At 73.7% G+C, this 113,053-nt stretch carries 116 protein-coding genes, 3 tRNA genes, 1 other RNA gene and 2 pseudogenes (2 of these 122 cut by a window edge); 49 read left to right on the forward strand and 73 right to left on the reverse strand.

Features of this window, described 5'->3' with window-relative positions; translation table 11 throughout:
• From topA to Q8R60_04200, 7 genes are all read right to left on the reverse strand, one after another.
• Positions 1-1,321: the start of a type I DNA topoisomerase gene (gene topA, locus Q8R60_04170; GenBank protein MDP3711666.1), read on the reverse strand. Its footprint begins 1,358 nt before the window's first position; 1,321 of the gene's 2,679 nt are visible here — the first part of the coding sequence; its start codon is at positions 1,319-1,321; the stop codon falls past the left edge of the window.
• A gap of 177 nt (positions 1,322-1,498) precedes the next feature.
• Positions 1,499-2,074, reverse strand: a complete 576-nt coding sequence (locus Q8R60_04175; GenBank protein MDP3711667.1) for a hypothetical protein — start codon at positions 2,072-2,074, stop codon at positions 1,499-1,501.
• A 109-nt stretch (positions 2,075-2,183) separates the two neighbouring features.
• Complete coding sequence (locus Q8R60_04180) at positions 2,184-3,632, reverse strand: class I SAM-dependent methyltransferase (GenBank protein MDP3711668.1); 1,449 nt, start codon at positions 3,630-3,632, stop codon at positions 2,184-2,186.
• Positions 3,633-3,841: 209 nt separating this feature from the next.
• Complete coding sequence (locus Q8R60_04185) at positions 3,842-5,152, reverse strand: choice-of-anchor P family protein (protein ID MDP3711669.1); 1,311 nt, start codon at positions 5,150-5,152, stop codon at positions 3,842-3,844.
• Positions 5,153-5,430: 278 nt separating this feature from the next.
• Positions 5,431-7,728 (reverse strand): sodium-translocating pyrophosphatase, encoded by a 2,298-nt coding sequence (locus Q8R60_04190; protein MDP3711670.1) that lies wholly within the window; start codon positions 7,726-7,728, stop codon positions 5,431-5,433.
• A gap of 137 nt (positions 7,729-7,865) precedes the next feature.
• Entirely contained in the window at positions 7,866-8,345 is a 480-nt protein-coding gene (locus tag Q8R60_04195) for an ATP-binding protein (GenBank protein ID MDP3711671.1), read from the reverse strand.
• A 4-nt stretch (positions 8,346-8,349) separates the two neighbouring features.
• Positions 8,350-8,703, reverse strand: coding sequence for an STAS domain-containing protein (locus Q8R60_04200; GenBank protein MDP3711672.1), 354 nt, complete (start codon positions 8,701-8,703; stop codon positions 8,350-8,352).
• A gap of 210 nt (positions 8,704-8,913) precedes the next feature.
• On the opposite strand from Q8R60_04200, the gene Q8R60_04205 reads away from it, so the two are divergent.
• The 5 genes from Q8R60_04205 to Q8R60_04225 are packed head-to-tail and all read left to right on the forward strand — an operon-like array spanning position 8,914 to position 13,225.
• Positions 8,914-9,189 (forward strand): sigma factor-like helix-turn-helix DNA-binding protein, encoded by a 276-nt coding sequence (locus Q8R60_04205; GenBank protein ID MDP3711673.1) that lies wholly within the window; start codon positions 8,914-8,916, stop codon positions 9,187-9,189.
• Positions 9,182-9,853 carry a hypothetical protein gene (locus Q8R60_04210; protein ID MDP3711674.1) on the forward strand — a complete coding sequence of 224 codons (672 nt, stop codon included), beginning with the start codon at positions 9,182-9,184 and terminating at the stop codon, positions 9,851-9,853. The genes Q8R60_04205 and Q8R60_04210 overlap by 8 nt, the downstream gene beginning before the upstream one ends.
• Positions 9,850-10,410: a hypothetical protein gene (locus tag Q8R60_04215; protein ID MDP3711675.1), complete on the forward strand. Its 561-nt coding sequence runs from the start codon at positions 9,850-9,852 to the stop codon at positions 10,408-10,410. Before Q8R60_04210 ends, Q8R60_04215 begins: the two co-directional genes overlap by 4 nt.
• 31 nt (positions 10,411-10,441) lie before the next feature.
• Entirely contained in the window at positions 10,442-12,760 is a 2,319-nt protein-coding gene (locus Q8R60_04220; GenBank protein MDP3711676.1) for a DEAD/DEAH box helicase, read from the forward strand.
• Between the two features lie 33 nt (positions 12,761-12,793).
• The gene (locus Q8R60_04225; GenBank protein ID MDP3711677.1) at positions 12,794-13,225 is read left to right on the forward strand and encodes a hypothetical protein; all 432 of its coding nucleotides are present in this window, start codon (positions 12,794-12,796) and stop codon (positions 13,223-13,225) included.
• A 93-nt stretch (positions 13,226-13,318) separates the two neighbouring features.
• Here Q8R60_04225 and Q8R60_04230 read toward each other — a convergent pair whose 3' ends face one another.
• The 9 genes from Q8R60_04230 to Q8R60_04270 all read right to left on the reverse strand — a co-directional run bounded on the left by Q8R60_04230 (position 13,319) and on the right by Q8R60_04270 (position 20,635).
• Positions 13,319-14,638 (reverse strand): hypothetical protein, encoded by a 1,320-nt coding sequence (locus tag Q8R60_04230; protein ID MDP3711678.1) that lies wholly within the window; start codon positions 14,636-14,638, stop codon positions 13,319-13,321.
• Positions 14,635-15,339, reverse strand: a complete 705-nt coding sequence (locus tag Q8R60_04235; GenBank protein ID MDP3711679.1) for a sortase — start codon at positions 15,337-15,339, stop codon at positions 14,635-14,637. Before Q8R60_04235 ends, Q8R60_04230 begins: the two co-directional genes overlap by 4 nt.
• Before the next feature lie 279 nt (positions 15,340-15,618).
• Positions 15,619-15,996: a pilus assembly protein TadG-related protein gene (locus Q8R60_04240; protein MDP3711680.1), complete on the reverse strand. Its 378-nt coding sequence runs from the start codon at positions 15,994-15,996 to the stop codon at positions 15,619-15,621.
• Positions 15,993-16,358 (reverse strand): TadE family type IV pilus minor pilin, encoded by a 366-nt coding sequence (locus Q8R60_04245; protein ID MDP3711681.1) that lies wholly within the window; start codon positions 16,356-16,358, stop codon positions 15,993-15,995. Before Q8R60_04245 ends, Q8R60_04240 begins: the two co-directional genes overlap by 4 nt.
• Before the next feature lie 64 nt (positions 16,359-16,422).
• Entirely contained in the window at positions 16,423-16,665 is a 243-nt protein-coding gene (locus Q8R60_04250) for a DUF4244 domain-containing protein (GenBank protein MDP3711682.1), read from the reverse strand.
• Positions 16,666-16,837: 172 nt separating this feature from the next.
• The gene (locus Q8R60_04255; protein ID MDP3711683.1) at positions 16,838-17,587 is read right to left on the reverse strand and encodes a type II secretion system F family protein; all 750 of its coding nucleotides are present in this window, start codon (positions 17,585-17,587) and stop codon (positions 16,838-16,840) included.
• Entirely contained in the window at positions 17,584-18,393 is an 810-nt protein-coding gene (locus tag Q8R60_04260) for a type II secretion system F family protein (protein MDP3711684.1), read from the reverse strand. Before Q8R60_04260 ends, Q8R60_04255 begins: the two co-directional genes overlap by 4 nt.
• Positions 18,390-19,547, reverse strand: coding sequence for a TadA family conjugal transfer-associated ATPase (locus Q8R60_04265; protein MDP3711685.1), 1,158 nt, complete (start codon positions 19,545-19,547; stop codon positions 18,390-18,392). The genes Q8R60_04260 and Q8R60_04265 overlap by 4 nt, the downstream gene beginning before the upstream one ends.
• Positions 19,544-20,635, reverse strand: coding sequence for a hypothetical protein (locus tag Q8R60_04270; GenBank protein ID MDP3711686.1), 1,092 nt, complete (start codon positions 20,633-20,635; stop codon positions 19,544-19,546). Before Q8R60_04270 ends, Q8R60_04265 begins: the two co-directional genes overlap by 4 nt.
• A 265-nt stretch (positions 20,636-20,900) precedes the next feature.
• On the opposite strand from Q8R60_04270, the pseudogene Q8R60_04275 reads away from it, so the two are divergent.
• Positions 20,901-21,644, forward strand: a pseudogene (locus Q8R60_04275) (HAD family hydrolase).
• Positions 21,645-22,042: 398 nt separating this feature from the next.
• On the opposite strand, the gene Q8R60_04280 reads toward Q8R60_04275, so the two are convergent.
• From Q8R60_04280 to Q8R60_04290, 3 genes and pseudogenes are all read right to left on the reverse strand, one after another.
• Entirely contained in the window at positions 22,043-22,879 is an 837-nt protein-coding gene (locus Q8R60_04280) for an oxidoreductase (protein ID MDP3711687.1), read from the reverse strand.
• A 66-nt stretch (positions 22,880-22,945) separates the two neighbouring features.
• Entirely contained in the window at positions 22,946-23,773 is an 828-nt protein-coding gene (locus Q8R60_04285; GenBank protein MDP3711688.1) for a zf-HC2 domain-containing protein, read from the reverse strand.
• Positions 23,770-24,360: pseudogene (locus Q8R60_04290) on the reverse strand (sigma-70 family RNA polymerase sigma factor). Before Q8R60_04290 ends, Q8R60_04285 begins: the two are co-directional and overlap by 4 nt.
• On the opposite strand from Q8R60_04290, the gene Q8R60_04295 reads away from it, so the two are divergent.
• From Q8R60_04295 to Q8R60_04355, 13 genes are all read left to right on the forward strand, one after another.
• A complete protein-coding gene (locus Q8R60_04295; protein ID MDP3711689.1) occupies positions 24,359-25,471 on the forward strand; it encodes a histidine kinase in 1,113 nt (370 codons plus the stop codon). The pseudogene Q8R60_04290 and the gene Q8R60_04295 overlap by 2 nt on opposite strands.
• A complete protein-coding gene (locus Q8R60_04300) occupies positions 25,468-26,217 on the forward strand; it encodes a LytTR family DNA-binding domain-containing protein (protein ID MDP3711690.1) in 750 nt (249 codons plus the stop codon). The genes Q8R60_04295 and Q8R60_04300 overlap by 4 nt, the downstream gene beginning before the upstream one ends.
• The gene (locus tag Q8R60_04305) at positions 26,214-26,582 is read left to right on the forward strand and encodes a hypothetical protein (protein MDP3711691.1); all 369 of its coding nucleotides are present in this window, start codon (positions 26,214-26,216) and stop codon (positions 26,580-26,582) included. The genes Q8R60_04300 and Q8R60_04305 overlap by 4 nt, the downstream gene beginning before the upstream one ends.
• Positions 26,579-28,282: a cation acetate symporter gene (locus Q8R60_04310; protein MDP3711692.1), complete on the forward strand. Its 1,704-nt coding sequence runs from the start codon at positions 26,579-26,581 to the stop codon at positions 28,280-28,282. Before Q8R60_04305 ends, Q8R60_04310 begins: the two co-directional genes overlap by 4 nt.
• A 136-nt stretch (positions 28,283-28,418) precedes the next feature.
• Positions 28,419-28,823: a DUF485 domain-containing protein gene (locus Q8R60_04315; GenBank protein ID MDP3711693.1), complete on the forward strand. Its 405-nt coding sequence runs from the start codon at positions 28,419-28,421 to the stop codon at positions 28,821-28,823.
• Positions 28,820-30,499 carry a cation acetate symporter gene (locus tag Q8R60_04320; protein MDP3711694.1) on the forward strand — a complete coding sequence of 560 codons (1,680 nt, stop codon included), beginning with the start codon at positions 28,820-28,822 and terminating at the stop codon, positions 30,497-30,499. The genes Q8R60_04315 and Q8R60_04320 overlap by 4 nt, the downstream gene beginning before the upstream one ends.
• Positions 30,500-30,593: 94 nt before the next feature.
• Positions 30,594-32,555: an acetate--CoA ligase gene (gene acs / locus Q8R60_04325; protein ID MDP3711695.1), complete on the forward strand. Its 1,962-nt coding sequence runs from the start codon at positions 30,594-30,596 to the stop codon at positions 32,553-32,555.
• Between the two features lie 66 nt (positions 32,556-32,621).
• Positions 32,622-33,782 (forward strand): Na+/H+ antiporter NhaA, encoded by a 1,161-nt coding sequence (nhaA, locus tag Q8R60_04330; protein ID MDP3711696.1) that lies wholly within the window; start codon positions 32,622-32,624, stop codon positions 33,780-33,782.
• A 58-nt stretch (positions 33,783-33,840) separates the two neighbouring features.
• Entirely contained in the window at positions 33,841-34,740 is a 900-nt protein-coding gene (locus tag Q8R60_04335) for a diguanylate cyclase (protein MDP3711697.1), read from the forward strand.
• Between the two features lie 118 nt (positions 34,741-34,858).
• A complete protein-coding gene (locus Q8R60_04340; GenBank protein MDP3711698.1) occupies positions 34,859-35,266 on the forward strand; it encodes a phage holin family protein in 408 nt (135 codons plus the stop codon).
• A 35-nt stretch (positions 35,267-35,301) separates the two neighbouring features.
• Positions 35,302-36,210 (forward strand): alpha/beta hydrolase, encoded by a 909-nt coding sequence (locus tag Q8R60_04345; GenBank protein ID MDP3711699.1) that lies wholly within the window; start codon positions 35,302-35,304, stop codon positions 36,208-36,210.
• Positions 36,197-36,571: a DUF309 domain-containing protein gene (locus Q8R60_04350; protein MDP3711700.1), complete on the forward strand. Its 375-nt coding sequence runs from the start codon at positions 36,197-36,199 to the stop codon at positions 36,569-36,571. The genes Q8R60_04345 and Q8R60_04350 overlap by 14 nt, the downstream gene beginning before the upstream one ends.
• Positions 36,572-36,606: 35 nt before the next feature.
• Positions 36,607-37,062, forward strand: a complete 456-nt coding sequence (locus Q8R60_04355) for a GNAT family protein (protein ID MDP3711701.1) — start codon at positions 36,607-36,609, stop codon at positions 37,060-37,062.
• On the opposite strand, the gene Q8R60_04360 is transcribed toward Q8R60_04355, so the two are convergent.
• From Q8R60_04360 to nth, 5 genes are all read right to left on the reverse strand, one after another.
• On the reverse strand, positions 37,051-37,587 hold the full coding sequence (locus tag Q8R60_04360) for a hypothetical protein (protein ID MDP3711702.1): 537 nt from the start codon (positions 37,585-37,587) through the stop codon (positions 37,051-37,053). The two genes, Q8R60_04355 and Q8R60_04360, sit on opposite strands and share 12 nt — an antisense overlap.
• Before the next feature lie 97 nt (positions 37,588-37,684).
• Positions 37,685-38,869, reverse strand: a complete 1,185-nt coding sequence (locus tag Q8R60_04365) for a MarP family serine protease (protein MDP3711703.1) — start codon at positions 38,867-38,869, stop codon at positions 37,685-37,687.
• Positions 38,870-38,919: 50 nt separating this feature from the next.
• On the reverse strand, positions 38,920-39,603 hold the full coding sequence (locus tag Q8R60_04370) for a CoA pyrophosphatase (protein MDP3711704.1): 684 nt from the start codon (positions 39,601-39,603) through the stop codon (positions 38,920-38,922).
• Complete coding sequence (locus Q8R60_04375) at positions 39,600-40,178, reverse strand: TlpA disulfide reductase family protein (GenBank protein MDP3711705.1); 579 nt, start codon at positions 40,176-40,178, stop codon at positions 39,600-39,602. The genes Q8R60_04370 and Q8R60_04375 overlap by 4 nt, the downstream gene beginning before the upstream one ends.
• Entirely contained in the window at positions 40,175-40,897 is a 723-nt protein-coding gene (gene nth, locus Q8R60_04380) for an endonuclease III (protein MDP3711706.1), read from the reverse strand. Before nth ends, Q8R60_04375 begins: the two co-directional genes overlap by 4 nt.
• Positions 40,898-41,009: 112 nt before the next feature.
• On the opposite strand from nth, the gene Q8R60_04385 reads away from it, so the two are divergent.
• From Q8R60_04385 to Q8R60_04395, 3 genes are read left to right on the forward strand one after another with little or no spacing between them, the layout of a single operon-like run.
• Complete coding sequence (locus tag Q8R60_04385) at positions 41,010-41,585, forward strand: hypothetical protein (protein MDP3711707.1); 576 nt, start codon at positions 41,010-41,012, stop codon at positions 41,583-41,585.
• Between the two features lie 28 nt (positions 41,586-41,613).
• The gene (locus tag Q8R60_04390) at positions 41,614-41,853 is read left to right on the forward strand and encodes a hypothetical protein (GenBank protein MDP3711708.1); all 240 of its coding nucleotides are present in this window, start codon (positions 41,614-41,616) and stop codon (positions 41,851-41,853) included.
• Positions 41,854-41,907: 54 nt separating this feature from the next.
• Complete coding sequence (locus Q8R60_04395; protein ID MDP3711709.1) at positions 41,908-42,582, forward strand: Crp/Fnr family transcriptional regulator; 675 nt, start codon at positions 41,908-41,910, stop codon at positions 42,580-42,582.
• Positions 42,583-42,707: 125 nt separating this feature from the next.
• On the opposite strand, the gene Q8R60_04400 is transcribed toward Q8R60_04395, so the two are convergent.
• From Q8R60_04400 to Q8R60_04435, 8 genes are all read right to left on the reverse strand, one after another.
• Complete coding sequence (locus tag Q8R60_04400) at positions 42,708-43,178, reverse strand: DUF695 domain-containing protein (protein MDP3711710.1); 471 nt, start codon at positions 43,176-43,178, stop codon at positions 42,708-42,710.
• A 221-nt stretch (positions 43,179-43,399) separates the two neighbouring features.
• Positions 43,400-46,885: an adenylate/guanylate cyclase domain-containing protein gene (locus tag Q8R60_04405; protein ID MDP3711711.1), complete on the reverse strand. Its 3,486-nt coding sequence runs from the start codon at positions 46,883-46,885 to the stop codon at positions 43,400-43,402.
• Positions 46,882-47,631, reverse strand: a complete 750-nt coding sequence (locus Q8R60_04410) for an MBL fold metallo-hydrolase (GenBank protein MDP3711712.1) — start codon at positions 47,629-47,631, stop codon at positions 46,882-46,884. Before Q8R60_04410 ends, Q8R60_04405 begins: the two co-directional genes overlap by 4 nt.
• Complete coding sequence (locus Q8R60_04415; protein ID MDP3711713.1) at positions 47,631-48,443, reverse strand: NUDIX hydrolase; 813 nt, start codon at positions 48,441-48,443, stop codon at positions 47,631-47,633. Before Q8R60_04415 ends, Q8R60_04410 begins: the two co-directional genes overlap by 1 nt.
• A gap of 10 nt (positions 48,444-48,453) precedes the next feature.
• Positions 48,454-48,909: a RidA family protein gene (locus Q8R60_04420; protein MDP3711714.1), complete on the reverse strand. Its 456-nt coding sequence runs from the start codon at positions 48,907-48,909 to the stop codon at positions 48,454-48,456.
• Positions 48,906-49,064: a DUF4177 domain-containing protein gene (locus Q8R60_04425; protein MDP3711715.1), complete on the reverse strand. Its 159-nt coding sequence runs from the start codon at positions 49,062-49,064 to the stop codon at positions 48,906-48,908. The genes Q8R60_04420 and Q8R60_04425 overlap by 4 nt, the downstream gene beginning before the upstream one ends.
• Positions 49,065-49,098: 34 nt before the next feature.
• The gene (locus Q8R60_04430; protein ID MDP3711716.1) at positions 49,099-49,371 is read right to left on the reverse strand and encodes a WhiB family transcriptional regulator; all 273 of its coding nucleotides are present in this window, start codon (positions 49,369-49,371) and stop codon (positions 49,099-49,101) included.
• Between the two features lie 101 nt (positions 49,372-49,472).
• Positions 49,473-50,243 carry a slipin family protein gene (locus Q8R60_04435; protein ID MDP3711717.1) on the reverse strand — a complete coding sequence of 257 codons (771 nt, stop codon included), beginning with the start codon at positions 50,241-50,243 and terminating at the stop codon, positions 49,473-49,475.
• Between the two features lie 89 nt (positions 50,244-50,332).
• Here Q8R60_04435 and Q8R60_04440 point away from each other — a divergent pair, with 89 nt between their 5' ends.
• From Q8R60_04440 to Q8R60_04475, 8 genes are read left to right on the forward strand one after another with little or no spacing between them, the layout of a single operon-like run.
• Positions 50,333-50,968: a DUF4178 domain-containing protein gene (locus Q8R60_04440; GenBank protein ID MDP3711718.1), complete on the forward strand. Its 636-nt coding sequence runs from the start codon at positions 50,333-50,335 to the stop codon at positions 50,966-50,968.
• A gap of 1 nt (position 50,969) precedes the next feature.
• Positions 50,970-51,482 carry a DUF2617 family protein gene (locus tag Q8R60_04445; protein MDP3711719.1) on the forward strand — a complete coding sequence of 171 codons (513 nt, stop codon included), beginning with the start codon at positions 50,970-50,972 and terminating at the stop codon, positions 51,480-51,482.
• Positions 51,479-51,901 (forward strand): DUF4247 domain-containing protein, encoded by a 423-nt coding sequence (locus tag Q8R60_04450; protein ID MDP3711720.1) that lies wholly within the window; start codon positions 51,479-51,481, stop codon positions 51,899-51,901. The genes Q8R60_04445 and Q8R60_04450 overlap by 4 nt, the downstream gene beginning before the upstream one ends.
• A complete protein-coding gene (locus tag Q8R60_04455; GenBank protein ID MDP3711721.1) occupies positions 51,898-52,644 on the forward strand; it encodes a hypothetical protein in 747 nt (248 codons plus the stop codon). The genes Q8R60_04450 and Q8R60_04455 overlap by 4 nt, the downstream gene beginning before the upstream one ends.
• Entirely contained in the window at positions 52,641-53,096 is a 456-nt protein-coding gene (locus Q8R60_04460) for a DUF350 domain-containing protein (GenBank protein ID MDP3711722.1), read from the forward strand. The genes Q8R60_04455 and Q8R60_04460 overlap by 4 nt, the downstream gene beginning before the upstream one ends.
• Before the next feature lie 5 nt (positions 53,097-53,101).
• Positions 53,102-54,661, forward strand: coding sequence for a polyamine aminopropyltransferase (locus Q8R60_04465; protein MDP3711723.1), 1,560 nt, complete (start codon positions 53,102-53,104; stop codon positions 54,659-54,661).
• A 20-nt stretch (positions 54,662-54,681) separates the two neighbouring features.
• The gene (locus tag Q8R60_04470; protein MDP3711724.1) at positions 54,682-55,671 is read left to right on the forward strand and encodes an ArsA-related P-loop ATPase; all 990 of its coding nucleotides are present in this window, start codon (positions 54,682-54,684) and stop codon (positions 55,669-55,671) included.
• Positions 55,668-56,807: an ArsA family ATPase gene (locus Q8R60_04475; protein ID MDP3711725.1), complete on the forward strand. Its 1,140-nt coding sequence runs from the start codon at positions 55,668-55,670 to the stop codon at positions 56,805-56,807. Before Q8R60_04470 ends, Q8R60_04475 begins: the two co-directional genes overlap by 4 nt.
• 44 nt (positions 56,808-56,851) lie before the next feature.
• On the opposite strand, the gene Q8R60_04480 is transcribed toward Q8R60_04475, so the two are convergent.
• Positions 56,852-57,187, reverse strand: a complete 336-nt coding sequence (locus tag Q8R60_04480) for a WhiB family transcriptional regulator (GenBank protein MDP3711726.1) — start codon at positions 57,185-57,187, stop codon at positions 56,852-56,854.
• A 204-nt stretch (positions 57,188-57,391) separates the two neighbouring features.
• Here Q8R60_04480 and Q8R60_04485 point away from each other — a divergent pair, with 204 nt between their 5' ends.
• On the forward strand, positions 57,392-59,776 hold the full coding sequence (locus tag Q8R60_04485; protein MDP3711727.1) for a transglycosylase domain-containing protein: 2,385 nt from the start codon (positions 57,392-57,394) through the stop codon (positions 59,774-59,776).
• A 12-nt stretch (positions 59,777-59,788) separates the two neighbouring features.
• Here the strand turns inward: Q8R60_04485 and Q8R60_04490 are convergent, their stop codons facing one another.
• Positions 59,789-60,241, reverse strand: a complete 453-nt coding sequence (locus Q8R60_04490) for a GatB/YqeY domain-containing protein (protein MDP3711728.1) — start codon at positions 60,239-60,241, stop codon at positions 59,789-59,791.
• Between the two features lie 77 nt (positions 60,242-60,318).
• Between Q8R60_04490 and Q8R60_04495 the strand changes: the two genes are divergently transcribed.
• The 3 genes from Q8R60_04495 to Q8R60_04505 all read left to right on the forward strand — a co-directional run bounded on the left by Q8R60_04495 (position 60,319) and on the right by Q8R60_04505 (position 64,024).
• Positions 60,319-60,395: transfer RNA gene (locus Q8R60_04495), tRNA-Pro, on the forward strand.
• Positions 60,396-60,670: 275 nt separating this feature from the next.
• Positions 60,671-62,440, forward strand: a complete 1,770-nt coding sequence (locus Q8R60_04500) for a prolyl oligopeptidase family serine peptidase (protein ID MDP3711729.1) — start codon at positions 60,671-60,673, stop codon at positions 62,438-62,440.
• Positions 62,441-62,524: 84 nt separating this feature from the next.
• On the forward strand, positions 62,525-64,024 hold the full coding sequence (locus tag Q8R60_04505) for a hypothetical protein (GenBank protein ID MDP3711730.1): 1,500 nt from the start codon (positions 62,525-62,527) through the stop codon (positions 64,022-64,024).
• Between the two features lie 166 nt (positions 64,025-64,190).
• Here the strand turns inward: Q8R60_04505 and Q8R60_04510 are convergent, their stop codons facing one another.
• The 3 genes from Q8R60_04510 to Q8R60_04520 are packed head-to-tail and all read right to left on the reverse strand — an operon-like array spanning position 64,191 to position 66,945.
• Positions 64,191-64,781, reverse strand: a complete 591-nt coding sequence (locus tag Q8R60_04510) for a hypothetical protein (protein MDP3711731.1) — start codon at positions 64,779-64,781, stop codon at positions 64,191-64,193.
• A complete protein-coding gene (locus Q8R60_04515; GenBank protein ID MDP3711732.1) occupies positions 64,778-65,899 on the reverse strand; it encodes a serine/threonine-protein kinase in 1,122 nt (373 codons plus the stop codon). Before Q8R60_04515 ends, Q8R60_04510 begins: the two co-directional genes overlap by 4 nt.
• On the reverse strand, positions 65,896-66,945 hold the full coding sequence (locus Q8R60_04520) for an aspartate-semialdehyde dehydrogenase (protein MDP3711733.1): 1,050 nt from the start codon (positions 66,943-66,945) through the stop codon (positions 65,896-65,898). Before Q8R60_04520 ends, Q8R60_04515 begins: the two co-directional genes overlap by 4 nt.
• Positions 66,946-67,006: 61 nt before the next feature.
• Between Q8R60_04520 and Q8R60_04525 the strand changes: the two genes are divergently transcribed.
• A complete protein-coding gene (locus Q8R60_04525; protein MDP3711734.1) occupies positions 67,007-68,674 on the forward strand; it encodes a CocE/NonD family hydrolase in 1,668 nt (555 codons plus the stop codon).
• 2 nt (positions 68,675-68,676) lie between these two features.
• Here Q8R60_04525 and Q8R60_04530 read toward each other — a convergent pair whose 3' ends face one another.
• Complete coding sequence (locus Q8R60_04530) at positions 68,677-69,933, reverse strand: aspartate kinase (protein MDP3711735.1); 1,257 nt, start codon at positions 69,931-69,933, stop codon at positions 68,677-68,679.
• Between the two features lie 42 nt (positions 69,934-69,975).
• Between Q8R60_04530 and Q8R60_04535 the strand changes: the two genes are divergently transcribed.
• Together Q8R60_04535 and Q8R60_04540 are read left to right on the forward strand one after the other, a co-directional pair.
• A complete protein-coding gene (locus Q8R60_04535) occupies positions 69,976-70,935 on the forward strand; it encodes an ABC transporter ATP-binding protein (GenBank protein ID MDP3711736.1) in 960 nt (319 codons plus the stop codon).
• The gene (locus Q8R60_04540) at positions 70,932-72,047 is read left to right on the forward strand and encodes an ABC transporter permease (GenBank protein ID MDP3711737.1); all 1,116 of its coding nucleotides are present in this window, start codon (positions 70,932-70,934) and stop codon (positions 72,045-72,047) included. Before Q8R60_04535 ends, Q8R60_04540 begins: the two co-directional genes overlap by 4 nt.
• A gap of 90 nt (positions 72,048-72,137) precedes the next feature.
• On the opposite strand, the gene Q8R60_04545 is transcribed toward Q8R60_04540, so the two are convergent.
• The 6 genes from Q8R60_04545 to Q8R60_04570 form a co-directional block, all read right to left on the reverse strand.
• A complete protein-coding gene (locus Q8R60_04545) occupies positions 72,138-72,995 on the reverse strand; it encodes a GNAT family N-acetyltransferase (GenBank protein ID MDP3711738.1) in 858 nt (285 codons plus the stop codon).
• 33 nt (positions 72,996-73,028) lie between these two features.
• Entirely contained in the window at positions 73,029-73,628 is a 600-nt protein-coding gene (gene recR / locus Q8R60_04550) for a recombination mediator RecR (GenBank protein ID MDP3711739.1), read from the reverse strand.
• On the reverse strand, positions 73,629-73,961 hold the full coding sequence (locus Q8R60_04555; protein ID MDP3711740.1) for a YbaB/EbfC family nucleoid-associated protein: 333 nt from the start codon (positions 73,959-73,961) through the stop codon (positions 73,629-73,631).
• A gap of 132 nt (positions 73,962-74,093) precedes the next feature.
• Positions 74,094-76,307 (reverse strand): DNA polymerase III subunit gamma and tau, encoded by a 2,214-nt coding sequence (locus tag Q8R60_04560; GenBank protein MDP3711741.1) that lies wholly within the window; start codon positions 76,305-76,307, stop codon positions 74,094-74,096.
• 39 nt (positions 76,308-76,346) lie between these two features.
• Positions 76,347-76,445: signal recognition particle sRNA small type (gene ffs, locus Q8R60_04565), an RNA gene on the reverse strand.
• 66 nt (positions 76,446-76,511) lie between these two features.
• On the reverse strand, positions 76,512-76,754 hold the full coding sequence (locus Q8R60_04570) for a hypothetical protein (GenBank protein MDP3711742.1): 243 nt from the start codon (positions 76,752-76,754) through the stop codon (positions 76,512-76,514).
• An 80-nt stretch (positions 76,755-76,834) separates the two neighbouring features.
• Here Q8R60_04570 and Q8R60_04575 point away from each other — a divergent pair.
• A tRNA-Ser gene (locus tag Q8R60_04575) sits at positions 76,835-76,920 on the forward strand.
• 58 nt (positions 76,921-76,978) lie between these two features.
• Entirely contained in the window at positions 76,979-78,322 is a 1,344-nt protein-coding gene (locus Q8R60_04580; protein ID MDP3711743.1) for a cytochrome P450, read from the forward strand.
• A gap of 48 nt (positions 78,323-78,370) precedes the next feature.
• Here the strand turns inward: Q8R60_04580 and Q8R60_04585 are convergent, their stop codons facing one another.
• Both Q8R60_04585 and Q8R60_04590 read right to left on the reverse strand, forming a co-directional pair.
• Positions 78,371-79,231 carry a hypothetical protein gene (locus tag Q8R60_04585; protein MDP3711744.1) on the reverse strand — a complete coding sequence of 287 codons (861 nt, stop codon included), beginning with the start codon at positions 79,229-79,231 and terminating at the stop codon, positions 78,371-78,373.
• A gap of 113 nt (positions 79,232-79,344) precedes the next feature.
• Positions 79,345-81,015: a GMC family oxidoreductase gene (locus tag Q8R60_04590; protein MDP3711745.1), complete on the reverse strand. Its 1,671-nt coding sequence runs from the start codon at positions 81,013-81,015 to the stop codon at positions 79,345-79,347.
• Between the two features lie 54 nt (positions 81,016-81,069).
• On the opposite strand from Q8R60_04590, the gene Q8R60_04595 reads away from it, so the two are divergent.
• Entirely contained in the window at positions 81,070-81,621 is a 552-nt protein-coding gene (locus Q8R60_04595; protein ID MDP3711746.1) for a TetR family transcriptional regulator, read from the forward strand.
• A gap of 205 nt (positions 81,622-81,826) precedes the next feature.
• A complete protein-coding gene (locus tag Q8R60_04600) occupies positions 81,827-82,726 on the forward strand; it encodes an ABC transporter permease (GenBank protein ID MDP3711747.1) in 900 nt (299 codons plus the stop codon).
• A gap of 48 nt (positions 82,727-82,774) precedes the next feature.
• Here Q8R60_04600 and Q8R60_04605 read toward each other — a convergent pair whose 3' ends face one another.
• From Q8R60_04605 to Q8R60_04615, 3 genes are read right to left on the reverse strand one after another with little or no spacing between them, the layout of a single operon-like run.
• Positions 82,775-84,568: a methyltransferase domain-containing protein gene (locus tag Q8R60_04605; GenBank protein ID MDP3711748.1), complete on the reverse strand. Its 1,794-nt coding sequence runs from the start codon at positions 84,566-84,568 to the stop codon at positions 82,775-82,777.
• Positions 84,565-85,692 (reverse strand): acyltransferase, encoded by a 1,128-nt coding sequence (locus Q8R60_04610; protein ID MDP3711749.1) that lies wholly within the window; start codon positions 85,690-85,692, stop codon positions 84,565-84,567. Before Q8R60_04610 ends, Q8R60_04605 begins: the two co-directional genes overlap by 4 nt.
• A gap of 39 nt (positions 85,693-85,731) precedes the next feature.
• Positions 85,732-86,976 carry an ABC transporter ATP-binding protein gene (locus Q8R60_04615; GenBank protein ID MDP3711750.1) on the reverse strand — a complete coding sequence of 415 codons (1,245 nt, stop codon included), beginning with the start codon at positions 86,974-86,976 and terminating at the stop codon, positions 85,732-85,734.
• Here Q8R60_04615 and Q8R60_04620 point away from each other — a divergent pair.
• Complete coding sequence (locus tag Q8R60_04620) at positions 86,947-88,935, forward strand: glycosyltransferase (GenBank protein MDP3711751.1); 1,989 nt, start codon at positions 86,947-86,949, stop codon at positions 88,933-88,935. The genes Q8R60_04615 and Q8R60_04620 overlap by 30 nt on opposite strands.
• Positions 88,932-90,158, forward strand: coding sequence for an acyltransferase (locus Q8R60_04625; GenBank protein MDP3711752.1), 1,227 nt, complete (start codon positions 88,932-88,934; stop codon positions 90,156-90,158). Before Q8R60_04620 ends, Q8R60_04625 begins: the two co-directional genes overlap by 4 nt.
• Here Q8R60_04625 and Q8R60_04630 read toward each other — a convergent pair.
• From Q8R60_04630 to Q8R60_04650, 5 genes are all read right to left on the reverse strand, one after another.
• The gene (locus tag Q8R60_04630; protein MDP3711753.1) at positions 90,101-91,045 is read right to left on the reverse strand and encodes a methyltransferase domain-containing protein; all 945 of its coding nucleotides are present in this window, start codon (positions 91,043-91,045) and stop codon (positions 90,101-90,103) included. The two genes, Q8R60_04625 and Q8R60_04630, sit on opposite strands and share 58 nt — an antisense overlap.
• Positions 91,046-91,221: 176 nt before the next feature.
• Positions 91,222-92,433 (reverse strand): sigma-70 family RNA polymerase sigma factor, encoded by a 1,212-nt coding sequence (locus Q8R60_04635; GenBank protein MDP3711754.1) that lies wholly within the window; start codon positions 92,431-92,433, stop codon positions 91,222-91,224.
• A gap of 31 nt (positions 92,434-92,464) precedes the next feature.
• Positions 92,465-93,178 (reverse strand): L,D-transpeptidase, encoded by a 714-nt coding sequence (locus tag Q8R60_04640; GenBank protein ID MDP3711755.1) that lies wholly within the window; start codon positions 93,176-93,178, stop codon positions 92,465-92,467.
• Positions 93,178-93,792, reverse strand: coding sequence for a hypothetical protein (locus Q8R60_04645; GenBank protein MDP3711756.1), 615 nt, complete (start codon positions 93,790-93,792; stop codon positions 93,178-93,180). Before Q8R60_04645 ends, Q8R60_04640 begins: the two co-directional genes overlap by 1 nt.
• Positions 93,793-93,902: 110 nt before the next feature.
• Entirely contained in the window at positions 93,903-94,637 is a 735-nt protein-coding gene (locus tag Q8R60_04650; protein ID MDP3711757.1) for an MMPL family transporter, read from the reverse strand.
• Between the two features lie 306 nt (positions 94,638-94,943).
• Here Q8R60_04650 and Q8R60_04655 point away from each other — a divergent pair, with 306 nt between their 5' ends.
• Together Q8R60_04655 and Q8R60_04660 are read left to right on the forward strand one after the other, a co-directional pair.
• Entirely contained in the window at positions 94,944-96,194 is a 1,251-nt protein-coding gene (locus tag Q8R60_04655; GenBank protein ID MDP3711758.1) for an MFS transporter, read from the forward strand.
• Positions 96,195-96,244: 50 nt separating this feature from the next.
• Positions 96,245-96,550, forward strand: a complete 306-nt coding sequence (locus tag Q8R60_04660; protein ID MDP3711759.1) for a thioredoxin family protein — start codon at positions 96,245-96,247, stop codon at positions 96,548-96,550.
• Positions 96,551-96,727: 177 nt separating this feature from the next.
• Here Q8R60_04660 and Q8R60_04665 read toward each other — a convergent pair.
• The 4 genes from Q8R60_04665 to Q8R60_04680 form a co-directional block, all read right to left on the reverse strand.
• A tRNA-Ser gene (locus tag Q8R60_04665) sits at positions 96,728-96,817 on the reverse strand.
• A 10-nt stretch (positions 96,818-96,827) separates the two neighbouring features.
• The gene (locus Q8R60_04670; GenBank protein MDP3711760.1) at positions 96,828-97,298 is read right to left on the reverse strand and encodes a nucleoside deaminase; all 471 of its coding nucleotides are present in this window, start codon (positions 97,296-97,298) and stop codon (positions 96,828-96,830) included.
• Positions 97,299-97,305: 7 nt separating this feature from the next.
• The gene (locus tag Q8R60_04675; GenBank protein ID MDP3711761.1) at positions 97,306-97,818 is read right to left on the reverse strand and encodes a tRNA adenosine deaminase-associated protein; all 513 of its coding nucleotides are present in this window, start codon (positions 97,816-97,818) and stop codon (positions 97,306-97,308) included.
• Between the two features lie 18 nt (positions 97,819-97,836).
• Positions 97,837-98,319, reverse strand: a complete 483-nt coding sequence (locus tag Q8R60_04680; protein ID MDP3711762.1) for a tRNA adenosine deaminase-associated protein — start codon at positions 98,317-98,319, stop codon at positions 97,837-97,839.
• A 148-nt stretch (positions 98,320-98,467) separates the two neighbouring features.
• Here Q8R60_04680 and Q8R60_04685 point away from each other — a divergent pair, with 148 nt between their 5' ends.
• A complete protein-coding gene (locus tag Q8R60_04685; GenBank protein ID MDP3711763.1) occupies positions 98,468-99,115 on the forward strand; it encodes a hypothetical protein in 648 nt (215 codons plus the stop codon).
• Positions 99,116-99,197: 82 nt separating this feature from the next.
• On the opposite strand, the gene Q8R60_04690 is transcribed toward Q8R60_04685, so the two are convergent.
• On the reverse strand, positions 99,198-100,157 hold the full coding sequence (locus Q8R60_04690; protein MDP3711764.1) for an NAD(P)/FAD-dependent oxidoreductase: 960 nt from the start codon (positions 100,155-100,157) through the stop codon (positions 99,198-99,200).
• Between the two features lie 277 nt (positions 100,158-100,434).
• Entirely contained in the window at positions 100,435-101,001 is a 567-nt protein-coding gene (locus tag Q8R60_04695; GenBank protein MDP3711765.1) for a hypothetical protein, read from the reverse strand.
• A 414-nt stretch (positions 101,002-101,415) separates the two neighbouring features.
• Between Q8R60_04695 and Q8R60_04700 the strand changes: the two genes are divergently transcribed.
• A complete protein-coding gene (locus Q8R60_04700; protein MDP3711766.1) occupies positions 101,416-101,685 on the forward strand; it encodes a DUF3039 domain-containing protein in 270 nt (89 codons plus the stop codon).
• Between the two features lie 3 nt (positions 101,686-101,688).
• Here the strand turns inward: Q8R60_04700 and Q8R60_04705 are convergent, their stop codons facing one another.
• A complete protein-coding gene (locus Q8R60_04705; protein ID MDP3711767.1) occupies positions 101,689-102,441 on the reverse strand; it encodes an EAL domain-containing protein in 753 nt (250 codons plus the stop codon).
• 55 nt (positions 102,442-102,496) lie between these two features.
• Here Q8R60_04705 and Q8R60_04710 point away from each other — a divergent pair, with 55 nt between their 5' ends.
• On the forward strand, positions 102,497-103,021 hold the full coding sequence (locus tag Q8R60_04710; GenBank protein ID MDP3711768.1) for a hypothetical protein: 525 nt from the start codon (positions 102,497-102,499) through the stop codon (positions 103,019-103,021).
• On the opposite strand, the gene Q8R60_04715 is transcribed toward Q8R60_04710, so the two are convergent.
• The 9 genes from Q8R60_04715 to Q8R60_04755 all read right to left on the reverse strand — a co-directional run bounded on the left by Q8R60_04715 (position 103,018) and on the right by Q8R60_04755 (position 109,869).
• Positions 103,018-104,037 carry a UDP-N-acetylmuramate dehydrogenase gene (locus Q8R60_04715; protein ID MDP3711769.1) on the reverse strand — a complete coding sequence of 340 codons (1,020 nt, stop codon included), beginning with the start codon at positions 104,035-104,037 and terminating at the stop codon, positions 103,018-103,020. The two genes, Q8R60_04710 and Q8R60_04715, sit on opposite strands and share 4 nt — an antisense overlap.
• A 9-nt stretch (positions 104,038-104,046) precedes the next feature.
• Positions 104,047-104,664: a response regulator transcription factor gene (locus Q8R60_04720; protein MDP3711770.1), complete on the reverse strand. Its 618-nt coding sequence runs from the start codon at positions 104,662-104,664 to the stop codon at positions 104,047-104,049.
• Between the two features lie 107 nt (positions 104,665-104,771).
• Positions 104,772-105,677, reverse strand: coding sequence for an EamA family transporter RarD (gene rarD / locus Q8R60_04725; protein MDP3711771.1), 906 nt, complete (start codon positions 105,675-105,677; stop codon positions 104,772-104,774).
• A 32-nt stretch (positions 105,678-105,709) separates the two neighbouring features.
• A complete protein-coding gene (locus Q8R60_04730) occupies positions 105,710-105,937 on the reverse strand; it encodes a hypothetical protein (protein ID MDP3711772.1) in 228 nt (75 codons plus the stop codon).
• Between the two features lie 44 nt (positions 105,938-105,981).
• The gene (locus tag Q8R60_04735) at positions 105,982-106,827 is read right to left on the reverse strand and encodes a signal peptidase I (GenBank protein MDP3711773.1); all 846 of its coding nucleotides are present in this window, start codon (positions 106,825-106,827) and stop codon (positions 105,982-105,984) included.
• Positions 106,824-107,477, reverse strand: a complete 654-nt coding sequence (locus Q8R60_04740) for a hypothetical protein (GenBank protein ID MDP3711774.1) — start codon at positions 107,475-107,477, stop codon at positions 106,824-106,826. Before Q8R60_04740 ends, Q8R60_04735 begins: the two co-directional genes overlap by 4 nt.
• Positions 107,474-107,911 (reverse strand): hypothetical protein, encoded by a 438-nt coding sequence (locus tag Q8R60_04745; protein MDP3711775.1) that lies wholly within the window; start codon positions 107,909-107,911, stop codon positions 107,474-107,476. Before Q8R60_04745 ends, Q8R60_04740 begins: the two co-directional genes overlap by 4 nt.
• 9 nt (positions 107,912-107,920) lie before the next feature.
• The gene (locus Q8R60_04750; protein MDP3711776.1) at positions 107,921-108,313 is read right to left on the reverse strand and encodes a hypothetical protein; all 393 of its coding nucleotides are present in this window, start codon (positions 108,311-108,313) and stop codon (positions 107,921-107,923) included.
• A 116-nt stretch (positions 108,314-108,429) separates the two neighbouring features.
• Positions 108,430-109,869, reverse strand: coding sequence for a M23 family metallopeptidase (locus tag Q8R60_04755; GenBank protein MDP3711777.1), 1,440 nt, complete (start codon positions 109,867-109,869; stop codon positions 108,430-108,432).
• A gap of 115 nt (positions 109,870-109,984) precedes the next feature.
• Here Q8R60_04755 and Q8R60_04760 point away from each other — a divergent pair, with 115 nt between their 5' ends.
• Positions 109,985-110,935 (forward strand): aldo/keto reductase, encoded by a 951-nt coding sequence (locus tag Q8R60_04760; GenBank protein MDP3711778.1) that lies wholly within the window; start codon positions 109,985-109,987, stop codon positions 110,933-110,935.
• 4 nt (positions 110,936-110,939) lie between these two features.
• Here Q8R60_04760 and Q8R60_04765 read toward each other — a convergent pair whose 3' ends face one another.
• From Q8R60_04765 to Q8R60_04775, 3 genes are all read right to left on the reverse strand, one after another.
• Positions 110,940-111,068, reverse strand: coding sequence for a hypothetical protein (locus Q8R60_04765; GenBank protein MDP3711779.1), 129 nt, complete (start codon positions 111,066-111,068; stop codon positions 110,940-110,942).
• A 96-nt stretch (positions 111,069-111,164) separates the two neighbouring features.
• The gene (locus Q8R60_04770) at positions 111,165-111,905 is read right to left on the reverse strand and encodes a lysophospholipid acyltransferase family protein (protein MDP3711780.1); all 741 of its coding nucleotides are present in this window, start codon (positions 111,903-111,905) and stop codon (positions 111,165-111,167) included.
• Positions 111,902-113,053 carry the 3' portion of an MFS transporter gene (locus tag Q8R60_04775; protein ID MDP3711781.1) on the reverse strand. It continues 231 nt past the right edge of the window, so the window shows 1,152 of its 1,383 coding nt (coding positions 232-1,383); the start codon falls outside the window, past its right edge — the gene reads right to left on this strand; the stop codon is at positions 111,902-111,904. Before Q8R60_04775 ends, Q8R60_04770 begins: the two co-directional genes overlap by 4 nt.

Raw genomic sequence — 113,053 nt, forward strand, 5'->3', positions numbered from 1 at the left:
CCTTGCCGGTCGCGCTGAACTCCGCGTCGGTGCCGTCGGCGGTCGTCGCCCCCAGGCGGACGCTGGCCGTCACGCCGCGGGCATCGGCCATCTGCGAGGCCACGGTGCGCTGCCAGATCAGCTCGTAGAGCCGCAGCTCGTCACCGGACAGCTCGCGCGCCAGCTCGCCGGGGGTGCGGAAGACGTCGCCGGAGGGACGGATCGCCTCGTGCGCCTCCTGCGCGTTCTTCACCTTCTTGCTGTAGGTGCGCGGCGCGTCCGGGACGTACTCCGGCCCGTAGAGCTCGCGGGCCTGGGCCCGGGCGGCGTTGATCGCCGTCTCCGACAGGTTGGTGCTGTCGGTGCGCATGTAGGTGATGTAGCCGTTCTCGTACAGCCGCTGGGCGGTCTGCATGACCCGCTGCGCGGAGAAGCGCAGCTTGCGCCCGCCCTCCTGCTGCAGGGTGCTCGTCATGAACGGCGCGTAGGGCTTGCGGGTGTAGGGCTTGTCCTCGACCGAGCGCACCGCGAAGGGCACCCCCGCGAGCCGCTCGGTGAGGCTGCGCGCGCTGGCCTCGTCGAGGCGGGTGACGGTCGCGCCGGCCTTGAGCCGCCCGGTCTCCTGCTCGAAGTCCTTGCCGGTCGCGAGGCGGGTGCCGTCGACGGCGACGAGCGTCGCGCTCAGCTGGCGGGGCGCGGTGGGGTCGTCCTGCTCCCCGGCCTGGAAGGTGCCCTCGACGTCCCAGTAGGACGCCTCGACGAAGGCCATCCGCTGCCGCTCGCGCTCCACGACGACCCGGGTCGCCACCGACTGCACGCGGCCCGCCGACAGCTTCGGCATGACCTTCTTCCACAGCACCGGGCTGACCTCGTAGCCGTAGAGCCGGTCGAGGACGCGCCGGGTCTCCTGTGCGTCGACGAGGGCGCGGTCGAGCTCGCGCGGCGTCTCGACGGCGTGCTGGATCGCGGCGGGGGTGATCTCGTGGAAGACCATCCGCCGGACCGGGACCTTCGGCTTGAGGGTCTCGAGCAGGTGCCACGCGATGGCCTCGCCCTCGCGGTCCTCATCGGTCGCGAGGAAGAGCTCGTCGCTGTCCTTGAGCAGCGCCTTGAGCTTCGCGACCTGCTGCTTCTTGTCGGCGCTGACGACGTAGAGCGTCTCGAAGTCGTTGTCGACGTTGACGCCGAGCCGGGCCCACGGCAGGCCCTTGTGGCTGGCGGGCACGTCGGCGGCGTTGCGCGGCAGGTCGCGGATGTGGCCGATGGAGGACTCCACGACGTAACCCGGGCCGAGGAAGGAGGCGATCTTCTTGGCCTTGGCTGGCGACTCGACGATGACCAGCCGGTTGCCCGACGCGCGGCGCTTGCCCCGCGCAGGCGCGCCGCCGGAGTCGGTCTCGGCGGTCGGGTCGTCGGTGTCGGGCACGTCTCTCCAGTGGTCACGGGCGGTGCGGGCAGCGCAGAGTGTTGCTGTCGGGCGGGGCGATCTGTCAAACGGCGGGGTCCCGGCGAGTGTCGCCTACCCCCTCGGCCAGCACCCCTCGGGGGCGTCAGGCGGCGGTGCGCCGACGAGCTCGGCGAGGCGCCGCAGCCGCTTGGCACCCACGACCTTGTACGCCGGACCGCCGCCTCCGTCGGGCAGGAACACCGAGGGGATCCCCGCTCCGGACAGCGCCGACCCGATGGCCGGCCAGGCCTCCTCGTCGTGCTGCCCGAGCCGCAGCACGACGCCCTTGTCGTCGGCGGCGCCCGCGGCCAGGCACCACCAGCGCAGCTTCGCGCCGTCGAGCGCGAAGCCGGCAGGGGGTCGCTTGACCGCGCCCGAGGTCCACCGCTCCGCCATCGGGCGCAGCTCCTCGAGGACCGGGGTGCGCACGACGAGCTCGTCGTCGGAGGTCGTCGTCACCTCACCGGACAGGCCGAGGCCGTCGAGTCCGGCGAGCAGGGCCAGGCTGCGCCAGGCGTCGGTGACGAGCACCGACAGCCGCGCGCCGTCGTCGGTGAGTGTCGCGCGGCCGGGCCCGGCGAGCACGCCCTCGAGGTCGTCGAGCGCAGGCGGCATCGCCTCGGCGCTGAAGAACGACAACTGGCTCACCGTCCGACGGTAGCCGCCGGTGGGCGTCGCGTGCGGGACGCGGGCCGGTCACCCCGTCGACCGACCGGCCGTTCTCCACGCTGCTGCCCGGCCGGTGCCTGGTCCCTGCTCAGCCCGGGACGGGCAGCAGGAAGCCCTTGCGGACCAGCGCCTCGGCGACCGGCACCACCTGGTCGCAGACCTCGCCGACGGGCTCGTCGAGGGCGGTCGCGAGCACCTGCACCAGCTGGCCGAAGGGCACCGTCCCGTCGCAGCCGGCGACGAGCGCGGCACCGTGGTCGTCGATGCCGCCCGACCAGCGCAGCCCCGTCTCCTGCTGGAGCCGCTGCGACACCGCAGCCCAGCCGTCGGGGTCCGCCGCGCCCACCTGGACCAGCCGGACGTCGTCGCGCAGCCGCAGCCGCAGGTCGAGCAGGTCGCCGCCCAGCGCGTCAACCCTGCGGAAGTGGTCGACGACCTCCTCGCCCCAGGTGGCCGCGGTCTGCTGCGGCACGTCGTCGAGGCGCACCGTGCCCGTGCCGCTGACCGGCCGGCGCAGCGCGACGACCCCGAAGGCCACCGCCTCCACCCGCTCCGCGGCGAACCACTCGGTCCACGGCGCGTAGAGGTCGTCGAACCGCTCGCCCTCGTCGGTGTCGCGCAGCCAGGCCGTGACGTAGTCCTCCGGCGCCGCGACCTCGCGCTGCACGACCCAGCCGTCGCAGCCGGTCTCGCGCAGCCACTCGAGGACTCGCTCGTCGCCGTCCTCGCCCTCGAGGTGCAGCCAGCTGGCCAGCAGGACCGCGTGACCGCCGGGGACGAGGACGTCGGGCAGGCCGAGCAGCAGCCGCCGGCACACGTCGTCACCGGCCATCCCGGCGTCGCGGTAGGTGTAGCGCGACGCCGGCCCGACGACGAACGGCGGGTTGCTCACCACCAGGTCGAAGGCCTCGCCCGCGACCGGCTCGAGCAGCGACCCCTGCCGCACGTCGATCTCCGCGCCCGCCAGCGCCGCGGCCAGCCGGGCGTAGCCGACCGCCCTCGGGTTGGTGTCGGTCGCGACCACCGCGTCGGCGTGGTCCTCCGCGAGCAGCGCCTGCACGCCGGACCCGCAGCCGAGGTCGAGCACCCGCCTGACCTCGTCGCGCGGGGTCGCCGCCGCCAGCGTCAGGCTGGCCGCCCCCACACCCAGCACCTGCTCGCGCTCGACCAGCTCACCGGACCGGCCGGGGTCGTGCGGGACGACGACGTCGACCCCGCCCTGGCGCACCGGCTGCAGCCGCACCGGACAGCGCACCTCACCGCCCCCGGCAGGGACCAGCCACGACAGGGGTACGCCGGCGTCCGTGGCCAACCGCTCCGGCACGGACGCGCCGACCACGAGCAGCCGGGCGAGGACGTGGAGCGGGTCACCGCCCTCGGTGCGGCGCAGCAGCGGGGCCGTCTCGCCGCGGTCGAGGTGCTCGCGCGCGCCCGCCCCGAGCAGGTCGTCGAGGGCCGCGGTCGACCAGCCCGCGGCCTGCAGGGCGGCGCGCAGCCGGGGGGCGTCGGGCAGCAGGACGGCAGGGTCGGCGAGCACCCCCGGACGCTACCCACCCGCCCGCACGAACCCACCCAGCCCACCGCCCCTCACCGGAGATCATCAGGTGACCAGCACGCGACACCCCGGCGAGTCCCGCGCCGATGACCTGTTGATCATGCGGGGGCGAGGGCGGGGGCGAGGGCGGGCACGCGACGAGGCCGGCCCCGTGGCGGGGACCGGCCTCGTCGTACGTCGTGCGGGTGCCGCTAGCGGGTGGCGAAGCGGCGGGCGCCGAAGGCGGCGCCGACGGCGGCCAGCGCGCCGAGGGCGAGCAGCGGCTCACCACCCGTGCGGGGCAGGGTCGGGACCACCGGCGGGACGACCGGCGGAACGACGACCGGCGGCTCGACGAACGGCGGCTCGACGAACGGCGCCGGGACGGTGATCGGCGCGAGCGGGCCGCTCACGAAGTCACCGTGGGGGCCGCAGAACAGCTCAAGGTTGTTGTAGTAGGTGCCGGGCGCGACGTCGGCCTTCACCTTGACGACGAAGGTCTGCACGACGCTGGCCTTGGCGCCGATGGTCACGGCGTCGGGGCGCAGGATCGCGTCCTGGCCGCCGTCGGCGCGGACCGGCAGCGGGGTGTCGACCGCGGTACCGAGCGGGCCGGCGGTGGAGACGAACTCGACGGCGCTCGGCAGGTGGTCGACGAACCTCAGCACTTCGCAGTCCTGCGCGGAGGTGTTGGTGACGGTGGCCTTGTACGTCACGGTCGTGCCGCCCTTGGCGGTGCCGGGGGTGGCGTCCTTGGCGAAGGTGATGTCGGGCGCGCCGACGCCGGGCGGGTTCTGGCTGCCGCGGCCGTTGGCGCACACGACGCCGGACACCGCGTGGCTGATGATGATGTCGCCGCGGATGACCGTGCCGCCGACCGGGAGGACCCCGAACTCGGACGCGATGATGTGGATGCCGTTGACGACCAGGCCGCGGCCGTTGGCGGCCGGGTGCTGCTCGTTGAGGATGATGCGGATGCCCAGCAGGTCGAGCGCGGGCGTCGCGACGACGGTGTTGGGGGCGACGAGGCCGTCGGGGATGACCGACGCGCCACCGATGGTGAGACCGACGATCTCGGTCGAGCCGGTCGGGGCGTTGGTGCAGTCCGTCTGGGACGTCGTGGTGATCGCGTCGACGTGAAGGGCGACCGGGGCCGCGACCTGCAAGGCGTCGACGTTGGTCAGCTGCGCGCCGCCGAGGGCCTTCGGGACACCGGCCGCACCGGTGCAGACCGCGGACGCACCGCTGGTCACGACGGCGGCCTCAGCGACCTGAGCGTCTCCCAGCGGGCCGATCAGGGAGTTCGTCGCGGGAGCGCCCTGCGGCAGGCAGGACGACGCGGTGGCGCCCTCCGTCAGTTCGATCGGCACGTTGCCGGCGAGGAGCGTGGTGTCGATGATGAGGCCTGCACCCTCGGCGAAGGCGCCGTCGACAGCGGCGGCCTGCGCCGGCGCTGCCGGCAGCAGCACGAGCCCGGCAGCGGCGAGCAGCGCCGCCCCGCCGACTCGCAGTCCGGTGGTCATCTGAGTGCGCACGGTCGTTCCCCTCGGAGTGGTGCACGTAGGTCAAAACAAGAACATGTCCTGATCTGTCCTTCGGCGGCAGGTTAGCCCGTCTTGACCAACGATCGATGCCCTTCTGTCTCGCGCCCGACACGTCACAGACTGGCCCGTCCGGCTCTGCGCGAGGCGTTTCGGACCGCGTGTCCGATTTTCGATTGACCACTCTGTCGCGGGGGTCACAACGCGGGCCGGGCCCGCCCTGACGTGCAGGACGGGCCCGGGCGCGGACGTGCGCGGGATCACACGGTCGTGCTGGCCTTCTCCACGATCTCGCTCGCCCCGGCGACGCCGCGGCGGTTGCTCACGACGACGGCAGCCACGATGCCCGCGGCGGCCAGCAGGCCGACGACGAGCCGGACGGCCGTGCTCTCGTCCGGGCCGTTCACGCCGTACTTCACGACGCTCGGCGCGATGAGCAGGGCCACGAGGTTCATGACCTTCAGCAGCGGGTTGAGCGCAGGCCCCGCGGTGTCCTTGAAGGGGTCACCGACGGTGTCGCCGATGATCGTGGCCTCGTGCGACGGCGAGCCCTTGCCGCCGTGCGCACCCTCCTCGACCAGCTTCTTCGCGTTGTCCCACGCGCCACCGGCGTTGGCGAGGAAGACCGCCATGAGCACACCGGCCGCGATCGAGCCGGCGAGGAAGGCCCCGAGCGGCGCGTAGCCGAGCAGGAAGCCCACCGAGATCGGGGCGAGCACCGCGAGCAGGCCCGGCGTCGCCAGCTCGCGCAGCGAGTCGCGGGTGCAGATGTCCACCACGCGGCCGTAGTCCGGCTTCTCGGTGTAGTCCATGATCCCGGGCTTGGTGCGGAACTGCTCGCGGACCTCGAACACGACCCGGCCCGCGGCCCGCGAGACCGCGCTGATGGCGAGGCCGGAGAACAGGAAGACGACGCTTGCCCCGATGATGAGGCCGAACAGCAGGTTGGGCTTCTCGATCGACAGCGAGAAGACCGTGCCGGCCGGCAGCTCGTCGACGACGGCCTCGCGGAACGACCCGAACAGCGCGGTCGCGGCCAGCACGGCCGTCGCGATCGCGATGCCCTTGGTGATCGCCTTCGTGGTGTTGCCGACCGCGTCGAGCTCGGTGAGGATCGCCGCGCCCTTGGCGTCGACCTCGCCCGACATCTCCGCGATGCCCTGGGCGTTGTCGCTGATCGGCCCGAAGGTGTCCATGGCGACGATGACGCCGACCGTGGTGAGCAGGCCGGTGCCGGCCAGCGCGACCGCGAACAGCGCGAGCACCGTGGAGCCGCCGCCGAGCAGGAAGGCGGTGTACACGGCGCCGCCGATCAGCATCGCGGAGTAGACCGCGGACTCAAGGCCGACGCTGATGCCGGCGAGCACGACGGTGGCCGGGCCGGTCAGCGAGGACTTGCCGATCTCCTTGACCGGCTTGCGGTTGGTCTCGGTGAAGTAGCCGGTGAGGACCTGGATCGCCGCGGCGAGCACGATGCCGATGATCACGGCGCCGAGCGCGAAGGCCCGCGGGTCGCCGTCGAGGGCGAGGACATCCTCGTCACCGCCGAGCAGGTCGGCGTAGGTGTCGGGCAGGTAGGCGAAGGCCGCGAACCCGACGAGGACCGCCGAAACGACCGCGGACAGGAAGAAGCCCCTGTTGATCGCGTTCATGCCGTTGCGGTCTCCGTCGCGCGGGCTCGTGGCGTAGATGCCGACCAGCGCGGTGACGACGCCGATGGCCGGGACGATGAGCGGGAAGACCAGGCCCTTCGCGCCGAAGGCGGCCTGGCCGAGGATGAGCGCGGCGACCAGCGTCACGGCGTAGGACTCGAAGAGGTCGGCCGCCATGCCGGCGCAGTCACCGACGTTGTCACCGACGTTGTCGGCGATCGTCGCGGCGTTGCGGGGGTCATCCTCGGGGATGCCCTGCTCGACCTTGCCGACAAGGTCGGCGCCCACATCGGCGGCCTTGGTGAAGATGCCTCCGCCGACGCGCATGAACATCGCGAGCAGGGCGCCACCGAAGGCGAAGCCCTCGAGCACGATCGGGGCCTGCTCGTCGTAGCCGAGCAGCACGACGGAGGCGCCGAGCAGGCCGAGGCCGACGGTGAACATTCCGACGACACCGCCGGCGCGGAAGGCGATGCGCAGCGCCCGCTTGGTGCCCTCGGTGTTGGCGGCGTTGGCCACCCGCAGGTTGGTGCGGGTCGCGAGCGTCATGCCGATGAAGCCGACCAGCGCCGAGAAGAAGGCGCCGACGAGGAAGAAGAAGGACCTGCCGACCCTGGCACTGGTCGTGTCGGCCGGCAGCAGGAACAGCAGGGCGAAGACGATGACCGCGAAAACCGACAGCGTCCGGAACTGCCGCGAGAGGTACGCCGCGGCGCCCTCCTGGACCGCCTTGGAGATCTCGATCATCTTGGGGGTGCCCTGGCCTGCGGCGAGCACCTCACGGGCGAAGACGCCCGCGAAGGCGAGCGCCACCAGCGAGGTCAGCAGGATCAGGACGATCAGCGTGCGGTCGTCGTCGGCCACGGATGCGAGGCCCTCGCCCGCGGCGAGGTGTAGCGGAGACATGCGTCCTCCTGGTCGCGTCCGGGCGCCGTCGCCCGGATCGGCTGCAACACGTTCTCGCGTGCGCGGCGGAAGGATAGCCAGACCAGTGAGTCGTTCGTCACACCGGCACGCGGGTGGAGCTCCCGGTCCCTATCGCGTCAGGCCTGCACCGCCGCGGTAGACGGCACGCCGGACAGGCGCACCGGGAGCGGCCACCTCATGGTCACGGTCGTGCCCTGCGGGTCGGGCTCGATCGACACGTCGTCGACCAGGCCCTGCACGACGGCCAGCGCGACGTCGGGGTCGGCCAGGCCACCCCCGTCCTCGGAGGCGTCGTCGAAGGCGTCCTCGAGCAGCCCGGCAGCTGCGGTGGCCACGGGACCCGCAGCCGGTCCTCGGTCGCGGACCGCGACGGTCAGCCCCGCCGGGTCGTCTCGGACCGTGACCTCGACCCGCACGTCCGGAGCGTGCCGGGCGTGCAGCAGCACTGCGCGCCCGCAGGCCTCGCCCAGCGCGAGGCGCAGCTCGTCGACGAGCTCGTCGACGAGGCCGGCCCGGCGGGCTGCCGCGGCGACGACCAGTCGCGCGGTCCGGACGTGCTCAGGCGACGGGGGGAAGAGCAGCTCGACGAGAGCCACCCGGTCAGTCCGAGCCGGCGCCGTCGGCCGCGACGGCCTCGGCGACCGAGGTGTGGATGGGGAAGACCTTGGTCAGGCCGGTGATGCGGAAGATCTTGAGGATGCGCTCCTGGGTGCAGACCAGGCGGAGCGACCCCTCGTGGGCACGGACCCGCTTGAGGCCACCGACGAGGACGCCGAGCCCGGTGGAGTCGAGGAACTCCACGCCCTCCATGTCCACGACGAGGTGGTACTGCCCGCTGCTCACCAGGTCGATGAGCTGCTCGCGCAGCTTCGGGGCCGTGTAGACGTCGATCTCGCCCCCGACGACGACGACCGTGCGGTCACCCTCCGTGCGGGTCGACAGGGACAGGTCCACAGCAGTTCCTCCAAGCAGTCGGTCTGGCCCACCGCCCGTGTCGGGCCGCGTTCTCAGGGCCCCACCCCGGGACCGAGCGGTCACCTACCCCGGAGCACCCGCATCTAACCCCAGAGACAGTGCCGCTCGTCACACTGAACTCGCGCGCCTCGTCGTGCGTCTGCCTGCCGTGCGCAAGTCTGAAGCGGGTCCGAGAGACGTGGGGATGCGGTGGACGAGCAGGCCCGGGGGGAGCTGGCCGACTTCTGCGCGCTCGCGGTCCGCCGCGCCGTCGCCGCCCTGCCGCTGCGCCAGCGCACGGCCCTGGTCTACCGCTACTACAGCGACCTGTCCGTCGAGCAGACCGCCGAGGCGATGGGGCGCGCCACCGGGACGGTCAAGTCCCTCACCTCCCAGGCCATCGCCTCCTTGAGAGCCCACGCCGACCTGCTCGACCCGACCGACGACCCCGAACCCATCCCCGTCCAGGAGCGCTCCCGTGGCTGACCTGCGCGACACCCTCTTCCTGGCCGCCGGCGAGCCAGCGGCGGAGCTCGACCTCGACCGCGTCCTCACCCGTGGCGCGCAGCGGCGCCGCACCACCCGAGTGCTGCAGACCACCGGAGCGCTCGTCCCGCTGGCCGGCGTCGCTCTGGCCGTGGCCCTGCTCGGCAACGGCGACGGCGACGTGCTCGGCCCGACCGAGGGTCCGGTCGCGACCGCACCGAGCACCGGCGCGCTGCGCTACGACACGGGCCTCACGGCACTGCCGACCGCGGCCGGCGAGCGGGTCGACTACGCCTACGTCCGGCCCGTCAGCGCCGAGGGCCTGCTGACCTACGACAAGGTCGAGTACGACGAGACCGCATGCCGTGCGCTGGTCGCGACGTCGGCGCCGGCCGCTCCGTCCTTCGACGCCGCCGACGAGGCGTGCTTCTCCAACAGCAACGCGCTCGAGCGGACCGTCCGCATCACCGACGACGCGCTCGTCGTCGTCGCCGGCCCGGACGGCCGGCCGCAGGAGGTCAGCCGGGAGGCGCTCGCGGTGCTGCTGTCCTCGACCCGCCCCGACCGGCCGCTGACCCGGACCACGTGGCGGATCGTGCTGCGCGACGAGGGAGAGCGGCCAGTGGTCGTGCGGATGACCGAGCTGCTGGTGGCCGGCCGATGAGAGCCACGACGTGGCGGCTCGCCGCCGGTGCCGCGACGGCTGCCGCCCTCTGCTCGGTCGCCCTGTCGGGGTGCAACACCGACAGCCCGGGCCGGGCGGCGGCGGGCCCGTCCCCCACCGGGCTCGCCGACCCGACACCCGCGACGACCCGGGCGAGCACCGCCGACCCGGCAGGCACCCCGGACGGCACGACCTACGGCTACCTCCGGCGCGTCGTCACGACGGCGCGCGGTGCCGACGCCGTCGTCTACGACAAGGTCGACTACCTCGAGGGCCCCTGCCTGGCCCTGGGTCGGACCAGCTCGGCGCCGACCGGCCGCCAGGCCGACCGGGTCTGCTTCCGCAACGTCAACCCGGTGGAACGCACGGTGGAGCTCGCGCCCGGCGCGGTGCTGCTCGAGCGGCCGGCCGGCGACCCCCCACGCACCCTCGGGGTGGCGGACCTGGCGCAGTTCCTCCGTCGCGTGCGCGAGGACCCACCCGTCCCGATCACCGCCTTCCGCCTCGAGGTCGCCGGTGGTGTCGTCGTACGCCTGGAGGAGTTCCGGGTCAGCTGAGACGCGGGCGCCCTGCGAGGATGGGCAGCCCATGACCCGCACGCCCGAGACCCTGCTGCAGCGGCTGCTGCTGGACCCCGCCCAGCGCGACAAGGTCACCCACGTCGAGCACGTCCCCGCCCGCGAAGGACGCCGCGCGCCGTGGCCGGAGTGGGTGCCGCAGCTGCTGCGCGACCGGCTCGCCCTCGCCGGCGTGCCCTCGCCGTGGGAGCACCAGGCCGTGGCCGCCGACCTGGCCTGGGGCGGCTCGTCGGTCGTCGTCTCGACCGGCACCGCGAGCGGCAAGTCGCTGGCCTACCTGCTGCCCGTGCTGTCGTCGATGCTGCTCGACGACCGGGCCACCGCCCTCTACCTGTCGCCGACGAAGGCCCTCGCGACCGACCAGCTGCGGGCGGTGCGGGCCCTCAACCTCGCCGCGGTCCGGGCCGCGACCTACGACGGCGACACCCCGCGCGACGAGCGCGAGTGGGTGCGCCGGCACGGCCGCCTCGTCCTCACCAACCCGGACATGGTCCACCGTGGGGTGCTGCCCCGGCACAGCGACTTCGCGTCGTACCTGCGGGGTCTTCGCTTCGTCGTGGTCGACGAGTGCCACACCTACCGCGGTGTCTTCGGCTCCCACGTCGCGCAGGTGCTGCGGCGGCTGCGGCGGGTCTGCGCGAAGTACGGCAGCGACCCGGTCTTCGTGCTGGCCTCCGCCACCGCGAGCGACCCGGAGACCTCCGCCGGGCTGCTCACCGGGCTGCCCGTGCACCCCGTCTCGATCGACGCGTCGCCGCGCGGGCGCACCGAGTTCGCGCTGTGGGAGCCGCCGCTGATGCCGGACTACGGGGGTGGCGAGAACGGCGCGCCGGTCCGCCGCTCTGCCCACGCCGAGACCGGCGACCTGCTCGCCGACCTCGTCGTCGAGGGCGCCCGCACCCTCGCGTTCGTGCGGTCGCGGCGCGGTGCGGAGTCGGTGGCCCTCGGCGCAAAGCGGGCCCTCGAGGAGGCCGCGCCCGAGCTGGGCGACCGGGTCGCGGCCTACCGCGCGGGCTACCTGCCCGAGGAGCGTCGCGAGCTCGAGCGCCGGCTGCAGTCCGGCGAGCTGCTCGGGGTCGCGGCGACCAACGCCCTCGAGCTCGGCGTCGACGTGTCTGGGCTCGACGCGGTGCTCATCACCGGCTGGCCGGGGACGCGCGCGTCGGTGTGGCAGCAGGCCGGGCGCGCCGGGCGGGCCGGGCAGGGGGCGCTCGCGGTGCTCGTCGCGCGCGACGACCCGCTCGACACCTACCTCGTCCACCACCCGCAGGCGCTGTTCGGCCAGCCGGTCGAGGCGACCGTGCTCGACCCGTCCAACCCCTACGTCCTCGGGCCACATCTGTGCTGCGCCGCGTCGGAGCTGCCGCTGACCGAGGCCGACCTGCCGCTGTTCGGCGAGCCCGACGAGGTCCGGCTGCTGCTCGCCGACCTGGTCCGCCGCGGGGTCTTGCGGTCGCGGGCCAACGGCTGGTTCTGGACCTCGCGGGAGCGCCCCGAGGCCGACATCCGCGGCACCGGCGGGCCCCCGGTGCGGCTCGTCGAGAGCGCCACCGGCCGGCTGCTCGGCACCGTCGACAGTTCCTCGTCGCACTCCCAGGCCCACACCGGCGCGGTCTACCTGCACCAGGGCGAGACGTGGGTCGTCGAGCGGCTCGACCTCGACGAGTCGGTCGCGCTGGTGCGTCGCGACGACCCCGACTGGTCGACCTCGGCGCGCGACATCACCGACATCCGCGTGGTCGAGGAGCTCCGGTCGCGGCAGCTCGACGGGGTGCGGCTGTCGTTCGGCACCGTCGACGTCACCCACCAGGTCGTGTCGTTCCTGCGCAAGCGGGTCGGCTCCGGCGAGGTCCTCGGCGAGGAGCCGCTGGACCTGCCGGCGCGCGAACTGCGCACCCGTGCGGTCTGGTACACCGTCGACGCCGCCCTGCTCGAGACCGCCGACCTCGGGTGGGAGGCGGTGCCCGGTGCCGCCCACGCCGCCGAGCACGCCGCCATCGGCCTGCTCCCGCTGTTCGCGACCTGCGACCGCTGGGACATCGGCGGCGTGTCGACGGCGCTGCACGAGGACACTGGCCTGGCCACGGTCTTCGTGTACGACGGACACCCCGGCGGCGCCGGCTTCTCCGAGCGCGGCTTCGCCCGGGCCACCGACTGGCTGCTCGCGACCCGCGAGGCGATCGCCTCCTGCGAGTGCGAGACCGGCTGCCCGTCGTGCGTGCAGTCGCCCAAGTGCGGCAACGGCAACGAGCCGCTCGACAAGGCCGCAGCGGTGCGACTGCTCGACGTGGTGCTCGGCAGCGGACTGCGGGAGCCGACCGCGGGGTAGGGGTGGGTCAGCCACTCACCCCCGGAGGTCCTCATGGTCGTGCTCGGAGCGCTCCTGCTCGTCCTCGCCGCGGTGCTGCTCGCCGGCATCGTCACCAGCAGCACCACCCCCGTCGACGTCGAGGCGTTCGGGACAGGGCTCGACGGCGTCAGCGCCGGTGAGCTTTTCGTGCTCGGCGCCTGCACGGGCGCTCTCGCCGTCGTGGGCTTCGGCCTGCTGCTGGGCGGTCTGGCGCGCTCCCGCGCGCGCCGCCGCTCGGCGAAGCAGGAGGTCCGGGCCGTGCGGGGCGAGCGCGAGAGCCTCGCGGAGGAGAACGCCCGCCTGCAGGCCGAGCTCGAGCAGCGCGAGCGCGACGCTGCCGCCTATCCGGCGGGGACGTCCGCCGACGCCGGCGCGGTCCGTGAGGACGTCGACCTGCCCGCCAGTGACTCCGAGCGCGGCCGGCACCGCCTCACCGGCCGCTGAGCCCGTCGGCCGGCACGGTTCGCCGCCGGCCGACGTTGCGGCTGACGTTGCGGCTGACGTGAACCTCAGCGGGTGGGGCCGGACCGAGCTGCGTCAGGCCTCGTCGGAGGCGGTCGCGCCGAGCCAGCGGCGCAGGTGCGCGGCGGTGAGGACCATGACCAGAGCCGCCGCGACGAAGCGCATGAGCTGCTCGGAGTCGAGAGCGCCGGTCACGGCACCGCCGATGCGCTGCGAGCCGAGGATGGAGACCTCCTCCTCGACCTCCTGGTCGTCGTAGCCGAGGGTGCCCTTGAACGTGCCGTCCTCGAGTTCGGCCTCACCGACGACCGGGGACTGGACCTTGGGCAGGGGACCCAGCTTCGGGATGCCCAGCTTCGGGGCGAAGGCGCGGAACGTGAGCGCGAACGCTCGGCGCTGCTCAAGGGCCCGGTCGTCGCTGGTGCTACCGGTGCCGATCGCCTGCGGCTTGGGCGAGCTGCCGGTGGTGGAGCCCGACGTCGAGCCGCCCGACTCGCTGGTGCTGCCGCCCGAGGAGCCGCTGCCACTGGCGCCGCCGCTCGAGCCGGCCGTGGTGCCGCCGCTCGAGCCGCCCGTGGTGTCGGGGTCGCCACCGGTCGAGGTGTCGGGGTCGCCGCCGGTCGTCCCCGGGTCGCCGGCCGAACCACCGCTGGGCGTGGGCTCCGGGGTCGGCTGGGGCTTGGCCTCCAGCGTGGCCGAGGCGCTGTCGGACTGGGCGCTGTCGACGACGTCGGAGGACCCGGGGCTGGTCGACCGGTGCGCCCGCAGCCGGAAGGAACGCTCACCGGTGTCGTCGTCGCCGTAGGTCAGCGTCGTGGAGCAGGAGGTGCCGGAGCAGGCCCCCATGCCGATGCCGTCGCGGACGACGGCGCCACTGTCGTCGTAGAGCGTGAACCCGGTGAGGTCGGGCTCGTCGCCGCGGGTCCAGCTCACGGTGATCTCACGGAAGGCCGTCGTCTGCGCCCGGACCGAGGTCGGCGCCTTCGGTGCCACCTTCAGCACGAACGCCTGGCTGTCGCTCTGCGCACCGGACAGCTGCACGGTCCAGGTGCCGTTGCGGGCGGGCTTCACCTGACCGGGCGAGCAGTCGGCGGTCGCGCAATCGGTGTCGAGGCTCCCGCGAAGGGTCTGAGCGGGGTAGCGACCCAGGCTGTCGCGGTCGCCGGAGGTGCCGAGGGTGCGGCTGCTCCCGTCCGGGCCCTTGAGGACGAGCGTCGACTGGGTGCTGCTCTGCGGGACGGTCGCCTCGATGGCGACGGTCGTGTCGGAGGTGTAGGTCGTGCCCGCGCCCGGGGTGACGATGGCGGCGGAGGCCGGGGCGGCCGCCACGAGCAGTGCGGCCCCCGACAGCGGCCCGACGAGCGCGAGCCTCAGCAGCGTCATACGCCTGGTCATGTGCTGTCCCCCTTGCGCTCCACGGCCTTCTCCCCCACCAGCTCGAAGCGCATGACGAGACGCTGCTTCGCACTTCCCTTCGGATGGCAGGTGGTCAGGGTCAAGCCCTTCTTCACACCTTCCTGCGCGACGACGGAGAAGTCTGTCGGCTTCACGACCCACGGGTTGCTGTGGCCGCCGAAGTCCTTGACCGCCTTGTAGGTGAAGACCGAGAACGGTGTCTCGAGCTCGAGGACGTCGCCGGGGCCGAGCTCGTCCATCCGGTTGAACGGCCGCCCGAAGGTGGTGCGGTGGCCGGCGATCGCGACGTTGCCGACCTCCCCGGGGAGCGGGGAGTCTGGGTAGTGACCGGCGCCGGCGCGCAGCGCAGCGGGGGTGGTGCCCTCGACGACGAGGACGTCGACGCCGAGTTTCTTGATGCGCAGACGGGTCAGACCCTCCCCGACGCCGATCTTGCGCAGCCGGTAGGCCTCGCGGACCTGCGGGTCGTCGAACGCGCCGGACAGCTGGCCCTGCTTGTAGCGGCTGTAGAGGTCCGTGCCGACGGGGTAGGCGAACATGCCCGCGCCGGCGAGGAAGAGCACGAGCGAGAGCACCGAGACTGCCCGGCGACCGCCGGGGCGGCGCAGCGCGTCACCGAGCAGGGCGCCGAAGGACCGCGCGGCGGGCGGTACCGGCGGGGTGACGAACGACGGCTGCATGGCTCCTGCTTCTCGGTGGTTCTGGTCGTGCGGTGCGGTGGTGCGCGGTTCCTGTCCTGTGCAACGGCCCTAGGGGCTGACCGTCTCGTCCCGGTCCGACCCGATCCGGACACCCGGTCGGGAACCGGACGTCAGGCTCGTCGAGGCCAACGAGGAAGGGCTTCCGAGGTTACGCCCGGGGTCCCCGGTCGCTGCCCTCCTCCTTCCGGCGCGCCCGGTGTGCCCGGACTCGTCCCGTGCTGTGTCGGCAGATTGGCGCTGCGGCTTCAGCGCGACCTGTCACGGGACCAGACGCGTCGGGGACCCGACGCGTTCCCCCGGGCCGGCGCGCGCCGTCGCGGCCGCTGACCCCAGTCCGGCGAGCGCGCCGGCGGGTCGGACCTCGACGACGACCGTCACCCGGTCGCCGTCGAGCCGGCAGGCGCGGACCCGGGCGCCCACCGCGTCGCCGGCCCGGCGTGCCGCCGCGCAGGCCGCGGTCTCCCCGTCGAGCACCCGGTCGGCTGCGGCCAGCGCGGCGAGATCGGCGGCGGAGGCGGCCCGGTGTCGGGCGACGGCCGCCGCACCGAGGCCCGCCAGGACGACGGTGGTCCCAGTCAGGACCATCGCCAGGCACAGCACGAGGACCGTGCCCGAGCCGCGGTCGCCGCGCGTCACGGGGGCTGCTCGACGAGGGCGAGCGCGCGGGCGCCCACCGGGGTCGCGGGCACCAGGCCGAGGAGCCGACCGAGCGGACGGACCTTGGCGCTGACGAGGACCTCGACGCTGTCGCCGTCGCGTCGCACCCGGACCTCGGCCCCACCGGGCGCGACGGGCCGGGCCGCGGCGGTCGCCGCGCTGATCGACTCGCCCCGGGCGAGCTCCCGCGCCGCTACACGGGCGGCGTCGACGCAGCGCAGTTGGGCGGCGACGCAGGCCAGGACCCAGACACCGAGCAGGAGTACGACGACAAGGGCCGGCAGCGCGACGGCCGTCTCGGCCGTGGTGGAGCCACGGTCGCGGGTGGTGCGTGGAGCCATCTGCCCTCCCCGGGCCGGGCCCGGGCGGCGGTGCGGGGGGCGCACCGCCACCCGGGCAGTCGGGTCAGAACGACAGCCGGAGCGCCCGCCCGATCACCCCCTTCACGATGTCGAGCACCTGGTCACTGGTGATGACCTTGTAGAGGACACCGCTGAAGCCGCACGCGGCGACGGTGCCCACGGCGTACTCCGCCGTGGTCATGCCGGCCTCGCGGTCTGAGCCCGCGAGGACGCGGGACTGCACGCGAGTGACGACCGCCAGCGGGGCGGCGGCGAGGGCGGAGCGGGTCTCGGCGAGACGGCGCATGGGAGGACCTCCTTGCTGGGCGTCGACGCCGCGGAGGGCGGCCGGCGCACGGGAGCCAGACGGTTGTCCGACAGCGACCACGCTGGCCCTCCGGTCGAGCCTCCGACAGGGGCCTGGACAGATCTGTGGAGGGACCTGCCGGCTGTGGACGGCCCGCCCAGGCCCCTGCCGGTCACAGCGAGGCAAGCAACGGAGCCACCAGCCCCACGACCACGGGCACGACACCGACGAGGACGAACGCCGGGAGGAAGCAGACGGCCAGCGGTCCGACGGCGAGCACGCCCGCCCGGCGGGCCGCCTTCTCGCCTCGGCCCCGGGCGGCGGCGCGCGCCTCGTCGGCGACCCGTACGACAGCCACCGCCACCGGCGCACCGCTGCGGGCGCTGCGCGAGAGCGCTCTCGCCACCGGCGCGAGCGGGTCGTCGGGGTCGACGGCCAGACCGGCCCAAGCCTCCTCGGCAGGGCCGCCGACGGCGAGCGCACCCGACACCCTTGCCAGCCGCTGGCCGATCGGTCCGCCGACGGCGGCACCCACCGCGGTCGACGCGCCGGCCAGCGTGGCACCTCCGGCGAGACAGGCCGCGAGCAGATCGAGCGCGAGCGGGAGGTCAGCCTCGAGACGACGGCGCTCCTCACACACCGCGGCAGGCTCGAGCCGACGAAGCGCTCGGGGTCCGAGCAGCGCCGTAGCCGCGCCGAGGACGAGACCGACGGCTCCGCCGAGCAGCAGCACCAGGGCCGCTGCGGCGAGGGCGCACGCAGCGGCGGAGCGGGCCGCATCGGGAAGAGGTGGCCCGGGGTCGGGGGGACCGGCGGTGACGGGTCGGGCCGCCACGCGGCCCAGCCGGTCCACCGGCCGGGTGCCGGGACGCAGCAGGAGGAGCAGCGCGACTCCCGCCAGCACGGCGGCGAGCGCCGTCATGCCGCCAGCGCCCGCCGTACGAGAGCACGGGTCCACAGCAGGCCGAGTAGGTCGAGGACCACCCCGGCGACGAGGCAGACCGCGCCGACCGGGGTGTGCAGCAGGACCTGCAACGGGTCACCGCCGAGCCCTGCGGCGAGGCCGACCCCCGCGACGGGGAGGACCGCGAGCAGCCCGGCGGTGGCCCTCGGACCCGCGAGCTCGGACTCCAACGCGCGCCGGCGGTCGGCGTCGGCGACGAGCCCCTCCGCGATCCGCTCGACGGCGGCAGCCAGACCGCTGCCCGTGCCGGAGCAGACCCGCCAGCACACGGCGAGCGAGCCGAGCAGCGCGCAGCCGTCCGTCGACATCAACGCCGCGGGCACGTCACCGCCGAGCGACGCCGCCTGCGACGCCCGCCGCAACGCGGTCCCGACCGGACCGGTCGCCTGCTCGGCCGCGACACCCAAGGCATCACCCGGGGTCCGGCCGGCCCGCAGCTCGGAGCCGAGCGCCTGCACGGCCTCGACCGCACGCCGCTGCTCGCGAGCGGTCCTGACCGCACGCGTCCGCTCGCGCCGCGCGCTGCGCACGACGAGGGCGGCCACGGGGGCGAGCAGCGCGGCCACCGGGCCGCCAAGCAGCAGGCCGCCCGCGGCCACGGTGCCGGCGAGGACAGCGGGGTGCCGCACCCACTCGGGCGCGCGCCGCGGCACTGCGGCGCCCGGCGTGAGCACCCCGCGCCCCTGCGCACCCGCGAGGCCACCGCTCACCGACAGCCCTGCCGACAGGGCGGCGAGGACGGCCGCGAGGGCGACCGCCGTCACGGGGCGCCGAGCAGGTCGGCCAGCCCCGCAGCGGCAGGTCCGGCGCCACCGCCCGCGGACCGGCCGTCCCAGGTCCAGGCAGGAACGGCCGCCACGAGCCGGTCGGTGCGGACGAGCAGCGCGACCTCCGCCACACGTCGGCGACCCCCCACCCGGGCCAGGTGCACGACGACCCGCAGCCCCGAGGCGAGCTGGCTGTGCAGGGCGTCGCGGCCGAGCCCGGCCACTGCCGCGAGGGCCTCGAGGCGAGCGGGGACGTCGGTGCTGGAGTTGGCGTGGAGGGTGCCGCAGCCGCCCTCGTGCCCGGTGTTGAGGGCGGCGAGCAGGTCGACGACCTCCGCGCCCCGGACCTCACCGACGACGAGCCGGTCCGGCCGCATCCGCAGGGCCTGGCGGACGAGGTCGCGCAGCGCCACCTCACCGGCGCCCTCGACGTTGGGCGGTCGTGCCTCGAGCCGGACCACGTGGGGATGGGCGGGAGCGAGCTCGCCCACGTCCTCGACGAGCAGCAGGCGCTCGCGGGGGTCGGCGAGCGACAGCAGGGCGGTGAGCAGCGTCGTCTTGCCGGTGCCGGTGCCGCCCGTGACGAGGAACGCCGCCCGCGACGCGACCAGCGACCGCAGCAGCAGCGCCCCGTCCGGGGGGACGGTCGCCGTCGCGACCAGCTCCTCGACGCTGAGCACGGTGCTGCGCGCCACGCGCAGCGACAGCAGGGTGCCGCTCGGCGAGAGCGGCGGCAGCACCGCGTGCAGCCGCACACCGCCGGGCAACCGCGCGTCGACCCACGGCTGGGCGTCGTCGAGACGGCGGCCGGTCGGCGCGGCGAGCCGCGCGGCGAGCCGCCGCACCGAGGCCTCGTCCGGGAAGCGCACGTCGACCCGCTCGAGCCCGCCGCCCCGGTCGACCCAGACCTCGCGCGGGCCGTTGACGAGCACGTCGGTGACGGCAGGGTCGGCGAGCAAGGACTCGAGCGGGCCGGTCCCGACGATCTCCGACTGCAACGCCCGCAGCACCGCGAGCAGGTCGCCGTCACCCCGCAAGGCGCCGCCCTCGCTCTGCAACGCCGCCGACACGACAGCCGGCGTCGGCGGGCCACCCGACGAGGCCACGCGACGGCGCACCCGGTCGAGCAGCTCGGGGTCGAGGCCGCTCACGCCGCGAGGCGTCCGGGCACCGAGCGCTCGCGACAGCACTCCTCCACGAGCCGGTCGCACAGCCCCGCGAGCGGTCCGCCGGCCCGGCGTCCCGGCGGGTCGCCACGATCGAGCTGCGCGTCAAGGTGGCGCTCCGCACGCATCTCCCCGGCGAGGGGGAGCCCCAGCGCACGGGCGATCTCGCCACCACCGAGGCCGAGTGGTGACGGTCCGCGCACGACGACGCGCAGGTCGCGGCAGAGCAGTCCGACCGATGAGGCGACCCTCGAGGCCGCGGCGGCCGCCCGCACCTCGGCCGGGACGACCAGCAGCGTCGTGGTCGCCGCGGCCAGGGCGACGCGACCGGCGGCGTCCGGTCGACGGGGGAGGTCCACCACCACTAGGTCGTGGCCGCGGCGCGCAGCCCCGAGCACCGCTTCCATCGCCTCGGGCGGCACGGAGTGGGCATGACCGCGGTCCCACGACAGCACGCCCGCGCCCGACATGACCGGCACCGCGGCGGCCAGCGCGGGCGCCGACAGCCGACCCTGGGTGCCCGACAGCTCGGGCCAGCGCGGCCCCGGGTCGGACTCGCCACCGAGCACGAGGTCGACGCCACCTCCCAGCGGGTCACCGTCGACGAGCAGCGCCCGCTGCCCCCGGCGTACGCCTGCGAGGGCCAACCCGACGGCGAGGGTCGTCGCCCCGGCCCCTCCCCTGCCCCCGACGACGGCGAGCAGCGGCGCAAGGTCGGCCGCACCGTCGCGCGCGTCCGCCAGCGCGGTGGTCACCTCGGCCTCGTGGTCGGGCAGGAACCACACGTGCTCGGCACCGAGGCCGACCGCGCGCTGCCAGACGCCGCCATCGTCGAGGTCGGCACCCAGCAGCACGACACCGGCGCGGCGCGGCAGCTGGGCGCGCAGAGCCGCCGCGACCTGGTCGGCGCCGACGAGGACGACCGGGGCGGTCGGCCAGGAACGGCGCGCCGCTCCTGCGTCGGCGACCACCTCGGGGACGGTCCCCGCGGCAGCCGCCAGCCGCAGGACGTCGTCGAGCAGCACCGGGTCGCCGGTCACCACCAGCGGACGGGCGGGCAGTGGAGCGGGCACGGGGGCCTCCGAGGGTCCGGGCCGCGCGCGTCCGCGGCCGCCCATGACCCTGGGCGCAGCACCTGCCGGCCGCTAGGGGGTCCCACGGATCTGTGGAGAAGCCAGCCGGACAGCGGACGACCCCCCGCCGGGGGGGGTGGCGGGGGGTCGTCACGCTGGAGCCCTGCTCCGGGGGGGGTGAGCAGGGCCCGATCCGGAAGGGGGACGACACGTGCTAGCGACATCCGCCCTGACGACGTTCTCCCCGCGACGCAAGGCCCCAAACGTGGCCCTCACCGCCACAGGACCCTTCCCCCGTAGGTTGCGGGGTGTGACCCGTGCCGCCGCGTTCTTCGACCTGGACAAGACCGTCATCGCCAAGAGCTCGACGCTGGCGTTCGGCAGGCACTTCTACAAGGGCGGGCTCGTCAACCGCCGGGCCGTCCTCAAGAGCTCCTTCGCGCAGTTCGTCTACCTGCTGCAGGGCGCCGACGAGGACTCGATGGACAAGATGCGCGACTACCTCAAGGCGCTGTGCGCGGGGTGGGACGTCCAGCAGGTGCACGACATCGTCGCCGAGACCCTGCACGAGCTCATCGAGCCGATGGTCTACGACGAGGCGGTGGCGCTGTTCGAGGAGCACCGCGCCGCCGGCCGCGACGTCGTGCTGGTCAGCTCGAGCGGCGAGGAGGTCGTCGGCCCCATCGGCGAGATGCTCGGGGTCGACCGGGTCATCGCGACCCGGATGGTCGTCGAGGACGGGAAGTACACCGGCGACATCGCCTTCTACTGCTACGGCGAGGGCAAGGCCGTGGCGATCCGCGACCTCGCCCAGACCGCGGGCTACGACCTCGCCGAGTGCTACTCCTACAGCGACTCCGCGACCGACGTGCCGATGCTCGCGGCCGTCGGTCACCCCTTCGCGGTCAACCCGGACAAGGCGCTGCGCAAGCTCGCCACGGAGCGCGACTGGCCGGTGCTCGTCTTCGCCCGGCCAGTGCGGCTGCGAGACCGGATCCCCGCTCTGAGCGCCCCGCCGGCACCCGTCCTGGGAGCCGGCGCGGTGGTCGCCGTCGGCGTCGCCGGGCTCGCGTGGGCGGCCGCGCGCCGGTCCCGACGAGGTCTGTGACCGTCGTCACATTGGGTCTTGCGCACGGCGCTGACCGGGCGTACAACTGAGTCACGGACCACCGCCAGCGGGCGGACGAAGATCCCTCCGACGGCGGTCCGTGCAGGAGTTCCGAGCACCCACGTGCGACCAGCCGCGAGAGGCACGTCGAGCGGGCCCACCCGCCGCCATCCGAGAGGACCGTCCACCGGGCCCGGTACGACGATCAGGACAGCACGCATGGTCACTCGAATCGACTGCATGGCGACGGGGGCGCCCCTCACGGGACGCCCCCGTTCCGTCATGCCCGGGTCCGCGCGCTAGACCGTCCCGCGCTGGATCGCCTCGCAGACCGCGACGCCCTCGCGCGCCCCGAGCGCCACCGCCTGCGCGCAGTGGCCCACCCACGCGGCGACGCCGTCGGGGCCGCCCTCGACGTAGCCCACCGCCGCGTCCTGGTAGGCGTGGTGCAGCTCGACGTGACCCACCTCGGGGGCGCTGACCGCCTTCGGGTCCAGGCCGCGCTCGATGAGCACCAGCCGGGCCGCGGCCCTCGCGACCAGCCCGTCGAGGCTCCCGAAGGCGCGCAGCGCCAGCAGCTCGCCGTGCACGACCGCGGCGACGACGACGGCCGGTGCGGTGGTGCTGAGGACGACCCTGGCCAGGCCGTCGAGACGCGCCGCGACCTCCAGCGGAGCGGGTGGCGGTCCCAGCCGGAGCGGGTCGTCGTACGACGCTGTCGCGTCCGTGCGCGGGCGCCCCAGCAGGTCAGGGTCGCTGACCAGCTCCGACGCCGCGATGACGTGCAGCCGGGCGAGCGCCTGCTTGGGGCTGTGGCGCCAGGACGCGACGACGCTGCCGAGGTCGGCGTGCAACCGGACGGCGGCGGTGACGATCGTCGCGGCCCGCTCGTCGTGGTCGGCCCGGTCGACGGGAGTGCCCGCGAGCAGCTGGCCGCGCAACCGCTCGAGCTCGATGCCGGCGCCCTCGAGCTGCGCACTCGCGCGGGCGCCGCGCAGCGCCGACTCGGCGGTGACCTCGGCCGACCGGCGGCGCAGGACCCGGTGCGACAGCAGGCCGTCGACCGCGGCGCGCGCCTCCGCCACCGCCTCGGCGACACCGGGGAGAGCGAGCAGAGGGGCGAGCGGATCGGTCACTCCCTCGACGCTAGCCGCCCGGCCGCGCCCGGGCGCCAGGCCCACCCCCACCGCCCCACCCCCAGATCAGGTGATCGACAGGTGGTCTGCACGCGACACACCGGCGAGTCCCGTGCAGGTCACCTGATGATCAACAGCACATTGTGCTCGACGCCCACGCTCGCGCCCGGCGCACAGCGCGTGCACATGTGCTGTTGATCTCGGGTCGGCAGGCACTGGGGTCACCCGAGGGTGCCGGTGACCTGCTCGACACCGGCGGCGTCCCGGACGCGGAACGACACCGCGTCGGGGCGGAGCACCGCGGAGTTGAGCCGGCACCATCGTGCGCGCGCCGGTGCCGACGAAGGCGCCGGCGGTGCTACGGACGCCCTGCCGGTCGAGGACCTCCACGGCGTACGTCGTGCCCTTCTCGAAGCCGGTCGCCGTGAGGACGATCTCGACCCCCCACGTGTGGGCGATCGCGCGGGCCTCGGCCTGCACGCCCGGTGCGGAGGTCACCCGCAGCGCCTCGACGGTGGCAGCGGGCGGGGCCTCGCGGGAAAGACCGGTGGCGGTCGCGATGCCGCCGACGAGGACGGCCAGTGCGGACGCTCCGGCGAGCACGACCTGCAGCCGGCGCATCCGGGCCTCGGCGGCGCGGCGGCGCGCGGCGATCTCGGTGACGACGCGATCGGCGAAGCCGGCGCTCGGCAGCAGCGCGCCGCTGTCCACCTCGTCAGGGGTCAGCCTGCCGAGCAGCCCGGCGGTCTCAGTGAGCTCGGCGAGCGCGTCCTGGCAGCGGGCACAGCTGGCGACGTGGCGCTCCGCGCGAGCGCGCTCGGCGGGGTCGAGGACGCCGAGGGCGAGCGGGCCGAGCAGGTCGGCGACCTGGTCGTGGGTGTCGCGGCGCGTCATGACGGCGCCACCTCCATCTCCTCGAGGACGAGCCGTTGCGCGCGCAGGGCGTAGGTCGAGCGGGACTTCACGGTGCCGGCCGGGACACCCACGACGACGGCAGCCTCGGCGACCGACAGCCGGCGGTAGTAGAGCAGCGTCAGCACCTCGCGATGCGCCGGCGTGAGCCGCGACAGGGCCTCCGTCATCGTCCACGCGCCCAGCGCTGCCTCCAGCTCGTCGGCGGCGGGAGCGGTCTCCAGCAGCCACTCGTCGCCGGCCGTGCGCGGACGGGCCGCGTCGGCGCGGTGCAGGTCGGTGACGAGGTTGCGGGCGATCACGAACATCCACCCGCGCAGCTCGCCGCGGGTCGGGTCGAAGGTCTCCGCCCGCCGTCAGGCCCGGACGAACACCTCCTGCACGACGTCCTCGGCGCGGCCGCGGTCACCGAGCTGCCGGGTGACGTAGGCGAGCAGCGCGCCGCCGTGCTCCTCGACGAGAGCGCGCAGGCCGGCGTCGGGGGCCGCCTCGAGTCGGGTGGTCGCCACGCCCTCACCTACGGACGCCGGGGCCGGACGGTTCGACGCGCGGCGTAGGTTCGCCGACATGGGCCCGCTGCTGCGCCGCCGTGGACGTCCGGTCTTCGTGAGCCCGGCCGAGCAGGCGACCCACGATGCGCTCCACGAGGCCTCGTTGCTGGCCAGGCCCCTGCGCGAGGGCCTCACCGTCGACGCCGCGGCCCGCAGCGCCCCCCACCTGCACCGCCTCCTCGGCGGCGCCGCCGTCGCCCTCCACGACCTGGAGTCGCTGCTGGTCTGGGAGGGGTCGGGCGACCACCACGTCCCCACCAGCACCGCTGACGAGGCGATGGCCGACGGGCGTACGACGATCAGCCGCGACCTGGCCTGCACCGTCCCGGACTGCCCAGTCCGGACCGCCGTGGTGACGCCGCTCGTCGTGGACGACCGCGTGGTCGGTGCCCTTGGGTCGTACTCCTCCTCGGTCTCCCCGGGGCGGGTCCGCACCGTCGAGGAGGTGGCGCGCTGGGTCTCGGGCCAGCTCGAGCTGGCCGAGCTCGACGACTCGCGCCGCCGGCTCGGCGAGGCGCAGATGAGCGCACTGCGCGCGCAGATCAGCCCGCACTTCGTCTACAACGCGCTCACCGCCATCGCGTCGTTCGTCCGCACCGACCCGGAGCGCGCTCGCGCACTGCTGCTCGACTTCGCCGACTTCACCCGCTACTCGAGCCGGACCCATGGCGACTACACGACGCTCGCCGAGGAGCTGCGCTCCATCGACCGCTACCTCCGGCTGGAGCGGGCCCGCTTCGGCGATCGGCTCGACGTCGTGCTGCGCGTCGCCCCCGAGGTGCTCCCGGTCGCGGTCCCCTACCTGTGCCTGCAGCCCCTGGTCGAGAACGCCGTGAAGCACGGCATGGAGGCCGGCACGGGACGGGTGACCATCGCGATCCTCGCCGAGGACGCCGGGGCCGACTGCACCATCTCGGTGGAGGACGACGGGGCAGGCAGCGACCCCGACCGGATCCGGGCGGCGCTGGCCGGCACGGCCGGCAGGTCGCAGGGGCTGTCCAACGTCGACGCACGCCTGCGCGCGGTCTTCGGCGACGACCACGGGCTGGTCGTGGAGACCGCGCCCGGGGCGGGCACAAAGGTGTCGCTGCGCGTGCCGAAGTTCGTCGCCGGGGTGCGGGCCTCGTGACCCGGCAGCTGGCCGTCCTCGCCGTCGACGACGAGCCCCCCGCCCTCGACGAGCTGGCGTTCCTGCTGCGCGCCGACCCGCGGGTCGGCTCGGTCCGCACGGCCACCGACGCGACGACGGCCCTGCGGGCCATCGACGAGGGGGAGGTGGACGCGGTCTTCCTCGACATCCGGATGCCCGGGCTCTCCGGCATCGACCTCGCGCGTGTCCTCGGCCGGTTCGCGGACCCGCCACAGGTCGTCTTCGTGACCGCGCACGACCAGGCGCTCGACGCCTTCGCCCTCGGTGCCGTCGACTACCTCCTCAAGCCGCTGCGGCAGGAGCGGCTCGCCGAGGCCGTGGGGCGCCTCATCGAGCTGCGCGCAGACGGCGCGGCGGCCGCGCCCCCCGACAACGAGACCATCGCGGTCGAGCTGGGCGGCGTGACGCGGTTCGTCGCCCGCGACGACGTGCTCTACGTCGAGGCCTCCGGGGACTACGCGCGGCTGCACACCGCCACCGGCAACCACCTCGTGCGGGTCGCCCTCGCCACGCTGGAGGAGCGCTGGGCCCGGGCGGGCTTCGTCAGGGTGCACCGCTCCTACCTGGTCGCCGCGGGCCACATCACGGAGCTGCGCGTGGAGCCGGGCGGCGGCAACGCGGTGCAGGTCGGAGGTACGACGATCCCCGTCAGCCGGCGCCACGCACGCGAGCTCAAGGACCGGCTCGTCCGCCGGGCACGCACCCAGAGCGGCGAACGCGGGTGAGTGACGCGCGCCGCGTCACCGTCACCGGCCCGCGGACGCATGCCGGGCGTCGGCCACCTGGCGCGCCCGCACTGCGGGCCCTGTCGGAGCAGGACGTGGTCGGCGAGCTCCTGGTGCGCTCCCTGGTGCGCGCCCAGCTCGCTCTCGCGCTGCGTGTCGGCGGGCTGTTCTTCGCGCTGCTCGCCGGGCTGCCCCTGCTGTTCGCCCTCGTGCCCGCGACCCGCGACGCGACGGTCCTCGGTCTGCGTTTGCCCTGGCTGCTGCTGGGCGTGGCAGTCCACCCCGCCCTGCTCGCCGCCGGCTGGGCCTACGTCAGGGGTGCCGAGCGCAACGAGAGGGAGTTCGTCGAGCTGGTGCGCCGGTGAGCCCAGCCGGCCTCGACGTGGTCGCGGTCGTCCTCGTCGTGGTCGGGACCGTCGGCATCGGCGTCTACGGGCTGCGGATGGCCCGCACCACCAGCGACTTCCTGGTGGCCTCGCGCAGCGTCGGACCGTTGTGGAACGCGAGCGCCATCGGCGGGGAGTACCTCAGCGCCGCGTCGTTCCTCGGGGTCGCCGGCCTGGTGATGGCCTACGGCGCCGACGCCCTCTGGTACCCCGTGGGCTTCGTCGCGGGCTACCTCGTCCTGCTGCTCGTCGTCGCTGCGCCGCTGCGCCGGTCGGGGGCGTACACGGTGCCCGACTTCGCCGAGGCGCGGCTCGGCTCCCGCCGGGTCCGCGGCATCTGCACCGTGCTGGTCGTGGGCATCGGGTGGCTCTACCTCGTGCCCCAGCTGCAGGGGGCCGGCCTCACCCTCCGCGCGACGACCGGTGCGCCCGTCTGGGTCGGCGCGGTCCTCGTCGCGACAGTCGTCATCGTCAACGTCGCGGGCGGCGGCATGCGCAGCGCGACCTTCGTGCAGGCCTTCCAGTACTGGCTCAAGCTCACCGCGCTCGCCGTGCCGGCGCTGTTCCTCGTCCTTGCCTGGCGCGCCGACGGGTCCCCGGACCTGGCGTCACCTGCGGGGCCGGTCTTTCGCGAGAGGACCACCGTCGAGGTCGACGCCCGCGTCGTCATCGAGGTCACCCGACCGGTGGTCGTGGTGCTCGACGGCGCGACGACGACCCTCGTCCCGGGCGAGCGCACCCTGCGCGAAGGCAGCACGCTGGTCTTCCCGGCCGGGTCGGAGGTCCCCCACGTCGCGCGGCTCGAGGCGGCGACGGGTGCGGACTGGGCCAGCCCGCTGTCGGGCGCGGGAGGGACGGAGCACCCGCTGTACTCGACCTACGCCCTGGTGCTGGCGACCTTCCTCGGCACGATGGGCCTGCCCCACGTGCTGGTCCGCTTCTACACGAACCGCGACGGACCGGCTGCGCGTCGTACCACCCTGGTCGTCCTCGCGCTGCTCAGCGCCTTCTACCTCCTGCCCGCTCTCTACGGCGCCCTCGGCCGGCTCTACGTCCCCGAGCTGCTGCTCACCGGTCGCACCGACGCCGTCGTCCTGGCCCTGCCCGGCGCTCTGCTCGGCGGGACAGGCGGCCAGCTGCTCGAGGCCCTGCTCGTGGCGGGCGCCTTCGCGGCGTTCCTGTCCACCTCGAACGGGCTGCTCGTGTCGACCGCCGGGGTGCTGGTGCAGGACGTGCTGCGCGGGACGGTGCGCGACTTCCGCAAGGCGGCGGTGATCGCCGGGCTGGTGCCGCTCGCGCTCGCCCTCCCGGCGTCCGGGCTCCCTGTCGGCCAGGTCGTCGGTCTGGCGTTCGCCGTGGCCGCGTCGTCGTTCTGCCCGCTGCTGGTGCTGGGGATCTGGTGGCGGGGCCTGACAGCGGCCGGAGCAGCGGCGGGCCTCTGCGCAGGTGGCGGGTTGGCGGCTGCCGCCGTGCTGCTCACCCTCTTCGGCGCGGTCGACCGCGGGTGGCCGGCGGCGCTGCTCGCGCAGCCGGCGGCGTGGACGGTGCCGACCGCCTTCGCGGTGATGGTCGGCGTCTCGCTCGCGACCCGCGCGCAGGTGCCCCGCGACGTCGGTCGCACCATGCTGCGTCTCCACGCGCCCGAGGCCCTCGGCCTCGACCGGCCCCGCGACGCCTGACCGCTCGGCGCGCTCTCCCGACCGCTCGGCGCAGGACCCGGGTCCACCGGCGCAACACGGCCGACAACCCGGTGACGCGGTCGCCCCTCGTTCCTACGGTGACCGCCATCACGCCGCCGAGCAGAGGGAGATCCGGGTGAGCACCACGCACGAGCGCTCCGCCACCTACGCGGGAGGGGGGTCCACCTACGCCGAGGTCCAGGCCACCGACGAGTTCCAGGGGCTGAAGCGGACCCTGCGCCGCTTCGTCTTCCCGGCGACGGTGCTGTTCCTCGCCTGGTACCTCGGCTTCGTGCTGCTGACGGCCTACGCCCGCGACCTGATGGACAACAAGGTCCTCGGCGAGATCAACGTGGCCTACGTCCTCGGGCTCCTGCAGTTCGTCTCGACCTTCGCGATCGCCTTCGTCTACTCCCGGTACGCCGACAAGCACTTCGACCCGACGGCGGACCGCATCCGCGAGCGCCTCGAGGCCGACGAGCCGAGCGGCACGCGCATCGACCTCACCGACGGCACGCCGGTCGCCGGGGCGCAGCGGTGAACCCGGTCGCGGCGGCGGCCGCCGTCGACGGCGGGCAGCGCGCCCTGACGATCGGCCTGTTCGTGGCCTTCGTCGTGCTGACCCTCGTCATCACTGTCAAGGCGAGCCGCAACAACCAGACGGCAGCCGACTTCTACTCCGGCGGGCGCTCGCTCACCGGGCCGCAGAACGGCGTCGCCATCGGTGGCGACTACATGTCGGCCGCGAGCTTCCTCGGCATCGCCGGCATCATCGCGCTGTCGGGCTACGACGGCTTCCTCTACTCGATCGGCTTCCTCGTCGCCTGGCTGGTCGCGCTGCTGCTCGTCGCGGAGCTGCTGCGCAACAGCGGGAAGTACACGATGGCCGACGTCCTCGCGTTCCGCATGAAGCAGCGGCCCGTGCGCGTGGCCGCGGGCATCTCGACGATCACCGTCTCGATCTTCTACCTGCTCGCGCAGATGGTCGGCGCGGGTGCCCTCGTCACGCTGCTTCTCGGGGTCAGCAGCCCCGCCGCGAAGAACATCACCATCGTCGCGGTGGGCGCGCTGATGATCTTCTACGTCACCGTGGGTGGCATGAAGGGCACCACCTGGGTGCAGATCATCAAGGCCGTGCTGCTGATGACCGGCACGACCCTCGTCACCATCCTCGTGATGATCAAGTTCGGCGGCAGCGTGAGCGCTCTGCTGGGCGCGGCCGCGGAGAACAGCGGCAAGGGCGACGCCTTCCTCAACCCGGGGCAGAAGTACGGCACCGTGCTGCAGGGCGTGACCGGCAAGCTCGACCTCATCAGCCTCGGCATCGCGCTGGTGCTCGGCACCGCCGGTCTGCCGCACATCCTCACGCGCTTCTACACGGTGCCGGACGCCAAGGCCGCCCGGAAGTCCGTCCTGTGGGCGATCGGCATCATCGGCTCGTTCTACCTGATGACGATCGCCCTGGGCTTCGGTGCCGCGGCCCTGGTCGGGCGGGCGGACATCATCGCCCAGTCGCCGTCGGGCAACACCGCCGCACCGCAGCTGGCGCAGGCCATCGGCGCGGACTTCTTCGGCGACACCGGCGGCACCCTGATGCTCGCCATCATCGCCGCGGTCGCCTTCGCCACGATCCTCGCGGTCGTCGCCGGCCTGACCCTGGCGTCGTCCAGCTCCTTCGCCCACGACATCTACGCCAGCGTCATCAAGCGGGGCACGGCCAACGAGCGGCAGGAGGTCCGCGTCGCACGCATCGCCGCCATCGCCATCGGTGCTGTCTCGATCGTGCTGAGCATCTACGCGCAGAAGCTCAACGTCGCGTTCCTCGTCGCGCTGGCCTTCGCTGTCGCCGCGTCGGGCAACCTGCCCGCGATCCTCTACAGCCTGTTCTGGAAGCGCTTCAACACCGCAGGCGCCGTGTCCGCCATCTACGGCGGCCTCGTCTCCAGCGTCGTCCTCGTGGCCTTCTCGCCGGTCGTGTCCGGCAAGGTCGTCCCGGGCGTCAACGGCGCCCCCGACACCAGCGGCTCGCTGTTCGGGCTCGGCACCGACTTCTCGTGGTTCCCGCTGGAGAACCCCGGGCTGGTCTCGATCCCCTTCGGCTTCTTCTGCGGCTGGCTCGGGACCGTGCTGTCCAAGGAGTACAACGCTGAGAAGTACGCCGAGATGGAGGTCCGCTCCCTCACCGGCGCCGGCTCCGAGAAGGCAGTCGCGCACTGACCCTCCCCACCCCGACCCATGACGGGGGCGCCCGGGCAGTGACCGCCGGCCGCCCCCGTCGTACGTTCGCCAGACCGACCCGTGGAGGAACCCCGTGACGCAGCAGACCGGCCTCGATGCCCTGTCGACCGAGAACCGCCGCTTCGACCCGCCTGCCGACCTGGCCGCGCACGCCAACGTCACCGCGGACGCCTACGAGCACGCGGCCAAGGACCGGCTCGGCTTCTGGGAGGAGCAGGCGCAGCGCCTCGAGTGGGCGACGCCGTGGACCGAGGTGCTCGACTGGCAGCCGCCCTTCGCCCGCTGGTTCGTCTGCGGGGAGCTCAACGTCGCGGTCAACTGCGTCGACCGCCACGTCGCCGCTGGCCACGGCGACCGGGTCGCGATCCACTGGGTCGGCGAGCCCGAGGGCGACCGCCGTGACCTCACCTACGCCGACCTGCAGCGCGAGGTCTGCCAGGCGGCCAACGCGCTCACCGACCTCGGGGTCCGCGCCGGCGACCGGGTCTGCCTCTACCTCCCGATGATCCCCGAGGCGATCGTGGCGATGCTCGCCTGCGCGCGCCTCGGCGCCCCCCACAGCGTGGTCTTCGGGGGCTTCAGCTCGCAGTCGCTCGTCGACCGGATCACCGACGCCGACGCGCGCTTCGTCATCACCGCCGACGGCGGCTACCGCCGCGGTGCGCCGTCGGCGCTCAAGCCCGCGGTGGACGAGGCGCTGGCCCGCTGCCCGGGGGTCGAGAAGGTGCTGGTGGTCCGTCGTACCGGCCAGGAGGTCGGCTGGGACGACACCCGCGACGTGTGGTGGCACGACGTGGTGGACGCTGCCAGCGAGACCCACGAGGCCGAGGCCTTCGACAGCGAGCACCCGCTGTTCCTGCTCTACACCTCCGGCACGACCGGCAAGCCGAAGGGCATCCTGCACACCACCGGCGGCTACCTCACGCAGGTCGCCTGGACCCACCAGGCCGTCTTCGACCTCAAGCCCGAGACCGACGTCTACTGGTGCACCGCCGACATCGGCTGGGTGACCGGGCACTCGTACGTCGCCTACGGCCCGCTGGCCAACGGCGCGACGCAGGTGCTCTACGAGGGCACTCCCGACGCGGGTGGCCAGGACCGGTGGTGGCGCATCGTCGCCGAGCTCGGCGTGACGATCCTCTACACCGCACCGACGGCGATCCGGACCTTCATGAAGTGGGGCGACGAGCTGCCGGGAGCCCACGACCTCTCGAGCCTCAGGGTCCTCGGCAGCGTCGGTGAGCCGATCAACCCGGAGGCCTGGATGTGGTACCGCCGGGTCATCGGCGGCGACCGGTGCCCGATCGTGGACACCTGGTGGCAGACCGAGACCGGGGCGATGATGATCAGCCCGCTGCCGGGGGTGACGTCGTGCAAGCCGGGGTCGGCGATGGGGCCGCTGCCGGGCGTCTCGGTCGACATCGTCGACGGCAACGGCAACCCCGCGCAAGCCGGATTCCTCACCCTCGACGAGCCGTGGCCGGCGATGCTGCGCGGCATCTGGGGAGACGAGGAGCGCTTCCGCGAGACCTACTGGAGCCGCTTCGAGGGTCGCTACTTCGCCGGTGACGGCGCCAAGTGGGACGACGACCAGGTGCTGTGGCTGCTCGGCCGCGTCGACGACGTCATGAACGTCAGCGGCCACCGCATCTCCACCACCGAGGTCGAGTCGGCGCTGGTCAGCCACCCGTCGGTCGCCGAGGCCGCGGTCGTCGGCGCCGAGGATCCCACCACCGGTCAGGCGATCGTCGCCTTCGTCACCGTGCGCGGCGACGTCGCCGACGACGTGTCCGGCGGTGAGGCCTTCGCCCAGGAGCTGCGCGACCACGTCGCGAAGGAGATCGGGCCGATCGCCAAGCCGCGCCAGATCCTCATCACGCCCGAGCTGCCCAAGACCCGCAGCGGCAAGATCATGCGCCGGCTGCTGCGCGACGTCGCGGAGCACCGCGAGCTCGGTGACGTGACGACGCTGGCCGACCCGACGGTCGTCAACGCCATCAATGACAAGATGGGGTCATCCAGCGCGGAGGACTGACTCCCTGCTGGCGGTGTGCCGGGAAGCCTGGTCGGCGGTCCGATGCCGCCTGCCCCGAGGAGAACCGTGCGTTTCGCCGACTACCTGCGCGTCGAGCGCAACGGCGGGCTCGTCATGCTCGCCGCCACCGCCCTGGCGCTGGTCGTCGCAAACACCGTGCTCGCCGGTCCCTACGACGACCTGCGCCACCTGACCTTCGGGGTCGAGGCGCTCGACGCGCGACTGCCGCTCGAGGCCTGGGTCGCCGACGGGCTGCTCGCGATCTTCTTCTTCGTCGCGGGCCTCGAGGTCAAGCGCGAGCTGGTCGTCGGCGAGCTCGCCGACCGCAAGCTCGCTGCGCTGCCCGCGCTCGCGGCACTCGGCGGCATGGTGGTGCCAGCGCTGGTCTACCTCGCCGTGACCGCCGGGTCGGACGGGGCCGGTCGCGGCTGGGCCGTGCCCGTAGCGACCGACATCGCCTTCGCCCTCGCCGTCCTCGCGGTCTTCGGCGCCCGCGCGCCGATCTCGCTACGCGTGCTCCTGCTGAGCCTCGCCGTCGTCGACGACCTGGGTGCGATCGCGCTGATCGCCGTGCTCTTCACCGACGACCTCGAGCTCCTCCCGCTCGCCGGCGCGGTCGCGCTGCTGGTGGCCTACGCCGCCCTCGTGCGCCGCAACCGCACACCCTGGTGGCTCGTCGTCCCTCTTGCCGTCGCCGTATGGCTCTGCGTCCACGCCTCCGGGGTGCACGCCACGGTCGCCGGCGTGGCCCTCGGGCTGCTGACCCGGGTGCACCGCAGGGACGGGGAGATGGAGTCGCCGGCCGAGCGGCTCGAGCACCGGCTGCAGCCGTGGTCCGCGGGGCTGATCGTCCCGCTGTTCGCCTTCACCGCCGCCGGCGTCGCGGTCTCCGGCGACGCGCTGCGCGACGTCGTCACCGAGCCGGTCGGGCTCGGCATCGCGCTCGGCCTCGTCGTCGGCAAGCTGGTCGGCGTGCTCGGGGGCGCGGCGCTGGCCGTGCGGCTCGGCCTCGCCGCGCTGCCGGAGTCGCTGCGGTGGCGCGACGTCGCCGCCGTCGCCGTGCTGGCCGGGTGCGGCTTCACCGTGAGCCTGCTGATCGCCCAGCTGGCCTTCGACGGCGCCGTGGCCGAGCTCGCCACCGTCTCCGTCCTCGTCGCGAGCACGCTGGCGGCCGTCACCGGAGCCCTCGCCCTGCGCCTCGCGCGTCCGGAGCCCGCCGCCCGCTGAGCGGGCAGTTCTCCCGATCGGGCTCTCCGAGGAGCGGGGCACCACTAGATTGCGCGGCGTGGACGACCGCCCGGTGGTGCTGCTCGCGGAGGACAGCCCGACCGTGCGCGCGCTCGTCCGCGTCGAGCTCGAGGACGCCGGCTACGCCGTCGTCGAGGCCGCTGACGGCCGCGTCGCCGTCGACCTCGCCCGTCAGAGCGCCCCGTCGGTGGTGCTGCTCGACGTGGAGATGCCGGTGCTCGACGGCTACGGCGTGATCGCGGAGCTCAAGGTCGATCCTGCGACCCGCGACGTGCCGGTGGTCATCCTCACCGGCCAGGCCGACCTGGTGAAGGCCCTCGACGCCGGGGCGCACGACTTCGTCCGCAAGCCCCCGCAGCAGGGCGAGCTGCGGGCCCGGGTCGCCGCGGCGGTCCGGGTGAAGGTGCTGCAGGACGAGCTGCGCGCCCGCGCCGACGAGCTCGAGCGGGTCAGCCGCACCGACCACCTCACCGGCCTGCACAACCGCCGCCACATCGAGGAGCACCTGCGCAGGCTGCGCTCCGGGGCGCGGCGCCACGGCTACCCCCTCGCCGTGCTGGTCATCGACGTCGACCACTTCAAGCAGGTCAACGACACCCTCGGTCACGCCGGCGGCGACGAGGTGCTCATCGAGGTCGCCCGCCGCCTCGGGGCGACCGTTCGCCGCGAGGACCTGGTCGGCCGGTGGGGCGGCGAGGAGTTCATCGTGCTGGCGCCGCACACGGACCTGCCTGCCGCGGCAGCGCTGGGCGAGCGGCTGCGGATGGCCGTCGGCGGGACCCCCGTCCTGGGTGGTGGTCGCGCGCTCACCGTGACGATCAGCGTCGGCGCGGCCGCCGGCGACGGTGACGACGACCTGGTCGTACAGGCCGACCGCCACCTCTACGCCGCCAAGGCCGCGGGCCGCGACCGGGTCGAGGCCGACGCCACCGTGTGACCGGCGAGCGGGCCGGGTAGGCCGACAGCACGACCGACCCGCGGGTGGGTCGGCGTACGACCGACCCGGAGGTTCCCGCCATGACCGCGCCCGACCCCGCACCCGAGAGGGACGACCAGTGACGGCCCGGCAGGCCGACGACCTGACCGTCGAGCCGTCCCTCGGCCAGCTGGTGTCCACGGCCACGGCCGACCTGTCCGAGCTGCTCCGCAAGGAGGTCCAGCTCGCCAAGCTCGAGATCACCCAGGAGGTGGTCCGGGCCGGCAAGGGCGCCGGCATGCTCGGCGGGGCGGGCGTCGCAGCGGGACTGGGAGCGCTCTTCCTCACCATCGCGCTCGCCTTCGCGATCGGCAGCGCGGTCGGCCTCGGCTGGGGCTTCGCGATCGTCGGGCTGCTCTACCTCGTGGCCGCCGGTGCGCTGGCGCTGACGGGCAAGAAGGGCCTGTCGCGGCTGGGCCCGCCGCGCCGCACCATCGAGACGGTCAAGGACGACCTCGACTGGGCGAAGCACCCCACGCACACCTGACGGGCGGCCCGCGGGCGTGTGACACCCTCGGCGCCATGCCGCCCGAGGAGTCCGTCGCGCTGGTCGACGGCCCGTGGCGGCACCGCGAGGTCACGGCCAACGGCATCCGCTTCCATGTCGCAGAGTGCGGCCCGGCCGACGGCCCGCTCATCCTGCTGCTGCACGGCTTCCCGGAGTTCTGGTGGAGCTGGCGCCACCAGCTCGAGGCGCTCGGCGCTGCGGGCTACCGCGCGGTCGCGCCCGACCTGCGCGGCTACGGCGCGTCCGACAAGCCGCCTCGCGGGTACGACCAGTACACGCTGTCCTCCGACGTCGCCGGGATGGTCCGGGCGCTCGGCGCGCACGACGCGGTCCTCGTCGGGCACGACTGGGGCGGCTTCCTCGCCTGGGCCGTCGCGACCCTTCACCCACGGGTCGTGCGCTCCCTCGTGGTCCTCGCCGCACCGCACCCGCTGCGGTTCCGCCAGGCCCTGCGCAGCGACCTGGCCCAGGCGCGCGCGTCGTCGTACATCGGGTTCTTCCAGCTGCCCAAGGCGCCCGAGGCGCGGCTGGTGCGCGACGACGGCGCCTACGTCGCCGAGCTGCTGCACCGCTGGGGCGGGCCGGGCTTCCCCGACGCGGAGACCGAGGCGCGCTGCCGCGAGGCCATCCAGGTGCCCGCCGTCGCGAACTGCTCGCTGGAGTGGTACCGCTGGGCCGCGCGCTCGCTGACCCGGCCGTCGGGGCAGCGCTTCACCCGGCTGCTCGAGCGCGGCGTGACCGTGCCGACGCTGCAGCTGCACGGGGCGCTCGACACCTGCCTGCTGCCGACGTCCGCCCACGGCTCGGGTCACTACGTGCGCGCGCCCTACGAGCTGCGGGTCCTCGACGGGCTCGGGCACTTCGTGCACGAGGAGGACCCCGAGCTCGTCACCGAGCTGCTGCTCGAGCATGCGGGCGCGTGACCGGCTGGGCCGACCGGTCCCGGTGGACTCCCCCGACGCCGTCCTCGACCCGCCGTCCGTGCCGCTGTCCGAGGCACTCGAGCTTGCCCGCACGCTGGCCGCTGTGGGCCGGTGGTACTCCGCGCACGACGTGCTGGAGGAGGCCTGGAAGGCCGACCGTGACGGCCCGTGGCAGGGGCTCGCGCAGGTCTGCGTCGGCATGACCCACCTCCAGCGCGGCAACGCCGTCGGAGGCGCCCGCCTCCTGCGCCGCGGCGCCGCCACCCTCGCGGGGCACGCCGACCACGCCGGGCTGGCGCGCCGGGCCGAGGACGCCGCCGCCCGGGCCGAGTCCGGCGACCTGCCGACCCTGGCCCTCTAGCCTTCGCCCGCCACATAGCCGGCGACCTCACGCGGCTGTCGGAGTTCCTGCCGTGGCCGGCGCGCACCGACACCGCCGAGGGCGCAGCCGCGTGGCTGGCCCCCTACGAGACCGGTGACGAGGGCCGGGTCGTCGCTGCCGGGGCGTGGCACGGCGACGAGCTGGTCGGCGGGATCGTGCTCTTCCGCCACGACCCCGCAGCAGCGACCGTCGAGCTCGGCTGCTGGGTGACGGCGCCGGCCGAGGGCACCGGAGTCGTGCGGGCCGCCTGCGTCGAGGGGCTCCGCACGGCGCGCGACGAGCTCCGGGCGGAGCGGGTCACCTGGCAGTGCGACCCGCGCAACGAGCGGTCCTTCGGCCTGGCCCGCCGGGTCGGGTTCGTCCACGAGGGGACGCTTCGCTCGGCGTACGTCCTGCGGGGTGAGCGGACCGACGTCGCTGTGCTGGGACTCGTGGGCGGGGAGATCGACCGGGCGGTGTCAGGCAGCTGAGCTGCGCTGCTCCGCGGCGAGCGCGAGGTTGTCGAGGAAGGCCTCGGCCATGGACTGCAGGGCGCAGACCGTGAGCCGGCTGCCGGAGACGTCGGCGGAGGTGAGCTCGAGCGCGGCGAAGGTCGACGGCGTGCCGTCGGCGCCGGGGGCGTAGGCGAGGGTGAGCTCGCCGGCGGTCAGCGGCAGGCCAGGGCCGGCCCACTCGAAGCGGGTGACGAACGACGTCGGGGTACGTCGCGGCGGCAGTGCTCGCACGGCGGCCGACGTCGAGGACTCGGACGAAGGGAGTTCGGCCTCGACGAGGACCCGGCCGCCGGCGTCACCGACGCGACGGACGCCGGGCCACAGGTCCATGGCGGTGGGTCCCGCGAGCAGCAGCGCAGTGCTGGTGGGGTCGGCGGCGATGCGGCGGCTGGCCCGGGTGGTGGTGCGCTCGCCGGTGCCGGTCTGGGCGGCATGGGCGGCGGCCAGCGCGGAGGCCGCTCCCACCGGGAGTCCGAGGGCGCGCGGACGGTCCACGGTCACGACGCACCTCCTCCCGCCGACCGCTGGTGGCCGACTGCTTGCAAGAGTAAGCACTCTGCAACCACCGCGTCGAGCAGGCGCCGCTGTGAGGACCGACTCAGTCGCAGGACTGGGTGCTGACGCGCGTGGTCGCGGTGGCCCCGGCGCGCGCGTCGGAGGCCACCTCGGCCGCGGTCAGGGCGTAGCCGGTCTCGGGGTCGTCGGCAGCGGCGGCGAAGATCACGCCCAGCACCTTGCCCTGCGTGTCGATGAGCGGCCCGCCGGAGTTGCCCGGCTGCACCCGCCCGCGCAGCGCGTAGATCTCGCGGACGACCGTGCTGCGCTGGTAGATGTCGGGCCCGCGAGCCTTCTGGGTGCGGGCGATGCGGGCGGCGTCGGCGCGGAACGGCCCGTCGTTAGGGTAGCCGACGACGACCGCGCTCTGCCCCGTGGAGGCCGGGCCGGTGAAGGCCAGCGGCGAGCGGCCGAGGCCCGGCACCCGCAGCACCGCGATGTCGCGGCCCGGGTCGTAGAGGACGACGGTGGCGCGGATCTTGCGGTCACCGACCTCGACGTCGGGGTCGCGCACGCCTGCGACGACGTGGGCGTTGGTCATGACCCGCTCGGGGGCGTAGACGAAGCCGGTGCCCTCGATGCGGCGCTGGCAGTCCTCCGCGACACCGGTGATCTTGAGGACCTCGTCGCGCACGGACTGCACGGCCGCGGACCGCGCGAGCGCCGGGTCCGGCGGGTCGACGTCGGCGGCCTCGGTCGGGGCGAGACCGCCGAACACCTCCGGGAAGCCACGGTCGTCGATGAGGGCGCGGAAGTCGGCGAAGAAGCGCTTGCCGGCCGCCGGCACCGCGTCGTCGACGATGGCCAGGACCTGCGAGCGGCGCACCTGCGACGCCAGCCCGGTGAAGGGCGACGAGGCGACCGCGGTCCCGACCAGCCACGCCACGAGCAGCAGCGAGACGACGCTGATCGCCCCGCCGGCGAAGGCGTCGACGACCCGCGCCGGCTTCCACGTCAGCCGCCGCCGCAGGGCCGCGCCGACCATCGTCGCGACGACCTGGCCGACGATCGCGAGGAAGAAGACCGCCCCGAGGCCGACCGCCGCGGTCGGCAGCCCGTCGAAGGCGGAGGTGCGCGCGAGGTCCGGCGCGATCTTGGCCCCGAGCACCCCGCCGCCGAGGAAGCCCACGAACGACAGCACCCCGACGACGAAGCCCTGGCGGTAGCCGGACACGGCGAACAGCAGCGAGGCTCCGAGGAGCACGAGGTCGAGCAGGTCGCCGCGCACCGTCAGAACCTATGCCGTACGACGATCACGCGCGGCGTCACACCGGACCGTCACACCGGACCGTCGCCGGGGCGCGGCGCGAAGGCCCCCCGGGCGGCGAGCGCGACCGTGGCCGCGTCGAGCTCGCGCCGGCGGGAGCGGTCCCAGGGCAGCTCCATCCCGGCGGCGGCGAGCAGCCGGTCGAGCAGCCCCGCCGTGAAGCCCCACACCAGCAGGTCCGCGACCTCGAAGCCGGGCCCGACCCAGCCGCTCGGGTGCGTGACGGAGACGCGGTTGGCCGGGTCGACGAGGTCGGACACGGGCACGCGGACGACGTCCGCCACCTCGGCCAGGTCGACGGCGCGCACTGGGTGCGGCTCGCGCCAGAAGGCGAGCACCGGGTGGACGACGAAGCCCGACGGCGGGATGTAGAGGCTCGGCAGCAGGCCGAGGACGTCGACCGAGGAGGCGTCGAGGCCGACCTCCTCCTCCGCCTCACGCAGCGCCGCCGCGACCGGCCCGTCGTCCTCGGGGTCGACCGCCCCGCCGGGGAAGGCCGGCTGGCCGGCGTGGGAGCGCAGGGTGTGGGCCCGCTCGATGAGCAGCAGGTCCGGTCCGTGCGGCCCCTCGGCGAACAGCACGAGCACCGCGCTGTCGCGGCCGCCCTCGGCAGGCGGGGCGAAGCGCGTGAAGTCCTCGACCCGCAGGGCGGGCAGCGCGTCGACGAGCGGCTGCAGCCAGGCAGGGACGGTCACACCGTCACGCCCAGGTGGGTCTTCACCAGGTCGAGCATCTCCTGCAGCGACGCGATCTCCCCGCGCTCGACGTGGGCGACCCGGCCGTCGGCGGCGAGGAAGACGGTGACGGGCGGCCCCGCGCTGTAGGTGCGGAAGAAGGCACCGTCATCGTCGACCAGCGACGGGTAGCGCATGCCGGCCGCGACCGCGAAGTCGAGGCCCTTGTCGAGGTCGTCCTGGGTGAGCACGCCGACGACGTCGACCTTCCCGGTCGCGCGGGTCGCGAGCTGCACCAGCTCGGGGATCTCGCGCTTGCACGGGTCGCACCACGAGCCCCACGCGTTGACCAGCGTCGGCCGGCCGGTCCCGGTCGCCTGCATCCGCACCGCCGGCCCACCGCCCAGGCACGCCAGCTCGAGGTCGGGCAGCTCGGCCGACAGCCCCGGTGGGCAGGCCGCCAGCGCGGCGCGCTCGCGCAGCCCTACGAGCTCAGCGGACTCCGGGTCGCCCCCTGCCCGGACGGCCTGCACGACGAAAGCGGCCGCGAGCAGGACGACGACGACCGCGAAGCCCACCACCTGCTTGCGCGTCACCGGAACGCCTCCGGGCCCTTGACCAGGGCAGCCGCCATTTCGGGGTCGGTCGGGCCGATGCCGTAGGAGGGGCACAGGGCCGCGATCGAGCAGGCGCCGCAGGCCGGCTTGCGGGCGTGGCAGACCCGGCGGCCGTGGAAGATCACCCGGTGGGAGAACATCGTCCACGTCGCCTTCGGCAGCAGGTCCGCGACCACGGCCTCCACCTTGACCGGGTCCTCCTCCTCGGTCCACGCGAAGCGCCGCACCAGCCGGCCGAAGTGGGTGTCGACGGTCAGCCCGGGCACTCCGTAGGCGTTGCCGAGGACGACGTTGGCGGTCTTGCGGCCGATCCCGGGCAGGGTCACCAGGTCCTCGAGCCGCGCGGGGACCTCCCCGTCGTACCTCTCGACGAGCGCCGCACCGAGGCCGATCAGCGAGGTCGTCTTGTTGCGGTAGAAGCCAGTGGGGCGGATCAGCGCCTGGAGCTCCTCGCGGTCGGCGCCGGCGTAGTCCGCGGCGGTGCGGTAGCGGCGGAACAGCGCCGGCGTGACCTCGTTGACGCGCTTGTCGGTGCACTGCGCCGACAGGATGGTCGCGACCGCGAGCTCGAGCGGGCTCGTGAAGTCGAGCTCGCAGTGGGCGTCGGGGTGCGCGAGCGCTAGCTCGCGGTCGGTGCGGCGGGCCCGCCGGACCAGCCCGGTGCGCGTCTCGGGGGCGCGACGGGGACGGGGCGGCACGCGGTCGAGCGTACGTCCGGGGGAGATCACTCGCCCGAGCGGGTGACGCCGCGCGGGAGCTTCTCAAGGATCACCGGGATCGTGACGAACTTCTCCGTGACGGTGACAGAGAGTGACTGTCGAGGAGGAGACCATGGACGCCGTGGAGATGGTGCGCCCGCCTGCCCCCCGGGGCAGCCGGGCGGCGAAGGGCGCCCCGCACCCCGTGCCGCAGCGCAGCGGCGACTACGCCCACCTGACGCTCGACTCCCTGCGCTCCTACCGCAAGGCGCTGTCGGCCGAGGAGGGCAAGGTCTCCTACTGGCGCCGCATCATCCAGGCCCGCCTCGACGTCCTGCGCGAGGGCAAGACCGCGACCCTCGACGCCGACCACCTGCGCCCGGTCCTCACCGACGAGCGGGTCACCTCCGGTCGGGCCGTGCTCGTCGAGGTGCTCGACCACGACGACATCCCGCCGCTGCCCAACCTCGCCGAGCTGTGGGACCGCCGCGTCCCGCCCGGAGACGTCGAGAGCGAGGCGCGCCTCGACGCGGACCTCGCGACCGCCGAGGCCCAGCTGTCGGCCTACCGCGCCGCGCTGCACCGCCGGATCGGCGACGCGACCGGCGAGCTCATCGCCCGCTACCGCGAGCACCCGTCGCTGTGCCTGTCGGCGCTGCCCGTGGAGCCCGAGCGCCGGGCGGTCTGAGAACCCCTTGCGCGGGTAGGAGCCGACCGTGCGCGCCCTCCCCCTGACACTGCTGCTCCCGCTGGGTCTGCTGCTGCTCATGCTCGTCATGGAGCGGGTCGAGCAGCCGCTGCGGCGCGCCTCGGTGGGCGACCAGCTCGAGGCGTTCTTCGACAGCGCACGCCCCGAGGACGTCGAGGCCTTCGTCAGCGAGGGCGCCGCGCCGGCCCTGGAGCGCTACTGGCGCAGACGGCGACTCGGCGGTCTCCTGCCCGGTCGGTCGCGCTGACGCAGGGGTGACGTGGAACACTCCGTCAGCAGCATCGACGACGGAGGGTGAGCGGTGGACGAGGTCCTCGCGAGGGCAGGCCTGTTCCAGGGCATCGCGACCGAGGCGGCTGAGGCCGTCGCGGCGTCACTCGAGTACGCCGACTACACCCGCGGCGACGCCGTCTTCGAGGAGGGCGAGCAGGGCGACACGCTCTACATCGTCCTGACCGGCAAGGTGAAGATCGGGCGCAAGGCCGCCGACGGCCGCGAGAACATGCTGTCGGTCATGGGACCGTCCGACATGTTCGGCGAGCTGTCGCTGTTCGACCCGGGTCCGCGCACCGCGACCGCGACGGTCGTCACCGACGCCCGGCTCGCCTCGCTCGCGCACACCTCGCTGCGGCCGTGGATCACCGACCGGCCCGAGATCGCCGAGCAGCTGCTCCGCGTGCTGGCGCGTCGCCTTCGTCGTACCAACGACGCCCTGGCCGACCTCATCTTCACCGACGTCCCCGGCCGGGTCGCCAAGGCGTTGCTCGGCCTCGCCGACCGCTTCGGCACCGAGGAGGACGAGGGCACCCGCGTGCACCACGACCTCACCCAGGAGGAGCTCGCGCAGCTCGTCGGCGCGTCCCGCGAGACCGTCAACAAGGCGCTCGCGGACTTCGCGTCGCGCGGCTGGCTGCGGGTCGACTCGCGCGCGGTGACGATCCTCGACCCCGAGCGCCTCGCCCGCCGCGCCCGCTAGCTAGCGCCCGCACCTTCCGGCGTCCGATCCCCTGGCGATCGGGTGGCTTTCGTCGGCGTGTTGCCGCCCGACACGCCGAGATGACCCACCCATTCCCCGGGAGGGTCGGTGACGGCGGGCCGCCGTCACCGCTCGTCGAGCTCGTCGGGGCGCAGCGGCTCCTCGCCGGGCTCGAGCAGGCCGGCGATCTCGCGCAGCCCTTTCCACGTGGGGTCGTCGATCGCGAACACCTGCACGTCATGGGTGTCGAGCCCCGGCGGCGGCTCGGCCTGCCAGCGCTCGAGCACGGCGGTGCTGCGGGCGTAGGCGACGTACTCCCGCACGCCCTGCAGCGTCAGCGACGACACCAGCCGCGCCTCGCTGCCGAGCGCGTCGACGAGCGCCTGCTCGAAGGACCGCAGCAGCGGCGCGTCGAGCTCGCCCGGCTGCCCGAGCGCGTCGGGCTCGTTGAGGTGCACGCCGAGCCCCACCTGCACGGGGTGGCTCGGGAAGGGCGCGGCCAGGGCCACCGCCTCGTCGACGAGGGTGATGACGGGCAGGCCGTCGGAGGTCGCGGTCAGGGTCACCCAGCGCGGGGGCAGGCTGTCGAGGTCCACCCGCCCATCCCACCACCCGCCAGGGGTTCGCCCGCCGTCCGGTCCCGTGTCCGGGCGGATGTGGCGATCACGCAGGCGGGTGCGCGCTCACGTGATCGCCACATCCCGGAGCGGGTCGGGCGTCGGCGTACCGGCCATGGGCTGATGTGGCGATCACGCAGGCGGGTGCGCGCTCACGTGATCGCCACATCCCGAGGGGGTACGACGCAACCGCCCGCGGGTCAGGGTGCGGCGAGCAGGCGCTCGGTGGCGGCGACCTCGGAGCGCTGGCCGGTCGAGCGGGCGACTGCGAGCGCCTCCTGCAGCGCAGCCGTCGCGCCGTCGGGGTCGCCGGTGGCCCGCAGCGCGGCCGCGAGGGCGCGCAGCGAGAGGACCCGCGACCGCACGTCCTCCGCGGGCAGGTCGACGGCCTCGCGGGCGGCCACGAGCCCCTCGTCGGTGCGCCCCAGCTGCACCAGCAGGCCGGCCCGGTGGGCGAGGGCCTGGCGGCGGGGGAAGAGCAGCGCGGGTGCGCTGCTGGCACCCACCGCGGCGTCGAGCTCGGCCAGGGCCTCCTCCAGCCGACCGCGGGCGCGCAGGACCTGCGCGAGCAGCACCTTCGCCCCGAGGGCGGCGTGCGGCTCGAGGTCGAGGCTCGCGAGCAGCGCGGACGCCTGCCAGACCGCGCCCTCGGCGGCGTCGAGGTCGCCGCGGTCGAGGTGGGCGTAGCCCGCGGCGACGTGGGCGAGCGAGGCAGTGACCGGGTGGTGCCCGCGCTCGGCGACCTCGACGGCCTCGGCCAGCAGCGCCACGGCGCGGTCGGGGTCGTCGGCGCCGCGGGCGGCAACCCCCTGCGCGACGAGGGCGAGCGACTGCCCCCAGGCGTCGCCGAGCTCAGCGAAGCGCTCGGTCGCGCGGGCCGACTCCTCGGCGCCGGTGGCGACGTCGCCGAGCTCGGCGGCCGCGAGCGCGTCGATGGTGAGCAGGGCCGCGACGCCCCACCGCTCCTGCATGGCCTCGCCGAGCGGCAGCACCGAGCCGGCCAGGTCACGCGCCTCGGTGAAACGGCCCTGCAGCAGCCGCACCAGGCCCTCGGTGCCCGCGACCCAGGACAGCCCGCCCATGTCCTCGAGCGCGGAGAAGACCTCCGCCGCCTCCTCGAGGACCTGCTCCGCGAGGGGGTAGTCGCCTCGGGTGGTCGCGCTCCAGGCCAGGTGCTGCAGGGCCCAGCCCGCACCGCGCTGGTCGGCCACCGCCACGGCCAGCGCATGGGCCTCGCGGAAGCGCGCCTCCGCGTCGCGCAGCCGGCCGTCGACGTAGTCGAGCAGCCCGAGCCGCCGCAGCGCCTCCCCGGTGACCCGGTCGATGCCGGCCGTCGAGGCGGCCGCGAGCGCCGACACCAGCGCCTGGCGCGCACCGACGAGGTCCCCCCGCTTGCGGCGCAGCTCCCCCAGCACCACGAGGGCTCCCGCCCGCACACCCTCCTCGGCGACGGCCAGCGCGGGCCGGAGCTGCTCCTCGGCCTCGTCGAGGCGGTGCTGTGCGACGAGGGCCTCCGCGTGCGCCACCCGCACCGGGATCACGAGGTCGCCGGGCAAGGGCCCGAACGGGCCGGTCGCGTCGAGCGCGAGGGCGCGCGCGAGCACCCGCTCGGCGGTCGCTGCGTCGTCGCGGCCCAGCGCCGCCTGGCCGACCCGGGCCAGCGCGGTGAAGGCGACCCCGCGGGCCGCCCACGCGGGGTCGTCGGACGCGAGACCCATCTCGGCTGCCAGCCGGACGGCCCGCTCCCCTTGCGAGGCGGTGACGAGGTCGGCCTCTGCCGTGCGGCTGCCGTCGTCCTGCGCGTGCAGCGCCGCGGCCGCGTGCCGACGGGCCCGCTCGGCCTTCGCCAGACCCGAGTAGGCGACGTCACGCACCAGCGTGTGGGTGAACCGCAGCGCGCCGCCCTCCGGGTCGGGTTCGAGCAGCCGCCGCTCGGTGAGCTCGCGCAGCGCGGCGTCGACGACGTCGGGCTCGCCGTGGCCGGAGGCCCTCCCGACCGCCTCGAGGCCGGCCCGCGTGAGCCGCTGACCGAGCACGCTCGCGTCGCGCAGCACGCCCTTGGCGGCCCCGTCGAGCCCGTCGATGCGCGCGGCGAGGACGGCCTGGACGCCCGCCGGGACGTCCTCGGTCAGCTCGCCGTCGAGGACCCAGCCTCGCTCGTCGCGGCGCAGCAGGCCGCGGTCGACGAGCAGGTGCAGCAGCTCGGCGAGGAAGAAGGGGTTGCCCTGCGCGCGCGACAGCAGCGCCTCGCGGACCTGAGGCTCGAGATCGGTGTCACCGAGGTAGGCCCGCAGCAACCGCTCGACCGCCGGCTCCTCGAGCGGCAGGAGCGGCAGCACCTCGACCTGCGGCAGGCCACGCCACCACTCGGAGGTGCTGACCATCTCGTGGCGGCCGACGCCGAGCAGCAGCACCCGTCCCGGCACCCCGGCCGCGACGTCGAGCAGCCCCTCGAGCATCGTCGGGGTCGCCCAGTGGAGGTCGTCGACGACCAGCAGCAGGAGGTCCTCCGCGGCCAGCGCGGCGAACAGCGCCGCCACGGCCTGCCGCACCTGGTCCCCGCCGGTGGGAGTGCCGGGCGTCGCCCCGTCGCGCGGCGGACCCGCAGAGTCCTCCTCGAGGCCCAGCAGTTGCTGCAGCCGCTCCGTCATCGACGGCGGGACGCTGCCCGGCCAGGTGGGGTGCTCCAGCCGGGCGACAGTGCGGGCCACCCGCTCACGAGCGGTGTCGACGTCGTCGCCCTCACCGATGCCGCAGGCGGTGCGGACCATCTCCGCGACGGCAGCGAGGTCTCGCCCCTCGCCGTACGGCGCACACCGCCCCCACAGCACCCGGGCCCCCGGCAGCTCACCCGCGAAGCGGGCGATCTCCTGTGCCAGCCGGGTCTTGCCGACGCCGGCGTCGCCGGTGACCAGCACGGTGCGGGCGACACCGCGCTCCGACGCGTCGAGCAGCCGGCCGACCAGCAGCCCGAGCTCCGCGTCGCGGCCGAGGAACGGAGCCTCGTCGCCGAGGCCGAGCCGCGACGCCCCTGCCGACCGCAGGCCGACGAGCTCGAAGGCCTCGACGAGCTCGCGCTTGCCCTTCAGCCGCAGCGGCGCCAGCGCCCGCCACGACGCGATCGACATGGTGGCGAGCGCCGTGTCGCGCCCGGCGTAGACCGCCCCGACACCGGCCGCGTCGGACAGCCGCGACGCGGTGTTGACGGTGTCTCCGACGACGGTGTAGCTCAGGTGGGCCTGCACGCCCGCGAGGACCTCGCCGGTGTTGAGGCCGACCCGCAGCCCGAGCCGCCGGCCACCACCGCTCTCCTCCTCGACGACCCGGCGCACCGCCGACTGCATCCGGGCCGCGGCCCGCACCGCCCGCTCCACGTCGTCCTCGTGGGCGGTCGGCGCACCCCACACCGCCATCAGCCCGTCACCGGTGAGCTTGTCGACGTGTCCGCCGTAGTCGGCGACGACCTTGGTCAGCGTCGACAGCACCCGGTCGGTGACGACACCGACCCGCTCCGGGTCGAGCTCCTCCGACCAGCTGGTGAAGTCCGACAGGTCACCGAAGACCACCGTGACGACGCGGCGCTCCGCGGTGATGTCGGCGGCCGCGGTCTCGCGCAGCGGGGTCCCGCACGAGAAGCAGAAGCGCGCACCCGGCACGGCCGGCGTGCCGCACGCCGGGCAGGTCATGTGCGCAGGTAGAGCAGCTGCGCCTCGACCGACATGCGGGCCGCGGGCCAGAGCACCCGGTCGACGTCGGCGTAGACGACCTCGACGACCTCGTCGGGGGTGGTCGCCCCCGCCTCGACCGCCGCCCGCACCTGCTCGAGCCGACCCTCCCGGTGGGCGAGGTAGTGGTCGGCGGCAGCGCCCGCCGACGCGAGCTCCGGCCCGTGACCCGGCAGCACCATCAGCTCGCCGAGCTCGCGCAGCCGGCGCAGGGAGTCGAGGTAGTCGGCGAGGACCCCGTCGGGGTGCGCCACGACGGTAGTGCCGCGACCGAGCACCGTGTCGCCGGTCAGCACGGCGTCGGGCAGCACGAACGACAGCGAGTCGGCGCTGTGGCCGGGGGTCGCAAGGACCCGCACCTCGAGGCCGCCCCCGGTCACGACGTCACCCTCCCCAAGCCCCAACTCACCGAGGCGGTGGGCCGGGTCGAGCGCCCGCACCCGCGCGCCGGTCAGCTCCGCGAAGCGAGGCGCGCCCTCGCTGTGGTCGTAGTGACCGTGGGTCAGCAGCACCTCGTCGACGCGACCGGCGGCCGCGACCACGGCCTGCAGGTGCGCCTCGTCGAGCGGCCCCGGGTCGACGACCACGCAGCCCTCGGCACCCGGCGCGCGCAGCACCCAGGTGTTGGTGCCCTCCAGCGTCATCGGGCCCGGGTTGTCGCAGCGCACGACCCCCGCCGTCCCGGTGACCTGCCGGAGCGCGCCCATCAGACGGAGTAGCCCTCGTCGCCCGGCAGCAGGAAGCGGATGCTGCCGTCGTCCTCGACGAGGATCCTCGGGAGCACGGGTCGCACCGCGCGCTCGCTCGCGAGGACGGCGCCGACATCGTCGTACGACGCAAGGTCCGTGAGCGCCGCGACCGTCGGCGGCATCAGGTGGAAACCGCCTTCGAGGGCCGTGCGCGGCGCGACCCAGACCCGCTCGTCGGCCTCGCCGCCGACGTCGCGGCAGACCTGGCCGGCCGGCATCTCGGCGAGGAAGAAGCGGGTGTCGAAGCGCTTGCTCTCGACCTCAGGGGTGATCCAGTGGGCAAGCGGGCGCAGCAGGTCGGCGCGCAGCACGAGACCGCGGCGGGCGAGCAGCTCCGACAGCGACTGCTCGCGGGCCTCGAGGGAGCGGCGCTCCTCCTCCCACTCGTCGGTGGAGACGTCGGCGAGCAGCTCGGTCTCGGACGGGCCGGCGAGCAGGACCCCAGACTCCTCGAAGGTCTCGCGGACCGCGGCGCACACCAGGGCGCGCCCGAGCGACTCGTCGGCACCGAAGACCTCGCCCCACCAGGCCGCGGGCGGTCCGGCCCAGGCGAGGTCGGCGCCCGCGTCGGCGGCGTCGACCGACCCGCCGGGGAAGACGTGCATGCCGCCGGCGAAGGCCATCCCCTTGACCCTGCGCAGCAGGTAGACCTCGAGCGGCCGGCGCACCAGCACGACGGTGGAGGCGTGTCGCGGCTCGGGCGGCACGTGCTCCCCACCCGCGAGCGCGCGGGCCCGGGCGACGAGGCTCTCGGGCAGGCCGGCGGTCACTGGGGCGCGCTCACGAGACCTCGACGACGACCTCGACCTCGACGGGCGCGTCGAGGGGCAGGGCGGCGACGCCGACCGCGGAGCGGGCGTGGACGCCCGCGTCGCCGAGGACCGCGCCGAGCAGCTCTGAGGCGCCGTTGACGACGCCGGGCTGGCCGGTGAAGTCGGGCGTGGAGGCCACGAAGCCGACGACCTTCACGACCCGGACGACCGACTCGAGGCCGACCAGGGCGTCGACGGCCGCGAGCGCGTTGAGCGCGCAGGTCGCGGCGAGCTCCTTGGCCTGCTCCGGGCTGACCCCGGCCCCGACCTTGCCGGTGACGGCGAGGGCGCCGTCGACCAGCGGCAGCTGACCGGAGGTGAAGACGAGCGAGCCTGTCCGCACCGCGGGGACGTAGGTGGCGATCGGCGGCACGACGGCGGGCAGCGTCAGGCCGAGCTCGGCGAGCCGGTCGCGGGCGCTCACGCCTTCGGGCGCTTCAGGTAGGCCACCAGCTGGTCGCCACCACCGGGGCCCGGGACGACCTGGACGAGCTCCCAGCCGTCCTGGCCCCAGGTGTCGAGGATCTGCTTGGTGGCGTGCACGAGCAGCGGGACGGTGGCGTACTCCCAGGCGGTCATGGCGCCGACCCTATCCAGCGGTCTCGCAGGGACCTCAGGCGGACTGCTCCATCTCGGCGGCGCGCTGCCGCAGCAGCCGCCGCCGCTCGAACTCGTTCATCCCGCCCCAGATGCCGTGCGGCTCCTCGACAGCGAGGGCGTAGTCGAGGCACTCGACCCGCACCGGGCAGAGCTGGCACAGGGCACGGGCCGCCCCCTCGCGCGCGTCCTTCTCGTCCTTGCGCTCGAAGTGCGCGGGGGCGAAGAAGTGCACGGCGTTGTCACGTCGGCACTGGGCCGAGGCCCGCCAGAAGGGTTCGGACAGCACTGTTCCACCTCGTTTCGCGCAGGGTGTGGCCCGCGTCACGAGCCTGTTCTACACGTGCGACAGGAACTCCTGCCGCAGCATCTGACCAGCGCGAATGCCAGTTAGGTCCCGTTGGTGTGCTTCTCGAAGAAGCGCAGGATCTCGACCGGGAACGGCATCACCAGGGTGCTGTTCTTCTCGGCCGCGACCTCGACCACCGTCTGCAGCAGGCGCAGCTGCAGCCCGCTCGGCTCGTTGGCCAGCACCCGGCCCGCCTCCGCGAGCTTCTGCGAGGCCTGGAGCTCGCCCTCAGCCGCGATGACCCGGGCGCGACGCTCCCGCTCCGCCTCTGCCTGCCGCGACATCGAGCGCTTCATCCCCTCCGGCAGCGCGACGTCCTTGAGCTCCACCCGCTCGATCTTGACCCCCCACGGGCCCTCGGTCGGCTCGTCGATGACGGTCCGCAGGTCGGCGTTGATGCGGTCGCGGTCCGCGAGCAGCTCGTCGAGCTCGGCCTTGCCCGACACCGACCGCAGCGACGTCTGGGCGACCTGCGACACCGCGAACAGGTAGTTCTGCACGTTGACGACGGCCTTCACGGGCTCGATGACCCGGAAGTAGACGACCGCGTCCACGTGGACGCTGACGTTGTCGCGGGTGATGCACTCCTGGGCAGGCACGCCCATCGTGACGATCTGCATGTTGACCTTCACCATGCGGTCGATCACGGGGATGAGCAGCCGCAGCCCGGGCTGGCGCACCTTCGCCTGCACCTTGCCGAGCCGGAACACCACGCCCTGCTCGTACTGCTGCACGATCCGGATGCCGGTCAGCAACCACAGCCCCGCCAGCACGAGCACCAGCAGCACGATGACCCCAGCGGCCTGACCCATGACCCACCCCCTCGTCGCAGGCGCCCCGGACGGCGCCCGTCCGCAGTCTGCACCGCGGACCTGCCCTCCGAGGGCATACGGTGCGGGGCGTGGAGTCGGTCGCGGTCTTCCTGCTCGTCGCCGTGCTGGTCGTCGCGCTCGCGCTGGCGGTCGTCGTGCTCGTGCTCGTGCTGCGACGCCGACGGCTGGAGCGCGGCCTGCGGGAGCGTGCGACCTCCGACGACCCGCTCGCCCGCGGACCGCAGCTGTCGGACCCCGAGCGCATCGCCACCGGCGACGTGATCACCCTGGACGGCCGCGACTGGGTCGTCCGCGGCACCCTCGCGATGGACGAGGACGGCTACCGCTGGAAGGAGCACCTGCTCGACTCGAGCGGTGTCGACGGGGAGCTGCGCTGCTGGCTGTCGGTCGAGCGCGCCGAGGGCGGGCTCGAGGTCGCGGTCTGGCTGCGCGTCCCCGGCGCCGCGCTCACCCCCGAGCCGACGCTCGTGCACGACGGGGCGACCTGGTCGCGCGACGAGCAGGGCACCGCGCGCTTCACCGCGACGGGATCCACGGGCACGGGGACCGACGGCACGATGCAGTACGCCGACTACGTCATGTCGACTGGTGGGCACACGGGCGCGCTCCTGGCGCTCGAGCGCTTCTCGACCAGCGGCTCGTGGGAGACGAGCACCGGCCGACCGGTCGACCCCGACGCGATGACGATCCTGCACACCCGCTGACGTGCTCGCCGCCCTCGCCGTCCCCTACGTCGACACCCGCGCGGCCGGGCTGTCGTGGTGGCTCGGCGACGCCCCGAGCCCGCTGGCCTCGCTCTCGCTACCGGGGCCGCTCGGTGGCATCGAGCTGCGCCTGCTCGGCGCGAGCCACCAGGTCGTCGCCCGCGCGGGTGACGCGACCGCCCCCGAGGTCGTCGCCTGCCGTCCGGGGCCGGTGACCCCGCTGCCCGGCACCACGCGGCTGCTCGTGGACGGCGCCGACTACCGCTTCGCCAGCACCACCACGTCGTACGACGAAACAGGCACCGCCCGCGTCGCGGCCGCCCTGCGCCGGCGGCACGGCGGTGACGACCGGTCCCTGGTCGGGGCGTTCCCCGGCTCCGCCGACGCCCTCACCGTGCTCACCGCCCGGCCGCTCGCGAGCGGCTGGGCCTGGCGGACCTGGCACGTCTACCCCGGCAGCGGCGAGGTCGTGCGCACCACCGGCTCCCTGCGACTCGCGGCCCGGCCGTCGTGAACCGCAAGCTGCTCGCCCTCGCCCTCGGCCTCGCCCTCGTCGCCGTGCTCGGCATCGTCAGCCTGCTCAGCCGCGGCGGGCCCAAGGACTACGCGCTCGACCGCTACGAGCGGGTGTCGCAGGACGGCGACTCCTACGTCCTGCGCTCGCCCCGGAGCGTCAGCGAGACGGCCGCGGAGATCCGCGGCGCGTGGAAGCCGGCGCAGGAACTCACCGACCCCGCGGGGGTGTTCCTGCGCTACTCCGACCTCGTCGTCGCGGTCACGCCCGACCCGGACCGCGACGGCTCGACGGTCTACCTCGACGACGAGCGCCGCGGCTACGCGCACTGGTTCCCCTACGTCGGCGGCTTCTGGGGAAGTCCGGGCGTCGGCGGCGTCGGCGGGGTGCGCGGCGGCGGCCCGGGAGCGGGCAAGTGAGGGCCCGCCTGCTCCTGACCACCGCGCTCCTGCTGCTGCTCGCTGCCGCTCCCTCTCACGCGGCCACCAACCCGGTCTTCGACGACGAGACCGCCGCCGACATCCAGGCAGCGCTCGACGAGGCGACGGCTGTGCAGGGCGTCTGCTACGGCGTGCGGCTCGAGGTCGACGACGGCGAGACCGGCACGTTCACCGGCAGCTTCGAGGTGCTCTCCGCGGCGACCGGCCCTGCCTGCCGAGGTTCGGTCGTGCTGCAGGCCAGCCTCACCTACACCTCGGAGTTCTCCGAGTTGGAGGACAGCGCCTTCTGGTCGGTGGTCTCCGACCTGCCCGGCGCACCGACCCCCACCGACCTGCGTCGGCTCGGGCTGTCGGCCGGGGCACTGCTCGACGACGGCAAGAGCGAGCAGACGCTGCTCAACGCGGTCCTGGCCCTGCCCGCGCTCACCGCCGAGAGGGTGCCCGGCGTCGTCCCGCTCGTCCTCGTCGAGGCCACGGCCGCACCTCCCGCGCAGGCCGCCCCGACCGACACCCCCGGCAGCGACCGCGTCCGCACGCACCTCACGTCACTCGCACTGCTCGGACTGCTGCTCGTCGGCGCCGTCGTCGTCGCGCTCTACGCCGCCTTCGGTCGGCGCAACCTCGTCGACGACCGCTGGCTCGACCCCGACGTCCAAGCACGCCGCTGGCAGCAGCACTACCCCCCGAGCAACGTGCACCCCACAGACCCGGAGACCCCATGACCCTCGCCACCGCACTCGCGACAGGGATCGCCGACGACCTGCTGTCGGGGGCGCTCGCCTCGCTGGCCTACGCCGGGGTCGGTGCGGCGGTGCTCGCGGTCGGCTACGCCGCCCTCGACGCCCTCACACCCGGCCGGCTGCGCCACCTCGTCTACGAGCACCGCAACGCCAACGCGGCGGTCGTCGTCATCGCCAACCTGCTGGCCCTCGCGACCATCGTCACGACCGCGATCGCGACCTCCGACGACGAGCTCGGTCGCGGCCTCGCCGACGCTGCGGTCTACGGCGGCCTCGGCATCGTGCTCCTCGCGCTCTGCTTCAGGCTCGTCGACGCGCTCACGCCCGGTGACCTCGGCGCGCTCGTCACCGACGAGCGGCCGCACCCTGCCGCCTGGGTGACCGCCGTCGCCCAGCTCGCCCTGGGGGCGGTGCTCGCGGCGGCGATCTCGTGACGCTCGTGGACCGCCGTCCGCGCGCCGCGCGGGCCGTCCTGCTGCTCGCGGTCTTCCTCTGCGCCGCCTGCGGCCTGGTCTACGAGCTCGCGCTGCTCACCCTCGGCCAGTACCTCGTCGGTGGCAGCGTCTACCAGACCTCCGTCGTCCTCGGCGTCTTCGTCTGCGCGATGGGCATCGGCAGCCTCGCCGCCAAGCCGCTGCTGCCGAGGGCCGCGGCCGGCTTCGCCGCGGTGGAGCTGGCGCTCGCCCTCACCGGCGGGTTGTCGGTGCTGGGCCTCTACGCGGCGTACTCCTGGCTGGACCTCTACACCCCCGCCCTGCTCGCCACGTCGGTCGTCGTCGGCGGGCTCATCGGCGCGGAGGTCCCGCTGCTCATGGCCCTGCTGCAGCGGATCCGCCGGCAGGAGGCCGGCGAAGCCGTCGCCGACCTCGTCGCGGTCGACTACGTCGGGGCACTCGCGGGTGGCCTGGCCTTCCCCTTCCTGCTGCTGCCCGTCTTCGGCCAGGTCCGTGGCGCGATCGTCGTCGCGGGCGTCAACCTGCTCGCCGCCGGAGTCGTGGTCTGGCTGCTGCGCGACGGCATCGGACGTCGGGCCCGCGGCTGGCTGACCGGCGCGACCACCGTCGTCGTGGCCGTCCTCGGCCTCGCGCTGCTCGGCGCGGGGCAGTTCCTCGTCGACGCCCGCCAGGCGCTCTACGACGACCCGGTGGTCGTCGCCACCCGCACCGCCTACCAGGAGGTCGTCGTCACGCAGGCGCTGCCCGGCCCGCTCGGGCAGGGCGGCCCGCGCGACGTGCGGCTCTTCCTCGACGGCGACCTGCAGTTCTCCAGCCTCGACGAGCACCGCTACCACGAGGCACTCGTGCACCCGGCCGTCGGGCCGCGCGCCCGCACCGCGCTCGTCCTCGGCGGCGGTGACGGGCTGGCCGCGCGCGAGCTGCTGCGCCACGACGGCCTGCAGCGCATCGTGGAGGTGGAGCTCGACCCGGACGTCCTGCGGCTGGCCCGCACCGACCCGCGGCTGCGCGCGGTCAACGAGGGCGCCCTCGACGACCCGCGGGTGCAGGTCGTCGTCGCCGACGCGATGTCGTGGCTGCGCACCGCGGTCGAGCGCTTCGACGTCGTCGTGGTCGACATGCCCGACCCCGACCAGCCAGCGACGGCCAAGCTCTACAGCCAGGAGTTCTACGCGCTCGCTGCCCGCGCGCTCGCCCCCGGCGGCCGGATGGCGGTGCAGGCCGGCTCGCCGTACTTCGCCCCCGACGCCTTCTGGTGCATCGCCCGCACCGTTGCGTCGGTGGGCCTGTCGGTCACGCCCTTCCACGTCGACGTGCCGAGCTTCGGGGACTGGGGCTTCGTGCTCGCCGCGCGCGAGGGGGCACCGGCACCGGCCGTCGACCCCGACGTGGCGGGCGAGCTGCGCTTCCTCGACGCCTCCGTCCTCGCCGCCTCGACGGTCTTCCCCAAGGACCGCGCGGCGGACCGCTCCGACGTCGAGGTGTCGACCCTGGACCGGCCGCGGATCCTCGAGTACGAGGCCCGCGGGTGGCGTGAGTACTGACCGCGCCTAGTCTTGGGGCAATGTCCGACTTCCCCGATGTGCGGCTGCACGTCGTCTCCGGCAAGGGCGGCACCGGCAAGACCACGGTCGCCGCCGCGCTCGCCCTCGCGCTGGCCAGCGGGGGCAAGCAGGTCCTGCTCGTCGAGGTCGAGGGGCGGCAGGGCATCGCGCAGCTCTTCGACTCCCCGCCGCTGCCCTACGAGGAGCGCAAGGTCGCGGTCGCCCCCGACGGCGGTGACGTCTGGGCGCTCGCCATCGACCCCGAGGCCGCGCTGCTCGACTACCTCCACATGTTCTACAAGCTCTCCCCGACCGGCATCCCCGCGCGCACCCTGCGCCGGATGGGCGCCATCGACTTCGCGACGACCATCGCGCCCGGCCTGCGCGACGTCCTGCTGACCGGCAAGATCAAGGAGGCCGTCGTGCGCCGGCGCAAGGACGGCCGACCGACCTACGACGCGGTCGTCGTCGACGCGCCGCCGACCGGACGCGTGGCGAAGTTCCTCAACATCTCCCACGAGGTCGGCGGCCTGGCCAAGGTCGGCCCACTGAAGAACCAGTCCGAGGGCGTGATGGCGGTCTTCCGCTCGCCGCAGACCGCGGTCCACCTCGTCACGTTGCTCGAGGAGATGCCGGTCCAGGAGACCGTCGACGGGGTCGCGGACCTGCAGTCGCTGGGGCTGCCCGTCGGGGGAGTCGTGGTCAACGCGGTCCGCACCCCGCGGCTGTCGCCGCCCGACCTCGTCGCCGCCGCGGCCGGTCGCCTCGACACCGACGAGATCGCCCGCGGGCTCAAGGCCGCCGGCGTCGACGCGACCACCGAGCAGGTCGCGGCGCTCGCCGCCGAGGCCGGCGACCACGCGCACCGCGTCGAGCTCGAGGAGCGCGGCCGCGACGCGCTCGCCCACCTGTCGCGCCCGACCTACGAGCTGCCGCTGCTGCCCGACGCGATCGAGCTCGGCGGCCTCTACGACCTGGCGCAGGCCCTCAAGGACCAGGGGATGGCATGACCGCCGCACCGGTGCCCGCGCTCGACGTCGACGCGCTGCTCGACACCGCGCAGATCATCGTCTGCTGCGGCAGTGGCGGCGTGGGCAAGACCACCACCGCCGCGTCGCTCGCGCTGCGCGCCGCCGAGCGCGGCCGCCGCACCGTCGTGCTCACGATCGACCCGGCCAAGCGGCTGGCGCAGTCGATGGGCCTCACCGAGCTCGACAACACCCCCCGCGCCGTCGCCGGCCTCCGGGCCGGTGAGCTCGACGCGATGATGCTCGACATGAAGCGCACCTTCGACGAGATCGTCGAGGCGCACGCCGAGCCGGGCAAGGCCGAGGCGATCCTGCAGAACCCCTTCTACGTCGCCCTGTCGTCGTCGTTCGCCGGCACGCAGGAGTACATGGCGATGGAGAAGCTGGGGCAGCTCAAGGCCACTGGCGACTACGACCTCATCGTCGTCGACACCCCGCCGACCCGCTCCGCGCTGGACTTCCTCGACGCGCCGCAGCGGATGACGACCCTGCTCGACGGCCGGATGGTCAAGATCCTGCTGGCCCCGGCGAAGGCCTCCGGCAAGGCCTACCTCAAGGTCGTCACCGCTGGCTTCAACGTCTTCACCGGCGCGATCACGCGCATCATCGGCGCGAGCGTCCTGCAGGACGTCTCGCAGTTCGTCGCCGCGCTCGAGACGCTGTTCGGCGGCTTCCGCGAGCGGGCCCAGACGACCTACGACCTGCTCAAGGCCGACGGCACCGCCTTCGTCGTCGTCGCCGCGCCCGAGCGCGACGCGCTGCGCGAGGCCGCCTACTTCGTCGAGCGGCTCGCCGAGGAGTCGATGCCGCTCGCCGGGCTCGTCGTCAACCGCGTCCACCGCAGCGCTGTCGAGGGTCTCACCGAGCAGCGCTCGCTGGCCGCCGCCGAGCAGGTCGAGGACTCCTCGCCGCTGACCGCGTCGGTGCTGCGGCTGCACGCCGAGCGGGTGGCCCTGGCTGCGCGCGAGGCCCGCCTGCAGCAGCGCTTCAGCACCGCCCACCCGCACGTCGCGGTGGTCGAGGTCGCCGCCCAGCCGGGTGACGTCCACGACCTCGACGGGCTGCGGTCGGTCGGCGCGGACCTCGCCGGCGGTCGCGAGGCGGCCCGCCCGGCGTGACGCCCCCGGCGTACTCCTGCTGGGTGGGTTAGCTGCTGGGTGGACTAGGAAGCCCGCTCGGCCCCGGCGTAGTGCTGGGAGCGCGCGGCCATGAGGACCTCGCGCCAGGACGTGACGTCGGGGCGGCGGCGCAGCAGCGCCCGGCGCTGGCGCTCGGTCATGCCGCCCCAGACGCCGAACTCGACGCGGTTGTCGAGCGCGTCGGACAGGCACTCCGTGCGCACCGGGCAGGCCAGGCAGACGGCCTTGGCGGTGTTCTGCGCGGCTCCGGTGACGAAGAGCTCGTCGGGGTCCTGGCCCTTGCAGGCGGAGAAGGCGGTCCAGTCCTGCAGGCTGTCGGTCGTCAGCCCGCCAGTGCGCTGCGCGGGGATGCCGGTCATCGAGGTCACGGGGCGGTCCTTGCGTGAGGGGGTGAGTCGCGGATCAGCGCGACCTGGCTCACGCTAGGGAGGAAGGTCCCGTGGCGGCAGGCCCCAGAAGTGCCATCTTGGGGTAGTCCTGGCGGACCATGTGGGGCGTAGTCGTCGTACCGGTGGAAGTCGGGCATCCCGGCGCGGTCGAGGTCTTCGCCGTACCCTGGCGAGGTGTCACGACCCGCTCCGCTGCTGCCCCGCGTGGGCCTCGCGCTGCTCGTCAGCGTGCTCGCGGGCGTCCTCGTCGCCGGCCTCGCGCTGCCCGTCGTCGCGGGCGCCGGCCTGCTGGCCAAGGGCCAGGCCGACGACTTCCTGGCGCTGCCCGCCGAGCTCGAGCAGCCGACCCTGTCGACCCGCAGCCGCATCCTCGCCGCCGACGGCACCGTCATCGCGACGCTGTTCCTCGAGAACCGCCTGCCGGTCACCCTCGCGGAGATCCCGGAGCTGACCCGCAGCGCACTCATCGCGGTCGAGGACAGCCGCTTCTACGACCACGACGGCCTGGACTACAAGGGGACCGCCCGCGCCGCGCTGGCCAACACCACGGCCGGTGGCGTGACCCAGGGCGGCTCGACGCTGACCCAGCAGTACGTCAAGAACGTCCTCGTCGAGCTCGCCGACGACCGCAAGGGCCAGCTCGCGGCCAAGGAGGCGACCCTCGACCGCAAGCTGCGCGAGGCGCGCTACGCGTTGGCGCTCGAGAAGAAGATGAGCAAGGACAAGATCCTCGAGAGCTACTTCAACATCGCCTACTACGGCAACGGCGTCTACGGCATCAAGACCGCCGCCGCGCACTACTTCGGCAAGCGCGTGCAGGACCTCACCCTCGCGCAGGGCGCGATGTTCGCCGGGATGGTGAAGAACCCCAACCTGCTCGACCCGAGCGACCCGAAGGCGCGCACGGCCGTCCTGGCCCGGCGGTCCATCGTGCTGCAGCGGATGGCGGACCTCGGCTACATCACCGACGCGGAGCGCGCCGCGGCGGACCGCGAGAAGATCGTCCCCAACGTCAAGCGGGTCCGGCCCGGCTGCGAGGCGCCGCAGGTCAAGGCGCCGTTCTTCTGCGACTACGTCCGCCGCTACCTCGAGGAGGACACCGAGGTCGGCCGGCTGCTCGGCGCGACCCGCGAGGAGCGCCAGCGGCGGCTGCTCGGTGGCGGCATGACCATCCGCACGTCGCTCGACCTGAAGGTGCAGGCAGCGGCGCAGTCGGCCGTCGACTCGAGGGTCCCGCCGAAGGACCCGTCGCGGGTCGTCGCGGTCGCAGACGTCGTGGAGCCCGGCACGGGTGCGGTGAAGGCGATGGCGGTCAACCGGGTCTTCGGCGACGACAAGCGGCGCCCGGAGCAGACCAAGCTCAACTTCGCGATCGGCGGCTCGAGCGGCTTCCAGCCCGGCTCGACGATGAAGACCTTCGTCCTCGCCCAGGCGCTGCGCGACGGGCTGCCCACCGGCCTGCGGCTCAACTCACCGGCGACCTACTGCCCGGTGGAGTTCGAGTACCGCATCGAGGGCGGGAAGTGCCCGGGCAACGCCGGAGACTCCGAGTCCGGCGTGTTCGACATGATCAGCGGCACACACCACTCGGTGAACACCTACTACCTCCAGCTCGCCGAGCGCACCGGGCTGGCCTCCCCGCCGGCACTCGCCGAGGCCATGGGGGTGCGGCAGTTCGAGGGCGGCCGACCCGTCGGCGACCTCGAGCGGGTCCCGTCGTTCGTCCTCGGGACGTCGCAGGTGAGCCCCCTCGACATGGCCGGCGCCTACGCGACCTTCGCCGCCCGCGGTGTGCACTGCCCGCCGCGTCCCGTGACGGCGATCGTCGACAGTCGGGGCCGGGAGCTGCCACTGCCCGAGCAGCGCTGCTCGCAGGTCATCGACCGGGGCGTCGCGGACACCGTGACCTCCATCCTGCGCGGTGTCATCGACGGCAGCACCCGTGGTCGCACCGGCGCCTCGGCCGCGATCGGCCGACCCGCCGCAGGCAAGACGGGTACGACGAACAGCTCTCGCGCGGCGTGGTTCGTCGGCTACACGCCCGAGCTCGCCACCGCGGTCTGGGTCGGCAAGGAGGTCCCGACCGCCCTGCAGCGGATCGCGATCGACGGCCGCTACTACAAGCAGGTCTACGGCGGGTCGCTGCCCGCGCCGATCTGGAAGGACGTCATGAGCGGGGCGCTGGCCGGCAGCCCGGTCCGCACCTTCGTCGGCGCCGACCTCGCGGTGTCGAAGGGCGAGCTCAAGGCGGTCCCCGACGTCACGGGGCTGCCCTACGAGCAGGCCCGTGCGCAGCTCGCCGCCGCCGGCTTCGGGGTGAAGAACGGCGGCCTGGTCGGCGCCGCCCCGATCCCGCTCGGCTCGGTCGCCTCCACCTCGCCGACTGCCGGGGCGTCCGTGCGGGCCGGCGCGCTCATCACCGTCTTCGTCTCCAACGGCGCGGCCCCCGCCCCGACGCCCGCTCCGTCGACGACCGCGCAGCCCAGCGGCGCCCCGTCCGGCCAGCCGAGCAGCTCCCCCACCCCGCGCCCCACGAAGAAGGGCCGCCCCAAGGGCTGACCGGGCCGACCGTCAGGCGAGCGCAGCCTTGACCGCCGCCGCGACGCGGCCACCCTCGGCCCGGCCGGCGACCTTCGGGCCGACGGCCTTCATGACCTGACCCATCGCCTGCGGCCCGGACGCGCCGGTCTCCGCGACCGCCTCGGCCACCATCGCGGTCAGCTCGGCGTCGGACAGCTGCGCCGGGAGGTAGCGGTCCAGCACCGTGCCCTCGTCGACCTCGCGCTGCGCCCGGTCCGTGGCCCCACCGGTGGTGAACGCCTCGGCCGCCTCGCGCCGCTTCTTAGCCTCGCGGGCGATGACCTTGAGGACCTCGTCATCGGAGAGCTGACGGGCCTCCTTGCCGGCGACCTCCTCGTTGCCGATCGCGGTCAGCGTCATCCGCAGCGTCGCGAGGGTGAGCTCGTCACGGGCCTTCATCGCTGTCGTGAGGTCGGCCTTCAACTGGTCCTTCAAGGTGCTCATGGCCCGCACGCTAGTCGGCTTCCGCAACCGGGATGCCGGCCCGCACCACCCTCCGCTAGAGTCGTAGGCGCACGATCCGGGGTGTGGCGCAGCTTGGTAGCGCGCTGCGTTCGGGACGCAGAGGTCGCAGGTTCAAATCCTGTCACCCCGACCAGCACGTCTCCCGAAGACCGAGGGCCGCCCACCGGGCGGCCCTTCGTCGTTCCCGGTCCTCGGCTGCTGTCTCGGGTCAGGCTCCGCGCCAGGGTGCGGTGGATCGACCGAGACGGCGCCCGTCGCGACCGCGTCAGCCCCCGGAAGATCAACAGCACATCCGGTACGGCGGGCACGCTCGCGCTGTCGCTCGGAGGCGTGCAGATGTGCTGTTGACCTTGCCGGAGTCGGGCTGGCGCACAGGTACGTCGCCGGCAGGTCACTAGCGTGGCCTGCATGAGTGACATGCCCGCCTGGGAGCAGCGCTTCCGTGCCGCCCGCGTCTCGCTGCCGGACTGGGCGGAGGACGCACCGCACCGCTGCCTCTACGTCGCCAACCCGACCGGCACCTTCGAGCTCTACGCGTGGGACCGGCAGACCGGCGAGCACCGCCAGGTGACCAGCCGGGAGAACGGCACGTCCGACGGCGCGCTGTCGCCGGACGGCGAGTTCGTGTGGTGGTTCGACGACACCGACGGCGACGAGCTCGGCACGTGGAAGAAGCAGCCGTTCGCCGGCGGCCCGGACGTCGACGCGACGCCGGGGGTGCCTCCGGCCTACTCCGCTGGGCTCGAGATCGGGGACGACGCCGTCGTCGTGGGCTGCTCCGACGACGACGGCGCGACCGTGCACGTGGTCAGGGACGGGGGTACGACGCAGCTGTACCGGTCAGAGCACGATGCCGACGTCGGGGCGCTCTCCCGCGACGACCGGCTGGTGGTGATCGAGCACAGCGAGCACGGCGACTCGCGGCACAAGGCGCTGCGCGCCCTCAGCGTCGACGGCGAGCTCGTCGCCGACCTGTGGGACGGCGAGGGAAAGGGCCTGTCAGCGCTGGGCTTCTCGCCGGTGCGCGGCGACGACCGGCTGCTCGTCCTGCACGAGCGGAGTGGTCGACCCGAGCCGATGGTGTGGGACCCGGTCGCCGGCACCGAGCAGCTGCTCGACCTGGCCGCGGTCCCGGGCGACCTCGTCGCGGACTGGTGGCCGGACGGGACCGCGCTGCTGCTCGTCGCCGAGGAGCGCGGCCGCTCGACCCTGCACCGGGTCGAGCTCGCGAGCGGTGAGGTCACGCCGATCGAGACCCCGGCGGGGACGGTCGGGGACGCGACGGTCCGGCCGGACGGCACGGTCGAGCTCTCCTGGTCGAGCGCAGCGGTGCCGACCGCGATCCGCACCGCCTCCGGCGACCTCGTCCTCGAGCCGCCGGGAGCCCGCCCGCCCGGGTCGGTGCCTGTCACCGACGTCTGGGCCGACGGGCCCGGCGGCGCCGTCCACGCGCTGCTCGCGACGCCTCCCGGCGAGGGCCCGTGGCCGACGGTCTTCGTCGTGCACGGCGGCCCGACCTGGCACGACAGCGACGCCTTCTACGCCGACCGCGCGGCCTACGTCGACCTGGGCTGCGCGGTCGTCAGCGTCAACTACCGCGGCTCGACCGGCTACGGCGCGGCCTGGCGCGACGCGATCACCGGCCGGCCCGGCCTCACAGAGCTCGAGGACATCGCGGCCGTCGCGGACGCGCTCGTCGCCGACGGCACCGCCCGGGCCGACCAGCTCGTCCTCACCGGGGGCTCCTGGGGCGGCTACCTCACCCTGCTCGGCCTCGGCACGCAGCCAGAGCGCTGGTGCGCCGGCGTCGCGGCCGTCCCCGTCGCGGACTACGTCGCGGCGTACGAGGACGAGATGGAGCCGCTCAAGGCCTTCGACCGGTCGCTGTTCGGCGGCTCACCGGAGGAGCTGCCGGAGCTCTACGCCCGCTGCTCGCCGCTGACCTACGTCGACCAGGTGCGCGTCCCGCTGCTCGTGCTCGCCGGCGCCAACGACCCGCGCTGCCCGATCCGCCAGATCGACAACTACCTCGACGCCCTGACCGCGCTCGGCACCCCGCACGAGGTCTACCGCTTCGACGCGGGCCACGGCTCGCTGGTCGTCGACGAGCGGGTCCGTCAGATGCGCGCCGAGCTCGAGTTCGTCGCCCGGGCCCTCGGCCTCGTGCTGCCGACCTGACCCCACCCCAGCAGCGCTGATCAAGGCGGCCGGCAACAGCAGGATCCGGCAGGGAACACGGCCGCGGTGGCGAACAGACACCTCATGCGTCGTACCTCCCTGCTGCTCGCCACCGCTGCCGTCCTGCTCACCGGCGGGTCCGCCCTCGCGCACCCCGACGTCACCCTCGCGCCGACGCTGCCGACCGACCTGACCTACGCCGCGACGGACAACGTCGAGTACCTCGGCCGCTTCCCGGAGCACACCGGCACCGCGGGCGGCATCCTGTCGCCGGACCGCCAGCGGTTCTTCCTCACCGACCCGCGGGGCGTCTACGCCTACGACGTGAGCAACCCCGCGTCGCCGGCCCTGACGGGGACGCTGCGGCTGTTCCAGACCACGACCGGTGCGGCGCTCGCGCAGGAGGATCCCGACACCGACGGCAAGATCCTGCTCGTCGACGCGGCCCCGACGCCGGTCGGTACCGCGGTCCTCAACGTCGTCGACGTGAGCGGTGCAGTCCCGAAGGTGCTGTCGACGCTGCCCGTCACCGACCACACCTGGAGCTGCGTCAGCGGCAAGGTCAAAGGTGGCAAGACCGGGCGCTGCGCCTTCGCCTACGGCCGCAGCGGTCACGTCGTCGACCTGCGCGACCCGAAGAAGCCGGTGCTGCTGTCCGACACCTGGCGCACGGCCGTCGGCTACGGCAACCGCGGCAACTCGCCCTACACCCACGACGTCACCGAGATCCGGCCCGGACTGGTGATGACCGCCGGCTCGACCAACGTGCTCATGGACACCCGCAACCCGGCCGCCCCCAAGCGGCTCCTCGCGATCGAGCAGAAGGGCCGCTTCTCCTCCCTCGGCTACCACTCCGTCGAGTGGGCCAACGGCGGCCGCGACCCGTGGCTCGTGCTCGGCACCGAGATCGCTCCCGACGGCGCGACCAACAGCGCGGGCAGCGACTGCCAGGGCGAGGAGTCGGTCATCGAGACCTGGGACGCGCGCCCCGTCGTCAAGGCGGTCGCGGCGTACGACAAGGGCGTCCCGGCAGCCAAGGCCTTCAAGGGCGTCGCGTTCAAGAAGATCGACGCGTACGACGCAGCCGGGCGCGGCGTCTTCCTCACCGGCGGGGCGCCCGGTCACGTCCTCTACTGCGCGCACTGGTTCGAGCAGCGCCCCGGCTTCAAGGCCGGCGGGCTCATGGCCGTGTCGTACTACGACCGCGGCACCCGCTTCGTGAAGGTCGACGGCAAGGGCGTCATGTCCGAGCTCGGCTGGATCACCGCCGCCGAGGGCTACTCCGGCTCCGCCCAGTGGATCACCAAGGACGTCGTCTACGTCATGGACTACCGCCGCGGCCTCGAGGTGATCCGCGTCAAGGACGAGCCGGCCACCGGCACCCGCTCCTCGGTCGGCGACACCGTGCACGCGCTGTCCACCGGCATCACGCCGCTCGGCATCGGTGCGGTCGGCGGGCGCCTCGGCGGCGCGGGCGGCGGTCTCGGTGAGGTGCAGAAGGGCCTGCTCGGCCTCGCGCCCGCGCTGCTGCTCGTCGTGGCGATCGGCACCCGCCGCCGCGCCCGCACCCTCGCCCTGGCCTGACCACCCGGCGCCCGCCCCGCCCCGCCCCGCCCCGCCCCGCCCCGCCGCACGCGGATTGGGTGGCTTTCGTCGGCGCGCCGCGCGGCGACACGCCGAGGAACCCCACCCAATCCCGCCGGGGGACGGCAGTGACCGCGGGTGCGGGCTGGCGGCAGCGGGCGGGGCGCTAGGGCGTGGGGGTGGGGCTCGGGTCGGGCTGGCGTCCGAGGCCGGCACCCGCACCGGCGGTCGGGATGATGCCGCCGTCGTCGTCCTCCGTGGGCTCGGCGGCGGCGGACGCCGACGCGGCGGAGGCGGAGGCCGCCGCGGCGGACCGGGAGGCCTCTGCAGATGCGGCAGCGGCGGCCGAGGCCGAGGCGGCAGCAGCTGCCGAGGCAGAGGCCGCAGCAGCGGAGCGGGACGCCTCGGCCTTCGCGGCGGCCGACGCGGACGCCGCCGCGGAGGCCGACGCCAGCGCCTCCTGCACGTCGCGGTCGATGAGGTCGGCGTCGTCGAAGGCAGCCTTGGCGAAGTCGCGCAGCCGGGTCACCTGGCTGGACGGGATCTTCCCGGAGCGGCCCAGCGCCTCGACCTCCGCGACGAAGGCCTCGAGCGCGCTGCGCAGCCCGTCGGGGTCGCCCTCGTTGGCCTCGGCGAGCACCGTGTTGAGGGCGCTGTTGAGCCGGGCCTGCGGCGAGGGCGTGCTGCAGCCGGCGAGCAGCGCGGTGGCCACGACGACGTAGGCGACCGGCAGGGCGGCGAGCCGGACCCGCCTCACCGGGCCACCTCCTTGCGCAGGTCCTCGAGGTCCTTGCGGAGCTCGGGCGGCAGCTGCTCGGAGATCTCGATGACCTGCTCCGGGGCGCGGCCGTCGCGGGCGGCGTCGTAGGCGATGAGGCCACCGACGACCGCCCCGAGGACCGCCACGAGGGCGACCGCCCACTTCCACCCGTTGCGGGATGGAGCCGCCACCGGCGCAGGGGCGGCAGCGGGCACGCGCGGCAAGACCGTCGTGCGGTCGGCAGCTGCGGGGCGCGGAGCAGGACGGGCGGCGGGCAGCACGGTGGTCGCCGTACCCCCTGCCACCACGTGACCCAGCTCCGTGGCCACGGCGCCGGCCGAGGGACGCTTCTCCGGCTCGAGCGCGGTCATCGCGCGCAGCAGGCCGGGCCAGCCGGTGGGCAGCGAGTCCGGGACGGCGGGCTGGCGGTGCAGCCGGGCGAGCGCGACCTCGACGGCGGTGCCGGGGTACTCCCGCTCGCCGGTCAGCGCCTCGAGCAGCACCAGGCCGAGGGCGTAGACGTCGGCGGGCGGCCCGACGACCGAGCCGGTCACCTGTTCGGGCGCGAGGTAGGACGCGGTCCCCACCGTGAAGCCGGTGGCGGTGACCTTGGCCGCGTCGATGAGGCGGGCGATCCCGAAGTCGGTGAGCCGGACCCGGCCCTCCCTGCCCAGCAGCACGTTGGCGGGCTTCACGTCGCGGTGGACCATGCCCTGGCCGTGGACGTAGGCGAGCGCGTCCGCGAGGGTCCGGCCCAGGGCCGCGGTCGTGAGCGGGTCCTGCGCGCCGCGCCGGATCGCGTCGGCGAGCGTCTCCCCCTCGACCAGCTCCATGACGACCCACGGCCGCGCCGCCTCGTCAGTGCCGGCGTCGTAGACGGGGACGAGACCGGGGTGGCTGAGCCGGGCGAGCAGCCGCGCCTCGTCGCCGACCCGCGCGGCGTCGTCACCGCCGGAGGCGGTCACGAGCTTGAGGGCGACCCAGCGGTCGAGCGCCTCGTCGTGGGCGCGCCACACCTCGGCGGAGCCGCCGCGGCCGAGGACGGCGGTGAGCAGGTAGCGACCGGCGACGAGCCGGTCGCCCCCGGTCGGGATCGCGACGGTCTCGTCGCTCACGCGGAGGACCGCGCCGACGACCCCGCGGAGGACCGCGCCGCGAGCAGCTCGGCGATCTGCACGGCGTTGAGGGCCGCGCCCTTGCGCAGGTTGTCACCGGTGACGAACATCGCGAGCGCGTGCGGCCCGTCCTGGCGCAGCCGGCCCACGAAGGACACGTCAGCACCGGCGGCCATCAGCGGCGTCGGCACGTCGGCCAACGCGACGCCGGGGGCAGCGGACAGAAGCTCGGTCGCCCGGGCCACCGACAGCGGCCGGTCGAACTCCGCGAGGATCGACAGCGAGTGCCCGGTGTAGACCGGGACCCGCACGCAGGTGCCGGAGACCCGCAGGTCCGGGATGCCGAGGATCTTGCGCGACTCGTTGCGGAGCTTCTGCTCCTCGTCGGTCTCCCACGTCCCGTCGTCCACGACCGAACCCGCCAGCGGCACGACGTTGAACGCGATCGGCGCGACGTACTTCTGCGGCTCCGGGAACGACAGCGCGGCACCGTCGTGGACCAGCTCGGTGGCCTTGTCGGCGACCGCCCGCACCTGCCGGTCGAGCTCCTCGACGCCGGCGAGCCCGGACCCCGACACGGCTTGGTACGACGACACCACCAGCCGGACGAGGCCCGCCTCATCGTGCAGTGGCCGCAGCACCGGCATCGCGGCCATCGTCGTGCAGTTGGGGTTCGCGACGATCCCCTTCGGGATCACCGCGAGTGCGCCCGGGTTCACCTCGCTCACGACCAGGGGTACGTCGGGATCCATCCGCCAGGCGCTGGAGTTGTCGATGACGACCGCGCCCGCGGCGGCGTAGCGGAGGGCCTGCGCCTTCGACGTCGCACCTCCCGCGGAGAACAGCGCGATGTCGAGACCGGTCGGGTCGGCGAGCTCGGCGTCCTCCACGACGACCTCGGCGCCCCGCCACGGCAGCGTCGTACCTGCTGATCGGGCGGAGGCGAAGAAGCGCACCTCGGTCAGCGGGAAGGCGCGCTGCTCGAGCAGCCGGCGCATGACGGCACCGACCTGTCCGGTCGCACCGACGACACCCACGCGAGTCATGTGGTCGAGTCTACGAGCCGCACCCGCAGGATCGGCGGCCTGCGCGTCGAAGTCCGCTCCCATGCGCTCCCGTGCCACCCGCGTCCTGCTCGCCGCTGCTGCCGTCGTCGCGGCCTCGCTCGCCGTCCCCGCGACCGCCGACGAGGTGCCGGCCGGCTACGCCTACAGCGACGCGTGGTTCGACTCCAGCGACGGCACCCAGCTGCACGCAGGCGTCTTCCTCCCCGAGGACCTGCGCCAGGGCGAGCGGCTGCCCGTGATCCTCACGAGCACCCCCTACACCTCCCCCAACGGCGGGGTGACCGCGCTCGGCAACACCAGCGGCCCGGTGATCCGCTTCCCCGAGCTGTTCGAGCACCCGCGCTTCCAGGCCGGCCGCTACGCCTACGTGCAGGTCGACGTGCGCGGCTTCGGCGGCAGCGGCGGCTGCTTCGGCTACTACCTCCCGCCGGAGGTCGCCGACATCAAGGTCGCCGTCGAGTGGGCCGCCGCCGCGCCGTGGTCCAAGGGCAAGGTCGGCCTGTGGGGCAAGTCCTACGACGCCGCGCAGGAGGTGCTCGCGCTCGCCGCGAAGCCCAAGGGCCTCGCCGCGGCCGTCATCCAGGCGCCCGGCCTGTCGGCCTACACCGCGCTGTGGATGGGCGGCGTCCACTACGCCACCGGCCGCTACGCCACGACTGCCATCTACACCGCCGATGACCTCGGCCCGGCGCAGAGCCCGGAGTACGTCGGATCGCCCGAGTACGCCGCCGCGACCGTCGACGGGCTCGCGGCCGACCCGACCTGCCGCACCGACGCGCTGGTACGCATGAACACCGAGGGCGTCCGCGACAGCGCCTTCTGGCAGGGCAAGGAGCCCTACCTCGGCGCGAAGGGCTCGACGGTCCCCGTCTTCTGGTCGCACGGCTTCGCCGACGCCAACACCAAGCCGGTGCACCTCGACGTGTGGAGCTCGCTGAAGGGCCCGAAGCAGGCGTGGTTCGGGCAGTTCACCCACGTCCGCGGGCACGAGGCGGCCGTCGGCCGCGAGGGCTTCCTCGACGAGAGCTTCCGCTGGCTCGACCGCCACGTCCGCGGCCTCAAGGTCGCGAGCGACCCGGCCGTCACGGTGCAGTCCGGCAACGGCGAGGGCCGCTGGCGCACCGAGGCCGCCTGGCCGCCGGCCGACGTCCGTAGCTGGACCATGCCCGTGCGGGCCGGCTCCTACGACGACGTCCCCGGCAACAACGGCGACGGCCCGCAGGCCGGCCTGGGCCACTGGTCGGTGACGCCCGTGCTCGCGCACGACGCCCACCTCGCGGGCGAGACCCGGGTCGCGGCGAAGGTCACGACGCTGCTGCCGGGGGCGCACGTCATCGCCCACGTCTACGACATCGCGCCCGACGGGATGGCGACGCTCGTGACCCGTGGCGCCCACGCCGTCACGGGCACCGGCGCGCAGAGCGCGTCGTTCCCGACGTACCCCCAGGACTGGGTCTTCGAACAGGGCCACCGGATCGGCATCCACCTGTCCGCGGCCGACACCGACTGGTTCGCGCCGCCGACCACCGGCGCGACCGTCGAGGTCACCGGCGGCACGACGACACTGCCGCTGCTCAAGGTCGCCCGGACCCGCTTCGTCGAGGGTGACGCGTCCGACGGGATGGACTCGACGCCGTTCGCGGTGTCGGACGCGACCCTGCAGGAGGCCACCGTCGGCGGCCAGCCCCCGAAGCAGACCCGCCGGTAGCGCTAGCGGCCGGTGCCGCCGTAGACGGTGGCGGGCTCGTCGTCGGAGCCGAGGTCGAAGGCGGCGTGCACCGCCGTGACGGCGTTCTTCACGTCGGTGTCGCGGCAGACGACCGAGATCCGGATCTCCGAGGTGGAGATGGCCTCCGCGTTGACGCCGGCCTCGGCGAGCGCCTCGAAGAAGGTCGCCGACACGCCGGGGTGCGAGCGCATGCCGGCGCCGACGAGCGACACCTTGCCGATGTGCTCGTCGGACAGCAGCGACTCGAAGCCGACCCGGGCCTGCAGCTTCGACAGCGCGGTGACCGCCGTCGTGAGGTCGGACTTCGGCAGCGTGAACGAGATGTCGGTGCGGTCGGTCGCACCCGAGACGTTCTGCACGATCATGTCGATGTTCACCTCGGCGTCGGCCAGCGCGCGGAAGATCGCGGCCGCCTCACCGGGCTTGTCGGGGACGCCGACGACGGTGACCCGCGCCTCGGAGAGGTCGTGCGCGACCCCGCTGATGATGGCCTGCTCCACGGGAGCCTCTCCTGTGATCAAGGTGCCGGGCTTCTGGCTGAATGACGACCGGACGACGAGCGGGACGTGGTAGCGGCGGGCGTACTCGACGCAGCGCAGGTGGAGGATCTTCGCGCCGCAGGCGGCCAGCTCGAGCATCTCCTCGTAGGAGACGGTCAGGAGCTGGCGGGCGCTCGGCACGATGCGGGGGTCCGCGGAGTAGACACCGTCGACGTCGGTGTAGATCTCGCAGACCTCGGCCCCGAGCGCGGCGGCCAGCGCGACCGCGGTCGTGTCGGAGCCGCCGCGGCCCAGGGTGGTGATGTCCTTGGTGTCCTGGCTGACGCCCTGGAAGCCGGCGACGATCGCGATGTGGCCCTTCTCCAGGGCTTCGGTGATGCGCCCCGGCGTCACGTCGATGATGCGCGCCTTGCCATGCACGCTGTCGGTGATGACGCCGGCCTGCGAGCCGGTGAAGGACCGTGCCGACGCGCCGAGGTTGGCGATCGCCATCGCGAGCAGCGCCATCGAGATCCGCTCGCCGGCGGTCAGCAGCATGTCGAGCTCGCGGCCCGGCGGCAGCGGGCTGACCTGCTGCGCGAGGTCGAGCAGCTCGTCGGTCGTGTCGCCCATCGCCGACACCACGACGCAGACGTCGTGGCCGGCCTTGCGGGTGGCGACGATCCGCTCGGCGACCCGCTTGATCCGCTCGGCGTCGGACACGCTGGAGCCGCCGTACTTCTGCACGACGAGTCCCATGGCACCACTCTAACGAGGCCGCGCTGACGTAGCGTGCGGCCGGTGACGACCGACACCCTCGGGGACGACCGCCTGGAGCACGCCGGCAAGGGGGTGGTGGCTTCCGGCGTACGCCGTGCCTTCGGGCCCGTCGAGGCCGTCAAGGGGATCGACCTCACCGCGCACCCGGGCGAGGTCACCGCGCTCGTCGGCCCCAACGGCGCCGGCAAGACCACGCTGCTGCTGGTGCTCGCGACGCTGCTCGTGCCCGACGCCGGACACGTCCGGATCGCCGGCCACGACCCGGTGACCGAGCCCGACGAGGTGCGGGCGCGGATGGGCTGGGCGCCGGACTTCTTCGGCCTCTACGACAACCTCACGGCGCGCGAGTACCTCGAGTTCTGCGGCGAGGCCTACCGACTCGGGCGGACCGCGTCGCGGGCGCGCGCCGTCGAGCTGCTCGAGCTGGCACGCCTTCCGGAGTACGCCGACCGGCCGGTCCACACGATGTCGCGCGGGCAGAAGCAGCGCCTCGGTCTGACCCGCGCCCTCGTGCACGACCCGGAGGTACTGCTGCTCGACGAGCCGGCGTCCGGGCTCGACCCGCGATCCCGCGTCGAGCTGCGCGAGCTGCTGCGCGACCTCGCCGGCCGCGGCACCGCGGTCATCGTGTCGAGCCACCTGCTCGGAGACCTCGAGGAGCTCGCGGACCGCGTCGTCTTCGTCGACGGCGGCCGCACCGTCGGTGAGCACCGGCTCGACCAGCTGCCCGTCGGCACCCAGTCGCGGCCGTGGCGGCTGCGCGCGCTCGACACCGACGCCCTCGTCACGGCTCTGGCCCGCAACGGCTACGACGCCGACCCGCCGACCGTCGCGGGCGTCGACGTGCGGCTCGCCTCCGACGAGGCGGCCGCCGAGCTGATCGCGGGCCTCGTCCGCGACGGCGTCGCCGTCGTGTCGTGCCAGCCGCTCGGCGGCCAGCTCGAGGCGACCTACCTGGAGCTCACGGAGGGACAGCGATGACCGCGTCCGGCATCGCGACCGTCGCCCGGCAGGAGTTCCGGCTGCGCATCCGCGCCGGTAGGTGGCGCTGGCTTCTGGGCATCTGGTTCGCGATCCTCGCGGCCTTCACGCTGCTGCTCCGCGGCGCCCTGTCGCGCGGGTTCACCAACGAGGACATCGACTCCAAGGGCACAGTCGTCTACGGCGGACTGATGCTGTTCGTCCTCGGACTGGCGCTTCTCGTCGTACCCGCCCTGGCCGCCCAGTCGGTCAACGGCGACCGCGAGCGAGGCACCCTCGCGACCCTGCAGGTGACGCGGCTGTCCGCCGCCGAGATCACCTTCGGCAAGTTCGCCGCGGCCTGGGTCACCGCGCTGGTGTTCCTCGGGCTGACGCTGCCGCTCGTCGTCTTCGCGATGACCCAGAAGGGCGTGCCGATCGGACGCGTGGTCGTCGTGACGCTCGTCATCGCGGTGCTGCTCGGCACGGTCTGCGCGATCTCGCTCGCCCTGTCGGCGCTGCTGTCCCGCACGACTACCAGCGGCGTGCTCGCCTACCTCTCGGTCTTCGCTCTGGCGATCGGCACCCTCATCGTCTTCGGCCTCGTCACGGCGGTGACGACCGAGGAGTACACCGACAGCTACGAGAACAGCTGCCCGACGGCGGCCGAATTGCCGCCCGACATGTCCGCCGCGGAGCGCGAGCAGATCCTCAGCAGCTGCGTCGCCGGGAGGCAGACCTTCACCGCCACCCGCGCCCGCACCGACCGGACGTGGTGGCTGCTCGCGCCCAACCCGTTCGTCATCCTGGCCGACGCCGCACCTGCGCTGCCGGAGGAGACCGAGGCGCAGCGCCGCGCACGGGAGGCCCGCGAGGCCCGCGGCGAGTTCCGCACCAACGCCCGTGACCTCGACCCGCTCGGCCAGATCGGCTCGGCGGTCCGCGACCTGCGCGAGGCCCCGGCCGACACCCGTGCGGGCGCGATGCCGATGTCCCTGCCCGAGGAGCGCAAGGCGGTGTGGCCCTGGGGCCTCGCGGCCAACGTCGTCCTCGCCGCCGGCGCCCTGTGGCTCACCACCCGCCGCCTGCACACCCCGTCACGCACCCTCCCCCGCGGCCAGCGCGTCGCCTGACCCCCGCCCCCCGTGCCCCCGCCCCCAGGCCCTTGCGTCATAACGCCCACGCGGCGACACCTCCTGTGTCCCTATGACGCAACGGCGGGGTCAGCCGAAGGCGCCACTCGGGAGGTAGGCCGTCATCGGGCCGGGCCGGCCCCGCAGGCAGATCGAGGCCCCGCCGTGCAGCCCGAGCCGCAGGTCCAGGCAGGCGTCGATCGCCCACTGCTGGTCGGCGGACAGCCAGTCGACCTCGACCTCGTCGCCGGCCTCCGCGACCGACGCGATCAGCACCTGCCGGGCGGCGTCGGTCGTCGTGCCGCCGACCCAGACAGGACCACCATGGCGTACGACGGCAAACCCCCGTCCTGCCGCGTCGTCGACGACGAGCAACTGCCAGCCGTTGCCCTGCAGCACGTCGAGGTCGGTGCCGGAGCGGGCGCCCCGCTGCGCGACGAGCACGTCCTCGACGAGGTCGCGGTCGTCGTCGAAGGACCCGACCCGCACCCCCGGCGTCGCCGGCAGCAGCGCCCGGTCGACGGGGCCCCTGCCGACGTAGGCGGGCACCAGGTCGAAGCCGGCGCGGCGGTAGCGGCGCAGCGCCGCCGGGTCGACGGTCGAGGTGATCCAGGACCGGTCGGTCGCCGTCGTCAGCGACCTGTCGAGCAGCTGCCGGCCGAGGCCGGTGCCCTGCTGCGACGGCTCCACCATGAGCAGCGAGAGGAACCACGTGCCGTCCCGGACGAGCGCGAGCGCGCACGCCACGACCCGATCGTCGTCGACCGCGACCCACGACGAGTCGGGATCGGTCGCCTGAAGGTGACCGATCCGGCGGCGGGCGTTGGCGACCGCGTGCTCGGTCACCTCCGCGACCGGCTCGCCGATGCGCCGGTCGAGGTCCTGCAGGGCCGCGACGGTGACGAGCCGCGCGCCCTCCACGTCGTCGGCGGTCATGGGTCGGATCACGCCGGCCACCCTGCCGCATTCGCGTGCGGTGTGTCACACGTCGAGGCGACGGCGCCCTTCGAAGGCGCGTCCGAGGGTGACCTCGTCGGCGTACTCCAGATCTCCTCCGACGGGCAGTCCGCTCGCGAGCCGGGTGACCGCGAGGCCCATCGGCTTGACCAGGCGCGCGAGGTAGGTCGCGGTCGCCTCGCCCTCGAGGTTGGGGTCGGTCGCGAGGATGAGCTCGGTGACGCTGCCGTCCTGCAGCCGCACCATCAGCTCGCGCACCCGCAGGTCGTCGGGGCCGATGCCGTCGATCGGCGAGATGGCGCCACCGAGCACGTGGTAGCGGCCGCGGAACTCGCGGGTCTTCTCGATCGCGACGACGTCCTTGCTCTCCTCGACCACGCAGATGACGGTGAGGTCGCGGCGCGGGTCGCGACAGATGCGGCACTCGTCCTGCTCGGTGACGTTGCCGCAGACCTTGCAGAAGCGGACCTTCTCCTTGACCTCGACCAGCGCGGTCACCAGCCGCTTGACGTCGACGGGGTCGGCCGACAGCAGGTGGAAGGCGATCCGCTGGGCGCTCTTCGGGCCGACGCCGGGCAGGCGGCCGAGCTCGTCGATGAGGTCCTGGACCGCGCCTTCGTACACCTACATCCCGGGCAGCCCGAGGCCGCCCATCCCGCCGGTGACCGGCCCCATCTTCTCGGCGGCCAGCGCCTGCGCGGCGGCCGAGGCGTCACGGATCGCGGCGAGCACGAGGTCCTCGAGCGACTCGACGTCGTCGGGGTCGACGGCCTTCGGGTCGATGCTGATGCCGGTGACCTCGCCGGCGCCGGTGATGCGCGCGGTGACGAGACCGCCGCCCGACGTGCCCGTGACCTCGGTCGCCGCGAGCTCCTCCTGGGCGGCCGCGAGCTGCGCCTGCATCTTCTGCGCCTGCTTCATCAGCGCCTGCATGTTGGGCTGGCCACCGGGCTTCATGCGTCGTCCTCGTCGTCGTCGTGCACCGTCGTCGCAGAGCCTAGGCCGTGGAGCCGGTCCGTCGCGTCTCGGTCGATCGGGGTCACCAGGGCGACCACCCTGACCCGAGACAGCGCGCGAGTCAGTTGGGGCTCACTCGCCGAGGGTGCCGACGACGCGACCGCCGAGCTCCTTCGTGACGAGCTCCAGCGCCGCCTCCTCGCCGAGCACGCGGTCGCTCGGGGGCGGCGGGGCGTCCGGGTCCTCGGGCTCCATCTCGTCACCAGGCGCAAATCCCTCGTACGCCGGGGGCGCCTGCTGCGCGGGCCGGTCCTCACCGGCGGGCGACCGGTCGGCTGAGGGAGCAGCCGCACCGTCGGCGGGCACGCAGTGCAGGTCGACGTCGAGGCCGAGCACGCTGCGCAGCGCGTCCTTGACGAAGTCGGGACTCGAACCGGACTGGAAGGCCCGCATCGTCCCGGGGTGGCCGAAGGCGAGCGTCAACGTGCGGCCCGACAGCGCCTGGACCTGCGCGTCGACGAGCTGCGTCCACGCGACCCGCTTGACCTGGCTGACGGCGTCGAGGATCGCGTCCCACGACCGGCGCACCGCGGCCGCGTCGAGGCCCCCTGCAACCGGTGCCGCTGCGGCGGGCGCGGCTGCGGGTGAGGGCACCGCTGTCGGCGACGCCTGCTCGGCAGGTGCCTCGGGAGCGTCCGGTCCACCCGACGGCGCGGGCGCGGCGGCCGGCACGTCGGCGGATGCGGCGGGAGCGGCGGGTGCGGCAGCCGTGGCGGGTTCGCTGCCGCTTCCCGGGCGGACCGGCTCGGGCCACGCAGCGGCAGGCGCAGCGGCAGGCGCGGCGGGAGTCGCCCGCTCCGGTGCCGCGGCGGGCGCGTCCGGTCGAGCGGGCGTCGCGGGGACGGGGGTGGGCGTGGCGGTAGGGGCGGGTGCGGCCGCTGCAGGGGCAGCCGGGGCGGGGGGCACCGGGGCCGGGGGCGCCGCGGCCGGAGCGGCGGGGGGCACCGGGGCAGCCGGGGCCACGGGGGTCGGGGCGCTCGCGGCTGCGGCAGCGGCGGCTGCTGCGGCGGCACGGGCGGCGGCGATGCCCGACTGCTCCGACGAGGTCCGGTCAGGTGCCGCGGCGGATGCGCCCGGGTGGCCAGACGTCGCGGAGGAGGCGACGGCAGGCCCCGGGTCGCCGGCGATGTCGAGGCGGCGCTCGAGGCGCTCGACGCGGGCCAGCACCGCCGCGTCACCGGTGGAGGCGGCAGGGAGCAGGACGCGGGCGCAGACGAGCTCGAGCAGGAGGCGGGGGGCCGTCGTACCCCTCATCTCGGTGAGCCCCTCGTGGAGCAGGTCGGCGGCGCGGGACAGCCCGGCGCTGCCGAGGGCCGCGGACTGGCGGGCCATCCGCTGCAGCTGGTCGGGTGGGCAGTCGAGCAGGCCGCTCTCCCCGGCGTCGGGCACGGCATCGAGGACGACGAGGTCGCGCAGCCGCTCGAGCACGTCCTGGGCGAAGCGGCGCGGGTCGTGGCCGCCCTCCATGACGCGGTCGACGGTCGCGAAGACCGCGGCACCGTCGCGGGCCGCGAAGGCGTCGACGACGTCGTCGAGCAGGGTGTCCGGGGTGACGCCGAGCAGCCCGGCCGCGGCCTCGCGGGTCACGCCGTCCGCGCCGGACGACGCCAGGACCTGGTCGAGGATCGACAGCCCGTCACGCGCGGACCCGGCAGCGGCGCGCACGACCAGGGGGATGACGGTCGGGTCGACGGCGATGCCCTCGGAGGCGACGACGTCGGTGAGCAGCCGGGTGAGGTCGGCGCGCGGCATCAGCCGGAACGGGTAGTGGTGGGTGCGCGAGCGGATGGTCTGCAGGACCTTCTCCGGCTCGGTCGTCGCGAAGACGAAGCGCAGGTAGTCCGGCGGCTCCTCGACGAGCTTGAGCAGCGCGTTGAAGCCCTCGCGCGAGACCATGTGGGCCTCGTCGATGATGTAGACCTTGAAGCGACTGGAGACCGGCGCGTAGAACGCCCGCTCGCGCAGGTCGCGGGCGTCGTCGACACCACCGTGCGACGCGGCGTCGATCTCGACGACGTCGAGCGAGCCGGGGCCGTTGGGCGCGAGCGCGACGCAGTTGTCGCAGGTCCCGCACGGGTCCGGCGTCGGGCCCTGCGCGCAGTTGAGCGAGCGGGCGAGGATGCGCGCGGACGACGTCTTGCCGCACCCGCGCGGCCCGCTGAAGAGGTAGGCGTGGTGGATGCGGCCGTTGCGCAGCGCCTGCTGGAGCGGGCCCGTCACGTGCTCCTGGCCGAGCACCTCGCCGAAGCTGCCCGGACGATACTTGCGATAGAGCGCAAGGCTCACGACGACCTCCGGGCAACGGCGAGCAGGTGGGGCGGGGAAGCCGGCGACCCCTCGCACACCCGCACAGAGCCCGCCTGCCCTTGCTGCCTTCCGGCCCTGGGGGGGTTCAGCGAGGTGCGCGCCGCACGAGGGGTCGTCGGTGACAGTACCCGCCCACCGACCCCCCGTACGACGGCCCCGGCCGCACTGGGGACATCCGTCCCGCTACTGCACCCGGAGCTCGACGCGCTGACTGACGGAGGTGCCGAGGTTGGTGGCCAGCAGGGTGCGCCCCACGACCGCGGTGCCGGCCTTGAAGGGCGTGCCCTGGGCGATGCTGAAGGCCGGACGTCCGCCCGTGTCCTCCAAGCAGTTGCGGGCTCCGATCGCGACCGGCTCGCGCAGCGCCCCAGCCGAGGTGTTGGTGACCACGCGCTCGCCCCACCACGCGCCCCCGACAGCGGTCACCAGGCTGAACGGCAGGAACCGCCCCCCTTGGCTCGCGCGACCCTCGCACGCCCGCCCGGCGCTTCGCTAGGATCGTCGGCGGAGGATTCGCCTAGTTGGCCTATGGCGCACGCTTGGAAAGCGTGTTGGGGGCAACCCCTCACGAGTTCGAATCTCGTATCCTCCGCCCCCTCGAGAGCCGCCCCCGCCGGGGCGGCTCTCGTCGTTGCGCGGCAGACTGCGGCATGGCCAGCCCTCCGGTCCCCCGTGCCCGCCTGACCCCCAGCCGGCTGCGCGGCTTCGTCGACCGCAGCCGCACGACGGCGCTGTTCGACGGCTTGCGGAGGATGAGCCCCCGCGCGGTGGACCTCGTCGCCGGGTCGCGCTCGGCGACGGTCGTGCTGCACCCGTCGCTCGCCCGCGAGGTGCTCGTCACGAAGGCCCGCTCCTTCGCCAAGGGCGAGGCTCTCGGCCGCACCGAGCTGCTGCTCGGCAAGGGCCTGCTCACCGCCGACCGCGAGCGGCACCGCCGACACCGGCCGCTGGTGCAGCCGGCCTTCCACCACAGCAGGATGGCCGGGTACGCCGACGACGTCGTCCTCGCGGGCGTCGAGCACGCGCGGGCGTGGCGGCCCGGCGCCGTCGTCGAGATGACCACCGAGATGCAAGAGCTCACCCTCGCAGCGGTGGGCCGCACCCTGCTCGGGACGGCGACCGGCGCCGAGGCGGCGGCGAAGGTCGGGCCGGCGCTCGCGACGGCGCTGCGGGCCTGGGAGGTCGCGCTGATCCCCGGCATGCTGGCCCTGCTCGACACCCCGCTGCCACCGGCGGTCCGGACCCGCGCGGCCCTGGCCTCCCTCGACGCGCTCGTCCGGGATGTCGTAGCGGACGGACGCCGACGCAGCGAGAGCGGGCCCGGCGACGACGTCGTCGCGGCGCTGCTCGCGTCCGGGGAGCTCGACGACGACGAGCTCCGGGACGAGGTCATGACGCTGCTGCTCGCGGGGCACGAGACGACGGCTAACGCACTGACCTGGACCTGGCACCTGCTGTCCGACCACCCGGCGGTGGCGACGCGGGTGCGCGCGCAGGTGGCGGAGGCGGTGGGCGACAGGCTTCCGGCGTACTCCGACCTGCCGTCCCTGCCCTACCTCTACGCGGTGGTGGCCGAGGCGATGCGGCTCTTCCCGCCGGCGTGGATGCTCGAGCGCGAGGCGGTCGAGGACGTCGTGCTCGACGGGATCGCCGTGCCGCGCGGGCGCACCGTGCTGGTGCCGGTGTGGGTGCTGCACCGCGACCCGGACAGCTGGGACGCACCACTGCAGTTCCGGCCCGAGCGGTGGCTGCGCGACGGCCGCTTCGACGAGGACGCGCCGGGTCAGCCGCGGGGGGCGTGGGTGCCATTCGGGGCCGGGACGCGCCAGTGCATCGGGGAGTCCTTCGCCTGGACCGAGGCGGTGCTGCTGCTCGCAGTGCTCGCCCGCGACTGGGCGCCGCGGCGGGTCGCGGACCAGCGGGTAGGGGTGCGCGCGGCGGTCACGTTGCGCCCGGCCCACGGCATGCGGATGGAGCTCGTCCCCGCACGCTGACGGCCCCGCCCCCGGGGAACGGGGACGGGGCCGCAGAGCAGGCACGTGCTACCGGGACAGGTGCACCGTCATCGGCGGGATGTCGTGCTGACCACCGACGGAGAAGGTGATCGGGCTCGACAGGTGACGGCTCTCGATGGTGACGGTCCACTGGCCGCCGTCCATCTGGGCGCTGCCGACGACCTCGTTGCCGACCTTCGCGACGAGCCAGGCGTCCTTGGACTGGGCCTTCGCGCCGGCCTCGACGTCGGAGCCCTGCAGGCCGAGCACGATGTCGGTCGTCGTGGCGGTGGCGCTGTCGGCCGTCGCGGTGACGACCTTCAGGGTCGACGAGGCGGTCCCGAAGGCGCCGTCGAGGGCGGAGTCGACCGCGGCCGTCGCGTCCTTGATGGTCGTGACGGTGAGGTCGATCGTCCGATCACCGAGGCGGTTGACGGTGTTGCTGGCCTTCTGCACCGACGGGCGGGTGGCGTTGGTGGCGTAGCTCGCGGGGTCGGACGCCACCTCGCGGACGACTGCACCGGCCTGGGTGATGGTGTCGGCGGCGAGGGTGTCGACCGTGGTGACCATTCCCTTGGCGAGCGTCGTCGCACCGGCGACCGTCTTCGTCGTGGTGCTGTTGATGCTGGCGACGGTGCGGTCGACCTGCTTGGCGACCGGGGCCGTGACGGTGTTGACGTCGTCCTGCGCGCCCTGGACGACGGCCGCGGCGGCACCCGGCGTCTTCATGTCGTCACCGATCGGCGGGATGGAGCTCGCCGCGCTGGCGACACCGCCACCGAGGACGGCGGCGGCCGACAGGCCGACGACGACCTCCTTGAGGCCGTGGCCCTCGACGTCGTCGAGCTCGTCGATCTCCGGGGCGTCCTGCGTCGGGACGACCGAGAGGATCTCGTCGTTGCTGTTCATGAGGCTCTCCTGGGTTGCTCGTCCTGGCCGGACGGCCAGCGGATGAACCACAGGGTGCGCCGTCAGGACAGCCCGGTCTGTCGGCCAGGAGACACTGTCGGCAAGCCGTCAGATCAGACGGGCGTGATCGACAGCCGCAGCGCGCCCGGGGCGCTGGCCGGCACCGCGGGGCGGTGCGGCTCGACGGGCTCGACGCGGCGGTACGGCGTGCCGAGCTCCGGTCGTGGGTCGTGCTCGCCCTTGTTGGGCCACAGGCTGAAGGCGCGCTCGGCCTGCGCCGTGATGGACAGCGACGGGTTGACCCCGAGGTTGGCCGACAGCGCGGCGCCGTCGACGACGTGCAGGCCGTCGTGGCCGAAGACGCGGTGGTAGCCGTCGACGACACCCTCGTCGGCGTCGGCGCCGATGACCGCGCCACCGATGACGTGGGCGGTCATCGGGACGTTGGCGATGTCGCCGAGGGTCCCGCCCGGGTGACCACCGATCTTGTCGGCCATCCGGCGGACGGCGTCGTGGCCGACCGGGATCCAGGTCGGGTTGGGCTCGCCGTGGCCGGGGCCGGTCGTGAGCCGGCCCCGCTTGGTGCGGGTGACGGTGAGGGAGTTGTCGAGGTTCTGCATGACCAGCGCGATGATCGTGCGCTCGCTCCAGCGGCTGACCGATAGGCTCTGCGCGAACAGCCACGGGTGGCGCACGACCTGGCCGAGGAACTTCAGCGGTCGCGGCACCCGGCCGCCGCCGTCGACGAGCATCGTCGACAGCAGCCCCATCGCGTTGCTGCCCTTGCCGTAGCGGACCGGCTCGATGTGGGTGTGCTCGTCGGGGTGGAAGCTGCTCGTGATCGCGACGCCCTTGGTGAAGTCGGTGCCCGCGCTCTTGGGGGCCATCGCACCGAGCAGCGCCTCGGAGTTGGTGCGGGTCAGCGTGCCGAGCGTGCGACTGATCCGCGGCAGGACGCCGGAGTCGCGCATCTCGAGCAGCAGTCGCTGAGTGCCGAGGGCGCCCGCCGCGAACACGACGTGCTGCGCGGTCGTGGTCTTCCTCGTCGTACGACGGGATCCGGTGGCGCGCGACTCGACGACGTAGCCGCCGTCGGCGAGGGGGCGCACGGCCGTCACGGTCGTCTCGGGCAGGACCGTCGCACCGCCCTGCTCCGCGAGGTAGAGGTAGTTGAGGTCGAGGCGGTTCTTCGCCCCGATCCGGCAGCCGATCATGCAGTCGCCGCAGTGCGTGCAGCCGGTGCGGCGAGGGCCGGCGCCGCCGAAGTAGGGGTCCTCGACCTCCTTGCCGGCGGTGCCGAAGTAGACCCCCACAGGAGTACGCCGGTAGGTGTGTCCGACGCCCATCTCCTCGGCGACCTCCTGGACGACCCGGTCGGCCGCCGTCGTCGCGGGCTGCTCGACGACGCCGAGCATCCGCTTGGCCTGGTCGTAGTGGGGGGCGAGCTCGTCGTACCAGTCGGTGATGTGGGCCCACTGCGGGTCGGCGAAGAACGACGCCGGCGGCTGGTAGAGGGTGTTGGCGTAGACGAGGCTGCCGCCGCCGACTCCCGCGCCCGACAGGACGACGACGTCCTTGAGCCAGGTGATGCGCTGCATCCCCTTGAGGCCGAGGGCCGGTGCCCACAGGAAGCGCTTGAGGTCCCAGGAGGTCTTCGGCAACGTCTCGGGGGTGAAGCGCTGGCCGGCCTCGAGGACCGCGACGCGGTAGCCCTTCTCCGTGAGCCGCAGGGCAGCGACGCTCCCACCGAAGCCGGAGCCGATGACGACGACGTCGTAGTCCACTGCCGTGTCTCCTCATTGTTGACCGCGTGGTCAATGAGAGTCTACGGTCCGGCTGTGCCAGGTCGCAAGGTGCCGGAGGCGGAGCGCCGGGAGCAGCTGCTCGCTGCCTGCTTCGCGGTGGCCCGCCGTGACGGGCTGGACGCGGTGACCGCGCGAGCCGTGGCCGTCGAGGCGGGCGCCTCCCCCGGCCTGGTCTTCTTCCACTTCGGCTCGATGGACGCGCTGCTCGCCGCGATGATGACCTCGCTGCTCGACGGGGCGCTGGACGCCGCGGTGACCCCTGCGCTCGCCGCCCTCGCACCCCACGACCGGCTGCGCGAGATGGTCCGGGTCGAGCTCGAGGGCATCCCCGAGCAGCGCGAGGCCGTCGAGCTGCTGCTGGCCGCGTGGTTCGTCGGCCGCGAGCTGCGCGGCCTCATCAGCGACGCGCTCGAGGGCTACCGCCGGGTCTTCGAGCCGGTCTGCGCCGAGGCGGCCGGCGGTGACGGCCGAGCCCTCGCCGCGGTCGTCGTCGCCCTGGTGCAGGGCGCCGCCTTCACCGCGGTCCGCGACCCTGCGGCCTTCGACGCCGCGGCCGTCGACGCCGCGCTCGCCCTGCTGCCCTGACGCGCACGCTCTCGGCGCCGCATCCCCGGGCAGGAGCTCCGTGCGGACCAGGCTCAGGTCGTATGGCGGTGGCGGTGGCGGTGGCGGTGGGATGTGAACTCGCGCTACCGGTTGGATGAACGTAGTCGTAGGCTGAGCGGTGAAACCCAGCAGGTGGATCGCCGGTAGGGTCGTCGTGACGGGAAACCTCGGAGGTCGACAGCGCGTGGTCCAGCCGCTTCCCGCCACCTCGGCCCGGCATCGAGCGGCGCTCGCCGACGAACGGGAGTCGGCTCAGAACAGGATCCGCTGGGAGCTGCTCGTCCAGCTCGTCCGTACAGACCTCAAGGTCAAGTACCAAGGCTCCGTGCTCGGCTTCGCCTGGTCGCTCGCCAACCCGCTGCTGCTGATGACCATCTACTACGTCATCTTCACGAAGCTCTTCGACAACGGCATCGAGGGCTACGCGATCTACCTGATGGCGGGGCTGCTTCCGTTCACCGCGTTCAGCCAGGCGGTCACGGCCGCGACGCAGAGCGTCACATCGAGCGCTGGGCTGGTGAAGAAGGTGCGGTTCCCGCGCATGGTCCTCCCCATGGCGTCGGTCGGCTTCGCGATGACCCAGTTCCTGCTGCAGCTCGTGCTGCTCGTCGTCCTCGTCCTCGCGTTCAGCCCGGCGCGGATCGGCCCTGAGCTGCTCTTCGCGATTCCTGCCCTCGCGCTGCTGGTGCTGTTCAGCACAGCCCTGGCGGTGTTGGTGAGCGCCCTCAACGTGCGCTACCGCGACACCAGCCACTTCGTCGAGATCGCCATGATCGTCTGGCTGTGGGCGAACCCGATCGTCTACCCAGCCGGCTACGCCAAGACCGAGCTGGACACCTACCACGCCTTCTGGGCCTACTTCCTCAACCCGATGGCGACCGTCGTCACGACGTTCCAGCGCGCCGTCTTCAACCAGCCCTACTACACGGCGCCGGACGGCAGCAGGGCGTTGACGCTGCCCGATGCGGGATATGCGTTCTACGTGCGCAACCTCGTCCTCGGCTTTGTCATCACCGCCCTCCTCCTGCTGCTCGCGCGTCGTGTCTTCACCAGGATGCAACCGCACTTCGCCGAGCAGCTGTGACGGCGGCCGGGTGAGCGAGTCCGCCGGTGCGGATCGGGACCGCCCGCATCAGCGACTGGCGGTCCGGCGGCGCCACCGGGTCGATCGGTCGCGCCAGCTCCGCCAGCGCCCGAGCAGCCGACCTGCCCGAGACCGCTCGAATTCCGCGCGCCACGCGGTGGCGGCGGCGAGCGCGGCCCGGAGGGCCTCCTCGTCGGGAACGGACCCGGCCTCCTCGCGGCGGTCGTCGTGGCCGAAGCCCAGCGAGCGGACGTCCGGGCCCAGTACGTCTCGGGCCTCCTCCAACGTGGTGACCCACAGGTCGGCCCAGACGCTGGCCGCCCCCCCGACCTGCACCCGGTAGCCGGAACGGGTCTGATGAACCGCCCGGCGCTGCGCCTCGGGGAGCGCCCCGTCGACCAGCACCAGCCCGTCCTGCGCCGCCGGGGCGTCGGACCGCGTAGGTCCCGCCTCGTCCTCCCAGGACCACCGCGTGCCCCTCAGTAGGTCGCGGCGATCGGTGACGGGGAGCAGCAGTTGCGCCGCCGTCAGGATGTGCTCGTAGCTGCCGGATCGGAAGAACTCCGGGTCGTGCTGAGCGTAGAAGGCGGACTTGCGGAGACGTACGTGCTCATCGAGGTAGCCCAGGTGCAGGAAGCGGACCGGAGTGGGGACGGCGCGCGCGACGAGTTCGGCCGGGACGCTGCCGCAATGCAGTCCGGCGTCGTGGCCGGCGCTCGCGAACCTGGCGCCCAGCTCACGCACGGCCTCGGTCCGGAACAGCCGGGGGTGCCGGATGTCGCGGCCGTAGGCTCCGTCGAACCTTGCCTGCAGCATCGAGTCCCACAGGTGCAGGCAGTCCAGCGACAGGCAGTCCACCCAGGGGGGTGCGCTGTCGACCATCGCCCGCAGCAGCTGCTCGCCACCGGGCTCGATCCGCTCGTCGGCGTCGAGGGCGAGCACCCACTCCGCCCCATCGGCCAAGGCCGCGTCCAGCAACCGGTTCTTGTCCCTCACCTCGTCGGCTGGCTCGTTGCGGTTGTGCAGGACCGTGGTGACGAGCGGGTGGGCAGCGCAGATCTCCGGCGTCGCGTCGCCGGACCGGTCGTCGAGCACCACCGCGGCGTCGACCACGTCAGCGAGGTGGTCCAGGAGGTCCTGCGCGTGGGCCTGTTCGTCCCGGAACCGCAGCACGGCGACCATCCGGGCCCGGGGGCGCGGGCGGACGACGAAGGCAAGCTGGTCGCCCTCCTCGCTGGCCCACGTGCGGTGCACCTCCCCATAGCGACCCAGCAGGCCGCGGTACCCGTCGAGGCCGAGGTGGCGCTTGTGGTCCGGGTCATCGTGGTGCCGGCCCTCGGGCACCACGACGAGCGCCAGCCCGTCGGCCGTCAGCAGCCGCCCGATCTCCCGGAGCACGGGAGCGGGGTTCCACAGGTGCTCCAGGGTGTGGGAGAGCAGCACTGCGTCCGCGGATCCGGCTGGAAGTCCGGTCGCGGTGATGTCGGCCTTGTGGAAGTGCACTCGTGCCCGGGCGTCGGCGGGCAGCTGGTCGCGGTGGCGACGGGCGTACGACAGGCCATGGTCGCTGATGTCGAGCCCTGTCACCGAGGCGACGGCGGGCAGCTCCTCGACCATCAGGACGTCGACCTCACCGGTACCGCAGCCCAGGTCGACCACCCGGCCGTGCAGCACCTCACTGGAACGACAGGCCTGCATCACGAAGTGGTCCCGCCAGAAGTCCAGCTCCAGCGCCTGAGGGAAGATCGCCTCGCGGTCGCGGAACATGCTGTCGTAGTAGCGGTCCAAGCCGGCGTCCTCGCCGGCCCGTTCGATGCCGATGCCCTGGCTCCCCGCGGTCATCTGGTCTCCGACCCGGTTGGCTGCGCCGCCGGGCTCAGGGGCGGCGACCCGGCGGTGAGCCTGCGAGCCAACGAGAGCGCCGGGCGCTCCACCACGACCCAGGACAAGGCCGCGACCGGCAACGTCGCGACCATCAGCAACGCCGCCGCCGCTGCCCAGTCACCGCCGGGCGCGCGCACGCCGCTGTGGATGAGGACGTTCATCAGGGTGTTGTGCCACAGGTAGATCCCGTAGGAGACCACCCCGAGCGATGCCATGGGTCGCAGCAGCCATGGTGCTCCGGGGGGCCGGTCGACTGCATGCAGCAGGGCGATGCCGAAAGCCACGGCGAGGGCCTGGTAGTGCAGGTCCCGAAGCCAGACCGGTTCCTGTCGGCTCAGGAAGACGGCCAACACGAGCGCGGGGGCGGCGATCGAGAGGCTGAGCAGCTCGCGCTGTCGGAGCCCGTCGAGCCAAGCGGGTCGCATCGCCACGAGGATCCCGGGACAGAACAGGCACAGCAACGGCGGCAGGCTGTAGCGCAGCGGGCCGACCCAGCCGCTCGGGTCCGACGCCGCGGGCGCGAGCACCCCACCGACAAGGCCCAGGGCTGCGCTCGCCAGCCAGAGCAGGCCAAGCGCACGGGCGGACCGCGGGAGCCACGGGGCGACGACGTAGAACATCGCCTCCACCCCGAGCGTCCAGCCGATGGGGAACACCGCGACGTACTCACCGGGCCACCAGCTGTGCAGCAGCAGCAGGTGCAGGACCCACTGCGCGGTCGACCGGACGTCGTCGGGACTGAGGAGCAGCACCGTGGCCAGGTAGGCCAGCGCATAGGCCGGCCAGATCCGCAAGGCCCTGCGGACGGCGTAGGAGCGCAGGGAGGGCGTGGGGCGATCGCTGACCCACATCCGTCCGATCAGGTAGCCGGAGAGGACGAAGAACAGCACGACACCTGCTTGACCCAGCAGCGCCTCGAGCGGGGTCCACGCAGCTCGACGACTCTCAGGAACGCTCAGCCGGGAGGCGTGCGCCACGAGCACCAGCACCGCAGCCAGGCCCCGGATTCCGTCCAACCAACCGGAGCGCTCGTCGTCGCGCGGCCGAGCACGGTTCGTCGTCTCGGCCAGGGCGCTCGTCATGCCTCGGTGATCCTAGGGGCCAAAGGTGGATCGCGACGGCTACCGCTCCGTCAGCAGCGCTCCGGTATGCGGTACGCCGAGCAAGCCGTACCCGTGCCCGCTGCGCACGTGCAGACGGTGCTCGAAGCGCGCCGCGCCGAGTGCCGCGCCGGTCCGGGCGTCCTCGATGCCGACGGCAAGCGAGAAGGTTCCTTCTACGGCAGGCAGCGCCGGGACCGCGAACAGCACCGCCGACTCGCCTGCCGGTAGTGCCACCGCGCTCGGCGTGCTGAGCACGAAGATGGCCAGGTCGAAGTGCCCGGTCACCACGACGCGGACGACGGCCGTGCAGGCGGCTGCGGAGCGCAGGTGAACCCGGACCTGCACGGTGTCACCGGGACGGGCCTCGTAGTGGACCGCGCCCGAACTGTCCACGACGTCGATCCCGAGCAGGTCGACGCCCGGTTGCGCGGCGGACACGGTGGTGGGGGTCATGGCCGTGCTGAAGGTCGCCCGCAGGACCTGGATGCCCTCCGTGGCCGGCCCGTCGTGGATCAGGTTCCCGTGGCTGAGGACGAGAGCCCGGCTGCACATCTCCTGGATCATCTCGAGCGAGTGACTCACGCACAAGATGGTCCGGCCCTCGTCCTGGAACTCCGCGATCTTCGCGAGGCACTTGGCTGCGAACGGCTCGTCGCCGACCGCGAGGACCTCGTCCACCAGCAGCACGTCCGGGTCGACGTGCACGGCGACGGCGAAGCCGAGCCGCACGTACATGCCCGACGAGTAGTGCTTGACGGCGCCGTCGACGAAGTCCTCCAGCTCGGCGAAGGCGATGATGTCGTCGAAGAGGCGGTCCACCTCCCGACGCGTGAGGCCGAGCATCGCTGCGTTGAGGTACACGTTCTCCCTGCCGCTCAGCTCCCCGTTGAAGCCCGCACCGAGCTCGAGCAGCGAGGCGATGCGACCGCGCACGCGGACCTGGCCTGTCGTGGGCTGCAGGATCCCACCGAAGATCTTCAGAAGCGTGCTCTTCCCGGAACCGTTCGCCCCGATCAGGCCGACCGTCTCGCCGGGCTGAACCTCGGTCGACACGTCGCGCAGCGCCCAGAACTCGCGGCCCACCACTGCCTTGCGGAGGATGCGCTCTTTGAACTGGGTTGGCCGATGCTGGAAAGTGGCGAACTGCTTGCTGACGCCGTGTGCGCTCAGTGCCACTGCAGTCCTCCAGCCGGTCGGCCCTCGGTCGCCGGTTCGCTGCAGCATAATGAATGGATGTCCACCATCGCCGCGGCCGGTCCGCACGTCGACTCGGTGGCGCGGGCCGAGGACATCATGCTGGTGCCTTCGGCGGCACCGGCGGCCTCCGTGGTGATCTGCGCGTACGGTCAGCTGGAGCTCACCCTGCGCTGCCTCGAGTCGATCGCCGCCCGTCCCCCGCGACTGGCCTACGAGGTGATCGTCGTCGACGACGCGTCGCCCGACGAAACAGCCGACGTCCTGGCCCACGTCCGCCACCTGAGACTGCTGCGCAGCGAGGTCAACGTCGGCTTCCTCCGCAGTGCCAACCGCGGCGCGGCCGAAGCGCGCGGCGACCACGTGGTCCTGCTCAACAACGACACGGAGGTCACCGTCGGGTGGCTGGACGAGCTCGTGGACACAGCGGATGCCGACCCCACGATCGGGGTCGTCGGCGCGCGCCTGGTCTACCCGGACCGTCGCCTGCAGGAGGCAGGGGGCATCGTCTGGAGCAACGGGCACGGGTGGAACTACGGCCGCGGCGCGGGTCCTGACGGTGGGGAGTTCTCCTACCGCCGCGACGTCGACTACTGCTCGGGCGCAGCCCTCCTCGTACGACGGAGCGTCTGGGAGGCGTTGGAGGGCTTCGACCCTGCCTTCGAGCCCGCCTACTACGAGGACACCGACCTGTGCTTCCGGGCCCGCGAGCGGGGTTGGCGAGTGGTCTACCAGCCCCGGGCAACGGTGTTCCACCACGAAGGGGCCTCCCACGGCACCGACATCGCCGTCGGTGGCAAGGTGCATCAGGTCCGCAACCACCAGGTGTTCCTGGAGCGCTGGGCTCACCGGCTGGCCGAGCAGCAGACCGACGACCCGGCCAACGTCGTCCGCGCCAGGGACAGACGCACCGGTCCGCGCGTGCTGGTGGTCGACGACCGGGTGCCCACGCCGGACGAGGACTCAGGGTCGCAGCGCATGTGGCACCTGCTCGAGATCCTCGCGGAGCTGGGCTGCGTCATCACCGTCGTCCCCGTCGACGAACAGGTCCGACAGCCATGGCTCGACCGGTTGCAGCAACGCGGTGTCGAGGTGCTCTACGGGCCGACCGACCTGACGAGTCACCTTCGCTCCCTGGGGCCGTTTCTCAGCCTGGTGGTGCTGAGCCGTCCAGCCAACGCGGTGCGGTTCCTGCCGCTCATACGACAGTTCGCGACTGACGCGACCGTGGTCTACGACACCGTCGATCTCCACTTCGTCCGCCTCGAGCGCGAGGCAGCGCTGACCGTCGACGCCGGCACGGCTCGTGCCACGGCTCGACTGGCGGCCACCATGCGCGAGCTGGAGCTGGCGGCCACCCGCGACGCCGACCTGACCTTCGTGGTCAGCGAGGAGGAGCGCGGCCTGCTGCAGGCATCCGCTCCCGACGCGGACATCGTGGTGGTGTCCAACGTCCACGAGCGGCTCGCGCCCGCGCCAGGGCCGGCCGGCCGCTCGGGTCTGCTGCTCGTCGGCAACTTCGAGCACCAGCCCAACGTGGATTGCGCGACGTTCCTGGTGCACGACGTGCTGCCGCTCGTGCTGGCCGCCTGCCCCGGCACGAAGCTGCGGCTGGTGGGGAGCCGGATGCCGACGGAGCTGCTCGAGCTGCACGGCGGCGCCGTGGACGTGCTCGGGTGGGTGGACGACCTGACGGCGGTGCACGACGAGAGCCGGGTCATGGTGGCCCCCTTGCGCTTCGGAGCCGGTGTGAAGGGCAAGGTCGGGGACGCCCTGCGCCGTGGCCTGCCCGTCGCCACGTCGATGGTGGGAGCGGAAGGCATGGGTCTGGTGGACGGCGTCCACGCGCTGATCGCCGACGGCGCCGAGGAGACCGCCGCGGCGGTCGTGCGGCTGCTCGACGACGACGCATTGTGGTCGAGTATGTCGCGGAATGGGATGGAGCACGTCGCGCAGCGGATGTCGCCCGCCGCCGCCGCCGCCGCGCTCGCCGCCGCGCTCGGCCGACACGGCGTCTTCGGTCGTTGAGGGCCCTCAGCCGCGACCCGGGGATCGACGCGCTGCGCGCCGGTGCCGCGCTGTCCGTGCTGGCCATCCACAGCGGCTTGTTCACGCACGGGCGTCCCACGACAGGAGTGCCGGGTGGTGATGCGGTCCGCTATGCGTTGTGGGCGCACCTCGACGTCGGCGTCGACGTGTTCTTCGCGCTGTCCGGCTACCTGGTGGCTGGACCGTTCTTGCGACGACTGCTCGACGGGCGGCCGCTGCCGGACCTGCGTCGCTACCTGATCCGTCGAGCGCTGCGGATCCTTCCGGCGTACTGGGTGGCCCTCGCCGCGATCACCTTCGTGCCCTTCGTCCCTTGGCCCTGGTGGCAGTGGGCCCTGCACGTCCTGCTCCTGCAGAATCCCTTCCCCGGCCAGTTGTCGCGGGGTCTCGGCATCGCGTGGACGCTGCACGTGGAGGTCGTCTTCTACCTGCTCGTGCCGGCCGTCTGCTACCTGGTCCGCAGGCGGACAGGACCCCGGCCGATCGCACCCGGGCGGATCGTCGCCGTGCTCGGGTGGGGGCTGTTGGCGTCGATGGTCTTCACAGTCGCGGTGGCGTTCGTGGGCGACGAGGCGCAGAGCGTCTGGTCGCGGCCGCTGCGGTTGTCCGTGCCGGCTGCGTTCTCCCTGTTCGTTCCTGGAATGCTGCTCGCGATCGCCAGGAGCCCAGCGGCCGCGACCGCGTGGCCTCGCCTGCCGGACATCCTCGGCCAGCTGGCCCGGCCCCGCCGGTTGGCGCTGGTCACCGTGGTCGTCACCGTGCTGGTTCTCGGCCTCAACGCCGTGCCCGCGCTGGCGGTGCAGGACAGCCGACGTCTGCTCAGGTCGGTCCTGGGTGCGCTCGTCCTCGCCTGGCTGACGTCGGGCCGCAGCCACGGCCGCCTCGTGCGCGGCCTCGCCCCGCTCGGCGTCGTGTCCTACGGGATCTACCTCTGGCACTTCGTCGCCCAGCGGGACCTGCAGCTCTACGACGTCTTCCGTGGGTCCACCGGCGAGCTGGGCTTCGTGGTCAACGTCGCGGTCGTCCTGATCGTCACCCTGCCACTGGCCGCGGTCAGCTGGTTCGCCATCGAGCGGCCCGCGCTCCGGCTCGCCGGCCTCGTGGCCCACCGGATCGATGCCGAGGGCCCAACAGGGTCACCCACTCAGATGACCGCCGCACCCGTCCGGAAAGTCGACACCCCGGCTCGCAGCGCGCGGTAACCACGGTAGACCCGTGAACCCCTGAGGCGGTCGACGCGCTGCCGCAGACGGGACAGCTCTTCGTTCGCCTCACGGGCCTGCGTCCGAGCGCGCACGAGCTCGGCCTGCAGGGTGGCCAGCTCCGCCCGCAGGACGTCGGCGTTCACGCGGGAGTCGGCGGCCCGGCGGTCGGCCAGCGCGGTCGCCTCAGCCAGCCGTTCGTCTTTCACCTTGAGCGCGTCGACGACGTCGTACCACCGACGCTGGACGCCGCGGACGAGCTCGAGCTCGGGGTCCACCAGCACCGAGACGGTGGGGACCACCGGCAGGTCACCGTCCGAGGCGACTGCCAGCAGGTACGTGGCCGGCGGCGTAGGAACGCCGATCCAACCGTCACCCTCCCGAGCCAGGGCCGTCGTCTGTGCGGGTCCGGGCCCCGCGGAGGTCACCAGCGAACCCACCGCTATGCGCTGGTCCAGCATCGTCACATGCGCGAAGGAGTCGGACAGCAGGGCCGCGAGCTCGGCGCGCGTCAGCTCGCCCACGTGGTACGGGTTCGCTCCGTGAGACCGGTCCTCGTTGTAGGCGGTCGGCTCGGGGGTGGAGGTGACGAACAGGCCGCCCGGCCGAAGCGCCTTGTGGACGACGGCCAGGAGCTCCTGATGCTCCACCACGTGCTCGAGGGCCTCGAAGCAGACGACGACGTCACAGCTGTCGGGCTCGATCGAGGAGGTGTCGATCATGGACCCTTGGACGAACGTCACGTGGTCACGACCGTAGCGGCGACGAGCGTGCTCGACGGCCTCCGGTGCGATGTCGACGCCCACCACGGAGCGGGCCGTGCGGGCCAGCAGATCGGCGCCGTACCCCTCCCCGCTGCCCAGATCGAGGACGTCCTTGTTCGTCACCCAGGCGGAGGCAAGCAGGTAGCGGTGGTAGTGCTCGTAGACGACTTGGAGGTCCTCCTGCCAGGGCAGGGCTCGTTCACCCGTCCAGGCCAGCCCACGGTGACCTGCGTCGTCGTGGAACGTGCGCTCTCGAATGGTGCACCTCGTGACTGTCTCAGGAACGCTGCCTTCGATGGCTAGCGTGGCGACGTCGGCTGCTGCGGAACGTACCGGTTCGGTGAGCGGCTCGGTGTCGGGTTCCACGTCGGGGGTGGCCTCTCAGAAGCGTGTGGCTGGGGCGACAGAACGGTGAGAGGCGCCGGGGTGAACCACGGCGTGGGTGTCGGGCCTTCCTGTGCCGGTCCCCAGGGAGGCTGGGGGAAGGACGTGGGCGACTGGTACCACGAGGGCCGTGGCGGCGGAGACGGAAGGACCTGCGTGCTGGAGGCCGAGCTGCCTGGTGATCGGGCGGGACCGGGCACCACTTGCTCCACACCGGACTGCACTGTGGGCTGCAGGTCCGGACGACCAGCCGGGGCTGTGGTCGCAAGCGGGGAGACGATGGCCAACGCTGCGCCCGCCGCCACCGTGAGGTGGGCCAGATCCGACACCATCGGCGCCACCGGGGCCAGCAGCTCACCCATCCGGGTGGCTCCGCCGTGCAGCACACTCCACGGCGTCCTTGTGGGCGGCGCCGGGGGCAGTGGGGCGCCGCGCAACAGGCCGGCCATCCGCTCGATCTCGCCGAGCACCTGGGCGCAGTTGCGGCACCGCGCGACGTGAGCGACCGCCTCCGGATGCGGGTTACGGCCCCGGACGCTGCGTTCCAGACCGAGGAACGCCCCGCAGCCCAGCAGGCGTCCCCCGGCTCGTCGGTACTCCCGGCGGAGCGCAGCCCGGGCGCGGACCAGCACCGACTCCACCCCAGCACTGGTGGTGTCGAGCAGCGTCGCGATGTCGTCGTAGCTCAACCCGATCAGCTCACGGTGGTACAGCGCCTCGCGGTGGCGTGGTGTCAACCGGCTCCAGGCCTTTGCCAACGCCGGGTCCACCTCGAAGATGTCCTCGTCATGCGAGCTGCGCTCCGGCAGGTTCTCGACTGGGACGGGCTGCCGTTGCGTGCGGCGGACATGATCGATGCAGGCGTGCCGGGCCACCACCGACAGCCAGGGCCGCACCGCCAGCTCGCGCTCCGGGCAGTGCACCAGCGTGGAGTGCAGCCGAACCAGGCATTCCTGGGCGATGTCTTCTGCCGCGTGATGATCTCCGGACAGCAGGCTGCGGCACAGGCTGACCAGCCACGGTCGGTGCGCCGAGACCAGCTGCGCGAAGGCGTCCGCGTGGCCCTGTTGGGCGGCCCGCACCAGCAGGTGGTCGCGGCCGTCGGCTACCTGCTGCCGGCCGGTCATGGATTCTCCTTGGGCTCGCTGTCATTATCGGTTAGCCAGCGTCGATCTGGACCGGCGTGCCGAGCGGCAGCTCCTTGGCCAGCCGGGTGATGGCGGTGTTGCCGATCCGGACGCAGCCCTTGCTGACGGCCTGGCCGAGCCTGTCGGGCTGGGAGGTGCCGTGCAGGGCGATCTGCGCGTCGCCGTCCCCGAAGCGTTCCAACACCGGGGAGTGCCCCGACAGACCCAGAGCGTACGGGCCGTAGGCGGCCTGCTGGGTCGAGGTGCGCACTACATCGGTGACGAAGTACAGGCCGTTCGGGGTGGGTGTCGTGGTCGCGCCGACGGCCGCCGTGGTCCGGAACAGCTCCTGGGTACCGCGGTAGATCACGAGCTGCCGTGCGGCCAGCGACACCCGGACCCGGTAGTGGATCTTGGTCAGGGTCAGGTCGCCGCGTCGTACCCAACCGGTCGATCCGTTGGGGCGGACCGGGAGCAGCACCTGCAGCCAGCTGCCACGAACCGCCCGAATCAGCACCACCCTGGGGGACCCGAACGGGGTGGTGGCGCTCAGTCGCAGGAATGGGCGGGCAGCATCGGGAGAGGTGTACGCCGAAAGCTGCCGACCGACCACCGTGCCCACGACCGCAGCCTCCGTCCCGGCCGCTTGGGGGGAGGCGGCCGGGACGGAGGAGCTGTTGCCGCAGCCGGTCAGCACCGTCATCACCAACAGGATGATCAGAGTGCTGAGCCGTGGGCGGTTCATCAGCCGGCGAAGGAGACCCGCGCGCTGACGGCCTCGGCCGAGGCGGCCTCCGGCAGGCTCGCGCCGATCACCGCCACGGCCGACGACTCACCTGCGGTCGGCTCGTCCGAAGGGGTGACGACCGGTTCGTCACTGGGGGCGGGCTCCGGGGAGGCGGAGGGTTCCGCCGAACAACCCAGCGCGCCACCCACAGTTCCGGTCACGTCGACGGGCAGCGGCCCGACGACGCCCTCGACGGTGTCCTGAACCGTCCCGACCGTGTCGAGGACGGTCCCTGCGACGGGAACCGGCAGACCGTCATCGGTCGGGCAGGTAGCTGCCGCGGCCTGGGCCGCAGAGGTGTCCGACGCGGTGCTGGTGCTGGTGCGCTGCGCCGGTGCCATCTGCTTGCTCGTGCCCGAACGGCTCCCCGCGGACTCGCCGTCCTGCGCCGGCGACGTGGGTTCGCTGGAGGCGTCCGGCTCCGGCTGCTGCTGGTAGTCCTGCGGCTGCTCGGATGCCTGCGGCTGCGGGGACCAGCCATCTTCGTGGTCGGCCCACGCCAGGGTGGGGCTCAACAGCAGGCCAGCCGCCGTCAGCACCCCGCCGACACGGACCATTGTGTGTGCGCGCATGTGCCACCTCTTCTTCTCCGTCGATGTGTTCCTGACCTGAGAACGACCGCGACGGCGGCTTTCCTTCGGCATACTTTGGTGTTTCTCCGGCACCGTCCCGACTCGCCCGGTCAGCCCACCTCTGAGGGCAACGCCGGCCGGCCGTCCGGGGTGTGCGCCTTGTCGACCTCGAGCCGGGGTAGGGCCCGTTCCAGACCGGCCGGGAGCCACCAGTTCGCGCGCCCGCACAGCACCATCACCGCCGGAACCAGAACGCAGCGGATGACCGTCGCGTCGAGCGCCACGGCGACGGTGAGACCAAGGCCGAAGACCTTCAGCATCGGGTCGTCGCTGAACATGAAGCTCCCGAAGACCGCGATCATGATCAGCGCGGCGGAGGTGATGACCCGGCCGGACCGCGTCAGCCCTGCGGTGACGGCCTCATGGTTGTCGGCCCCGTTCAGCCAGGCCTCCCGGATCGAGGACAGCAAGAAGACCTCGTAGTCCATCGACAGCCCGAACAAGATCGCGAACAGCATCAGCGGGACGAAGCCGATGATCGGGACCGGTTCCTGGAGTCCCAGCAGCCCCAGCCCGATGCCGTGCTGGAACACGGTGACCACCACGCCCAGGGCCGCCCCGATGGACAGCGCGTTCATCACGGCGGCCTGAAGCGGGATGACGATCGAGCGGAAGACCAGCGCGAGCAGCAGGCACGACAGCAGCAGCACACCGGCGACAAACCAGGTGAGCCGATCGCTGGTGCGGCGGGCGAGGTCGATGAGGGTCGCCGTCTGACCGCCGACATGAACCCGCGCCCCCGCTGGGGTGACCTCCGGCAGCACCTGGCTTCGTAGCCGTTCCATGAGCTGCCCCGGAGTTCTGTGACCACTCGGTGACCAGTGGGGCCTCCAGCACGCCGCGGGCGGCGCCCCGCAAGTCCCTGACCTGCGGGAACGCAACCTGGGCTTGGCCAGGTGCCGACGCAAGTTCCTGACCTGGGCAGACTCCGGTCGATGAGTTGGGCATTCCCGAGCCGACCAAGATCATTGCCCGAAGCGGCGTTCGGAACCATTGCGCGCTGCAGTTGCGACGGCATCCCTCCGGACGGGCGCAGGGCCGGTTGGCAGACTCGCGCTGGCGGGTGCGGCGACGGAGGGAACCGGGGGCGGATGACGGCGGACGGGACTGCGCGCGAGGCGGGCAGCCCTGCCGGCGACGGCTGGTCGCCGTGGCGGGTCGTCGTCGGGTTCGGCGTGGTGAGCCTGGCCGCGGACATGGTCTACGAGGGCGCGAGGTCGGTGTACGGGCCGTTGCTGGCGTCGCTCGGGGCGTCGGCGCTGGTCGTCGGGGCGGTGACGGGGGCCGGGGAGGCCGTCGCGCTGGTCCTGCGGCTGGTCTCGGGGCCGTGGGCGGACCGGACCCGCAGGTACTGGACGTTGACGATCGCGGGGTACGCGACGACGGCGGTCTGCGTGCCGCTGCTCGCCGTGGCGCCGATGCTCGGCGGGGCGGGGCTGGTCGTCGCGGGCTCGCTGATCCTGATGGAGCGGGCGGGGAAGGCGGTCCGGAGCCCGGCGAAGTCGGCGCTGCTCGCGGACGCCGCCGGGCAGGTCGGAATGGGCCGGGGGCTCGGCGTCCACAAGGCCCTGGACCAGGTGGGGGCGTTCGCCGGGCCGTTGCTCGTCGCCGGGCTGATCTCCGTGTCGGGCGGGGACCTGCGGCTGGCCCTGGCGGTCCTGGCCGTGCCGGGAGCCGTCGCGATGGCGCTGCTCCTGCTCACCCGACGGCAGTCCCCCGGTCCACCGCCCGACCCGCCGCCCGTGGCCGACGCCGGAACGACGACCGGGGTGGCCGTCGAGCGGGCGCCGCTGCCGCCGGCGTTCTGGCGGTTCGCCGTCGCCGCGTCGCTCTGCACCGCGGGGCTCGTCGGGTTCGGCCTCATCGGGTTCAACGCCGCCGACCAGGACCTGCTGCCGCTGGCCGCCGTCCCGGTGCTCTACGCGGGGGCGATGGCAGCCGGGGCCGTCGCCGCGCTGGCTACGGGCGAGGCGTACGACCGGGTCGGAGCCCGCGTCCTGCTCGTCCTGCCGTTGCTGGTCGCGGCGGTCCCCCCGCTCGCCCTCGGCGGGTCGCTCGGCCTGGTCGTGCCGGGCGCGCTGCTCTGGGGCGCCGCCGTCGGCGTGCAGGACTCCACCGTCAAGGCGATGGTCGCGGACCTCGTCCCCCGGGGCAGGAGGGCCACCGCGTACGGGCTGTTCGCCGCGGTCCAGGGCGCGGGCGCGCTCGTCGCGGGAGTCACGGCGGGGGCGCTCTACCAGCGGCACCTCGGCGCGCTCGTCGCCGTGACGGCGGTCGGGCAGGCCGTCGCGTTCGTGCTGCTGGTCCGGACGATCGCGACGGCACGGGGCCGCCCGGCTTGACCGGCCAGGCATCAGGCCGGACGGACCGGCGACGCCGTAGCGTCGCCGGAGTGAAGGTCGAGCTGCTGTGGTTCTCGGGCTGCCCGAACGGGCAGGAGACCGACGCGCGGCTGCGGGAGGCCGTATCGCTGGCCGGCGTCGACGCCGACGTCGTGCTGGTCGAGGTGACGACGCCCGACGACGCCGAACGGCTCCGGTTCCGCGGCTCCCCCACGGTGCTGGTCGACGGCACGGACCCGTTCGCTCAGGAGTCCGACCCGGTCGGGCTGTCGTGCCGGGTGTTCAGGACCCCCGACGGGCTGCGGGGCGCACCGACGGTCGAGCAGCTCGTCTCGGTCCTGCGAGGCGCGGCGTGACGTCCCCGGCGGGCCTGGTGACGTACGGGTGCTGCGCCAGGGCCTTGCCCGGTCGAAGGCAGGTGAGCACCTCGACGGCCCCGGGAACGACCGTGCCCCCGCCGGAGACCGGCGAGGGCATGATCGTCGCCGACTTTCGTCGGCCTTTCGCTGGACTTCCGTCGGGAGTCCCGGCGTTGGCGGTGGCGGTGGGATTTGAACCCACGGAGGAGTTGCCCCCTCACACGCTTTCGAGGCGTGCTCCTTCGGCCGCTCGGACACGCCACCGCCGACGAGCCTAGCGGACCTGTCGGCGTGCTCCGAAGAAGGACCGGAGCAGATCTGCGGACTCCTCGGCGCGCACGCCCGGGACCACCTCGACCCGGTGGTTGAGCCGCCGGTCGCGGGCGACGTCCCACAGCGAGCCGACGGCGCCGGCCTTCGGGTCGACCGCGCCGTAGACCAGCCGGTCGACGCGGGCGAGCACCAGGGCGCCGGCGCACATCGTGCACGGCTCGAGGGTCACGACGAGGGTGCAGCCGGTCAACCGCCACGAGCCGAGCACCGCGGCGGCAGCTCGCAGCGCGAGCACCTCGGCGTGCGCCGTCGGGTCGCCGGTGGCCTCCCGCTCGTTGCGGCCGCGTGACAGCACCTCGCCGTCGGGGCCGAGCACGACAGCCCCGACGGGCACGTCACCGATGGCGGCGCAAGCGCCCGCTTCCGCGAGCGCCAGCAGCATGGCGGCATCGTCCCCGTCGTACGCCGTCATGGGCCTGCTAGACCGGGCGCAGCTCGTCGAGGACGTCGGCGAAGCCGGCCCGCTCCGCCACGGCGACGAGCACGTCGGCGGGGAGCAGGCCCTCGGTCGCGCACAGGTCGAGCAGGTCACCCGACGACGTCCCGAGATCGCCCAGCAGGGCGCTGTCACCGACCGGCTCCGACACCGCGCGGGTGCCCTCGTCCTCGTCGTCGTCCTCGTCGTCGTCGTCGTCGACCTCCTCCTCGACCGCCGCCTCCCAGAGCATCGCGGCGACGTCGGAGGCCTGCACAGCGCGCACATCCGAGAGGAAGACCCGCGGCTCGGCGAGCGACCCGCCACCGGCGACGCGCACGACGGCGAAGTACTCGTCGTCCTCCTCGAACAGCAGCAGCGCCGGTCCGTCGTCGTCCCCGGTGAGGTCACGCAACTCGTCGGCGAGGGCGTCGAGGTCCTCGACCTCGGACAGGTCGACCTCGCGACCGGTCCAGCCGTCCGCGGTGCGGGCGACGGCTGCGGCGAAGTAGGGCACGGTGGTCTCTCCTGGGTGTCAGTCGACGAGGGCGTCGACGGCGGGCTCGTAGACGTCGGCAAAACCGAGCCGACGGGCCAGGGTCGACAGCATCTCGTCGGCGTAGGCGTCGAGGTCGGACAGGACCGCGCCGAGCTCCATCTCGTCGAGGCCGAGGTCGGAGAAGATGCCCAGGTCGCCGGCCGGCCAGACCTCCTGGAGGTCGTCGTCTCCCGGGACGTCGATGGCGAGGGCCTCGCAGACCTGCGCGGCGAGGTCCCACGCGACCGCGGCGGTGACGTCGGACAGCAGCAGTCGGACCTCGCCCTGCACCACCCGCACGACCACGAAGAACTCGCTGGCGACGTCGACGAGCGCGAACGACCCGCTGTCACTCGGCTGCTGCCGGACAGCGGCGACGAGCGCATCGAGGTCGCCGGTGACCGCGGTCGGGAGGGGTCCGGCCTGCCAGCCGGAGACGTCGCGGAAGACGACGACGGCGTAGGTCTCATCGTCCTTCACACCCGCCTCCGCCCTCACGCCCACCTGCTCCGGGTGCGGACTCTTCCAGACCTTGCACGCCACGGGTAGCAGCAGGGTTCACCGGGCACCCGACCCGGGTAGGCGTAGTGCAGACCACACCGCACGCACGTCACCCGAGGAGCACCCCATGACCGAGCGCAACACCGTTGCCCACGCGCTGCACGACATCGGCCTCGCCGCCTGGTTCGGCGGCTCACTGATGGGCGCGATCGGCGTCAACGGCGCGGCCAAGGACGTCGACGACCCGCGTCAGCGCGCCCGGGTCGCCAACGCCGGATGGGGCCGCTGGACGCCCGTCAACCTGGTCGCCATCGGCGCCCACCTCGCCGGTGGTGCGATCCTTGCCAAGGAGAACAAGGGCCGCGTCGCGACCCAGAAGGGCGTGTTCGCCAACACCGCGGTGAAGACCGCACTCACCGGTGGCGCGCTCGCCGCCACGGCCTACGCCCGCATCCTCGGCCAGAAGATGATGAACGCTGGTGACGTCCCGGTGGAGGGCGCGACCGACCCGTCGGCCGCCACGCCCGCCGAGGTCGCCAAGGCGCAGAAGCAGCTCGCCGCGCTCCAGTGGGCCATCCCCGGCCTGACCGGCGCGATGCTCGCCTCGTCGTCGCTGCACGAGGAGCAGCAGCGACCGTCCCAGGTGCTCACCGGTGTCGTCAAGGGCCTGCCGGCCCGTGCGGGCGCCGTCGCCGCGGGCGCCGGGACCCTCGCCGCAGGCAAGGCCAGCGACCTCGGCCACAAGGCCGTCGAGCGCGTCAAGGACGCCGTCTAGCAACCAGGGGTACGACGCCCCGGTCGCCTTCCCCCGGGGCGGCCGGGGCGTTGGCGTGTCCGGGCCTCCGGCTCTGGTCCGGTCAGCCGCCCTGGCCGGGCACCGTCGGGTCGGGGGCGGGCTCCGGCGAGGTTGGTGCGCCACGGCTGCCGAAGAACGACTGGGCGCACCCCACCCCCGCGACGGCACCAGAGGCCGCGGCCACCTGGACCAGTTGCAGGCCGGGGATGAGGTCGCCTGCGGCGTACACGCCCTCGACGGTGGTCGCGCCCTCGCCGTCGACGACGACGTAGCCCTCGCCGTCGAGCGCGCAGCCGAGCGCGCGGGCCAGGTCGGTGCGGGGCCGGTGGGCGACGGAGAAGAAGACGAGCGACGCGGGGAGCAGCCGGCCACCGACGAGCCGGAGACCGGTCAGGTCGCCGCGGGTGCCGACGAGGCCCTCCGCCGCCTGCTCGATGAGCTCGATCCCGTTGTCCGCCAGGGCCTTGCGACAGTCGTCGTCGCCCTCGAAGGACATCCCGGCCGTCACGACAGTCACCGTGCGCGCCCAGTTGAGCAGCGTGGAGGAGAAGCCGACGAGCCGGCGGTCCCAACCGAGCGCGACCACGTCGCGGTCGCGCGCCTCGTAGCCGTCGCAGGCCGGGCAGTGGAAGACCGAGGCGCCGTAGTGCTCGTCGATGCCGGCGACGTCTGGCCTGGCGTCGACGACGCCGCAGGCCAGCACGACGCGGTGGACCAGCAGGTCGTCGCCGGTGGTCGCCACCTCGAACAGCCCGTCGTCGCGCCGGACGATGCCCGTCACCGACTCCTGCCTGATGCCGGCGGTGGGATAGGCGAGCAGCTCCTCGCGGCCGCGGGCGAGCAGGTCCATCGGCGACTGCGGATCACGGCCGAGATAGCCGTGCGAGCGCTCGACGTCCTTGGAGCGGTAGTCGCCGGAGTCGAGGACCAGCACGGAGCGGCGGTAGCGGGCGAGCCAGGTCGCGGCCGCGAGCCCGGACGCGCCACCACCGACGACGACCGCGTCGAGCTCGAGCGTCATGCCGACCTCAGCAGACCGCGCCGCCCGGGCCGGAGCTCGTCCCAGCCGAAGGCGGTACGGGCGGTGTCGCGCAGGCGGGAGCGCACGGTGCTCAGGGTCAGCCCCTCGGGGTCGGGGAGCGGGGGCCCGCTCGCGCGTCCCCTACCCCGTCGTCGCCGACCTACCGCCCCCCGCCCCGAATGATCAACGCGAGCAACACCTCACCGCCGGTGGTCGGGAAGTGGAGTGTTGCTCGCGTCGACGAAGGTGGTGGCGCGGGTGGACCCCCCGCGGCGACTCAGGAGCCGGCGGCCTTCTTGGCCGGTGCCTTCTTCGCGGGAGCCTTCTTCGCGGGGGCCTTCTTCGCCCGAGCCTTCTTCGCGGGAGCCTTCTTCGCGGGCGCCTTCACAGGAGCGACCTCGGCAGCAGCCGGGGTCTTCTCGGCCGAGGCCTTCTTCGCGGGGGCCTTCTTGGCCGGGGCCTTCTTGGCCGGGGCCTTCTTGGCCGGGGCCTTCTTGGCCGGGGCCTTCTTGGCCGGGGCCTTCTTCGCCGGGGCCTTCTTCGCCGGGGCCTTCTTCGCCGGGGTCGCCGCGGTGGCGGTTGCCGGCGGCGTCGTGGTCGTCGTCGTGGTCGTGGTCGTCGACGGAGCCTTGACGGCAGGAGTCACGGCCGTAACGGCAGCGGGGGTCGCCGGGGTGGCCGCCGGGGCAGCGGACTTCGGGGTCGCGCCCTTGCCGGGCTTGGCCGCCTTCTCGCTCTTCTTGAGCAGCTGGCGGGCCTTGCCGGCCGCACGGACGGCGCTCTGCGCGGCGCGCTCCGCCCGGTCGACGGCCTTGCGCAGCGCTGCCTTCTCGTCCTTGGCCATCGTGGGGGTCCTCGTCAGGTCGTGGGGTGCTGCCACCGCGGGTGCGGGGCGCAACAAGATCCTAGGGAAGGACCCGATCGCCTGCGGGTCACGCGGACCGCGCCGCGCACATCGGCCGCGCTCCTGCGGTCAGCGGGGCCACGCACCCGGCCCGGCACGGTCACGTCTCGGTCAGCAGTGGTCACCCCAGTGACCCCAATCGACCGAGACACCCCAGCCCGGCACGGTCACGTCTCGGTCAGCAGTGGTCGCCCCAGGGACCCGGATCGACCGAGACACCCCAGCCCGACCCGGCACGGTCACGTCTCGGTCAGCAGTGGTCGCCCCAGTGACCCCGATCGACCGAGACACCGCGGCCCCACCCCCGCCGAGCACGCCTGCGTGTACAGGCGGTTCCCGTCGTACCCTCGGCTCATGACGACCCCCAGGCTCGGCACCGCGACCCTTGAGGACCTGCGCACCGACCCGCAGCTCGACGACGGTGACGACGAGCGCTTCAGCCACTTCGTGAAGAAGGACAAGATCGTCGAATCGGCGGTGCTGGGCGCGCCGGTGACGGCGCTGTGCGGCAAGGTCTGGGTGCCCAGCCGCGACCCGCAGAAGTTCCCGGTCTGCCCGAAGTGCAAGCAGATGATGGACCTCCTGCACAGCTTCGACTCCGGCGACGACACGCCGCCCGAGTAGCCGCTACAGCGGGCCGGGCGCTCCGAGCAGTCGTCCGCGGCCGAGCGTCGCGCCGAGGTCGGTGGCGACCCCGGCCTGCACCTGGCTGTCGACGCCGACCGCCATGACCTCGACGCCCGCCCCACCCGCCCAGTCCAGGAGCTGGCGGACACCGGCGGCGGTCCCGACCGTGCTGCGGCCGGGCTTGGTGAGGTCGAGCTTGACGACCTCGGGGCGCAGCGCCTCGAGGCGACGCAGCACCGACGGGTCGTGGGCGATCAGGTCCGAGACGTCGTCCGCGACGATCCGCCAGCCCCAGCCGCGGAACTCCGCGACAGCGCTCTCGAGGTCGGCGCGCGCGAACGCGGACGCAGGCACCTCGGCCGCGACCTTCAGCGCGCGACGACCGCGACTGAACGCTGTGAACAGCCGCGGCGGGCACGCGCTGCCATAGGTCTCGGGCTCCGGAGTGAGAAAGAGCTCGGCGGTCACGCCCGCCTCCCCCGCCGCGTCGAGCGCGAGGCAGCGGAAGGCCCAGTCGAGGCGCTCGACGAGGCCGGTGGCCTGCGCGCTCTCGAGCAGGGCCAGGGTGCTGGACAGCGCGGTGCCGGACTGGCCGCGGCCGGTGGCCTTCAGCCCGACCGGGTCGGCGGGGGCATCAGCCCCGAGCCGGCGGATCGGCTGGAAGTCGGGGCCGAGGCGGCGCGGGTCGTCGATGAGCTCCTCGAGCAGGGCGCGGTGGCGCCGCAGCTCTTCGGTGGTGTCGAGCAGGGACATGGGGGACGTCTCGGCAGGTGGGACCTCCGACCTGAGCAGGCGTAAGGTCACCCGCGTGGAGAGTCGCGTCACAGACGGTCCGGGCCTCGGTCGCTACACGCCGCCGGCCGACTCGGCAGCGCCCGATCCGGTGGTGGCGGTGCACCTGCGCGACGTCCCGGTGCGGATCTGGAAGCGCTCTGCCGAGCACCACGACGAGCTGATGCGCGAGATGGCGCTGCTCGCCCTCGCCGACGAGACCAGCCAGGCCCTGCCGGCGCGGCTGGTCGAGCTCATCGACGTCCTCGGTCGCCGCTACGGCGGGGCCAGCGAGCGACCGGAGGCGGAGCGCGACGACGCGATCGCCGCGGGTGTCGACCGCATCGACCTCACGACCGAGGTGCCTGCGTCTGCGGGCGGCGCTGCCGCAGTGCTCGGGGCATTGCTGCTCGAGGTCGAGGAGTTCTGCCGCGACGGCGACCAGCTGCTCACCCTCGCGCAGCCGGCCGTGCAGGCCCACTTCAACGCGTGGTACCTTGAGCAGTTCACGACCCAGTGCGCCGGCGGGGACCCGACGCCCTGGACCGGTCCCTGGGACTAGAGCTCGACCCCGACCAGCACGGGTTCGGCGACGAGCACGACACCGAGCCGGTCACGCACCGCGTCGCGCACCGTCCGGGCGGCACGCAGCAGGTCCTGCGTCGTACCCCCGCCCCTGTTGACCAGCGCGAGCACGTGCTTGGTCGACAGCCCCACCGGCCCGTCGAGGTCGCCCTTCGCGAAGCCCGCTCGCTCGATGAGCCAGGCAGCACTGACCTTCCAGCCACCCTGGTCGGGGTACGCCGGGACGCTCACGTCCGGCAGCCGTCCGCGCAGGGCGTCGAGCTGCGCCTCGGTCAGCACCGGGTTGGTGAAGAACGAGCCGGCGCTGCGGCTGTCCGGGTCGGCCGGGTCGACGACCATCCCCTTGCCGCGACGCAGCCCGAGCACCGCCTCGCGGACCTCGGCCAGCGGCGCGCGGTCACCGACGTCGACGCCGAGGGCGCGGGCCAGCTCGGCGTAGCGGACGGGCGCGGACAGCGGGCCGGTCTCGAGCGACAGGTGGACGGACAGGACGACCCAGCGGTCGCGCTCAGCCTTGAAGCGGCTGTGCCGGTAGCGGAAGTCGCAGTCCGCCGCACCCAGCTCGAGCACCTCACCGGAGCTGCGGTCCAGCGCCCTGACCCCCGTGCAGGTCTGCGAGAGGTCCTGGCCGTAGGCGCCGACGTTCTGCACCGGTGTCGCCCCGGTCGCGCCCGGGATCCCCGACAGCGCCTCCACCCCGGCGCGGCCCTGCGCGACGAGCCGCGCGACGACGCCGTCCCAGTCCTCCCCCGCGGCCACCGAGACGGCCCCGCCGGTGAGCTCGTCCACCCCGGTCGTGAGGACCCGCACGACGGTGCCCGGGAAGCCCCCGTCGGCAACGACGAGGTTGCTGCCACCGCCGACGACCAGCACCGGGGTGCCGGCGGCGTCGAGGGAGCGCACCGCCTCGACGAGCTCGGCCTCGGTGCGGGCCTCCGCGACGTCGTCCGCGGGGCCACCGAGTCCGAGGGTGGTGAGGTCGGCGAGCAGCACCGGGCCAGGTTAGGCGAGCACTCCTGACCGGAAGGCCCAGGCCACCGCGGCAGCACGGTCGTGCACCCCGGTCTTGGCGAAGAGCTTCTTCGCGTGGACCTTCACGGTGTCCTCGCTCAGCCACAGCGTGCGGCCGATCTCGGCGTTGGAGCGGCCCGCGGCCATCCCCTCGAGGACCTGCATCTCACGCGGTGACAGCAAGGTGACGCGCTTGGGCTCGTGCAGCTCGAGGGCCCGCCGTTGCGCCTTCGACAGCAGGTCACCACCGGCGACGACCGTCGCGAGCGCGCCCCGCAGCTGCTCGGCGTCCACGTCCTTGGCGAGGTAGCCGCGGACGCCGCTGCGCAGCGCGCGCAACCGCTCCTCCTCGCGCACTTCGCCGGTCAGCAGCAGCACCCGCGCCTCGGGGTGCTCGCCCAGCAGCCGCACCGCGGTGGCCACGCCGTCGAGCCCGGGCAGCCTGACGTCGAGCAGCACCGCACCGGGTCGCAGCGCGGGGTAGCGCGCGAGCACCTCCTCGCCCGAGCCCGCCTGCTCGACGGTCGCGACCCCCGCGACGCTGACGAGCATGGAGGCGAGGGCCTCGCGGACGACGCGATGGTCGTCGCAGAGCAAGACGGTCGTCATGACGCGTTCCTCCCTGAACCACTCGGGCGGTGCAAGCACCGCGCCCCAGGCCGTCCATGGCCTGTCCCGTCCCATCGGCCGGTGGTGACGCTCCGTGAGCGAGCAGGTCAGACAGGTTCGGCGACGACGATCCGCAGCTGTCTCCGGTGGTGCCGGACGAGGTCGGCGGTGAAGATCGCCAGGCCGGCCCAGACCAGGGCGAAGCCCACCAGGCGGAGCAGCGGGAGCGGTTCGTCGTACAACGCCACTCCGATGAGGAACTGCAGCGTCGGCGCGAGGTACTGCAGCAGGCCGAGGGTCGTCAGCGGCACGCGGCTCGCGGCCGCCCCGAACAGCAGCAGCGGGATCGCCGTCACCACCCCGGCGCCGACGAGCAGCAGCGCGTGCCCGACCCCCTCGGTCCCGAAGACGAGGTCACCCCGCGTGGTGAGGACCAGGAGGTACGCCGCAGCGACCGGTGCCATCACCGCCGTCTCCACCGCGAGCCCCTCGACAGCCCCGACGGCGGCGGTCTTCTTGAGCAGACCGTAGCCGCCGAAGGAGAAGGCCAGGACGAGGGCGATCCAGGGCGGGCTGCCGTTCTGCACCGACAGGACCAGCACCGCCACGGTCGCCGCGCCGATCGCGACCCACTGCGTCGGGCGCAGCCGCTCCTTGAGCACGACGACGCCGAGCAGGACCGTGACGATGGGGTTGATGAAGTAGCCCAGCGAGGTCTCGACGACGTGGTCGTGGGTCACGCCGTAGATGTAGGTGAACCAGTTGAGGCCGATGAGCACCGACGCCGCGGACAGCCGCAGCATCCGGGCGCGGTCGCGCAGCACGGCGCGGACCTCCGTCAGCCGGCGCGCGGCCACCAGCAGTGCCGCGACGACGACCAGGGACCACAGCACCCGGTGGGCGAGCACCTCGCCGGGCCCGGCCGGTTCGAGCAGCGGCCAGTAGAGCGGGAACAGCCCCCAGAGGAAGTAGGCGCCCGCTCCGTAGAGCACGCCCTTCCTCGACTCGACCACCCGGTCACGCTAACCGCGCGGCCGACGGGCGGTCAGCGGGAGCGGCGGGCCATCCCGACGCCGTCCTGCGCGACGCGGGCCCGCGCCTCCGAGCCGAGGGTGGCGGCGTCCTCCGGGTCGCGGATGACGGCCCGCTTGTCACGCGACCGGATCTGGCCCTTCACCGCGCGCACCTTCGGGGCGAGCTCGCACCCGAAGCGCTCGAAGTAGTGCAGCCGCCGGAGCTCGGCGTCCTCATCCGGCGTGATCTTGTCCGACACCCCGACTCCCCTCTCCTCGCTGGGTGGACTCGGCATCCGCCGGTTCACGCCGCACAGCCGACCGGAGCAACCCGCGTTGGCCCGACGGGGCTCCACGAGGCAACGGCCACCGGACCGCTCGCGAGCGCGACACGGACGGTGCCCGGGCGCAGCCGCACCGCGCCGCGAGGCAGGTCGGTGCAGCGGGCCGGGGCGCCGCTGCCGATCCACCCGACGACGACCGTGCCGAGGCCGCGGGCCGCGCTGCGGCCCGGGTCGGGCACCGCGAGAGGGACGAGCCGCAGGCCGTCGAGCACCATCGGCACGACGACAGGCGCGACGACCCGGCGGCGACGGTCCGGCCACAGCAGCACCAGGGTGGTCAGGCCCCCGGTGAGCAGCCCGAGCGGCACCGGCTGGGCGAGCCGCGCCAGGTCGTCGCCGCGGCCCGCACTGCTCCAGACCATCTCGCCGACGACGTCGGAGTCGCGCGGGGACCACGGGTCGACGAGGTCGCGGTTGTCGCCGAGCGTCACCCACCCCTTGCGCCCGTCACCGCCGACCAGCCGGTGGATGACCACGTTGCGCTCCCCGAACTGACCGTCGGGCACGCGGTACGCGACGACGTCGCCGACCTGGTAGCCGTCGCGTCGCCGCACCGCCACGAGGTCTCCTGTGCGCAGGCCCGGCTCCATCGACGTGCCGGAGACCTGGACGTAGGCCATCGGACCGCCGACGGTCTGCGGCCACACCTGCCACAGCGCGACCGCGACGAGGGCCCACACCACGGCCCGGACCACATCGCGTACGACGAGAGTGCGCTCGGCCGCGCCGTCACGGTCGACCCGGGCCCGAGGCACGGGCGGGAGAGGCGCCACCGGCACGACCGGCCGCTCCAGCAGGTCCGTCACCACTGCACCGCCGAGACCGACGAGGCCGTGCCGTCGGCGATGGCCAGGCCACTGCCGTCGAGCAGGCCCGGATCGGGCGTCCAGGTGAGGACGGTCGCGACGCCGGGGTTGGCGAGCGGGCCGGAGCGCGTGCCGAAGACCACGTCGAGCGTGGCCGACGTGGCCGTCCAGGTCAGCGTCGCGGTCGAGGCCGTGAAGGACACGCTGCCACCGGTGACGAAGCCCGCGCTGCCGGTGTCGACCGTGCCGAGCCGCAGGCCGCCCGCGCACCCGCCCGTGGGAGCGGTGTCGACGACGAGCACGTCGTTGCCGCCGGTACCCGCGCCGTCGAGCAGCCGCAGGGTGAGGCCGGTGACGGTCTGCGGGGTGGCGGTCTCCACCCAGGTGGAGCACAGCGAGCTCGGCCGCAGCCGCCCGCCGAGCACCAGCGTCGTGCTGTCGCCGGTGTCGACCTTGCCGCGACCACCGCCCCGGTCGTCGGTGCTGGCCACCGACGAGGCGTAGAGCGTGGGGCTCGGCAGCGACGCGACGGTGAGCGCGTCACTGCGCAGGACGAGAGCGGCCGACCAGCCAACGCCCGGGAGCCCGAGCAGCGCCCCCGCGAGTGCGGTGGCCAGCAGCGCCGCCGTGCCCCGGCCGCGGGTCCTCACGGACCGACCGCCACGACGTCGACGCGCGCGACGGCATCGGGTGACGGGGCAGCCGACAGCGCCGTGAACCGGGCGAGGCCACCGGTGACGGTGACTGGCCCGGCGGTCGCGAGGGCCGCCCCGCTCGAGGACACCAGCGTCACCTGCAGGCGGGCGCCCTCGCACCCGGCGGGGACGGCGCTGACGACGACGGACTGCACCGTGCCGGCCGTGACGGCGTAGCCGGTGCGGGCGAGCGCGAGGTCACCGCAGGCGGTCACGTCGGCGCGCCCCGCTCCGAGGGTCGAGGTGACCGACAGCGGCGCCGCGAGGGCAGCGGCGCCGGCCCCGAGGACCAGGGCGGCGGTGAGGCCGACGGCTGCGGGCACGCCGACGAGCGCCGGGCCGCGGCGGGGAGCCGCAGCACCGGCGCTCGACGAGCGGTCGCGCCGCACGGTGAAGCGCTATCCGGCGATGACGACGGAGATGCCCTCGACGGCCGCGGCGAGGATGGGCGCAACAGTCGGGACGACGATGGGCGTCGAGCCCGTAGCAACAACACCGTCGACCTCACCGAGCGAAGCGCCGCCCGCATCAGTGAAGGTCACTTTGACGACCTTGCCTTCGCAGGCCACGGGGGAGCTCAAGGTCACCTGGTTGACGGCATAACCCCCGGCAGCGAAGACCGTCGTGTAGGTGGCGTCGATGAGGGTGGTCGCGTCACAGGAGAGGACGTCGGCATTGCCGGAGGCGAGGGTCTTGCTGCTGCTCAGGTTGAGCGAGGCGGCGAAGGCCGAGACGGTGCCGAAGACGGCGATGCCGGCGACGACGGGGATGATGAGGCGCTGGGTGCGCATGGGGGGAGTCCGATCTCTGGGCTGACTGGGTCAGCAAGAAGATCGGGATCGGACATGTCCGACTTGTGCGCCATCGGATTCAATCGCTTACCGAACGACTGCGCCGAACGGGTGAGTCAGCCGGTGAGAGCCCGGACCGGGTAGGTCGCGAGCAGGGCGTCGCTGACCAGCATCCGCGGGCGCCCGGAGTAGCCGTAGCTCGCGACCATCCGGCTGTCATAGAGACGCCGGACGTAGCCACCGGAGATCACCGCGACCTTGTGGGACGGGGTCTGGACGACCGTGCCGTCACGCAGGCCGAGCGGGTCGCCGACCGGCAGCGCCTCGAGCAGGGCCGCCACCCGCAGACCCTCGGGGAGCAGCTCGTCGACCGGCACGTCCAGGACCTCGGGTAGCGGGAGCTCGGGCGCGGGCAGCAGGGCGACGTCGCGCGAGGACAGGCCGTGGCTCGCGAGGGCCTGGGCCGAGACCGCGTGCAGGGCGCCGTCCTCACCGACGCGGTGCACCGCCGGGTCACCGTCGACCCGGACGAGCGCACCGGGGTAGACCGGTGACTCGGGCAGCGGCACCTCGGGCAGTCGCGCGAGGTCCGCGTCGGAGACCGCGAAGACCCGGGGGTCGGTCAGGAACAAGGCCTGCAGTGCCGGCCTACCCGCCCTGCTCCTGCTTCCTGCGTGGACCAGCCAGGTCGTACCGGCGGGGTCGCGCACGACGGTGCCGTCGCGCAGCGGGAGGGGGGTCGTGGTCGGGTAGCCGAGCGACTCGGCTGCGGTCATCGGCACTGCGGCGCTCAGTGCCAGCCCGCGGGCGGCGAGCACCGTCGGCGTGACCGGCCGCTTGCGACCGGCCTCGAGGACGAAGAGCGCACCGGTGGGGTGCTTCACGACGCTGCCGTCAGGGTGCGGACCGCTCGCCGTCGGGGCGCTGAGCCGCCGGGCCTTGATGAGCGACGGGTAGGCGTTGTGGACGACCCCGCTCCAGCCGGTGCCCTTGCGCAGCTCGACGTGCAGGTGCGCGCCGGTCGACTCGGCGTTGCCGCTGTCACCGAGCCACCCGACGAGCTGGCCGGCGAGGACGCGCGCGCCGCGCTCGATGCCCTTCGGGAAGGCCCACTGCGCGCTGCCGCGCCCATCGTCGGTGCCGGGAGTGTCGTTGTTGACGTGCAGGTAGAGGACCGTCCAGCCCTTTGCGGGACCGCGGTCGGCGGTGATCCCGACGTAGTTGCCGCTGCCGCCGTCCTGCTGCAGCGTCGTGACGACACCGTCGAAGGCAGCGACGAGCGGCGTCATCTTCGCGCCCATGAGGTCCTGCCCCATGTGCTTGCGCGTGCAGCCCGACCGGCACACGAGGTAGTTGTCGGTGAAGGAGACCCGTCCCGCGACGGGGAAGGTCATCGGCACCGTGACGGAGGTCAGCTCGTAGGACGTGCCGGTCCCCGGGTCGACCAGGGCCTGGGCGGTCTGCGCGCCCCCGGCGAGGGTCGCGAGGGCGAGCAGGGACAGCAGGGCGCGGCGCATGCCCTTGTCGTCGGCGCTCGACAGGGTGAACGCCTTCACCCTGTGGGGTGTCAGGGCACCGTGATCGTCGGACGAGACGGCACGGGGCCTGGCCCGGGGTGTGCGAGTGTCGGCTGAAGGACGACGACGGTGTCCGGCCCCGACAGGAGACGACATGACGATCCCGATCCGCAGGCTCTTCGACGGCGGACCGGAGGTCGGGGCGGTAGGCCTCGGTTGCATGGGGATGTCGTTCGCCTACGGCCCGGACGAGCGCGACGACGACGTGTCGGTGTCGGTGATCCACCGGGCGCTCGACCTCGGCGTGACGCTCGTCGACACCGCCGACGTCTACGGCCCCTTCACCAACGAGGAGCTCGTCGGCCGGGCGCTGGCGGACCGGCGCGACGAGGCGGTGCTCGCGACCAAGGTCGGGCTGAAGGTCGGCGAGGGTCGGGTCATCGGGATGGACGGCTCACCGGAGCGCGTCCGCGCCGGCATCGACGCGTCGCTCAAGCGGCTCGGCGTCGACCACGTCGACCTCTACCAGCTGCACCGCGTCGACCCGCAGGTGCCGGTCGAGGAGACCTGGGGCGCGATGGCGGAGGTGGTCGCGGCCGGGAAGGCCCGCTTCCTCGGCATGAGTGAGGTGCAGGTGGAGCACCTCGAGAAGGCGCACGCGATCCACCCCGTCTCGACCGTGCAGTCGGAGCTGTCGCTGTGGACCCGCGACCCGCTGCCCGAGGTGCTGCCGTGGTGCGTCGAACGCGGGATCGGCTTCCTGCCCTTCAGCCCGCTCGGTCGCGGCTTCCTCACGGGCACGGTGACGGCCGGGTTCGACTCGACCGACTTCCGCAGCCGCAACCCGCGCTTCACCGACGACGCCATCGCCGCCAACCAGCGCATCGTCGACGCGGTCGCAGCCGTGGCCCAGCGCCGCGACGCCACCAACGCGCAGGTCGCGCTGGCCTGGGTCCTCGCGCAGGGAGCTCTCGTCGTACCCATCCCCGGGACGAAGAAGGTCCACTACCTCGAGCAGAACGCCGCCAGCGCCGACATCGCCCTGACCGCCGAGGACCTCGCGGACCTCGACGCCCTGCCCGCGCCGGTGGGCGCGCGCTACTGAGCCGCTACTTCTTGCCCTTGTGGTTGATCGCGTCGAGCGACGCCGCGCCGGGCAGCGGGGTCTGGCCCTTGACCTTGATGTTCTTGCTCGCCTTGGGCGTCTTGGCCTCGCGGCCACCCTTGTCCTTGGCCATGACGGTCTCCTTCGCTCGTGCTCGGCAGCGGCGAGGGGAGCTCAGGCTCTGGACTGACCAGGCACGCTAGGACGACCACTGTCCCACGCCGCAGGGTCAGGCCGCTGCCTTCTCCGGGTTGGGCTCACGTCCCGCCCGCGCGGGGGGCTGCTCGCCGCGCAGCCCGGCGACCAGGGACACCAGCGCCGCCATGACCGCGTCGGCCCCGGCGCGCAGCTGCTCCGGCGTCGCCTCGGCCGCCGACCCGACACCGAGCAGCGCGCGCATCTCGAGCGGCGCGCCCAGCGACACCGTGATGCGCGGACGCACGACCGGCGACAGCAGGGCCCGCCACCGAGTGCCCTCTGCGCCGACGAAGCGGTGCGTCCCCCACTGCGCCAGGGGTACGACGGGAGCGCCCGTGTCGAGGGCGAGGCGGACCACGCCGGTCTTGCCGCGCACCGGCCAGTGGTCGGGGTCGCGGGTGATGCCGCCCTCCGGGTAGAGCCCGACGACGTCGCCGCGCTCCAGGGCCGCGCGAGCAGGGGCGAGCGCCGCAGCCGGGTCCTCGGAGCGGCGGTAGACGGGGACGTAGCCGGCGTGCCGCAGGATCCAGCCGACGACCGGCGCGCCGAACAGACCACCGGTGCCGAGCATCCGGATCCGCCTGCCGCAGCGGGCGATCGTCGTCACGAGGACGAAGGCGTCGGCGACGGAGACGTGGTTGCCCACCACGATGACGGGCCCGCTCGACGGGAGGTGCTCCTCGCCGTACTGCTCCCGGCGGGTGCACAGGTGCAGCAGGAAGCGCACGAGCCGCAGCAGGATGCGGTAGGTCCGGTCGGTCGGCGCGCTCATGCCGTCACCGGCTCGAGCGGCTCGGCCTGCGCGGCGGCAATGGCGGCGTCGGTGTCGGTGCGGGCCAGCAGCAGGCCGCCGCTGATGAAGAGCACCAGCAGCGAGAGCAGGGCGGAGCGGTAGGAGCCGGTGACGTCGAGGACGACCGCGAAGACCAGCGACCCGACCCAGGCGGTGCCGCGCTCGGCGAGCTCATAGAAGCCGAAGAAGCTGGCCTGCCTGCCGTCGGGCACCATCGAGGAGAACAGCGACCGGGCCAGCGACTGCGAGCCGCCGAGGACCAGCGCGATCACGACCCCCATGCCGTACGCCGCAGTCGTGCTGTCGAGCGCCGCGACCGCGTAGACGACGACGCCGGTCCAGATGACGAGGGAGCCGAGCAGGACCTGCTTGGCGCCGTAGCGCGCAGCGAGCCGCGCCGAGCCCAGCGCGCCGCCAACGGCGACCACCTGGATGAGCAGCACCAGGGAGAGCAGGAAGCCTGTCGCGTCCTCGGCCGACCGGCCCTTCGCCTCGAAGAGCTCGTTGGTGAGCACCACGGCCGACAGCGCGACCACGGCCTGGATGGCGTCGTTGAAGAGCAGGAACGAACCGAGGTAGCGGGCGGTGCCGGGGAGCTTGCGCAGCGCCGCGAGCGAGGACCGGAGCTCCACGAACGACGTGCGCAGCTGCGCACCCAGCGACGGAGGGGACTCGTGCTCGACCCAGCCCGGCAGGTCGCGCACCGCGTCGAGGCGACGGATCGCGACGGTCCCGACGGCGACCCACCACAGGCCGGCGCCGGCGATCGCGACCCGCACCATCGTGCCCTTGCCGATGCCGAGCGGGCCGGCCAGCGCGAGCAGCCCGAGAGTGAGGGCGAGGACGAACGCCCCGCCGGCGTAGCCGAAGGCGTAGCCGCGGGCCGACACCCTGTCGCGGTCCGGGGGCTCAGCGACGTCGGCGAGGTAGGCGTTGTAGGCGAGGATCGCGGTTCCGAAGGCGACGTTGGCGACCGCGAAGGACAGGACCGCGAGCAGCGGCTGGCCCATCGGGACCGCGGCGAGGCAGAACGTCGCGACCGCTCCGATGCCGGTGCCGAGCACGAGCAGCCGGCGCTTGGCGTCGGAGCGGTCGGCGAGCGCCCCGAGCACCGGCAGGGCGAGGAC

It is taken from the genome of Mycobacteriales bacterium (genome assembly GCA_030697205.1).
Lineage (GTDB): Bacteria > Actinomycetota > Actinomycetes > Mycobacteriales > SCTD01 > JAUYQP01.

Bases quoted from the DNA above. Each gene is read 5' to 3' on its own strand.
- Q8R60_04185 (MDP3711669.1), bottom strand. From the start codon at position 5,152: ATGACCACCGGACTGCGAGTCGGCGGGGCGGCGCTGCTCGCCGCTGCC.
- Q8R60_04405 (MDP3711711.1), bottom strand. From the start codon at position 46,885: ATGACCTGCCCGGCGTGCGGCACGCCGGCCGTGCCGGGTGCGCGCTTC.
- Q8R60_04605 (MDP3711748.1), bottom strand. From the start codon at position 84,568: ATGACCGCGGGGAGCCAGGGCATCGGCATCGAACGGGCCGGCGAGGAC.
- Q8R60_04230 (MDP3711678.1), bottom strand. From the start codon at position 14,638: ATGACCAGGCGTATGACGCTGCTGAGGCTCGCGCTCGTCGGGCCGCTG.
- Q8R60_04505 (MDP3711730.1), top strand. From the start codon at position 62,525: ATGCGTCGTACCTCCCTGCTGCTCGCCACCGCTGCCGTCCTGCTCACC.
- Q8R60_04620 (MDP3711751.1), top strand. From the start codon at position 86,947: ATGTCCACCATCGCCGCGGCCGGTCCGCACGTCGACTCGGTGGCGCGG.
- Q8R60_04760 (MDP3711778.1), top strand. From the start codon at position 109,985: ATGACGATCCCGATCCGCAGGCTCTTCGACGGCGGACCGGAGGTCGGG.
- Q8R60_04435 (MDP3711717.1), bottom strand. From the start codon at position 50,243: ATGGGTCAGGCCGCTGGGGTCATCGTGCTGCTGGTGCTCGTGCTGGCG.
- Q8R60_04500 (MDP3711729.1), top strand. From the start codon at position 60,671: ATGAGTGACATGCCCGCCTGGGAGCAGCGCTTCCGTGCCGCCCGCGTC.
- Q8R60_04190 (MDP3711670.1), bottom strand. From the start codon at position 7,728: ATGTCTCCGCTACACCTCGCCGCGGGCGAGGGCCTCGCATCCGTGGCC.
- Q8R60_04670 (MDP3711760.1), bottom strand. From the start codon at position 97,298: ATGACGGCGTACGACGGGGACGATGCCGCCATGCTGCTGGCGCTCGCG.
- Q8R60_04530 (MDP3711735.1), bottom strand. From the start codon at position 69,933: ATGGGACTCGTCGTGCAGAAGTACGGCGGCTCCAGCGTGTCCGACGCC.
- Q8R60_04720 (MDP3711770.1), bottom strand. From the start codon at position 104,664: ATGACGACCGTCTTGCTCTGCGACGACCATCGCGTCGTCCGCGAGGCC.
- Q8R60_04215 (MDP3711675.1), top strand. From the start codon at position 9,850: ATGAGAGCCACGACGTGGCGGCTCGCCGCCGGTGCCGCGACGGCTGCC.
- Q8R60_04475 (MDP3711725.1), top strand. From the start codon at position 55,668: ATGACCGCCGCACCGGTGCCCGCGCTCGACGTCGACGCGCTGCTCGAC.
- Q8R60_04255 (MDP3711683.1), bottom strand. From the start codon at position 17,587: ATGACGGCGCTCGCCGCCGTGCTGGCGGGAGTCGCGCTGCTCCTCCTG.
- Q8R60_04425 (MDP3711715.1), bottom strand. From the start codon at position 49,064: ATGACCGCCTGGGAGTACGCCACCGTCCCGCTGCTCGTGCACGCCACC.
- Q8R60_04250 (MDP3711682.1), bottom strand. From the start codon at position 16,665: ATGCGCCGTCTCGCCGAGACCCGCTCCGCCCTCGCCGCCGCCCCGCTG.
- Q8R60_04480 (MDP3711726.1), bottom strand. From the start codon at position 57,187: ATGACCGGCATCCCCGCGCAGCGCACTGGCGGGCTGACGACCGACAGC.
- Q8R60_04235 (MDP3711679.1), bottom strand. From the start codon at position 15,339: ATGCAGCCGTCGTTCGTCACCCCGCCGGTACCGCCCGCCGCGCGGTCC.
- Q8R60_04585 (MDP3711744.1), bottom strand. From the start codon at position 79,231: ATGAACAGCAACGACGAGATCCTCTCGGTCGTCCCGACGCAGGACGCC.
- Q8R60_04540 (MDP3711737.1), top strand. From the start codon at position 70,932: ATGACCGCGTCCGGCATCGCGACCGTCGCCCGGCAGGAGTTCCGGCTG.
- Q8R60_04650 (MDP3711757.1), bottom strand. From the start codon at position 94,637: ATGGAACGGCTACGAAGCCAGGTGCTGCCGGAGGTCACCCCAGCGGGG.
- Q8R60_04410 (MDP3711712.1), bottom strand. From the start codon at position 47,631: ATGGGCGCGCTCCGGCAGGTCACCGGGACGGCGGGGGTCGTGCGCTGC.
- Q8R60_04645 (MDP3711756.1), bottom strand. From the start codon at position 93,792: ATGCGCGCACACACAATGGTCCGTGTCGGCGGGGTGCTGACGGCGGCT.
- Q8R60_04655 (MDP3711758.1), top strand. From the start codon at position 94,944: ATGACGGCGGACGGGACTGCGCGCGAGGCGGGCAGCCCTGCCGGCGAC.
- Q8R60_04470 (MDP3711724.1), top strand. From the start codon at position 54,682: ATGTCCGACTTCCCCGATGTGCGGCTGCACGTCGTCTCCGGCAAGGGC.
- Q8R60_04690 (MDP3711764.1), bottom strand. From the start codon at position 100,157: ATGACGCTCGAGCTCGACGCGGTCGTCGTCGGTGGTGGCGCGTCCGGG.
- Q8R60_04635 (MDP3711754.1), bottom strand. From the start codon at position 92,433: ATGACCGGCCGGCAGCAGGTAGCCGACGGCCGCGACCACCTGCTGGTG.
- Q8R60_04640 (MDP3711755.1), bottom strand. From the start codon at position 93,178: ATGAACCGCCCACGGCTCAGCACTCTGATCATCCTGTTGGTGATGACG.
- Q8R60_04555 (MDP3711740.1), bottom strand. From the start codon at position 73,961: ATGAAGCCCGGTGGCCAGCCCAACATGCAGGCGCTGATGAAGCAGGCG.
- Q8R60_04460 (MDP3711722.1), top strand. From the start codon at position 52,641: ATGACCCTCGCCACCGCACTCGCGACAGGGATCGCCGACGACCTGCTG.
- Q8R60_04245 (MDP3711681.1), bottom strand. From the start codon at position 16,358: ATGGCTCCACGCACCACCCGCGACCGTGGCTCCACCACGGCCGAGACG.
- Q8R60_04220 (MDP3711676.1), top strand. From the start codon at position 10,442: ATGACCCGCACGCCCGAGACCCTGCTGCAGCGGCTGCTGCTGGACCCC.
- Q8R60_04525 (MDP3711734.1), top strand. From the start codon at position 67,007: ATGCGCTCCCGTGCCACCCGCGTCCTGCTCGCCGCTGCTGCCGTCGTC.
- Q8R60_04490 (MDP3711728.1), bottom strand. From the start codon at position 60,241: ATGAGCACCTTGAAGGACCAGTTGAAGGCCGACCTCACGACAGCGATG.
- Q8R60_04695 (MDP3711765.1), bottom strand. From the start codon at position 101,001: ATGGCCAAGGACGAGAAGGCAGCGCTGCGCAAGGCCGTCGACCGGGCG.
- Q8R60_04295 (MDP3711689.1), top strand. From the start codon at position 24,359: ATGGGCCCGCTGCTGCGCCGCCGTGGACGTCCGGTCTTCGTGAGCCCG.
- Q8R60_04350 (MDP3711700.1), top strand. From the start codon at position 36,197: ATGCGGGCGCGTGACCGGCTGGGCCGACCGGTCCCGGTGGACTCCCCC.
- Q8R60_04345 (MDP3711699.1), top strand. From the start codon at position 35,302: ATGCCGCCCGAGGAGTCCGTCGCGCTGGTCGACGGCCCGTGGCGGCAC.
- Q8R60_04520 (MDP3711733.1), bottom strand. From the start codon at position 66,945: ATGACTCGCGTGGGTGTCGTCGGTGCGACCGGACAGGTCGGTGCCGTC.
- Q8R60_04765 (MDP3711779.1), bottom strand. From the start codon at position 111,068: ATGGCCAAGGACAAGGGTGGCCGCGAGGCCAAGACGCCCAAGGCGAGC.
- Q8R60_04700 (MDP3711766.1), top strand. From the start codon at position 101,416: ATGACGACCCCCAGGCTCGGCACCGCGACCCTTGAGGACCTGCGCACC.
- Q8R60_04770 (MDP3711780.1), bottom strand. From the start codon at position 111,905: ATGAGCGCGCCGACCGACCGGACCTACCGCATCCTGCTGCGGCTCGTG.
- Q8R60_04285 (MDP3711688.1), bottom strand. From the start codon at position 23,773: ATGACGCGCCGCGACACCCACGACCAGGTCGCCGACCTGCTCGGCCCG.
- Q8R60_04225 (MDP3711677.1), top strand. From the start codon at position 12,794: ATGGTCGTGCTCGGAGCGCTCCTGCTCGTCCTCGCCGCGGTGCTGCTC.
- Q8R60_04610 (MDP3711749.1), bottom strand. From the start codon at position 85,692: ATGACGAGCGCCCTGGCCGAGACGACGAACCGTGCTCGGCCGCGCGAC.
- Q8R60_04705 (MDP3711767.1), bottom strand. From the start codon at position 102,441: ATGTCCCTGCTCGACACCACCGAAGAGCTGCGGCGCCACCGCGCCCTG.
- Q8R60_04750 (MDP3711776.1), bottom strand. From the start codon at position 108,313: ATGCGCACCCAGCGCCTCATCATCCCCGTCGTCGCCGGCATCGCCGTC.
- Q8R60_04580 (MDP3711743.1), top strand. From the start codon at position 76,979: ATGGCCAGCCCTCCGGTCCCCCGTGCCCGCCTGACCCCCAGCCGGCTG.
- Q8R60_04685 (MDP3711763.1), top strand. From the start codon at position 98,468: ATGACCGAGCGCAACACCGTTGCCCACGCGCTGCACGACATCGGCCTC.